The 115,343-nt window shown below is 70.8% G+C and carries 90 protein-coding genes, 2 tRNA genes, 1 other RNA gene and 4 pseudogenes (2 of these 97 running past the window's edge); 66 read left to right on the top strand and 31 right to left on the bottom strand.

Annotation, left to right across the window (positions count from 1 at the left end):
• The 5 genes from mtrB to IEZ19_RS15965 form a co-directional block, all read left to right on the top strand.
• Positions 1–1,699, top strand: partial view of an MtrAB system histidine kinase MtrB gene (mtrB, locus tag IEZ19_RS15985; RefSeq protein ID WP_189311854.1) — the 3' portion only. 380 nt of this gene lie to the left of the window's left edge; 1,699 of the gene's 2,079 nt are visible here — the last part of the coding sequence; its start codon lies off the left edge, out of view; it ends in the stop codon at positions 1,697–1,699.
• Positions 1,689–3,524 carry an LpqB family beta-propeller domain-containing protein gene (locus IEZ19_RS15980; protein WP_189311853.1) on the top strand — a complete coding sequence of 612 codons (1,836 nt, stop codon included), beginning with the start codon at positions 1,689–1,691 and terminating at the stop codon, positions 3,522–3,524. The genes mtrB and IEZ19_RS15980 overlap by 11 nt, the downstream gene beginning before the upstream one ends.
• 136 nt (positions 3,525–3,660) lie before the next feature.
• The gene (locus IEZ19_RS15975) at positions 3,661–4,803 is read left to right on the top strand and encodes a ComF family protein (protein ID WP_189311852.1); all 1,143 of its coding nucleotides are present in this window, start codon (positions 3,661–3,663) and stop codon (positions 4,801–4,803) included.
• Positions 4,804–5,111: 308 nt separating this feature from the next.
• Entirely contained in the window at positions 5,112–5,804 is a 693-nt protein-coding gene (gene hpf / locus IEZ19_RS15970; protein ID WP_189311851.1) for a ribosome hibernation-promoting factor, HPF/YfiA family, read from the top strand.
• 204 nt (positions 5,805–6,008) lie between these two features.
• Positions 6,009–6,758 carry a response regulator gene (locus IEZ19_RS15965; RefSeq protein WP_189311850.1) on the top strand — a complete coding sequence of 250 codons (750 nt, stop codon included), beginning with the start codon at positions 6,009–6,011 and terminating at the stop codon, positions 6,756–6,758.
• 11 nt (positions 6,759–6,769) lie between these two features.
• Here IEZ19_RS15965 and IEZ19_RS15960 read toward each other — a convergent pair whose 3' ends face one another.
• Positions 6,770–7,942: a winged helix-turn-helix domain-containing protein gene (locus tag IEZ19_RS15960; RefSeq protein ID WP_189311849.1), complete on the bottom strand. Its 1,173-nt coding sequence runs from the start codon at positions 7,940–7,942 to the stop codon at positions 6,770–6,772.
• A 70-nt stretch (positions 7,943–8,012) separates the two neighbouring features.
• Positions 8,013–8,594 (bottom strand): GNAT family N-acetyltransferase, encoded by a 582-nt coding sequence (locus tag IEZ19_RS15955; protein ID WP_189311848.1) that lies wholly within the window; start codon positions 8,592–8,594, stop codon positions 8,013–8,015.
• Between the two features lie 352 nt (positions 8,595–8,946).
• Here IEZ19_RS15955 and secA point away from each other — a divergent pair, with 352 nt between their 5' ends.
• Positions 8,947–11,763 carry a preprotein translocase subunit SecA gene (gene secA / locus IEZ19_RS15950; RefSeq protein ID WP_189311847.1) on the top strand — a complete coding sequence of 939 codons (2,817 nt, stop codon included), beginning with the start codon at positions 8,947–8,949 and terminating at the stop codon, positions 11,761–11,763.
• A gap of 700 nt (positions 11,764–12,463) precedes the next feature.
• Here the strand turns inward: secA and IEZ19_RS15945 are convergent.
• The gene (locus tag IEZ19_RS15945; RefSeq protein WP_189311846.1) at positions 12,464–12,949 is read right to left on the bottom strand and encodes an Rv3235 family protein; all 486 of its coding nucleotides are present in this window, start codon (positions 12,947–12,949) and stop codon (positions 12,464–12,466) included.
• Between the two features lie 358 nt (positions 12,950–13,307).
• Here IEZ19_RS15945 and IEZ19_RS15940 point away from each other — a divergent pair, with 358 nt between their 5' ends.
• Positions 13,308–13,820, top strand: a complete 513-nt coding sequence (locus IEZ19_RS15940; protein WP_189311845.1) for a DUF6912 family protein — start codon at positions 13,308–13,310, stop codon at positions 13,818–13,820.
• Positions 13,821–13,895: 75 nt separating this feature from the next.
• Positions 13,896–14,561, top strand: a complete 666-nt coding sequence (locus IEZ19_RS15935) for an HAD family hydrolase (RefSeq protein WP_189311844.1) — start codon at positions 13,896–13,898, stop codon at positions 14,559–14,561.
• Positions 14,562–14,588: 27 nt separating this feature from the next.
• Here IEZ19_RS15935 and IEZ19_RS15930 read toward each other — a convergent pair whose 3' ends face one another.
• Positions 14,589–15,155, bottom strand: coding sequence for a DJ-1/PfpI family protein (locus IEZ19_RS15930; RefSeq protein WP_189311843.1), 567 nt, complete (start codon positions 15,153–15,155; stop codon positions 14,589–14,591).
• Between the two features lie 673 nt (positions 15,156–15,828).
• Here IEZ19_RS15930 and IEZ19_RS15925 point away from each other — a divergent pair.
• Positions 15,829–20,781: an NAD-glutamate dehydrogenase gene (locus tag IEZ19_RS15925; protein WP_189311842.1), complete on the top strand. Its 4,953-nt coding sequence runs from the start codon at positions 15,829–15,831 to the stop codon at positions 20,779–20,781.
• A gap of 141 nt (positions 20,782–20,922) precedes the next feature.
• Positions 20,923–22,479: a putative glycosyltransferase family protein gene (locus tag IEZ19_RS15920; RefSeq protein WP_189311841.1), complete on the top strand. Its 1,557-nt coding sequence runs from the start codon at positions 20,923–20,925 to the stop codon at positions 22,477–22,479.
• Between the two features lie 37 nt (positions 22,480–22,516).
• Here IEZ19_RS15920 and IEZ19_RS15915 read toward each other — a convergent pair whose 3' ends face one another.
• From IEZ19_RS15915 to IEZ19_RS15900, 4 genes are all read right to left on the bottom strand, one after another.
• Positions 22,517–24,190, bottom strand: coding sequence for a glycosyltransferase family 2 protein (locus IEZ19_RS15915; RefSeq protein WP_189311840.1), 1,674 nt, complete (start codon positions 24,188–24,190; stop codon positions 22,517–22,519).
• The gene (locus IEZ19_RS15910) at positions 24,187–26,382 is read right to left on the bottom strand and encodes a CDP-glycerol glycerophosphotransferase family protein (protein ID WP_189311839.1); all 2,196 of its coding nucleotides are present in this window, start codon (positions 26,380–26,382) and stop codon (positions 24,187–24,189) included. The genes IEZ19_RS15915 and IEZ19_RS15910 overlap by 4 nt, the downstream gene beginning before the upstream one ends.
• A 509-nt stretch (positions 26,383–26,891) precedes the next feature.
• Positions 26,892–27,773 carry an ABC transporter ATP-binding protein gene (locus tag IEZ19_RS15905; protein ID WP_189311838.1) on the bottom strand — a complete coding sequence of 294 codons (882 nt, stop codon included), beginning with the start codon at positions 27,771–27,773 and terminating at the stop codon, positions 26,892–26,894.
• Entirely contained in the window at positions 27,766–28,680 is a 915-nt protein-coding gene (locus IEZ19_RS15900) for an ABC transporter permease (RefSeq protein WP_189311837.1), read from the bottom strand. The genes IEZ19_RS15905 and IEZ19_RS15900 overlap by 8 nt, the downstream gene beginning before the upstream one ends.
• Before the next feature lie 324 nt (positions 28,681–29,004).
• Here IEZ19_RS15900 and IEZ19_RS15895 point away from each other — a divergent pair, with 324 nt between their 5' ends.
• Positions 29,005–29,631, top strand: coding sequence for a TetR/AcrR family transcriptional regulator (locus IEZ19_RS15895; RefSeq protein WP_189311836.1), 627 nt, complete (start codon positions 29,005–29,007; stop codon positions 29,629–29,631).
• On the opposite strand, the gene IEZ19_RS15890 is transcribed toward IEZ19_RS15895, so the two are convergent.
• The 4 genes and pseudogenes from IEZ19_RS15890 to IEZ19_RS15880 all read right to left on the bottom strand — a co-directional run bounded on the left by IEZ19_RS15890 (position 29,618) and on the right by IEZ19_RS15880 (position 32,439).
• Positions 29,618–30,586 (bottom strand): ADP-ribosylglycohydrolase family protein, encoded by a 969-nt coding sequence (locus tag IEZ19_RS15890; protein WP_189311835.1) that lies wholly within the window; start codon positions 30,584–30,586, stop codon positions 29,618–29,620. The genes IEZ19_RS15895 and IEZ19_RS15890 overlap by 14 nt on opposite strands.
• Before the next feature lie 25 nt (positions 30,587–30,611).
• A pseudogene (locus tag IEZ19_RS54160) lies at positions 30,612–30,815 on the bottom strand (UDP-glucose 4-epimerase GalE); the annotation flags it as partial.
• Positions 30,789–30,995: pseudogene (locus IEZ19_RS54155) on the bottom strand (NAD-dependent epimerase/dehydratase family protein); the annotation flags it as partial. The pseudogenes IEZ19_RS54160 and IEZ19_RS54155, both read right to left, overlap by 27 nt.
• A 139-nt stretch (positions 30,996–31,134) precedes the next feature.
• Entirely contained in the window at positions 31,135–32,439 is a 1,305-nt protein-coding gene (locus tag IEZ19_RS15880) for a glycosyltransferase 87 family protein (protein WP_189311833.1), read from the bottom strand.
• Positions 32,440–32,662: 223 nt separating this feature from the next.
• On the opposite strand from IEZ19_RS15880, the gene IEZ19_RS50695 reads away from it, so the two are divergent.
• Positions 32,663–34,303, top strand: a complete 1,641-nt coding sequence (locus IEZ19_RS50695; protein WP_268248636.1) for a glycosyltransferase family 39 protein — start codon at positions 32,663–32,665, stop codon at positions 34,301–34,303.
• Here IEZ19_RS50695 and IEZ19_RS15870 read toward each other — a convergent pair.
• Positions 34,251–34,736 (bottom strand): MarR family winged helix-turn-helix transcriptional regulator, encoded by a 486-nt coding sequence (locus IEZ19_RS15870; protein WP_189311832.1) that lies wholly within the window; start codon positions 34,734–34,736, stop codon positions 34,251–34,253. The two genes, IEZ19_RS50695 and IEZ19_RS15870, sit on opposite strands and share 53 nt — an antisense overlap.
• 129 nt (positions 34,737–34,865) lie before the next feature.
• On the opposite strand from IEZ19_RS15870, the gene IEZ19_RS15865 reads away from it, so the two are divergent.
• Positions 34,866–35,279 carry an organic hydroperoxide resistance protein gene (locus IEZ19_RS15865; protein ID WP_189311831.1) on the top strand — a complete coding sequence of 138 codons (414 nt, stop codon included), beginning with the start codon at positions 34,866–34,868 and terminating at the stop codon, positions 35,277–35,279.
• Here IEZ19_RS15865 and IEZ19_RS15860 read toward each other — a convergent pair.
• The 8 genes from IEZ19_RS15860 to IEZ19_RS15825 form a co-directional block, all read right to left on the bottom strand.
• On the bottom strand, positions 35,269–36,546 hold the full coding sequence (locus tag IEZ19_RS15860) for a hypothetical protein (RefSeq protein WP_189311830.1): 1,278 nt from the start codon (positions 36,544–36,546) through the stop codon (positions 35,269–35,271). The genes IEZ19_RS15865 and IEZ19_RS15860 overlap by 11 nt on opposite strands.
• The gene (locus IEZ19_RS15855) at positions 36,543–38,756 is read right to left on the bottom strand and encodes a bifunctional glycosyltransferase/CDP-glycerol:glycerophosphate glycerophosphotransferase (RefSeq protein WP_189311829.1); all 2,214 of its coding nucleotides are present in this window, start codon (positions 38,754–38,756) and stop codon (positions 36,543–36,545) included. The genes IEZ19_RS15860 and IEZ19_RS15855 overlap by 4 nt, the downstream gene beginning before the upstream one ends.
• 7 nt (positions 38,757–38,763) lie before the next feature.
• Positions 38,764–40,968: a bifunctional glycosyltransferase/CDP-glycerol:glycerophosphate glycerophosphotransferase gene (locus IEZ19_RS15850; protein WP_189311828.1), complete on the bottom strand. Its 2,205-nt coding sequence runs from the start codon at positions 40,966–40,968 to the stop codon at positions 38,764–38,766.
• Between the two features lie 125 nt (positions 40,969–41,093).
• On the bottom strand, positions 41,094–43,358 hold the full coding sequence (locus IEZ19_RS15845; RefSeq protein WP_189311827.1) for a bifunctional glycosyltransferase/CDP-glycerol:glycerophosphate glycerophosphotransferase: 2,265 nt from the start codon (positions 43,356–43,358) through the stop codon (positions 41,094–41,096).
• Between the two features lie 152 nt (positions 43,359–43,510).
• Positions 43,511–44,419 carry a carbohydrate ABC transporter permease gene (locus IEZ19_RS15840; RefSeq protein ID WP_189311826.1) on the bottom strand — a complete coding sequence of 303 codons (909 nt, stop codon included), beginning with the start codon at positions 44,417–44,419 and terminating at the stop codon, positions 43,511–43,513.
• A complete protein-coding gene (locus IEZ19_RS15835; RefSeq protein ID WP_189311825.1) occupies positions 44,416–45,756 on the bottom strand; it encodes a carbohydrate ABC transporter permease in 1,341 nt (446 codons plus the stop codon). Before IEZ19_RS15835 ends, IEZ19_RS15840 begins: the two co-directional genes overlap by 4 nt.
• A 42-nt stretch (positions 45,757–45,798) precedes the next feature.
• Positions 45,799–47,178: an ABC transporter substrate-binding protein gene (locus tag IEZ19_RS15830; protein WP_189311824.1), complete on the bottom strand. Its 1,380-nt coding sequence runs from the start codon at positions 47,176–47,178 to the stop codon at positions 45,799–45,801.
• Positions 47,179–47,335: 157 nt separating this feature from the next.
• A complete protein-coding gene (locus tag IEZ19_RS15825) occupies positions 47,336–50,845 on the bottom strand; it encodes an FHA domain-containing protein (RefSeq protein ID WP_189311823.1) in 3,510 nt (1,169 codons plus the stop codon).
• A 331-nt stretch (positions 50,846–51,176) separates the two neighbouring features.
• On the opposite strand from IEZ19_RS15825, the gene IEZ19_RS15820 reads away from it, so the two are divergent.
• The 4 genes from IEZ19_RS15820 (at position 51,177) to IEZ19_RS15805 (ending at position 56,947) form a co-directional block, all read left to right on the top strand.
• The gene (locus IEZ19_RS15820; protein WP_189311822.1) at positions 51,177–52,850 is read left to right on the top strand and encodes a serine/threonine-protein kinase; all 1,674 of its coding nucleotides are present in this window, start codon (positions 51,177–51,179) and stop codon (positions 52,848–52,850) included.
• 144 nt (positions 52,851–52,994) lie between these two features.
• Positions 52,995–54,242 carry a serine/threonine-protein kinase gene (locus IEZ19_RS15815; RefSeq protein ID WP_189311821.1) on the top strand — a complete coding sequence of 416 codons (1,248 nt, stop codon included), beginning with the start codon at positions 52,995–52,997 and terminating at the stop codon, positions 54,240–54,242.
• 501 nt (positions 54,243–54,743) lie between these two features.
• A complete protein-coding gene (gene prfB / locus IEZ19_RS15810) occupies positions 54,744–55,850 on the top strand; it encodes a peptide chain release factor 2 (RefSeq protein WP_189311820.1) in 1,107 nt (368 codons plus the stop codon).
• A 293-nt stretch (positions 55,851–56,143) separates the two neighbouring features.
• Positions 56,144–56,947 carry an LPXTG cell wall anchor domain-containing protein gene (locus IEZ19_RS15805; RefSeq protein WP_189311819.1) on the top strand — a complete coding sequence of 268 codons (804 nt, stop codon included), beginning with the start codon at positions 56,144–56,146 and terminating at the stop codon, positions 56,945–56,947.
• Positions 56,948–57,056: 109 nt separating this feature from the next.
• On the opposite strand, the gene IEZ19_RS15800 is transcribed toward IEZ19_RS15805, so the two are convergent.
• A complete protein-coding gene (locus IEZ19_RS15800) occupies positions 57,057–57,248 on the bottom strand; it encodes a hypothetical protein (protein ID WP_189311818.1) in 192 nt (63 codons plus the stop codon).
• A gap of 248 nt (positions 57,249–57,496) precedes the next feature.
• On the opposite strand from IEZ19_RS15800, the gene ftsE reads away from it, so the two are divergent.
• The 7 genes from ftsE to IEZ19_RS15765 all read left to right on the top strand — a co-directional run bounded on the left by ftsE (position 57,497) and on the right by IEZ19_RS15765 (position 63,727).
• Positions 57,497–58,186 (top strand): cell division ATP-binding protein FtsE, encoded by a 690-nt coding sequence (gene ftsE, locus IEZ19_RS15795; RefSeq protein WP_189311817.1) that lies wholly within the window; start codon positions 57,497–57,499, stop codon positions 58,184–58,186.
• A gap of 36 nt (positions 58,187–58,222) precedes the next feature.
• Positions 58,223–59,140 carry a permease-like cell division protein FtsX gene (gene ftsX / locus IEZ19_RS15790; protein ID WP_189311816.1) on the top strand — a complete coding sequence of 306 codons (918 nt, stop codon included), beginning with the start codon at positions 58,223–58,225 and terminating at the stop codon, positions 59,138–59,140.
• Between the two features lie 67 nt (positions 59,141–59,207).
• Complete coding sequence (locus IEZ19_RS15785; RefSeq protein WP_189311815.1) at positions 59,208–60,377, top strand: S41 family peptidase; 1,170 nt, start codon at positions 59,208–59,210, stop codon at positions 60,375–60,377.
• 78 nt (positions 60,378–60,455) lie between these two features.
• The gene (gene smpB, locus IEZ19_RS15780) at positions 60,456–60,935 is read left to right on the top strand and encodes an SsrA-binding protein SmpB (RefSeq protein WP_189311814.1); all 480 of its coding nucleotides are present in this window, start codon (positions 60,456–60,458) and stop codon (positions 60,933–60,935) included.
• 102 nt (positions 60,936–61,037) lie between these two features.
• Positions 61,038–61,406, top strand: a transfer-messenger RNA (tmRNA) gene (gene ssrA, locus IEZ19_RS15775).
• Positions 61,407–61,791: 385 nt separating this feature from the next.
• Positions 61,792–62,649 carry a glycoside hydrolase family 18 protein gene (locus IEZ19_RS15770; protein WP_229840353.1) on the top strand — a complete coding sequence of 286 codons (858 nt, stop codon included), beginning with the start codon at positions 61,792–61,794 and terminating at the stop codon, positions 62,647–62,649.
• A gap of 94 nt (positions 62,650–62,743) precedes the next feature.
• Positions 62,744–63,727 carry an extracellular catalytic domain type 1 short-chain-length polyhydroxyalkanoate depolymerase gene (locus IEZ19_RS15765; RefSeq protein ID WP_189311813.1) on the top strand — a complete coding sequence of 328 codons (984 nt, stop codon included), beginning with the start codon at positions 62,744–62,746 and terminating at the stop codon, positions 63,725–63,727.
• Here the strand turns inward: IEZ19_RS15765 and IEZ19_RS15760 are convergent.
• On the bottom strand, positions 63,694–64,929 hold the full coding sequence (locus IEZ19_RS15760; RefSeq protein ID WP_189311812.1) for an MFS transporter: 1,236 nt from the start codon (positions 64,927–64,929) through the stop codon (positions 63,694–63,696). The genes IEZ19_RS15765 and IEZ19_RS15760 overlap by 34 nt on opposite strands.
• A gap of 104 nt (positions 64,930–65,033) precedes the next feature.
• Here IEZ19_RS15760 and IEZ19_RS15755 point away from each other — a divergent pair, with 104 nt between their 5' ends.
• From IEZ19_RS15755 to IEZ19_RS15710, 10 genes are all read left to right on the top strand, one after another.
• Complete coding sequence (locus IEZ19_RS15755) at positions 65,034–65,999, top strand: LysR family transcriptional regulator (RefSeq protein ID WP_189311811.1); 966 nt, start codon at positions 65,034–65,036, stop codon at positions 65,997–65,999.
• 272 nt (positions 66,000–66,271) lie between these two features.
• Positions 66,272–67,321, top strand: a complete 1,050-nt coding sequence (locus tag IEZ19_RS15750; protein WP_189311810.1) for a hypothetical protein — start codon at positions 66,272–66,274, stop codon at positions 67,319–67,321.
• The gene (locus IEZ19_RS15745; RefSeq protein WP_189311809.1) at positions 67,321–69,516 is read left to right on the top strand and encodes a bifunctional polysaccharide deacetylase/glycosyltransferase family 2 protein; all 2,196 of its coding nucleotides are present in this window, start codon (positions 67,321–67,323) and stop codon (positions 69,514–69,516) included. The genes IEZ19_RS15750 and IEZ19_RS15745 overlap by 1 nt, the downstream gene beginning before the upstream one ends.
• Positions 69,513–70,826 (top strand): acyltransferase family protein, encoded by a 1,314-nt coding sequence (locus IEZ19_RS15740; RefSeq protein WP_189311808.1) that lies wholly within the window; start codon positions 69,513–69,515, stop codon positions 70,824–70,826. Before IEZ19_RS15745 ends, IEZ19_RS15740 begins: the two co-directional genes overlap by 4 nt.
• Before the next feature lie 238 nt (positions 70,827–71,064).
• A complete protein-coding gene (locus IEZ19_RS15735) occupies positions 71,065–71,721 on the top strand; it encodes a hypothetical protein (protein ID WP_229840352.1) in 657 nt (218 codons plus the stop codon).
• Positions 71,709–72,746 carry a hypothetical protein gene (locus tag IEZ19_RS15730; protein WP_373296983.1) on the top strand — a complete coding sequence of 346 codons (1,038 nt, stop codon included), beginning with the start codon at positions 71,709–71,711 and terminating at the stop codon, positions 72,744–72,746. The genes IEZ19_RS15735 and IEZ19_RS15730 overlap by 13 nt, the downstream gene beginning before the upstream one ends.
• Before the next feature lie 123 nt (positions 72,747–72,869).
• On the top strand, positions 72,870–73,187 hold the full coding sequence (locus tag IEZ19_RS15725; protein WP_189311807.1) for a DUF6317 family protein: 318 nt from the start codon (positions 72,870–72,872) through the stop codon (positions 73,185–73,187).
• Positions 73,184–74,569, top strand: coding sequence for a hypothetical protein (locus tag IEZ19_RS15720; RefSeq protein WP_189311806.1), 1,386 nt, complete (start codon positions 73,184–73,186; stop codon positions 74,567–74,569). Before IEZ19_RS15725 ends, IEZ19_RS15720 begins: the two co-directional genes overlap by 4 nt.
• Complete coding sequence (locus IEZ19_RS15715) at positions 74,566–75,231, top strand: hypothetical protein (protein ID WP_189311805.1); 666 nt, start codon at positions 74,566–74,568, stop codon at positions 75,229–75,231. The genes IEZ19_RS15720 and IEZ19_RS15715 overlap by 4 nt, the downstream gene beginning before the upstream one ends.
• A gap of 1 nt (position 75,232) precedes the next feature.
• Complete coding sequence (locus IEZ19_RS15710; RefSeq protein WP_189311804.1) at positions 75,233–75,877, top strand: hypothetical protein; 645 nt, start codon at positions 75,233–75,235, stop codon at positions 75,875–75,877.
• A 41-nt stretch (positions 75,878–75,918) separates the two neighbouring features.
• Here the strand turns inward: IEZ19_RS15710 and IEZ19_RS53065 are convergent.
• Both IEZ19_RS53065 and IEZ19_RS15700 read right to left on the bottom strand, forming a co-directional pair.
• A pseudogene (locus tag IEZ19_RS53065) lies at positions 75,919–76,158 on the bottom strand (DUF397 domain-containing protein); the annotation flags it as partial.
• A gap of 41 nt (positions 76,159–76,199) precedes the next feature.
• Complete coding sequence (locus IEZ19_RS15700) at positions 76,200–76,661, bottom strand: Scr1 family TA system antitoxin-like transcriptional regulator (protein WP_189311803.1); 462 nt, start codon at positions 76,659–76,661, stop codon at positions 76,200–76,202.
• A gap of 38 nt (positions 76,662–76,699) precedes the next feature.
• Between IEZ19_RS15700 and IEZ19_RS15695 the strand changes: the two genes are divergently transcribed.
• From IEZ19_RS15695 to IEZ19_RS15655, 9 genes are all read left to right on the top strand, one after another.
• Positions 76,700–76,915 (top strand): ATP-binding protein, encoded by a 216-nt coding sequence (locus tag IEZ19_RS15695; RefSeq protein WP_229840360.1) that lies wholly within the window; start codon positions 76,700–76,702, stop codon positions 76,913–76,915.
• Between the two features lie 196 nt (positions 76,916–77,111).
• Complete coding sequence (locus IEZ19_RS15690) at positions 77,112–78,494, top strand: nitrate/nitrite transporter (protein ID WP_189311802.1); 1,383 nt, start codon at positions 77,112–77,114, stop codon at positions 78,492–78,494.
• A gap of 100 nt (positions 78,495–78,594) precedes the next feature.
• Positions 78,595–79,746, top strand: coding sequence for a uroporphyrinogen-III synthase (locus IEZ19_RS15685; RefSeq protein ID WP_189311870.1), 1,152 nt, complete (start codon positions 78,595–78,597; stop codon positions 79,744–79,746).
• 292 nt (positions 79,747–80,038) lie between these two features.
• Positions 80,039–80,635, top strand: a complete 597-nt coding sequence (locus tag IEZ19_RS15680; protein WP_189311801.1) for a CGNR zinc finger domain-containing protein — start codon at positions 80,039–80,041, stop codon at positions 80,633–80,635.
• Positions 80,636–80,982: 347 nt separating this feature from the next.
• The gene (locus IEZ19_RS15675) at positions 80,983–81,504 is read left to right on the top strand and encodes a sigma-70 family RNA polymerase sigma factor (RefSeq protein ID WP_010039908.1); all 522 of its coding nucleotides are present in this window, start codon (positions 80,983–80,985) and stop codon (positions 81,502–81,504) included.
• 17 nt (positions 81,505–81,521) lie between these two features.
• A complete protein-coding gene (locus IEZ19_RS15670) occupies positions 81,522–82,325 on the top strand; it encodes an anti-sigma factor family protein (RefSeq protein WP_373296985.1) in 804 nt (267 codons plus the stop codon).
• A gap of 60 nt (positions 82,326–82,385) precedes the next feature.
• Entirely contained in the window at positions 82,386–84,791 is a 2,406-nt protein-coding gene (locus tag IEZ19_RS15665; RefSeq protein ID WP_189311799.1) for a HelD family protein, read from the top strand.
• A 399-nt stretch (positions 84,792–85,190) separates the two neighbouring features.
• The gene (locus IEZ19_RS15660; protein WP_189311798.1) at positions 85,191–86,606 is read left to right on the top strand and encodes an NAD-dependent malic enzyme; all 1,416 of its coding nucleotides are present in this window, start codon (positions 85,191–85,193) and stop codon (positions 86,604–86,606) included.
• Between the two features lie 336 nt (positions 86,607–86,942).
• Positions 86,943–87,224: an HU family DNA-binding protein gene (locus IEZ19_RS15655; protein ID WP_121893988.1), complete on the top strand. Its 282-nt coding sequence runs from the start codon at positions 86,943–86,945 to the stop codon at positions 87,222–87,224.
• A 237-nt stretch (positions 87,225–87,461) separates the two neighbouring features.
• Here IEZ19_RS15655 and murA read toward each other — a convergent pair whose 3' ends face one another.
• Positions 87,462–88,808 (bottom strand): UDP-N-acetylglucosamine 1-carboxyvinyltransferase, encoded by a 1,347-nt coding sequence (murA, locus tag IEZ19_RS15650; protein WP_189311797.1) that lies wholly within the window; start codon positions 88,806–88,808, stop codon positions 87,462–87,464.
• Positions 88,809–89,113: 305 nt separating this feature from the next.
• On the opposite strand from murA, the gene IEZ19_RS15645 reads away from it, so the two are divergent.
• The 11 genes from IEZ19_RS15645 (at position 89,114) to IEZ19_RS15600 (ending at position 100,897) form a co-directional block, all read left to right on the top strand.
• Positions 89,114–89,686, top strand: a complete 573-nt coding sequence (locus IEZ19_RS15645; protein WP_189311796.1) for a YqgE/AlgH family protein — start codon at positions 89,114–89,116, stop codon at positions 89,684–89,686.
• Between the two features lie 29 nt (positions 89,687–89,715).
• Positions 89,716–90,003, top strand: coding sequence for a DUF3039 domain-containing protein (locus tag IEZ19_RS15640; protein ID WP_189311795.1), 288 nt, complete (start codon positions 89,716–89,718; stop codon positions 90,001–90,003).
• Positions 90,004–90,228: 225 nt separating this feature from the next.
• Entirely contained in the window at positions 90,229–90,768 is a 540-nt protein-coding gene (locus tag IEZ19_RS15635) for an extracellular solute-binding protein (RefSeq protein WP_268248634.1), read from the top strand.
• Between the two features lie 5 nt (positions 90,769–90,773).
• Positions 90,774–91,619 (top strand): carbohydrate ABC transporter permease, encoded by an 846-nt coding sequence (locus IEZ19_RS15630; protein ID WP_189311794.1) that lies wholly within the window; start codon positions 90,774–90,776, stop codon positions 91,617–91,619.
• A 4-nt stretch (positions 91,620–91,623) separates the two neighbouring features.
• Positions 91,624–93,243 carry a beta-N-acetylhexosaminidase gene (locus IEZ19_RS15625; RefSeq protein ID WP_189311793.1) on the top strand — a complete coding sequence of 540 codons (1,620 nt, stop codon included), beginning with the start codon at positions 91,624–91,626 and terminating at the stop codon, positions 93,241–93,243.
• Positions 93,244–93,486: 243 nt separating this feature from the next.
• Positions 93,487–94,380 carry an FAD binding domain-containing protein gene (locus IEZ19_RS15620; protein WP_189311792.1) on the top strand — a complete coding sequence of 298 codons (894 nt, stop codon included), beginning with the start codon at positions 93,487–93,489 and terminating at the stop codon, positions 94,378–94,380.
• Positions 94,377–95,993, top strand: a complete 1,617-nt coding sequence (locus IEZ19_RS15615) for a 2Fe-2S iron-sulfur cluster-binding protein (RefSeq protein ID WP_189311791.1) — start codon at positions 94,377–94,379, stop codon at positions 95,991–95,993. Before IEZ19_RS15620 ends, IEZ19_RS15615 begins: the two co-directional genes overlap by 4 nt.
• On the top strand, positions 95,990–98,290 hold the full coding sequence (locus tag IEZ19_RS15610) for a xanthine dehydrogenase family protein molybdopterin-binding subunit (RefSeq protein ID WP_189311790.1): 2,301 nt from the start codon (positions 95,990–95,992) through the stop codon (positions 98,288–98,290). The genes IEZ19_RS15615 and IEZ19_RS15610 overlap by 4 nt, the downstream gene beginning before the upstream one ends.
• Positions 98,287–98,412, top strand: a complete 126-nt coding sequence (locus IEZ19_RS52590; RefSeq protein ID WP_268248633.1) for a hypothetical protein — start codon at positions 98,287–98,289, stop codon at positions 98,410–98,412. The genes IEZ19_RS15610 and IEZ19_RS52590 overlap by 4 nt, the downstream gene beginning before the upstream one ends.
• Positions 98,413–98,659: 247 nt before the next feature.
• A complete protein-coding gene (locus tag IEZ19_RS15605) occupies positions 98,660–99,820 on the top strand; it encodes an SUKH-4 family immunity protein (RefSeq protein ID WP_189311789.1) in 1,161 nt (386 codons plus the stop codon).
• A 534-nt stretch (positions 99,821–100,354) separates the two neighbouring features.
• Complete coding sequence (locus IEZ19_RS15600) at positions 100,355–100,897, top strand: hypothetical protein (protein ID WP_189311788.1); 543 nt, start codon at positions 100,355–100,357, stop codon at positions 100,895–100,897.
• A 166-nt stretch (positions 100,898–101,063) separates the two neighbouring features.
• On the opposite strand, the gene IEZ19_RS15595 is transcribed toward IEZ19_RS15600, so the two are convergent.
• Positions 101,064–101,135: transfer RNA gene (locus tag IEZ19_RS15595), tRNA-Cys, on the bottom strand.
• A gap of 21 nt (positions 101,136–101,156) precedes the next feature.
• A tRNA-OTHER gene (locus IEZ19_RS15590) sits at positions 101,157–101,254 on the bottom strand.
• 173 nt (positions 101,255–101,427) lie between these two features.
• On the opposite strand from IEZ19_RS15590, the gene IEZ19_RS15585 reads away from it, so the two are divergent.
• From IEZ19_RS15585 to IEZ19_RS15560, 6 genes are all read left to right on the top strand, one after another.
• The gene (locus tag IEZ19_RS15585) at positions 101,428–102,858 is read left to right on the top strand and encodes an MFS transporter (RefSeq protein WP_189311787.1); all 1,431 of its coding nucleotides are present in this window, start codon (positions 101,428–101,430) and stop codon (positions 102,856–102,858) included.
• Between the two features lie 51 nt (positions 102,859–102,909).
• A complete protein-coding gene (locus IEZ19_RS15580) occupies positions 102,910–103,110 on the top strand; it encodes a hypothetical protein (protein WP_189311786.1) in 201 nt (66 codons plus the stop codon).
• Positions 103,107–103,481: a type II toxin-antitoxin system death-on-curing family toxin gene (locus IEZ19_RS15575; RefSeq protein WP_189311785.1), complete on the top strand. Its 375-nt coding sequence runs from the start codon at positions 103,107–103,109 to the stop codon at positions 103,479–103,481. The genes IEZ19_RS15580 and IEZ19_RS15575 overlap by 4 nt, the downstream gene beginning before the upstream one ends.
• Positions 103,482–103,623: 142 nt before the next feature.
• Positions 103,624–105,429, top strand: a complete 1,806-nt coding sequence (locus IEZ19_RS15570; RefSeq protein WP_189311784.1) for a DEAD/DEAH box helicase — start codon at positions 103,624–103,626, stop codon at positions 105,427–105,429.
• Between the two features lie 278 nt (positions 105,430–105,707).
• Entirely contained in the window at positions 105,708–106,352 is a 645-nt protein-coding gene (locus IEZ19_RS15565; RefSeq protein WP_189311783.1) for an IclR family transcriptional regulator, read from the top strand.
• A gap of 250 nt (positions 106,353–106,602) precedes the next feature.
• The gene (locus IEZ19_RS15560; RefSeq protein WP_189311782.1) at positions 106,603–107,394 is read left to right on the top strand and encodes a S16 family serine protease; all 792 of its coding nucleotides are present in this window, start codon (positions 106,603–106,605) and stop codon (positions 107,392–107,394) included.
• A gap of 77 nt (positions 107,395–107,471) precedes the next feature.
• Here the strand turns inward: IEZ19_RS15560 and IEZ19_RS15555 are convergent, their stop codons facing one another.
• Positions 107,472–107,954: an Lrp/AsnC family transcriptional regulator gene (locus IEZ19_RS15555; RefSeq protein WP_189311781.1), complete on the bottom strand. Its 483-nt coding sequence runs from the start codon at positions 107,952–107,954 to the stop codon at positions 107,472–107,474.
• Positions 107,955–108,075: 121 nt separating this feature from the next.
• Between IEZ19_RS15555 and hppD the strand changes: the two genes are divergently transcribed.
• The 4 genes and pseudogenes from hppD to nthA form a co-directional block, all read left to right on the top strand.
• On the top strand, positions 108,076–109,221 hold the full coding sequence (gene hppD / locus IEZ19_RS15550; protein ID WP_189311780.1) for a 4-hydroxyphenylpyruvate dioxygenase: 1,146 nt from the start codon (positions 108,076–108,078) through the stop codon (positions 109,219–109,221).
• A 20-nt stretch (positions 109,222–109,241) separates the two neighbouring features.
• Positions 109,242–109,523, top strand: coding sequence for an SH3-like domain-containing protein (locus IEZ19_RS53480; protein WP_189311779.1), 282 nt, complete (start codon positions 109,242–109,244; stop codon positions 109,521–109,523).
• On the top strand, positions 109,516–109,803 hold the full coding sequence (locus IEZ19_RS53475; protein ID WP_189311778.1) for an SH3-like domain-containing protein: 288 nt from the start codon (positions 109,516–109,518) through the stop codon (positions 109,801–109,803). Before IEZ19_RS53480 ends, IEZ19_RS53475 begins: the two co-directional genes overlap by 8 nt.
• Positions 109,793–110,371: pseudogene (gene nthA / locus IEZ19_RS15535) on the top strand (nitrile hydratase subunit alpha); the annotation flags it as partial. The gene IEZ19_RS53475 and the pseudogene nthA, both read left to right, overlap by 11 nt.
• A gap of 7 nt (positions 110,372–110,378) precedes the next feature.
• Here nthA and IEZ19_RS15530 read toward each other — a convergent pair.
• On the bottom strand, positions 110,379–111,836 hold the full coding sequence (locus tag IEZ19_RS15530) for a tetratricopeptide repeat protein (protein ID WP_189311776.1): 1,458 nt from the start codon (positions 111,834–111,836) through the stop codon (positions 110,379–110,381).
• Positions 111,837–111,929: 93 nt separating this feature from the next.
• On the opposite strand from IEZ19_RS15530, the gene IEZ19_RS15525 reads away from it, so the two are divergent.
• Positions 111,930–113,336, top strand: a complete 1,407-nt coding sequence (locus IEZ19_RS15525) for an FAD-binding oxidoreductase (RefSeq protein WP_189311775.1) — start codon at positions 111,930–111,932, stop codon at positions 113,334–113,336.
• Between the two features lie 25 nt (positions 113,337–113,361).
• On the opposite strand, the gene IEZ19_RS15520 is transcribed toward IEZ19_RS15525, so the two are convergent.
• Positions 113,362–113,775 (bottom strand): SsgA family sporulation/cell division regulator, encoded by a 414-nt coding sequence (locus IEZ19_RS15520; RefSeq protein WP_189311774.1) that lies wholly within the window; start codon positions 113,773–113,775, stop codon positions 113,362–113,364.
• A 242-nt stretch (positions 113,776–114,017) separates the two neighbouring features.
• Here IEZ19_RS15520 and IEZ19_RS15515 point away from each other — a divergent pair, with 242 nt between their 5' ends.
• On the top strand, positions 114,018–115,343 hold the 5' portion of the coding sequence (locus IEZ19_RS15515) for an RDD family protein (RefSeq protein ID WP_189311773.1). It continues 414 nt past the right edge of the window; only the first 1,326 of its 1,740 coding nucleotides appear in the window; it begins with the start codon at positions 114,018–114,020; its stop codon lies off the right edge, out of view.

Genomic DNA, 115,343 nt, shown 5'->3' with positions numbered 1-115,343 from the left:
GGCGGCCAGCGGCACGGGAACGGCCGACGACGCCTCGGCGGTGGACGGCCGGCAGTCGCAGAACGTCATCCAGTGGATGAGTGACCTCGTCGAGTCGCTCTCCAGCGGTGGCCAGGGTGCCTTCGACGTGGTCACGCTCCCGGCCGGCGACGACAGCGGCGGCGGGCGCAGCCCGCGCGGTTCCGGGTACGTCGACCCGTCCGCAAGCGTGCCCGTCGACCTGCGCGCGCGGATCAACGACAGTACGACGGCGGCCCAGAGCTACACCCGCATCGTCTACAGCAACGGCAAGGACTCCCAGCCCGCGTTGGTCATCGGCAAGCAGGTCAACGACCCGAACGGCGACCCGTACGAGCTGTACTACCTCTTCCCGCTCACTCAGGAGGCGAAGTCCCTCAGCCTGGTCAAGGGCACGCTCGCGACCGCCGGGCTCTTCGTCGTCGTACTGCTCGGAGCCATCGCGTGGCTCGTGGTGCGGCAGGTCGTCACGCCCGTGCGGATGGCGGCCGGGATCGCCGAACGGCTGTCCGCCGGACGGTTGCAGGAGCGGATGAAGGTCACCGGTGAGGACGACATCGCGCGCCTCGGTGAGGCCTTCAACAAGATGGCGCAGAACCTGCAGCTCAAGATCCAGCAGCTGGAGGACCTGTCGCGGATGCAGCGGCGGTTCGTGTCGGACGTCTCGCACGAGCTGCGGACACCACTGACGACCGTACGCATGGCCGCCGATGTCATCCACGAAGCCCGTGAGGACTTCGACCCGGTGACCGCGCGGTCCGCGGAGCTGCTCGCCGACCAGCTGGACCGTTTCGAGTCGCTGCTCGCGGACCTGCTGGAGATCAGCCGTTTCGACGCGGGCGCGGCGGCGCTCGAGGCCGAGCCGATAGATCTCCGGGAGGTCGTACGGCGGGTCGTCAGCGGGGCCGAGCCGCTCGCCGAGCGCAAGGGCACGGTGATACGCGTGGTCGGCGACCAGCAGCCCGTCGTCGCCGAGGCCGACGCCCGGCGCGTCGAGCGGGTGCTGCGCAATCTCGTGGTCAACGCCGTGGAACACGGCGAGGGCAAGGACGTCGTCGTCAAGCTCGCCGCGGCGGGCGGTGCGGTCGCGGTCGCGGTGCGCGACTACGGCGTCGGTCTCAAGCCCGGCGAGGCGACTCGCGTCTTCAGCCGCTTCTGGCGGGCGGACCCGGCACGCGCGCGTACCACCGGAGGTACGGGCCTGGGGCTGTCCATCGCCCTGGAGGACGCCCGGCTGCACGGCGGCTGGCTGCAGGCCTGGGGCGAACCGGGAGGCGGCTCACAGTTCCGGCTGACGCTGCCGCGGACCGCGGACGAGCCGCTGCGCGGCTCGCCGATACCGCTGGAGCCCAAGGACTCGCGGCGCAACCGCGGACTCGACGACGCCGGACTGCAGCGGGGCGGCGAGGACAAGCGCGCCACGGTGCCCGCGCAGTCCACCGGTAGTCAGGTTCCGCTGCCGCCGCGCTCGCCGATCGCACACCGGCTGGCCTCCGTGTCCCCGGCGGCGGACCCGACCGCGCTGCCCGGCAACGGCGCGCGCGTGGTGCCGCGGCCCACCGGGAGCGCACGGCGCCCCGACGACGCGCCCGCCGCCGACGCGGCGCCGGACGACAGTCCGGACCCGGCCGCCCTACAGGGGGAATCGAACACGTCAGGGGAGGCATTTCGTGGGCGCTGAACGCGAGGGGGGCGTGCGACGCCCGTCTGTGCGCCCGGTGGTGTACGCCGCGTGTGGTGCCGTCCTGCTGGCCGGATGTGCCTCGATGCCCGACAACGGTGACCTGCGAGACGTCGAGTCGACGCCGCGGCAGGACACACAGGTGCGGGTGTTCGCCATGCCGCCCAGCGAGGACGCCCAGGCCGGCGAGATCGTGCAGGGCTTCCTGGAGGCGCTGACCAGCGACGATCCGCACTACGACACGGCCCGCAAGTATCTGACCGCCACAGCGGCGAAGAAGTGGCGGCCCGAGCAGTCGACCACGGTGCTCGCCAACGGGCCGAGCACCGAGGCCGACCGCCAGTCCGGCGGCCGGGAAGACGCCGCCGCCGACGTCATCTACACGCTGACCGGGACCAGGATCGCCACGGTGGACCAGCAGCAGGCGTACACGCCGGCCGGCGGGTTGTACAGCAAGAGCCTGCACCTCATACTTGACGCGAAGAGCCGCCAGTGGCGCATCGACACGCTTCCGCAGGGCGTCGTGATGGGCAAGTCGGACTTCCAGCGCAACTACACGTCCGTCAACAAGTACTACTTCGCCTCGAACACCTCCGTGGGGGCGAGCGGGCAGCCGGTGGCGGTCGCCGATCCCGTCTTCGTACGCAAGCGCGTGGACCCGATGATGCAGATGGTGCGTTCGCTGCTGAACGGGCCGACGACCTGGCTAAGGCCGGTGGTCCGGTCGAGCTTCCCGACCGGTACGGCGCTCAGGAAGGGCGTCACCTCGCTCACGCCCGACGATCAGAACAAGCTGATCGTGCCCCTCAACGACAAGGCTTCCCAGGTCGGGGCGACCAAGTGCACCGAGATGGCGACCCAGTTGCTGTTCACGCTGCAGAACCTGACGCCCACCGTGGACGAGATCGAACTGCGGGGCGCCGACGGCGAGACGATGTGCGACCTCATCGAGCGGCGGGCCGCGTCCGTCGCCTGGCACGGCTCCGGCAACCATCCCGGCTACCTCTACTTCCTCGACGACAAGCACCGGTTGGTCCGGATCGCCGGCACCGGCACGAGCACCAGCGCGGTTCCGGTGCCGGGCGCGCTGGGCAAGGGCGACAAGCCGCTGAAGTCCGTGGCGGTGTCCCACGACGAGCGCACCGTGGCGGGGGTCAGCGCCGACGGCCGCTCCCTCTACGTCACCTCGCTTGCGTCCGGCGGTTCGCTCGGTGAGCCAGTGCTGACCAGCCGCGGGGCCACCGGCGCCGACCGGCTGACGACGCCCACCTGGGACGCCCGCGGTGATCTGTGGGTGGCCGACCGCGACCCCGGCGACCCCAAGCTGGTCCTGCTCGAGCACGGCGAGGGTCCGCCGCTGGTGGTGCGAACGACCGGGCTGCCCGGCCGTATCAAGGACGTGCGGGTGGCCGCCGACGGCGTGCGCATGGCGCTCGTCGTGGAGAAGGACGGCAAGCAGTCCCTGCTCATCGGGCGGATCGAGCGCGACGACAAGTCCGGCGAGGGTCCGGCGGTTCTCGAACTGCGTTCGGCTGCCCCTGAGTTGGAAGAGGTCACCGCTATGTCGTGGGCCGGGGACAGCCGGCTCGTGGTGGTCGGGCGCGAGCAGGGGGGCGTGCAGCAGATCCGGTACGTCCAGGTCGACGGCGCTACGCCCGATGGCCTGGCGCCCGCCGCCCTCACGGGAGTGAAGGCGATCGCCGCGTCCGAGGACGAGCAGGCCCCGCTGGTCGCGTACTCGGAGGACGGGATCGTACGGCTTCCGGCCGGAGAGCAGTGGCAGAAGATCGTCAAGGAGGGGTCGGCGCCGGTTTATCCGGGGTGACGCTTCCAGGTTTTCGACGTCGTGCGGGTCGTCGCTACTCGTGTGAGTGAAGGCCATTACGCTTCGCGCCGACTTGTCCACAGTGTGTTATCCACAGGGGTGCCCAGGCGGGCCGGGGATTGGCACAGTGGTGGGCATGCGGGGGTGGTGGCAGGACCTCACCGACCTGGTGCTGCCGGCCGAGTGCGGAGGCTGTGGGGCGCCTCGCACGGTGCTCTGTCCTGAGTGTCGTGCGGCCCTGAGCGGAGCCGCACCGAGTCGGGTGCGACCGGTGCCGGAGCCGCCCGGGCTGCCCGCGGTGCATGCGGCGGCTCCGTACGGGGACGAGGTGCGCGCGGTGCTCCTGGCCCACAAGGAACGGGGCGCACTGGCCCTCGCACGGCCACTCGGTACGGCTCTGGCGGCAGCTGTCCGTGCGGGTCTCCAGGAAGGGGACCGGGCAGGGGGCGACGGAGCGTGGGACGCGCCTGCAGAGCGTGGCGGGGCGCAGAGAGCGGCTGTAGGAAGGCACAGGGAACGGGGCGGTTCGACGGGAAGCGTTCGGGCTCGGGCCGCGGAGGACGGGTCCGGGGTGGCGAGCGGAGATTCGAGTGGTGGTCGCCGGCTGCAGGTGGTGTCGTCGTGGGGTGAGGGTGTGCCGTCCGCGGCGGACAGGACGACGGTCCGCCGCGGCGCCGCCGGTGTGGTTGCGGGCGGTGGTGAGCCGCGTCCGGGCAGCGGTGCCGGCTCGTGCGGTGAGGTGCCTGTGCTGCTGGTGCCGGTGCCCTCCGCCGCACGGGCCGTGCGGTCCCGGGGCCACGATCCGGTGCGGCGGATCGCGCTCGCGGCAGCCGGTGAGCTGCGGCGGGCCGGGATGCCGGCCCGGGTGGCGGCGGTGTTGCGGCAGCGGCGTGCCGTGGTCGACCAGTCGGGGCTCAACTCCGGACAACGGCTGGCGAATCTCGAGGGCGCTCTGGAGGTGGCGGCGGGCGGTGCCCGGGTGCTCGCCGGCGGTCACGTCGTACTGGTCGACGACCTGATGACCACCGGCGCGTCACTGAGGGAGGCGGCCAGGGCCGTACGTGAAGCGGTCGCGCACGGCACCGGAACAACGGTCGTGTACGCGCGCGCAGCTTGGGAAGGAAGGGGGGAACAGACGCGCGGCTCAAGGGAGGAGAACGAGAACCTGACATATGGCAGGGCCGGAATGGCGAAGGTGAACGGCCCGGTCCAGTCGATCTGCGCCGCGGTGGTCGCCGCGCCTCCGGATTCCTTCGAACTGAACCGGAACCGGCCGTGAGCTTGCATCGCTGCAGGTAACGAGAGGAACTATTCACCTGAACGGAGGTACGCCGCAGTAGAGGGTGACGACATCCGTCCGGGCGAGATATGTTCAGTTGTGAGGGAAAGGCGCAGGCCACACCTCTCATATCCGAATGCCGTGCGCGGGTTTTCAGCATTCACCCGCGCACGTGGGGTGGAGATCTTGCCCATGGGGGAGGAGGAGGTGGAAGTCACCGAGTCCGAGGTTCCGGTGCTGGCCGGAACTTGGTGCAAAAGGGAGATGCTCCGCCGCAGGAGCGGAGCGATCCGGGAACGGAGTTCTGCGTGGACATCGTCGTCAAAGGCCGCAAGACCGAGGTGCCCGAGCGGTTCCGCAAGCACGTGGCCGAGAAGCTGAAGCTGGAGAAGATCCAGAAGCTCGATGGCAAGGTGATCAGCCTGGACGTCGAGGTGTCCAAGGAGCCCAACCCCCGACAGGCCGACCGTTGCGACCGAGTGGAGATCACGCTCCGTTCCCGCGGTCCGGTGATCCGGGCGGAGGCAGCAGCCAACGATCCGTACGCGGCACTCGACCTGGCGGCGGAGAAGCTCGATGCCCGGCTGCGTAAGCAGCACGACAAGCGTTTCTCGCGGCGTGGTGCACGCCGGATCTCGGCGGCCGAGGTCCCCGACCACGTGCCGGGCGCGGCGACGCTCAACGGGAACGGCTACCCCGTCCAGGAGGACGACACGGACGGCGTGCCCACGAAGAAGATGGGCTCGTTGGAAGTGAAGGGCGAAGGCCCCCTCGTCGTCCGCGAGAAGACCCACGTCGCCTCCCCGATGACCCTCGACCAGGCTCTCTACGAGATGGAACTGGTCGGACACGACTTCTATCTGTTCGTCGACTCCGAGACGAAGGAGCCGAGTGTCGTCTACCGGCGGCACGCCTACGACTACGGCGTCATCCACCTCAGCACGGACCCGATGGTCACCCAGGCGCAACCGCCCGCGGCAGGCGGCACGCTGGGTGGCTGAGCCGTCCGGCTGACAGCTGAGCCGGTGCCCCTGGAGCGCTGATGCGCTACCAGGGGCACCGGTGTGCGACCAGTTCGCGCCACGCTTGTCACCGTGGTGTCGCACGGACGTGAAATCATGGCCGCACCGGCCCAACCGGTGGGCCGCTGCCTTGGGTTGGCGATGGCACAGAACCACAGGCCACAGCCTTCAGGGGGAGGAACGATGGCGGACAGCTTCGGACCGATGCGGGACGCGGATGCCGACGGCGGCGTCGTCGGCATGGGCCCGGACGACATAGAGACTCCACGCAAGGAACCGATCAGAGTCCTTGTCGTGGACGACCACGCCCTCTTCCGCCGTGGCCTGGAGATCGTGCTCGCCGCCGAGGAGGACATCCAGGTCGTCGGCGAGGCGGGCGACGGTGCGGAGGCCGTCGACAAGGCCGCCGACCTGTTGCCCGACATCGTGCTGATGGACGTACGCATGCCCAAGCGCGGCGGGATCGAGGCGTGCACCTCGATCAAGGAGGTCGCTCCCAGCGCGAAGATCATCATGCTGACGATCAGCGACGAGGAGGCCGATCTCTACGACGCGATCAAGGCGGGTGCGACCGGTTATCTCCTCAAGGAGATCTCCACGGACGAGGTGGCGACCGCCATTCGCGCGGTGGCCGACGGACAGTCGCAGATCAGCCCGTCCATGGCGTCGAAACTCCTCACGGAGTTCAAGTCGATGATCCAGCGCACCGACGAGCGCCGGCTGGTGCCGGCGCCGCGGCTCACCGATCGCGAGCTCGAGGTGCTCAAACTCGTCGCCACGGGGATGAACAACCGTGATATCGCCAAGGAGTTGTTCATCTCCGAGAACACCGTGAAGAACCATGTGCGCAACATCCTGGAGAAACTGCAGCTGCACTCCAGGATGGAAGCCGTTGTCTACGCGATGCGGGAGAAGATCCTCGAGATCCGGTGACGCTCTGACGCTCAGGTGAGAAGCGCGGCTAGTGCACTGGTGAGGGGCTCGCGGAGTTCCGGCGCGTCCACGCGCTCCACGCGTACGTCCGTGCAGTCCACCCAGCTCGCCGCCTCCACCAGCGCCTGCGCCACCGCCGGGACCGCCTTCACACCGTCGAGGGTGACCTGCCGGGCCACCAGGGTGCGGCCCTCGCGGGCGGGGTCGACGCGGCCGACGAGGTGGCCGCCGGCCAGGACCGGCATTGCGAAGTAGCCGTAGACACGCTTCGGCTTGGGGACGTAGGCCTCCAGACGGTGGGTGAAGCCGAAGATCCGCTCAGTGCGGGCCCGTTCCCAGATCAGGGAGTCGAACGGCGACAGCAGGGTAGTGCGGTGCCGCCCTCGCGGCGGGGTCTCCAGGGCCTCCGGGTCCGCCCACGCCGGTCTTCCCCAGCCCTCCACCGTGACCGGGACGAGGCCCGAGTCCGCGATCACCGCGTCGACCTGCTCGGCCTTGAGACGGTGGTAATCGGCGATGTCCGCGCGCGTGCCGACGCCCAGGGACTGGCCCGCCAGGCCGACCAGGCGGCGCAGGCACTCGGTGTCGTCCAGCTCGTCGTGCAGCAGCGCGTCCGGGATCGCGCGCTCGGCGAGGTCGTACACCCGCTTCCAGCCACGGCGCTCCACGCAGACCACCTCGCCGTACATCAGCGCGCGCTCCACCGCGACCTTGGAGCCGGACCAGTCCCACCAGTCACTGGTGCGCTTGGCTCCGCCCAACTCCGTGGCCGTGAGCGGGCCTTCGGACCTGAGCTGCTTGATGACCTGGTCGTAGGCGCCGTCGGGGAGTTCGTGGTTCCAGTGCGGGCGGTTGCGGTAGGCGCGGCGGCGGAAGGCGAAGTGGGGCCACTCCTCCACGGGGAGTATGCAGGCGGCGTGGGACCAGTACTCGAAGGCGTGGGTGTCCGTCCAGTACGCCTTCTCGACGCTCTCGCGGCCCACGGCGCCCAGGCGGGCGTACGGGATCAGCTCGTGGGAGCGGGCGAGGACGGAGATGGTGTCGAGCTGGACCGCGCCGAGGTGACGGAGGACACCGCGGACCCCTGCACGGCGGTTGGGGGTGCCGAGGAAGCCTTGTGCCCGCAGGGCGATGCGGCGGGCTTCGTCCGCGGAGAGAGCGGCGGTGGGGCGCGGGGTCGTCATGCATCCGCACGATAGGCGGTGGCACTGACAGTGGGCGGTGAGCCGGGGGTTCGTCGCGCTCCGGCCAGTGTCAGTGCCCCTGCTCGCGCGCGGGCAGGTACGGCGCCGCCGACGGCAGGCCCACGTCCGAGGGCAGTAGTGAGGCCACCCAGCAGTCTCGGCGTACCCCCTTGTTGTTCGTCGCCGCGCGCAGGGTGCCCTCGAGCGTGAAGCCCGCGCGTTCGGCCACCGCGCGCGAGGGGACGTTGCCGACCTCCGCGCGCCACTCCACGCGGTCGACGGAGAGCTGTGTGAAGGCCCAGCGGGCGGCGGCGAGGGTGGCCTCAGTGACGTAGCCGTTCCCCCGGTGCTCCTTGGTGGCCCAGAAGCCGATCTCGGCGACGGCCAGGGCGCGCATGGTGAGGGCGAGCATGCCCGTCAGCTCCCCATCGGGGAGGAAGAGGCCGAAGGTGAACATCGAGTTGTTGGCCCAGCCGTCGGGCACCACGTGCTCGGTGAACGTCTCGGCGTTCTCGCGGAGGTAGGGGGAGGGGAAGTCGGAGATCCAGCGCTGGACGTCGGGGTCCTGGGCAGCGGCGTACACGGCCTCGGTGTCCTGCGGTCCGGGGGCACGCAGGACGAGACGGCTGGTGGTGAGCGTGACGGGGTCCATCGGGCGATTCTGCTCGGGTGTCGATGGGGGCGCCATCCCTTTGTGGGGCGCGCGCCCCACGACCGCGCGCCCCTGACAGCGCTTCCAGTGCGGTCTCGTCTTGCCTCCGGCCCCCCTTCCGAGCGGTGCGTAAGCGCGCGATCACATTTCGCGCAATTCTTCGCGGTGGTACGGCACTATCCGTGCATCCCGGCCGTTGTCCCATTTGAAGCGACCGGCAAATCGGCAGCGCACAGCCGTCGGACCGCCAGGCCTCCCGGCGCAGCCGGGTCCTCGCATACGATGGCCGTTGCTCAGTACGTCCAATGGAAAACGACCGTCCCAGGCCCGACCGGCAAGGAGACCAGCCCCCGTGTCCGTCCTCTCGAAGATCATGCGTGCAGGCGAAGGTAAAATCCTGCGCAAGCTGCACCGCATCGCGGACCAGGTCAGCTCCATCGAAGAGGACTTCGTCGACCTCTCCGACGCCGAGCTGCGGGCCCTCACCGATGAGTACAAGCAGCGCTACGCCGACGGCGAGAGCCTCGACGACCTGCTCCCCGAGGCGTTCGCCACGGTGCGCGAGGCCGCGAAGCGCGTCCTCGGCCAGCGGCACTACGACGTGCAGCTGATGGGCGGCGCCGCGCTCCACCTCGGCTACGTCGCTGAGATGAAGACCGGTGAGGGCAAGACGCTCGTCGGCACCCTGCCCGCGTATCTCAACGCCCTCTCCGGCGACGGCGTCCACATCATCACGGTCAACGACTACCTGGCCGAGCGCGACTCCGAGATGATGGGCCGCGTCCACAAGTTCCTGGGCCTGAGCGTCGGCTGCATCCTCGCCAACATGACGCCGGCCCAGCGCCGCGAGCAGTACGAGTGCGACATCACGTACGGCACGAACAACGAGTTCGGCTTCGACTACCTGCGCGACAACATGGCGTGGTCCAGGGACGAGCTCGTCCAGCGCGGCCACAACTTCGCCATCGTCGACGAGGTCGACTCCATCCTCATCGACGAGGCCCGTACGCCGCTGATCATCTCCGGCCCGGCAGACCAGGCCACCAAGTGGTACGGCGACTTCGCCAAGCTGGTCCTGCGCCTGAAGCGCGGCGAGGCGGGCAACCCGCTCAAGGGCCTCGAGGAGACCGGCGACTACGACGTCGACGAGAAGAAGCGCACCGTCGCCATCCACGAGGCCGGCGTCTCCAAGGTCGAGGACTGGCTGGGCATCGACAACCTCTACGAGTCGGTGAACACCCCGCTGGTGGGCTACCTGAACAACGCCATCAAGGCCAAGGAGCTCTTCAAGAAGGACAAGGACTACGTCGTCATCGACGGCGAGGTCATGATCGTCGACGAGCACACCGGCCGTATCCTCGCCGGCCGCCGCTACAACGAGGGCATGCACCAGGCGATCGAGGCGAAGGAAGGGGTGGACATCAAGGACGAGAACCAGACGCTCGCCACGATCACCCTGCAGAACTTCTTCCGCCTCTACAAGAAGCTCTCCGGCATGACCGGTACGGCGATGACCGAGGCCGCCGAGTTCCACCAGATCTACAAGCTCGGCGTCGTCCCGATCCCGACCAACAGGCCGATGATCCGCATGGACCAGTCGGACCTGATCTACCGCACCGAGGTCGCCAAGTTCGAGGCGGTCGTCGACGACATCGCCGAGAAGCACGAGAAGGGCCAGCCGATCCTGGTCGGCACCACCTCGGTCGAGAAGTCCGAGTACCTCTCGCAGCAGCTCAGCAAGCGCGGCATCCAGCACGAGGTGCTCAACGCCAAGCACCACGAGCGTGAGGCCCAGATCGTCGCCCAGGCCGGCCGCAAGGGCGCCGTCACGGTCGCCACGAACATGGCCGGCCGTGGTACGGACATCAAGCTCGGCGGCAACCCCGAGGACCTCGCCGAGGCGGAGCTGCGGCAGCGCGGCATCGACCCCGAGGAGCACATCGAGGAGTGGGCGCAGGCGCTGCCCGCCGCCCTGGAGCGGGCCGAGCTGGCCGTCAAGGCCGAGAAGGACGAGGTCGAGGAGAACGGCGGCCTCTATGTGCTGGGCACCGAGCGGCACGAGTCGCGCCGTATCGACAACCAGCTGCGCGGTCGTTCCGGCCGACAGGGCGACCCGGGCGAGTCCCGCTTCTACCTGTCGCTGGGCGACGACCTGATGCGGCTGTTCAAGGCCCAGATGGTCGAGCGCGTGATGTCCATGGCGAACGTGCCGGACGACGTGCCGATCGAGAACAAGATGGTCACGCGTGCGATCGCGTCCGCACAGTCGCAGGTCGAGCAGCAGAACTTCGAGACGCGCAAGAACGTCCTGAAGTACGACGAGGTGCTCAACCGGCAGCGCGAGGTCATCTACGGCGAGCGGCGCCGCGTCCTGGAGGGCGAGGACCTGCAGGAGCAGGTGCAGCACTTCATGGACGACACGATCGACGCGTACGTCGGCGCGGAGACCGCCGAGGGCTTCCCGGAGGACTGGGACCTGGACCGGCTGTGGGGCGCGTTCAAGCAGCTCTACCCGGTGAAGGTCACCGTCGACGAGCTGGAGGAGGCGGCCGGTGACCGGGCCGGTCTGACCGCCGAGTTCATCGCCGAGTCCATCAAGGACGACATCCACGAGCAGTACGAGGCGCGTGAGGCGCAGCTCGGCTCCGAGATCATGCGTGAGCTGGAACGCCGGGTCGTGCTGTCGGTCCTCGACCGCAAGTGGCGCGAGCACCTCTACGAGATGGACTACCTCCAGGAGGGCATCGGCCTTCGCGCGATGGCGCAGAAGGACCCGCTGGTCGAGTACCAGCGCGAGGGCTTCGACATGTTCACCGCGATGATGGACGGCATCAAGGAGGAGTCCGTCGGCTACCTGTTCAACCTGGAGGTCCAGGTCGAGCAGCAGGTCGAGGAGGTCCCGGTCGAGGACGCCGAGCCGGTGGCGGAGGGCGTCCAGGACGCGGTGCCGGCCCAGGCGGGTGCCCGTCCTGAGATCCGGGCCAAGGGTCTGGACGCGCCCCAGCGGCGGGGCCTGCACTTCTCCGCGGCGACCGTGGACGGCGAGGGCGGCATCGTCGAGGGCGACTTCACGTATGACGACGAGGAGCCGATCCGCTCCGAGGCCGATGGCCTCACGCGCGCGGAGCGCCGCAAGCAGGCGAAGGGCGGACGCCGCCGGAAGAAGTGACCGCGGGGTGCCTGCGGCGTCATAGCGGTGTACAGGGCCGGGCCTCCCTTGAGGGGGCCCGGCCCTGCTGCGTCGGTGAGCACCGACGCCGACGGTGGTCGGCCGGGCGGCCTCGTGCGGGTCCGGCTGTTGCGGTCCGGCGGCTGGGTGCCGTGCGGGTGCGCCTGTGATGGTCGGGTGGCTGAATGGCTGGGTGGGTGGTGTAGCGCGTACGTACCGGCGGTCGGTGGTGGCGGGCACCTTTCCTTTCGTGCTGCTCCGGCGGTCGGGTGGCGGTGGGTACGTTCGCCGGAGCCCCGGAGCCCCGGGGCCCCGGGGCCCCGGGGCCCCGGAGCCCCGGAGCCCCGGAGCCCCGGAGCCCCGGAGCCCCGGAGCCCCGGCGGTCGGGTGCCGAGCGCGTACGTCCCCGTGCCGTTCCGGCGGTCGGCCGGTGGCGGGTACGGCCGTGACATTCCGGCAGCGGAGTGCCGTACTCGTACCTCTGCGGAGGTCCGGAGTCCGGCATCCCGACGTGCTCGCCTGCGGCCGTACCGGCGTCCGGGCGCCCGACCGAGCGCGCCCTTGGCCGTTCTGGCCTCCTACCGCCCTCCACGCACGTCCGTGGCCGTCTCGGGCGTCCGCGGAGCCGGCTGCCGACGCGCCCGAGTCGACCCGTGCCGGCCGACGCTGTGCAACCGCGTCCGTCGGCCCGCCCGTAGGGCTAGTCGTCGTCCCCGCGCCGTCCGCGTGGACCGCCCAGTTCCACTGCCGTGCAGCGCCAGCGGAGGTCGGGGCCCTGTTCCAGGCGGAAGGCCATGGCGCGGAGCTGGTCGCCCGCGGCGATGCGGGCGAAGGCCTCGATCGCGCCGGCGCGGGGGACGTAGTAGCCGACGTCGCGGACTACGGGGCGGGTGCCGCGGGTGCGCAGGGGGCCGCGTTCGGCGAGGTGGGCCAGTTCGTCGTAGGCGCGGCCCGCGGTGTGCCGGAGCATCCAGTGGACGGGGCGGTGCCCGCTCAGGACGGCCAGGAGACGGTCTGCGAAGACGTCCGTGGGCCGGGGGCGGGGTGCCACCGCGATCGGCGTCTGGCGGGCCGGGCCGGTGGCAGGCGTCCTGGGTGGGGTGCCGCCGGGGTGGCGGGGGTCGCGGCGGCCCGGCGGGCGGGTGTGCGGGCGGAGCTGGTCGGCCCTGGTCATGACCTTGTTCATGGAGATCCCCGTTCGGTGGGCCCGGCGAGTACCAGGCGGTAACTTGCTGGTGGGGATCTTGTACGGGGCGATGGGCGGCGGCTGCAAGGAAGGGGCGGCACGCGTCAGGGGTCCCGAAATCTTCACTTATCAGGGTGACGTGGGGGGTCGGAATTCCCGTGAGGACAGGGCGGGACCGGGTGAATTCACAGGCGTCGGGTGGACGCCTCCGGGGTCACGGGTGGGGACCCGAAAGGGGACGGCCGCACGTATCCTGAAGGCTCTCCGGGCGACGCGGGAGCACCCTCAGGGCCCCGGCGGAGTCCTTGAAGCTCCCGCAGTCCTGACCACGAGAAGAACACGAAGAGAGCGGCCCGCCATGCGTGTCTACGTTCCCCTGACTCTCCCCGGTCTCGCCGAGGCGTACAAGACGGGCGAGCTGGGGGCCGGTCCGTTCCGTGCCTACGCCGTCACGCCCGCGCTGCGCGAGTGGTACCTCTCCGACGACATCGAGGAGTTGGAGTACGCCGCACTGAACCGGGCCGCGCAGGCGTCGCTGAGGCTGCTGGCGGCGGACCCCGGAGCCGCGCGGCGTCGCGTCGTGGTCGCGGTCGATGTGGCCGACGGCGCCGCGTTGGCCGACCCGGACCGCGGGCTCGACCCGACGGCGCTCGGCGAGGTGCGCGTGTCCGGCACGGTGCCGCTGGCCAAGGCGGCCGCGGTGCACGTGGACCTGGAGGACGCGGAGGCGGACGTGGCCGCCGCTGCCGAGGCACTGGAGGCGGCGGACGGCGGGGACGACGACGCGCAGTTCGTCGTGGACGGGGCCGAGGACCACGAACTGCTCTGGTACGCGACCCAGGAGATCCCCGGTCTGGTGGGACTCGAGTAGCGGACCGGACCGGGCATACACGGTTTCCCCTGCCGTTTTCCATGATTGTCAGTGGCGGCGGGTACGTTTTTCGGCATGGGGATGCACGGAAGCGCGCACATCGTCTGGGACTGGAACGGGACGCTGTTCCACGACAATGACGCGATCATCGGGGCGACGAACGCCGCGTCGGCCGAGCTGGGGCTGGAGCCGATCACGCTGGAGCAGTACCGGGCGCTGTACTGCGTGCCGGTGCCGAAGTTCTACGAGCGGCTGATGGGACGGCTGCCGACGCAGGCCGAGTGGGAACTGATGGACCAGGTCTTCCACCGGTACTACACCGAGCACCGGCTGGGCTGCGGGCTCACCGACGGGGCGGCCGACCTGCTGGCGGGCTGGCGGTCGACGGGCCACAGCCAGTCACTGCTCAGCATGTACGGGCACGAGGACCTGGTTCCGCTGGTGCGCGGGTTCGGGATCGAGGCGCACTTCATACGCGTCGAGGGGCGCACCGGGCCGTCCGGGGGCAGCAAGGCCGAGCACATGGTGCGCCACCTCGAGGCGCTCATCGGCGTGAAGCCGGGGCGCACGGTGGTGATCGGCGACGCCGCGGACGACGCGGTGGCGGCGCGGTACGTGGGCGCGCAGGCCGTGTTGTACACCGGTGGCTCGCACAGCCGGGCCAGCCTCGAGGAAGTCGGGGTGCCGGTGGTGGACACGCTGGAGGAGGCCGTCGCGGAGGCCGGCCGGCTGGCGGCGTGACCGTGCTGGTTCGGGGTCGCCGGCGACTCAGGTCACCGGTGCCTTCGCGCGCAGCACGGTGAGGAACTCACGCATCCAGGCGGGGTGGTCCGGCCAGGCGCGGGAGGAGACGAGGGTGCCGTCCACGACCGCCTCGGTGTCCTGGAAGGTGGCGCCGGCGGCCTGCATGTCGAGCTCCAGCGCGGGATAGGCGGTGACGCGCCGGCCGCGGAGGCTGTCGATCGCCGCGGTGAGCAGCGGGCCGTGGCAGATCTGGGCGACCGGCCGGTCCGTGTCGAAGAACGCCTTGAGGATCTTGCGGAGTTCGGGGTCGTTGCGCAGGTACTCGGGGGCGCGGCCGCCGGGGATGACGAGGGCGACGTACTGGCCGGGATCGACCTCCGAGAAGGCGAGGTCGGCGGGCCAGGTGTAGCCGGGCTTCTCGGTGTAGGTGTCGAAACCGGGTTCGAAATCGTGAACGACGAACTGGAGCTTCTTGCGGGACGGGGCGGCGATGTCCACCTCGTAGCCCTCTTCGCGCAGGCGCTGGTACGGGTACATGACTTCGAGCGACTCAGCTGCGTCGCCGGTGACGATGAGGATCTTCGCGGTCATGGGGGGCGGCTCCTCTCGGGCATGCGTGCGTCGGCCCTCAGGGGTGCGCGGCCCGGACGGGGTGCGCGGTCGCGGCGGCGCGCGCGGTCCGCCGGGCGGTTCGCGGGTCTGTGGGCAACGTGCCTCCAGCGTGCCGCGCCGCCAAGGGGGTCCGCCACTTTCGGGTGGAATCACGGCATACGCCATGCTGTGTGCGCCGGGGGCGAATCCCGGCCGCGGATACGTCGGCGGTGGCCGGATCGCCCTGTGCAGAACGTCAAAGTTCGGCCCTCGGTTTTGTACACATACGGCTCATGACGGGTCCCGGGTGAGGAGCGATAGCCTTGTGGCGTGATCAGCGCGATATCTCGCGGGGGCGCTGTTGCCCCTGCCCTGCGCCCGGAGAGCACGGACGACATCCGTGTCCGGGCGGCGGTCGCTGGTCCGCGCGGGCGGGACGGGGGCGCATGCACGGCCCCCGAGGCGCCGCGCACAACCCGGGCCGTGGCGTCGCGGAGAGCAGCGTCACACCCGTCGGGTGCGTCGACATTGGCTGAATTCCCCCCGCTTTTCTCACCTCGCGGCATAGCGTCGGAACGGACCGGACATCCCGGGCCGTGGCGTCGAGCCGCAGAGGAAGAGACCGTACTTTCTTCTACGTCACGCAACGGCGCGCGACAGGAGCCAGAGGACAATGCAGACCAAGCTGGACGAAGCAAAGGCCGAGCTGCTCGAGAGGGCTGCTCGGGTAGCTGAGAACAGCCCGGTCGGGGGGCACCTACCGACTGGGACGACGGGCGAGGGCACACCGGGAGCCCCGGACCAGGAATCCGTGCTCTCGTTCCTCCAGCACTACTACCTGCACACCGCCCCGGAGGACCTCTCCGACCGCGACCCGGTCGACGTCTTCGGAGCCGCGGTCTCGCACTACCGGCTTGCCGAGACCCGTCCGCAGGGCACCGCCAACGTCAGAGTCCACACCCCGACCGTCGAGGAGAACGGGTGGACCTGCAGCCACACCGTCGTGGAGGTCGTCACCGACGACATGCCCTTCCTCGTCGACTCCGTCACCAATGAGCTGACCCGGCAGGGGCGTGGCATCCACGCCGTCATCCACCCCCAGTTCGTCGTCCGCCGCGATCTCACCGGCAAGCTCATCGAGGTGCTGCGCACCGCGCCCACCGGCGGTGAACTCCCGCACGACGCGCACGTCGAGTCCTGGATCCACGTCGAGATCGACCGTGAGACCGACCGCGCCGATCTCAAGCAGATCACCGCCGATCTGCTGCGCGTCCTGTCCGACGCCCGTGAGGCCGTCGAGGACTGGGAGAAGATGCGCGACGCGGCCCTGCGCATCGCCGAGGAGCTCGAGGGCGAGCCCGTGCCCGCCGACCTGCCCAGGCCGGAGGTCGAGGAGGCCCGCGAGCTGCTGCGCTGGCTGGGCGCCGACCACTTCACCTTCCTCGGCTTCCGCGAGTACCAGCTGCGCGAGGACGACTCGCTGGCCGCCGTGCCAGGCACCGGCCTCGGCGTCCTGCGCTCCGACCCGCACCACTCCGGGAACGAGAGCCACCCGGTCAGCCCCTCCTTCGAGCGGCTGCCGGCCGACGCCCGCGCCAAGGCCCGTGAGCACAAGCTGCTCGTGCTCACCAAGGCCAACAGCCGCGCCACGGTGCACCGGCCGTCGTACCTCGACTACGTGGGCGTCAAGAAGTTCGACAAGGACGGCAACGTCATCGGGGAGCGCCGCTTCCTGGGCCTGTTCTCGTCCGCCGCCTACACCGAGTCGGTCCGCCGGGTTCCCGTCATCCGGCGCAAGGTCGACGAGGTGCTCAAGGGCGCCGGCTTCTCGCCCAACAGCCACGACGGGCGCGACCTGCTGCAGATCCTGGAGACCTACCCGCGCGACGAGCTGTTCCAGACGCCCGTCGACGAGCTGCGCTCCATCGTCACCTCGGTGCTCTACCTCCAGGAACGCCGCCGGCTGCGCCTCTACCTGCGCCAGGACGAGTACGGCCGCTACTACTCGGCCCTCGTCTACCTCCCCCGCGACCGCTACACCACCGGTGTGCGGCTGCGGATCATCGACATCCTCAAGGAGGAGCTCGGCGGCACCAGCGTCGACTTCACCGCCTGGAACACCGAGTCGATCCTGTCCCGGCTGCACTTCGTCGTCCGCGTCCCGCAGGGCACCGAGCTGCCCCAGTTGTCGGACGCCGACAAGGAGCGCATCGAGGCCCGGCTCGTGGAGGCCGCCCGCTCCTGGGCCGACGGCTTCGCGGAGGCGCTGAACGCCGAGTGCGGCGAGGAGCGCGCCGCCGAACTGCTGCGCAGCTACGGCAACGCCTTCGCGGAGGGCTACAAGGCCGACCACACCCCGCGCGCCGCCGTCGCCGACCTGGTGCACCTCGAGCGGCTCAGCGAGGAGGCGGGCAACAACTTCGCGCTCAGCCTCTACGAGCCGGTGGGTGCCGCCCCCGACGAGCGCCGCTTCAAGATCTACCGCAAGGGCGGCGCGGTCTCCCTGTCGGCCGTGCTGCCGGTCCTCAACCGGCTCGGCGTCGAGGTCGTCGACGAGCGGCCGTACGAGCTGCGCTGCTCGGACCGCACCACCGCCTGGATCTACGACTTCGGTCTGCGCATCCCCAAGTCGCTGGGCCACGGCAACGGCGACTACCTGGGCGACGACGGCCGCGAGCGCTTCCAGGAGGCCTTCGCCGCCACCTGGACCGGCAAGGCGGAGAACGACGGCTTCAACGCCCTCGTCCTGGGTGCCGGGCTGACCTGGCGGCAGGCGACGGTACTGCGGGCGTACGCCAAGTACCTGCGCCAGGCGGGCTCCACCTTCAGCCAGGACTACATGGAGGACACCCTCCGTACGAATGTCCACACCACCCGACTGCTCGTCTCGCTCTTCGAGGCGCGGATGTCGCCGGACCGGCAGAGCGCCGGACTCGAGATCGTCGACGCGCTCCTCGAAGAGCTCGACGCCGCCCTCGACCAGGTCGCGAGCCTCGACGAGGACCGCATCCTGCGGTCCTTCCTGACCGTCATCAAGGCGACCCTGCGCACGAACTTCTTCCAGGAGGCGCTCGGCGGCAAGCCGCACGACTACGTCTCCATGAAGTTCGACCCGCAGGCCATCCCCGACCTGCCGGCACCGCGCCCGGCGTACGAGATCTGGGTGTACTCGCCGCGCGTCGAGGGCGTGCACCTGCGCTTCGGCAAGGTCGCGCGCGGCGGTCTGCGCTGGTCCGACCGGCGTGAGGACTTCCGCACGGAGATCCTCGGCCTGGTCAAGGCGCAGATGGTGAAGAACACCGTCATCGTGCCGGTCGGCGCCAAGGGCGGCTTCGTCGCCAAGCAGCTGCCGGACCCGAGCGTGGACCGGGACGCGTGGCTGGCCGAGGGCATCGCCAGCTACAAGACGTTCATCTCGGCGCTGCTCGACATCACCGACAACATGGTCGCGGGCGAGGTCGTGCCCCCGGAGGACGTCGTGCGGCACGACGGGGACGACACCTACCTGGTGGTCGCGGCCGACAAGGGCACGGCGACGTTCTCCGACATCGCCAACCAGGTCGCCGAGTCGTACAACTTCTGGCTGGGCGACGCCTTCGCCTCCGGCGGCTCCGCGGGCTACGACCACAAGGGCATGGGCATCACCGCCCGCGGCGCCTGGGAGTCCGTCAAGCGGCACTTCCGCGAACTGGGCGTGGACACGCAGACCGAGGACTTCACAGTCGTCGGCATCGGCGACATGTCCGGTGACGTGTTCGGCAACGGCATGCTGCTGAGCGAGCACATCCGCCTGGTCGCCGCCTTCGACCACCGGCACATCTTCATCGACCCGACCCCGGACGCGGCCACCTCCTACGCCGAGCGCCGCCGGCTGTTCGAGCTGCCCCGCTCGAGCTGGGCCGACTACAACACCGACCTGCTGTCGGCGGGCGGCGGGGTCTTCCCGCGCACCGCCAAGGCGATCCCGGTCAACGGGCACATCCGCGAGGCCCTCGGCATCGAGGCGGGCGTCACCAAGGTGACTCCGGCCGACCTGATGAAGGCGGTCCTCAAGGCGCCGGTGGACCTGCTGTGGAACGGTGGCATCGGTACGTACGTCAAGGCGTCGACGGAGTCCAACGCCGACGTCGGCGACAAGGCCAACGACGCGATCCGCGTGGACGGCGGGGAACTCAGGGTCAAGGTCGTCGGCGAGGGCGGCAACCTCGGTCTCACCCAGCTCGGCCGCATCGAGTTCGCGACGCGCGGCGGCAAGATCAACACGGACGCGATCGACAACAGCGCCGGCGTGGACACCTCCGACCATGAGGTGAACATCAAGATCCTGCTCAACGGCCTGGTCTCGGACGGCGACATGACCGTCAAGCAGCGCAACAAGCTGCTCGCCGAGATGACCGACGAGGTCGGTGCCCTGGTGCTGCGCAACAACTACGCGCAGAACACGGCGATCGCCAACGCGCTCGCCCAGTCGCGCGACATGCTCCACGCCCAGCAGCGCTTCATCAAGCACCTGGTGCGCGAGGGCCACCTCGACCGGGCCCTGGAGTTCCTGCCGACCGACCGCCAGATCCGCGAACGCCTCAGCTCCGGGCACGGACTGACCAGCCCGGAGACGGCCGTCCTGCTGGCGTACACGAAGATCACGGTCGCCGAGGAGCTGCTGCAGACCTCGCTGCCGGACGACCCGCACCTGCGCAGCCTGCTGCACGCGTACTTCCCGACGGCGCTGCGCGAGCGGTTCCCCGACGGTGTCGACCGCCACCCGCTGCGCCGCGAGATCACTATGACCGTGCTGGTCAACGACACGGTCAACACGGGCGGTACGACCTATCTGCACCGGCTGCGCGAGGAGACCGGCGCGTCGCTCGAGGAGATCGTGCGGGCGCAGACCGTGGCCCGCGCCATCTTCTGCTCGGCGCCCGTGTGGGACGCGGTGGAGGCCCTGGACAACCAGGTCGACGCCGCCGTCCAGACCCGGATCCGGCTGCACTCGCGCCGCCTCGTCGAGCGTGGCACGCGCTGGCTGCTCAACAACCGGCCGCAGCCGCTGCAGCTGGCCGAGACCGTCGCCTTCTTCTCGGAGCGGGTCGAGCAGGTGTGGCAGGAGCTGCCGAAGCTGCTGCGCGGCGCCGACCTGGAGTGGTACGAGCAGATCTACGACGAGCTGTCCGGCGCCGGTGTCCCCGAGGAACTGGCGACCCGGGTGGCCGGCTTCTCCTCCGCCTTCCCGACGCTGGACATCGTCTCGGTGGCCGACCGTATGGGCCGGGAGCCGCTGGACGTCGCCGAGGTCTACTACGACATCGCCGACCGGCTCAGCGTCACCCAGCTCATGGACCGCATCATCGAGCTGCCCCGCGCCGACCGCTGGCAGTCCATGGCCCGCGCCTCCATCCGTGAGGACCTGTACGCGGCGCACGCGGCCCTCACCGCGGACGTCCTCGCGGCCGGCGACGGCACCTCGACGCCCGAGCAGCGCTTCAAGGCCTGGGAGGAGCGGAACTCGGCGATCCTGAGCCGGGCCCGCACGACCCTGGAGGAGATCCGCAGCTCGGACGCGTTCGACCTCGCCAACCTGTCGGTGGCGATGCGGACGATGCGGACGCTGCTGCGGACGCATTCGTAAGCAACGGGATGTGAGGGGCGCCCCGGGTCGGTGAGGCTCGGGGCGCCCCTGTTCGTTCTCCGTTGCGACCTTCCAATTCATATCAATTATGACATTTCGGATAGGGTTGCCGCGTGAACCGCACCCGGGTGTTCCAGCGGAATGCGCGCCGCGCCGCGTAGTTCCGCGACGACCGTCGGCAGAGTGCTTCCCCCGGCCGCTGCCGCGCTCGTCCTGGTCCTTCTGCTCCTTGTGATCGTCCGCCTTCCCTGGGTGGGCGATCTGGGTATGCACGCGGCGACGATCGAACGCTTGCGGCACAGCCTGCTGCATCCCGGCAACCCGCTGGTCGACGCGGACACCCCGAGCCCGTACTACTCGCCGTGGATGCTGGTCCTGGGCGCCCTCGCCCGCCTCAGCGGTCTTTCGGTGTTTGTCGTGCTGCGCGTCGGCGCGCTCGTCGGGCTCGCGCTGCTGATCACGGGCGTGTGGCGGTACGTCAGGACGCTCGGCCGGCACCCGGCGGCACCGGCGTCGGCGCTGCTGTGCCTGCTCTTCCTGTGGGGTCCGGCAGTGTTCGATTGGAGCGGGTTCCTCGGCCTCAACTCCCTCGCGCTGACGGTCTCGTACCCGAGTGTGTTCGCCCTCGGACTGTCCTTCCATCTCTGGGCATGGCTGTCGGGCGCGTCGCGGGCTGGGGGCGGGTGGGGGGTGTGGCTCGGTCTCGGTGTGCTGTGGGCGGTGATCCTGCTGGTCCACCAGTTCACCGGGCTCGTGGCCTCGTTGGGGGCGCTCGCGACGGTGCTCGCCGTCAGGCCGGGCCGGACGGTGCTGCTGCGGCTCGTGGCCGGGCTGGTGGTCGGCACCGCGGTGCTGTGGGTCTGGCCGTACTACGACTTTTTCTCACTTTTCTCCGCCGGAGCGGAACTCGAGGCCATCCACCGGCCGTTGTACGAGCGACTGGCCGGACGCTTCGGGCTGGTGCTGCTCGGAGTGGTCGCGTTGGGCCTGCGGTGGCGGCGGGACCGGTGGGATCCGCTGGTGCTGTTCTTCGCCCTCGGGGTGGTCGTGTTCGCGGCGGGCGGGGTGAGCGGGCACTACTCCTGGGGCCGGGTGCTGCCGGCGGCGCTGATCCCGGCACAACTCGCGGCCGCGCTCGAGGTCTTCGCCGGCGGGCGGCGGGCGGTTCGGATCGGGTGGGCCGGTGTGCTGGGTGTCGTTCTGGTCGTCGGTGCCTGGGCGCAGGTGGGGACCGTTGGATATGTGGTGGGGAAGGGGGCGTTGCCTTCGGCGGTGGCGGAGAAGTACCGGGAGCCCTGGACGGGGTACGGGTGGATCACGCCGTGGGTGAAGTACGGGGATGTCGTCATGGTGCGGACGAGGCCCGCTCGGCAGATTCCGGCGTACGGGGCGTACACGGTGGCGCCCGGATACCCGGATGTGTTCCTGCCGGACGCGAGGCAACGGGAGGCGGCCGTCCGGGAGTACTTCGCGGCGGGGACCTCCGGACAGGCGCGGCAGAGGATCGCACGGGAGTACGGGGTGCGGTGGGTGGTGGACCGCGCGGATGCGCTGCGGGGTGCGACGCCGGGCGGCGAGACGTCGGGCAATGTGGCGTCGGGCGGCGAGAGGTCGGGCGGTACGGCCTCGGCCGGTGCGGGGCTGCGGGTGGTGGCCCGGGGGCCGGGCGGGCAGGCGCTGTACCGGGTCGTGCGGTGACGGGACGTGCTGTGACGCGACACGCCCTTGCGTGCCCTTACTTCAGCACGCTCGCGACCAGCCTCACGGCCCTGCGTAGCTTCGGGCGGGCGACCCGTCGGGCGAGAGAGCGTACGGCCCGGGCCGTCATGCTCGCCGGACGCCAGCGGATCTGGAGGCGGCCGGGGGAGCGGCCCTCGGGTTCGACGGTGACGTGGTGGGCTGCGGCGCCGGAGTGGTGATCGATGCGAGTGGTGAGCGTGGGGAAGGAGAGAGGTGCCAGCAGCAGACCGGTGTGGGACATGCCTTGCTGCTCGATGCGGAGCAGCGGGTGGCGGGTGCCTTCGAAGCCGTGGACGGGGAGCGGTGCCGTCGCCAGGTCCAGGCGGGCCTCGCCCTCGAAGACGCCGGGGCGGACCGGGGTGAGCCGGAAGGGGACCGTGAGGCGGTGCCGGCCGGGGGCCAGGACGAGTGCGGCGTGCTGGGGGCCGACGGGGAGGCGCAGACCGGGGTCGTAGGTGCGGATCTTCAGATCGAGGGCGGCGCCCCGGCCCGGCGTCAGGTCCGTGATCTCGTGGCGGAAGTGGGCGCTCGGGAAGGGGCGGGTGTCCAGTTCCAGGTCCGTGACGTCCAGTTCACGGCGGGCCCATGCCGACTCCGGGACGCTGTCGCCCCAGTAGGCCACGCCGTCCGCCGGGTCCGTCGTCACCCGCATCGGTGCCACCCCGTGACCCAGGCCGCGCGCCGCGAGCCGTGCCTCGGGGAGCCGGTGGTCACGGACGAGTTGGAGGACCACCCGTTCCGGGCGGGGGAGTCGGGCGTAGGCGCCCGGGGCGAGTGTCGCCAGGTAGGGGTTCATGATGTCGGCGAAGGAGGTCAACCAGTGAGCACCGCGGTACGGCAGGTCCCCGGCGTACATCCGGAAGTCGTGCTTGAGGAACTTGTAGTCCTTGTCCTCGCGCAGCGCCGCGTGCCCGCTCGTGACGAGGAAGTCGTCGATAAGGCGCTGCACATGGACGCGGTCGTGGACGTTCGTGAGCTTGTGCCGCTGGTTCGATATCGACGCGGCGTCGGCCGTCGCGCTCGGCGCTATGTACCAGACGTACACCGGGTCCGGGATGATGGTGAACGCCCTGGCCAGGCAGTACGCCTGCGCAGAGAACAGCTGGTCCTCGTAGTGGATGCCCTCGGGGAAGCGCAGGCCGTGTCGGTCGAGGAACGCCTTCGCGTACATCTTGCTCGTCGACAGGTGCTCGAAGAGCAGGCGCGGATCGTCCTCGATGCCGTTCAGTGTGCGGCGCTCGGCCACCAGGTGGGGCATCCACGTCGAGCGACGGCCGCTGTCCACGCGTATCCGGCGCACCGCGCCCATCGTGAAGTCGACCGCTCGCTCGCGGTGGGCGGCCAGCAGCAACTCGACGGCGCGCGGGGGGAGTTCGTCGTCGCTGTCCAGAAACATCAGATACGGCGCCCGGGCGGTCTCCAGGGCCCGGTTGCGCGGGGCGCTGCAGCCGCCGCTGTTCTCCGGCAGCCGCAGATAGCGTATGCGTGCGTCCTGGGCCATCAACTCGCCTGCGATGTCCGGCGTTTCATCGGTCGAGTGGTCGTCGCTGATGACGATCTCGATGTCGGCGTGCGTCTGCCGGCGCAGGGAGGCGACCGCGCGGGGGAGGCGGGCCGCGTCGTTGTAGGTGATCACCGTCACCGTGACGTCGGGGGTCGGGGTGGTCATGCCGTTGCCTCCTCCGGGCTCGGTGCCGGTGTGCGGTCCTCGACGGGGATCACCGGGGGCAACGCGGTCTCCCTCTCGCCCAGGAACACCCGGCGTACGACCCGTTCGGCGGCGCGTCCGTCGTCGTACTCGCAGAACCGGCGCCGGAACGCGGCCCGCGCCTTGGCCGCGCCCTCGTCCCGCCAGGCGCCCGTCGTGAAGATCTCCGCCAACTCGTCCTGGGTGCGGGCCACCTGGCCCGGCGCCTCGGCCATCAGATCGAAGTAGACGCCGCGGGTCGTCGCGTACGTCTCCCAGTCGTCGGCGTAGATGACGATCGGGCGGTCGAGGTTGGCGTAGTCGAACATGATCGATGAGTAGTCCGTCACCAACGCGTCGGCTGCGAGGGCCAGTTCCTCGACGGGGTCGTACGAGGAGACGTCGATGATCCGGCCCGTGCGGCGCAGGCCGGTCAGCGAGGACGCCGAGCCGCCGTAGAAGTAATGGGTGCGGACCAGGAGGACGGTGTTCTCGCCGAGGCGGTCGGCGAGGGCGGCGAGGTCGAGGCGCGGGGTCCACCCGGCCTCGTAGTCGCGGTGGGTGGGGGCGTACAGGAGCGCGGTGCGGCCCTGGGCGATGCCGAGGCGGTCGCGGATCGCGTGGACGTCGGCGGCGGTCGCCGTGTAGAAGACGTCGTTGCGTGGATAGCCGTGGTCGAGGGAGGTGTACCGGGAAGGGTAGGCGCGCTCCCACATGCGGGTGGTGTGGCTGTTGGCGGAGACGCTGTAGTCCCACTTGTCGATCCGGGTCAGCAGCGCGGCGAAGTTCATGCCCTGGGCCGCGGTGGGGTGGTCCATCTGGTCCAGGCCCATGCGTTTGAGGGGCGTGCCGTGGTGGGTCTGGAGGTGGATCGCGTCGGGCCGTTTGACCACGGCGTTGGGGAAGTTGACATTGTTGATGAGGTACTTGGCCGTGGCCAGCACCTCCCAGTAGCGGCGAGTGCCGGGGACTACGTGGTCCGTGCCGAGCGGGAGGAGTGGTGCGTTGCGCTGTTTCACCACCCACACCGGGTGGATGTGCGGGGCGAGTTCGGCCAGTTTCGCGGCGATCGCGGCCGGGTTGCAGGCGACCCCGCGGTCCCAGTAGGCAGAGAAGACGGCCAGGTCGGGGTCGACGGGGCGGCGCAGTGCCCGGTGGTACTGGTGCTCGCGGAGCTTCGTGCCCAGCTTGCTTCTGCGGGTCCGCAGCGCCGATCTGGCCGCCCTGCGGGTGCGGTTGGCGGCCTGGAAGGCGCGGTACTTGGTGTACGCGCCCTCCTCGAGGAGGCCGCGGCGGACGCCTTCGAGTCCGGCCGGGCGGCGGTGGTCCGCGGGGCGCCAGCGGACCGCGGCCAGGGAGGAGCGGCGGAAGAACTCCCGGGCCACCCGGTCGGGCATGTCCTCGCGGGCGAAGACGCGCAGCAGGTCGCGGACCATGACGTCGTACAGGACCGCACGAGCGGCCGGGCGGTGCTTGGCGAGGGAGAGGAGGGCGTCGTAGCGGGCGACGAGGGCGTAGCGCTGCTCGGCAGTGACCTGCGGGAGGCTCTGCGGGCGCAACCTGCGCTCCTCGTACGCGACTTGGTTGAGGCAGGCCACGTGGTGCGCGTGCAGCAGGGTGGCGTAGGCGGCGTACGGCTCGTCGTTGGTGGTGAACGCCTCCTCGTGTGCGCGCCAGAAGGCGGTGCGCAGGGCTCGGTTGCCGAGGAGCGGGGTGAGGCGGAGCAGGTGGGCGGCGTCGTCGAGGGCGGCTTCGGCGCGGCCGGCTCGGGCCAGGATGCCGCCGTCCGGGGAGCGGATGCCGGACGTCTTCCAGGTGGCGGCGACATGGTCGAACAGCAGGACGTCCACGGTGTCCGGCAGGTCCGCGACCCGCTCGGCGACCATGCGGACGGCGCCGGCGGGGAGGCCGTCCTTGGCGTGGACGAAGTGCAGCCAGCGGCCGGACGCCCGCGCGACGCCGGCCGCCCGCGCCGCCGCGGCGTCGGTGCTCTCCGGCAGGGGCACCACCACCGTCTCCGGGGCGTGCCCCTCGGCCACCTCCCGCGCCCAGTCACCGACGGCGACGACGATCACCTCGGCGTCGGGCAGCGGACGGGCGTCCAGGGAGTCGAGCAGTTCGGTCAAGTGGCCCTGGGTGTTCGCCCCGTGGACGACGACGCTGAGCTCGGACATCACGGGGACTCCTTCGCCTCGTCGTCACTTCACCGCCGCTGGGCCGGACCATTCAGGCCATAGTGGCATCAATCGGAGGGAAGGGGAGGGTGGGGTTGCGCCGGTCGTGGGGTGCGGCGGGAGGGGGAGGCCGGGGGCTGTCGCGGCGGATCGGGGCGTCGACCGGGCCTCGACCGGTCGCTGCGCGGACCGGTCGAGTGGGGCGGGCGGGGCCTGGCCGTCGGGGCCGGCCGGGACACCTGGCCGCCGGTCGCGGGGTGCGTCGGGTTGCTGCTCGGGCGTGGTTGCCAGGCCTGAGTGGGTCGGCCGCCGGGAGGTCGGGCCGGACGGAGGGGCCGGTCGAGCCCTGTCGCAGGGCCCTGTCGGACCGCTTTCGCAAGGGCCGGTCGAGTCGTCCGCCGGTTCTCGGCCGGACCGGTTGCCCGGCTCGGCCGAACCGGTCGGCAGACCTTGCCGGGCTGTTGGTCAGCTGCTGTCGGGCCGCTCGTCAGCGCCTGGCGAGCCGTTGGTCAGGAAGACGGCAGTGCGACCTTCGTGTCCTCCGGGTCCGGGCGGCCCTGTTGGGGCGGTTTGGGGGCTGCCTTCGGCTTGGGGGACCTGTCGCCCGTGAACGCCTCGTACTCCTTCAGGACGTCCTCCGTCGGGCCGTCCATGCGCAGCTCGCCGCGTTCCAGCCACAGGACCCGGTCGCAGGTGTCGCGGATCGACTTGTTGCTGTGACTGACCAGGAACACCGTGCCGGCCTCCTTGCGCAGCTCCCGGATCCGGGCCTCGGAGCGCTTCTGGAAGGAGCGGTCGCCCGTCGCCAGGGCCTCGTCGATCAGCAGGACGTCGTGGTCCTTGGCGGCGGCGATGGAGAAGCGCAGCCGGGCCGCCATGCCGGAGGAGTAGGTGCGCATCGGGAGGGTGATGAAGTCGCCCTTCTCGTTGATGCCGGAGAAGTCGACGATCTCGTCGTAGCGCGCCTTGACCTGTTCCCGGGACATGCCCATGGCGAGGCCGCCGAGGTAGACGTTGCGCTCGCCGGTGAGGTCGTTCATCAGGGCCGCGTTGACGCCGAGCAGGGAGGGCTGGCCGTGGGTGTAGATGTGGCCGCTCTCCACCGGGAGCAGACCGGCGACCGCCTTCAGCAGGGTCGACTTGCCGGAGCCGTTGGAGCCGATCAGCCCGATCGCCTCGCCCTTGTACGCGATGAAGGAGACCTTCTTGACCGCGTGCACCTTGCGCACGCCCGCCGCCTTCTCGGCCTGCTTGCGGCGCAGGATGCGGTTGAGTGCGGCGGTGGCGGTGCCGCGGCCGGCGCCGGTGCCGTTGACCCGGTAGACGATGTCGACGCTGTCGACGATGACGGTGGGGATCGCGTCGTTCGCGGAGTTGGTGGTGTCAGCCACGGCCGTACGTCTCCTCAGCCTTCCAGAAGTAGATGAACCCGCCGACCCCGGCGATCAAGGCCCAGCCCGTGGCCGCCGCCCACACGTGCGGGGGCAGCTGGTGGGCGTGGAAGCTGTCGATCAGGGCGTACCGCATGAGGTCGATGTAGACGGCCGGAGGGTTGAGCTTCAGCATCACGATCACGGGGTGCGGCAGGTCGTGCTGCCTGGTGAGCCTGTCGATGCTCCACATGACGCCGGAGAGGTACATCCAGGTGCGCAGCAGGAACGGCATGAGCTGCGAGATGTCCGGGGTCTTGGCTCCCACCCGCGCCAAGATCATGGAGACGCCGGCGTTGAACGTGAACTGCAGCACCAGTGCCGGCACCACCAGCAGCCAGGAGAAGGCGATCGGCACGCCGAAGCAGAGCAGGATCACCACCAGCGCGGCCATCGAGAACAGCAGCTGCTGGAGCTGCTGCAGCGCGAACGAGATGGGCAGCGCGGCCCGCGGGAAGTGCAGGGCGCGGACGAGGCCTTGGTTGCCGGAGATCGCCCGGGTGCCCGACATGATCGAGCTCTGGGTGAAGGTCCAGATGAACACGCCCGTGACCAGGAACGGGATGTAGTCGGGCACGTCGCGCTTGCTGTCGAGCAGCACACCGAAGATCAAGTAGTAGACCGCCGCGTTGAGCAGCGGGGTCATGACCTGCCACACCTGGCCGAGCTTCGCCTGGCTGTACTGCGAGGTGAGCTTGGCGGTGGAGAACGCGACGATGAAGTGACGCCGTGCCCACAGCTGCCGGACGTACTCGGGCAGGGAGGGGCGGGCGCCGCTGACCGCGAGCCCGTGCCGTGCGGCGAGCGTCGCGAGGTCGTCGTCGACCGTGGCCTGTCTCGGGGGCGGTGTGTGGAGGACCTGGCTCACATCCGCTGCTTTCGCTCGGGGGAGTGGGGGTGCGTGCGTTCCGGTCGCCAGCTCCGTCCCCCCGTGTTTCCTTACGCTTCTCTTCACGTTTTCTTACGTCGGGACGGGACCGTATCGTCGCAACGGGAGCGTAGGCCGAATGGGCGTCGGAACGCAACCGTTTCGTCGTAACGGACTCGACGCGGGGACGAAACCGTTTCGTTGTGGCCGGCGGCGGGCAGACGGGGCGGGGATGACGCGACCGTTGCGTCGCGGAGGTGGATCGCCCGACGCGGCCGGCGTCAGGACGCAACCGTTTCGTCGCAACGCCCTATGCTGGACCGCATGACGACGAACGCCGAGGAGCCCCAGACGCGTCCGCGCCGACGGACCCCTGCCGGGGCCGCCGTACTGCGGGAGGACGTGACCGAGGCGATCCGCGCCGCCGTCTTCGAGGAGCTGGCGTCCGTCGGGTACGCCCGGATGTCCATCGAGGGCATCGCTCGCCGCGCGGGCGTCGGCAAGACCGCCGTCTACCGCCGCTGGCGCTCCAAGCTGCACCTGGTCCTCGACGTGGTCTCGGCGGTCGCGGTCATGGGCCTGCCCGCTCCGGACACCGGTTCCCTGGAGGGCGACCTGCGACTGCTCTACGAGGTGACGTCCCGCGCCCTGCGCCATCCCGTCGCCTCGCAGATCATCCCCGACCTCCAGGCCGAGGCGGCCCGCAACCCCGAGATCGCCGAGGCCATGCAGAAGGCCCTGCGCGACGGCCAGGAGGGCGTCGCCAGCAAGATCATCGCGGCCGCCGAACGCCGCGGCGAGATCCGCTCGGGCCTCGACGACGACCTGGCCCTCGACATCATCTCCGGCCCCCTCTACTGGCGCTCGGTCGTCATCCGCGGCCCCAAGCTCCGCAAGGGCTACCTGGAGCAACTGACCCACGCGACGGCAGAGGCGCTCAAGGCCCTGTAGCCGCGGGTCGTCCGGCCAGCCGTACGGCGAGTTCCGCAAGGTCCGCCGCCCGCAGCACCCGGTCGCCGTACCCCGGCAGCGGCACGTGCAGCGGCCCTGTCCACCGCTCGGGTACGGCACCGATCCCGTGCACGGCACCGGCCAGCCCGCCCGTGACGGCCGCCACCGTGTCCGTGTCGCCGCCGAGGTCGAGGGCCGCGCGTACCGCCTCCTCGTACGTCGATGTCGTCCGCAGCGCCCACACGGCGGAGCCGAGACAGGGCCAGACCGCGCCGTTGAACTCTGTGGCCAGATCCGGATGCCAGTCGGGCGCGAGGACGACGGAGTAGCGCTCCCGGTGGTCCGGATGGACCGCCCGCAGCGCGTCGGCTACGGCCGCGAGCGGATCGCCGCCGTCGAGGGCGACCCGGACCAGCTCGTGGAAGACGGCGGTCCCCTCCCAGGCCGCCTGGTCCCCGTGGGTGAGGGCGGCGAGGCGCCGGGCGGCGTCCATGGTCCCGTCCCGTCCGAGGCAGGCGAAGCGTACGGCGGAGGGTGCGGCCCGCATCAACGCCCCGTTCCCGGCGGCGCGTTGACTGTGCCGGAAGTGGAGCGCCGCAGCCGTGTCCCAGGGTTCGCCGCTCGCGAGCACCGCCTCCGTCTGCAGCCCGATGTCCTTCGGGCCGGCCGCTGCCCAGCGCCGGAACCGGCGGAAGACGTCCGACGGCTCCAGCCCGTCGTGCTCCAGCAACGACTCGGCGACCAGTACGGCCATCTGCGTGTCGTCCGTGGCCTCGCCCGGGTCCCACCCGCCGCCCCCGCACATCTCCCCGCCCCGCCCGGGCCGGGGGAACCGGGCGGAGAAGGCACCCTCGGGACCGAACTCGAAGGGCGCGCCCAGGGCGTCGCCGACGGCGGAGCCGACGACGGCGCCGACGGCGCGCTCGATACGTGGAGGGCGGCGCGGATCGGTCATCCGGGCAGCGTAGGGGGCCGCCGGGTCAGGACCGTGCCGCCTCCGGGTGCCGACGCAGCCAGCCCGCCCAGGCCGAGGTGATCATGTCCTCGAGGTCGTGTCGGGCCTTCCAGCCGAGTTCGGTGGCGATGCGGTCGGCCGAGGCGACCACGCGGGCCGGGTCGCCGGGGCGGCGCGGGGTGGCCGTCGGCGCGCGGTCGTATCCGGTGATCGCGTTGATGCGGTCGATCGGAGCCACCCGGTCGCCGTCCAGCGTGGAGCCCACCACCAGGGGCACCCCGTCGGGCACGCGCTCGGCGATGCCGGTGGACAGGTCGTCGTACACCACCGCCCGCTCGTCCGCCTTGGTCATCGCCCGTACGACGTGCGCCCCGATGTAGCCGGCGCCGCCGGTGATCAGCCAGGACATCTGCGGTCGTTCCCTCGTCAGGCGGCCTGTGATGCGAGCGCGGTGCGTCGCGGCCGGTCCGCGGTCACCCTACTGAAGCAGGAGCGGGACGCCGTACCCACGGTCGCGGTCCCCCGGCAGGCGGTCGGCAGGAGGTGGTTCAGGAGGTGCTCAGTGCTCGGTCCGCGAGGAGAGCGGAGCCGGTCCGGGTTTCGGTGACAGGCGGGGCCTGGGCGGGCGTGGGGCGGGTGGAGCGCCACAGCCGGGTGAGGGACATCACGGCGGCGGAGGCGAGCAGGCCGTTGCGCAGGAGCATCAGCAGGGAGCCCGGCCAGGTGCAGTGCACGACCTCGCCGTACAGCGTCGGGTAGACGACGGCGCTGATCGCGGTGGCCGCGAGGACCAGCGCGGCGACCGGCCGCTGGGCCGTGTGCCGGGAGGTCAGACATACGGCGGCCAGACCGAGCAGCCAGATCATGTACTGCGGACTGACCACCCGGCTGGTGACGGTGAACAGCAGCACGGCGCACAGGGCGGCGTCGTACGGCGTCGCCTCGGTCCAGCGCGGGGCGCTGCGCCGGGTCTTCGAGTTCGCTGGAGCGGGGAGGAGGTGACCCCAGCGCCACAGCAGCAGGAGCGCGAAGGCGACCGCCGTGAGGACGAGGGAGACGGTCGCGACCGCGGAGACGTACGGGCCGGTGAACTCCATGGCGCCGTACTGGTACCGCACCGACCCCCGCCACCCCCCGTGCCGCGCCAGGCTGAGAGCCGTGCCGCCCAGGGATTCGATCTGGACGCCCCGGCTCCCCTGCTGCCGCAGAAACGCCAGGGGATTGTTGAACAACCCTGCGAAGAGTGCGAGGCATGCGGAGCCTGTCACCGCGGCCCACGTCCACGCCGACCGCGTGTCCCGCCCTCGCGGCGTGCCCAGCAGCACCAGCGCGGGCCACGCCTTCACCAGCGCGCCCAGGGCCGCGAACGTCCCGCACGCGCGCGTGGAGCGCGACAGCGTCAGCAGGGAGACGACGGAGAGGGCGGTGACCTCCACGTCGTAGCGGGCGAGCGGGATGTGCAGCAACAGCGGCAGCCCGCCGGTCCACAGGGCTGCCCCGAGCAGGCTGCGTCCGGGACGCGTGCCGGCGCGCACCAGCACCGCCGCGATCAGCGCGTCGGTGGCGAGGGTGAGGGCGACGAACCCCTGGAAATACGTCAGGCCCGGCAGCAGGCCCGGCGCCAGCAGCACAGCGCCCGCGCCCGGCGGGTACTGCCACAGCGTGTCGTGCGCCGGGAAGGCGCCGTGGGACAAATGGCCGTACCAGTGGAAGTACAGCCGCCACACCTCGCGCGCCACCGCACCCCGGCCGAGCAGCGGCGCGGTGTTGTGGGCGAGCAGCCACAGCATCAGGGCGCGGGTGGCCAGCCAGGCGGCGGTCAGGGACGCGATGGGGAGCTGACGGCGGTTCATCACCAGGGAGGGTAAGCCACCCGGATGGTGTATTGGCGCTGATACGCCGTCAATACACGCCAAAGGTTGGCTAATCGCAAAAGATCGGGTCGTGGTGAACATCGGGCCCCTGCGTGACAGGCCTCCGAGGCGAGTGCGGAACAGGCCACCGGAACGCGCTCGGAGCAGAGTGGCGGGGCAGGACCGGAGCGGGGCGCCGGGACGAGGGCGTCGAGCCGTGGCCGTGACCGTTCCCGCGGGTGTGATGCTCGCGGTCGGGCTGTGGGGCGTCGACCGTGGCGGGATGTGGCGCGACGAGGCCGTCACCTTTCAGGTCGCGCGGCGCACGGTGCCGCAGATCTGGCGGCTGCTGCACGGCGTGGACGCGGTGCACGGCCTCTACTACCTGTTCATGCACGCCGTCCTCGCCGTCCGGCCGGGCGAGGTGCCGCTGCGGCTCCCCTCGGTGTGCGCCGCGGCGGCCACGGCGGGGCTGGTCGCCGCGCTCGGCACGCGGCTGGGCCGGCCGCGGGTGGGGCTGTGGGCGGGACTGTTGTACGCCGTCACGCCGATGGTCGGTCACTATGCGCAGGAGGGACGGTCGTACGCCCTCGTCGCGGCGGGTGCGGCGGGGGCGACGCTGTTGCTCGTACGGGCGGTGGGCTCCGCTTCGGGGGGTGCCGGGCGGTCCTGGTGGGCGTACGGCGTTGTCCTCGGTGTCACCTGTCTGCTGCACGAGTTGGCGGTCCTGTTGCTGCTCGCCCATGCGGTGACGCTCGGCCTCGCGCGCGTGGGCCGACGGGTGTGGCGGGGGTGGGCGTGTGCGGCCGGGGTCGTGGTCGTGGTGCTGCTGCCGATGGTTGCCGTGTCGCGGGCGCAGTCGGCGCAGCTCGCGTGGGTGCGGGAGCCGGACATGGAGAGCGCGCAGGAATTGCTGCGGGCGTTCGTGGGGCCTGCTTCGGGGGTGTACTGGACCTGCCTCGTGCTGGCGGGGATGGGGCTGTCCAGGGTGGTGGGGCGGCGGGCCGGGGAGCTGACGTGTGCGGGGGTGGGCGCGCCGCTGGCTGTGGTGCCGCCGGTGATGTTGATGCTCATGTCGCAGGTCGCGCCGCTCTATGTGGACCGCTATGTGCTGTACGCGCTCGCGGGGGCGCCGTTGGTGGTGGCCGCGGGGGCTGATCGGGTCGCGGGGGTGGTTGGGCGCCTGCGGCCCGTTGGCCGTCGCGTGCCCACCCTCCCCCACCCTCGTCTTCGCTCGAGCGGGGAGACCCCCCTCGCCCCGCGAGACGACAGCCCGCACGACGACGGCACGTCGATCGCTCAACCGCCGCCGAAGTCACCCCACTTCACCTCACCCCTCGTGACCCTCACCGGCGCTCTGGCCATCGCCTGCGCCTTCGTTCACCAGCTCCCCCTCCTCCGTGAGGACCGCTCCCCCGACCACCGCCCCGACAACCTCGCCGCCGTCTCCACCGTCGCCGCGCGTGAACTCCGGCCGGGCGACCCGGTGTTGTTCCTGCCGTCCCACACGCGGGCCACGGCGTTGGCGTATCCGGGGGCCTTTCGCGGGACGCGGGACGTGGCGCTGGCCGTGACCGCCCCGGCGTCCGGGACGCTCTATGGCACCGAGGTGGACGCCGATGTGCTGCGGCGCAGGCTCGCCGGGATCGATCGGGTGTGGGTGGTCGCCGCGCGGTATCTGCTGGACGGAGCCGAGCCCCGCAGACCCGCCGACCGGCTCAAACTCGCCGTTCTGAACGAGCGGTTCGCGCTCAGCGAGCGGTTCGTGCGGGACCGGGTGGAACTGCGGCTGTACGTCCGCCGGACGCTCGCTACGGACAGCCCGGTGCTTCCTGCAGGGCCGCCGCGTCCAGCGCCGCGGTGAGGGCGTCGAGGCGTTCACGCAGCTCGCCGATCTCGTGTGGGTCGAAGCCGGTCGCGGCGGCGATCCGGCGCGGCACCTCCAGCGCACGCTCGCGCAGCGCCGCGCCCTCCTCGGTCAGCCGTACCTCCACGGACCGCTCGTCGCGCGTGCTGCGCTCCCGTCGCACCAGGCCGGCCGCCTCCAGACGCTTGACCAGCGGCGAGAGCGTGCCGGAGTCGAGGCGCAGATGCTCGCCCAGCTTCTTGACCGGCAGATCGCCCTGCTCCCAGAGCACGAGCATCACCAGGTACTGCGGATAGGTGAGGCCGAGGTCCTTGAGCAGCACGCGGTAGAGGCCGTTGAAGGCGCGGGACGCGGCGTGCAGGGAGAAGCAGATCTGGTGGTCCAGGCGGAGCCAGTCCGCCTCGGCGGCGGGGGCGGGTGTGGCGGTCATGCGTCAAGGATAGCTCTTGTGGGTCATTGAGTTGTGCACAACTTAATTGTGTGCTCTACTTGTGGTCGTGAGGGCGGCCGGACCGGAGCCGCCGGACCACGAACGTTGATTTCGAGAGGGATGGTTTTCATGGACGCGCTCTACACCGCAGTCGCCACCGCCACTCACGGCCGCGAGGGTCGCGCCGTCTCCTCCGACGGCAGGATCGACCTGAAGCTGGCCCCGCCGGTGGAGCTGGGCGGCAACGGCGAGGGCACCAACCCCGAGCAGCTCTTCGCCGCCGGGTACGCCGCCTGTTTCGGCAGCGCCCTGGGCGTGGTCAGCAGTCAGGCGAAGGTCGACCTCACCGACGCCGCGGTGACCGCCGAGGTCGGCATCGGCAAGCAGGGCGAGGGCTTCGGCCTGAAGGTGGCCCTGCGCGTGGAGCTGCCCGACACGGTGGACCAGGAGACGGGTCGCAAGCTGGTCGAGCAGGCCCACCAGGTCTGCCCCTACTCCAACGCCACCCGTGGGAACATCGAGGTCGCTCTCGTCATCGAGTGACCCGGACGTCCCGCCGCTCGCCGTGTCCCTGCGCGGGCAGTGCCAGTCCGCGCAGGGACACCGGTTCCAGCAGCAGCGGCAGGCCGACCACCGGAAGCACCCATGCCAGCACGATCAGCCGCTCGCCCCAGATGTTGATGTCGGGGTGTCCGGCCTGGGTGAGGATGCCGGTGAACGCGGCCGCCAGCAGGAACGTCCCGAACGCCGGCCGCCGCAGCGCGCCCCAGGCCCCCGCGGCCAGTGCCACCGCGAACAGCGGGTCCCGCAGTTGCCGTCGCGCCCACTCCAGCCAGAAGTTGCCCTCCAGATGGAGGAGTTCGGCCCACGGGTGGGCGCGGTCGGGGCGGGAGAAGTGGCCGGTGAGCAGGTCCTGGAGGCTCTCGGTCTCGGACGGGTAGTGCAGCAGCCGCGCCAGCAGCACCGTGCCCAGCGCCGCGCAGCAGCCCGCGGCCGTGACCGCCACGACCCCGCGCCCACGAACCCGCCCGCGCCGTCGGCGTCGTACCGCGACCGCCGTGCCCGCGGCGGCAACGCACAGCCCGAGGAACAGCGACTGCGAATGCTTGACCGTGAACAGGGCGAGCAACGCGCCACCGACCAGTGCCGTCCCGGGGCGTGGGCGGCCGGTCAGGGACAGCGCGCAGCCCCATACCGCCGTCAGGGTCAGCGCCAGCATCAGGCCTTCGGTCATCGGGCGCATGGCGGTCGTGCCGCACGGCAGGACGTAGTACAGCGCCTGGCCGGTCAGGGCGAGCGGCGCGGAGACCGACAGGGTGCGCAGGATCAGGAACACGAGGATGCCGCCCGCCACCGCGACGGCCACGCTCGCCAGCCACACGCCCCACGTCACACCGAGGACCGTGACGAAGGGCAGCAGGAACGCCGGATAGCCGGGCCGTACCTCGAAGATCCGCATAAAGCGCGCGGGCATGAACGGGACGGTGTGGCCGGTGGTCTGCCCGGCCGCCATGCGCCGCTCCACCACGCCCCATTCGGAGGTGCGGCACCGCTGCAGGACCCGCCGGGTGGGGTCGGCGCCGTGGAAGTCGTTCACGTTGACGCTCTGGTTGCGGCGGGCGATCGACGCGTCGCCCGAGCAGGCCCAGTCGATGGTGGCGGCGGCCGCCTCGCGCTTGCTCGCGCCGCCCAGGCTCAGCGCGTACGACACGTAGTTCTTGGAGTCCGGGGTGTCCCGGCCGGTCACGTTGGCGAGCTGGAGCAGCGCGAACACCACGGCCAGGAGCAGCACCCAGGTGCGCGGCCTCACGCCGACGCCACCAGGTCGGGCCCGGCGACCGGCTCGGCGGTCGGCTCCGGCACCGTCTCGCCCAGCAGCAGGGTCCGTACGACCCGCTCGGCGGCCCGTCCGTCGTCGAACGTGCAGAAGCGCCTCCGGAACACGGCCCGCCGCGCCGCCGACTCCTCGTCGCGCCACGACCCGGAGGCGAACAGCCACGCCAACTCCCGGTGGGTACACGACACATGGCCCGGTGCCTCGGCCGTGATGTCGAAGTAGGTGCCCCGGCTCGCGGTGTACGTCGCCCAGTCGTCGGCGTGGACGACGATCGGCCGGTCCAGGTTGGCGTAGTCGAACATCAGGGCCGAGTAGTCGGTGACCAGCACGTCGGAGGCGAGCATCACCTCCTCGACGTGCGGCTCGTCCGTCGCGTCCACCAGCACTCCGCGCCGGTCCAGTTCGGTGAGTCCGAGGCCGCGCGCGGGTCCGGTCGCGAGGATGGGGTGCAGCCGGACGACGAGCGTGTGGCCCGCACCCAGGTCCGCGGCGAACCGGGCCAGGTCCACGCGGTCCGCATGGCCGCCGCGGCGGTAGTCGCGGCGGGTCGGCGCGTACAGCACGACCGTGTGGTCCTCCGGGATCCCGTGCCGGAGCCGGAAGGACGCGCCCGCGTCCTCGGGCGGGTCGACCAGTACGTCGTTGCGTGGGCTGCCGGTGCGCAGCGAGGTGAAGTGGCAGGGGTAGGCCCGCTCCCACACCAGCTCGGAGTGGAGGTTGGCGACCAGGCTGTAGTCCCAGCGGTCGGCTCGTCGCAGCATCTGTGGCACGTCCAGGCCGTACCGGGCGCCGGGCTTGTCCACGAGGTCGGCGCCCTTGTACTTGAGCGGGGTGCCCTGGTGCGTCTGGATGTGCACACTGCCGGGGCGCTTCGTCAGCATGCCGGGCCAGTTGACGTTGTTGACGAAGTACGTCGCCCGCGCCATGACCTCCAGACAGCGCGGGGTGTCGGGCAGCACGTGCTCGACGTCGTCCGGCAGCAGTCCCGCCTCCGCCGCCTCCTCCGGGTCCCGGACCACCCACACGCCCCGGATGTGCGGGGCCAGTTCGCGCGCCGTGCGATGGATCGCCGCCGGGTCGCCGAGCACGCCTCGGTGCGAGCACGCCGAGTAGACGGCGAGGTCCGGGTCCGGTCGACGGCGGGCGTAGAGCCGGGAGCGGCAGCGCCGTACGCGGCCGGCCGCCGTCCCGCGCATCTGCTGGGTCCGCCGCTCGGCCTCCCGGCCCGCCCGCGCGGCCTGCCGCTTGACCTGGTACATCGCATACGAGCCGGTCAGCAGCGCGACCTCGCCGTCCATCTGGGCGTCCTCGGGCCGGTGCCTGTGGAACATCTCGGCCGTACGCCGGAAGAACTCGCCCTTGTCGGACGGCGGCAGCCGGTCGGGCTTGGAGAGGATGTCGAGACAGTGCTCGCCCATCTTGCGGTGCAGATACGGCCGCCAGGTCCACAGCTGCGGATGCTCGTCGACGAACGCGAAGACCCGCTCGTACTGCTCGTGGATGTCGAAGTGCTTGCGGCTGGTGGTGGACAGGATGTTGCCCTGGCGGCGCTGGCGGTAGTTCAGGCAGATCCGGTCGAGGGCGACGATGCGCCGGGCGCTGAGCATGACCGGGAACGTCCAGGGCGTGTCCTCGTAGTAGCCGGGCGGGAAGCGGAAGCCGTTCAGCTCCACGAACTCACGGCTGTAGACCTTGTTCCACACCACCATCAACAGATCGAGGATCTGCGGGTGTTCGGCGGCCGTGAAGGTGCCCTCGCCGGCCTCGGCCAGTACGTGCGCGAGAACGTTGCGTCGCGTCCCGCCCCACCAGTAGGCGCGGGCGTAGTCGAAGACCAGCACGTCGGGGTCGCCGGACTCGTCGAGCCGGTCCGCGACGGCCTGGAGCGCGTCCGGGGTGAGGGTGTCGTCGCTGTCGAGGAAGAAGAGGTAGTCGCCGGTGGCGTGCGGCAGCCCGGCGTTGCGCGCTCGGCCGAGGCCCACGTTCTCCGGCAGGTGCAGCACCGTCACGCGCGGGTCGCGCTCGGCGTACTCGTCGAGGATCGCGCCGCAGCCGTCCGGGGAGCGGTCGTCCACGGCGATCAGCTCGATGTCGTGGAAGGACTGCTCCAGGACCGAGTCGAGGCACTCACGCAGGAAGCCCTGCACCTTGAAACAGGGGACGATGACAGTGAAGCGGGGCACGGCTCGGTCAGCTCCTCACGAGGGTCGCGGCAGGGGCGGGGGCGGGGACGCGCTCGGCGAGCGGGAGCACGGGAGGGATCGCCTCCGGCGGCTCGCCGAGCAGCACCCGCCGTACGACGCGCTCGGCGGCCCGTCCGTCGTCGAACTCGCAGAATCGTTCGCGGAAGGCGGCCCGCAGTGCCCTGGACCCGGGGCCCGCGTACGAGCCGTCGCGGAAGACGCGTGCCAGCTCCTCGGGCGTGTGCGCCACCGGCCCCGGGGGCGCGGCCATGAGGTCGAAATAGACGCCTCGCGTCTCCCGGTAGACCTCCCAGTCGTCGGCGTACACGACGATCGGCCGGTCCAGGTTGGCGTAGTCGAACATGATCGACGAGTAGTCCGTGACCAGCGCGTCCGCGGCCAGGCACACGTCCTCGGCGGAGCGGTGCGCGGTGACGTCGATGATCTTGCCGGGCCTCTGGGAGCGGCCCTGGTCGTAGAAGTAGTGGGCGCGCAGCAGGACCACCACGTCCTCGCCGGCCGCCTCGCAGAAGGCCTCCAGGTCGAGACCGGTCTCGAAGCCGGTGTGGTGGTCGCGGTGGGTGGGGGCGTACAGGACGGCCCTACTGCCCTCGGGGATGCCCAGCTCCTTGCGGACGCGGGCCACGTCGTCGGCGGTCGCCGTGGAGTAGACGTCGTTGCGCGGATAGCCGTACTCCAGCGCCTCGTACCGGGCGGGGAAGGCGCGCTCCCACATCTGGGTGGAGTGGCGGTTGGCGGAGAGGTTGAAGTCCCAGCGGTCGACGCGGCCCAGCAGCTTGGTGAAGCTGCCGGTCCGGGCGGCCACGACAGGGTAGGTCGACTGGTCCACGCCCATCGTCTTCAGCGGGGTTCCGTGCTGGGTCTGTACGTGCACGCTGCCGGGCCGCCTGACCACGCCCTCCGCGAAGTTGGCGTTGTTGATCAGATAGGTGGCGCGGGCCAGTACCTCCCAGTAGCGGCGGCTGCCGATCACCGCGTACTCGACGTCGTCCGGCATGGCGTGCGCCTGCTCGGCCTCGACCAGGAACACCGAGCGGATGTGCGGGGCGAGTTCGCGGGCCTTCGCATGGATCGCGGCCGGGTTGCAGGCGTAGCCGCGGCCCCAATAGGCGCAGTACACGGCCAGGTCGGGGTCGAGCGGGCGGCGCAGCTCACGCCGGTAGTACAGGCGGGTGCGCAGCATGCGCGGGCCCTGCAGGCGCTCCGCCACCTTGGCCGCCGTCCGGTTGGCGCCCCGCAGCGCGCGGAACGCCGTGTACGAGCCCGCGGCCAGCAGCAGGTGCTGCACGCCTACTCGGCCGCTCGGTACCGGGTACCCGTTCGGCCGGTGCCGCCGGTAGAGACGGCTCGCGCGGCGGAAGAAGGACCGGTGCCCGGACGGCAGCCGCTCGGGCCGCGAGGCCGTCTTCAGCACGACGGCGAAGAGCTGCTCGAACAGTGCACGCGACCGCTCGACGGTGACGCCCTGCTCGGCGGCCCGGGTCAGCACCCGGGCCACCTGGTCGAGGAGTTCGTGGTGGTGCGCGCCCGGCAGGTTCAGCCTGCTGCCCTGCCGCCGCAACCGGTGCCGTACCAGCACCGAGCGCAGGACGGCGATCCGCTCGGCGGCGATCGTGGTCAGTCCGCTCCAGCCGATGTCCGTGAAGTTGCCGTCGGGGAAGGCCAGTTCGTGGTCGGTGACGAAGGAGCGGCGGTAGGCGGCGCTCCATGCCGGGAACGGCACGCCGGTGAGCGCGGGGGCCCGCGAGGGGGTGAACGCCTCGTCCGGCGTCTTGGCCAGCAGCGGGGCGACGGGGTTGGTGGACTCGCCCTCCCACCAGGGCAGCCGCTCGTGCTCGAAGTACAGGACGTCCGGGTCCCCGGTGTCCGCGAGTCGTGCGTCGAGCGCCGCGAGGGCCCCGGGCAGGAGAACGTCGTCGCCGTCGAGGAACAGCAGATACGTGCCGCCCGCCGCCCGCATCCCCGTGTTGCGCGCCCCGCTCAGACCGGTGGACGGCGGTGAGCAGACCGGGACCACCCGCGAGTCCCGCTCGGCGTGACCGGCGGCGACCAGTGCCGCCGGTGAGCCGGCCGCGTCGCAGACGGGGATCAGCTCCAGGTCGCCGAAGGACTGCGCCAGGACCGAGTCCAGCGCCTGGGACAGCCGGCCCGCGACCCCATGGGACGGGACGATGATGCTGAAGCGAGGCATTCTGCTCTTTCTCACGTGGTACGGGCGCGACCGGGCCGGCCGGCCGGCCGCCACGTGGACGGCCTGCTCGGCGTGGGCCGCGAGGAGCTGGAGGGCATCGGGACTCCTGGTAGGACAAACGGCGTTCAGCGGGTCTCGGTGACGGGCAGAGGTCCGGAAGGTTGCGAAACAGTGGCCAGAGGGGAGCGTGCGAGTGCCGACGCGACCGAGGGAACCGGGTGCCGTTCGGCGAGCGGGGTGATCACCGGCCGCCCCGCCGGCTCGCCCAGCACGACATGCCGTACGACCCGTTCGGCGGCGCGTCCGTCGTCGTACGGGCAGAACCGCTCCCGGAACGCCGCCCGCAGCTGGGCCGAGCGGGAGCCGCGCCAGTGGCCGGTCGCGAAGATGTCGATCAGCTCGTCCTCGCTGCGTGCCACCGCGCCGGGCGGACACGAGCGCAGGTCGAAATAGGTGCCACGGGCCGCCTCGTAGGCCTCGCGGTCCTCGATGTGGACGACGATCGGGCGGTCGAGATTGGCGTAGTCGAACATGATCGACGAGTAGTCCGTGACCAGCACGTCCGAGGCGAGGCACAGGGACTCCACGCTCGGATGTCCGCTGACGTCGATGACGCGGGCGCTCTCCGCGCCGCGCGTCAGTCGCCCGTCGTGCCAGTAGTGCGCGCGGGCGAGGACCACGAAGCGCGGGCCGAGGCGGCGCAGGACCCGGTCCAGGTCGAGGACGGGGCGCTGGGTGCGGTGGTGGTCGCGATGAGTGGGGGCGTAGAGGATCGCCACCGAACCCTCCGGGACGCCCAGCTGCTCCCGCAGCCGGATCACGTCCGCCGAGGTGGCGCGCTGGAAGACGTCGTTGCGCGGGTAACCGTACTCCAGCGTCGTGTAGCCGCCGGGGTACACCCGCTCCCAGGTCAGGGTGGTGTGGCGGTTGGCGGACAGCACGTAGTCCCACTTGTCGACGCCCCGCAGCAGCTCCGCGAAGTCCATGCCGCGGGCCGCCGCCGGGCGCTCCTGGAGGTCGAGGCCCATGTGCTTGAGGGGGGTGCCGTGCTGGGTCTGCACAAAGACCTGACCGGGGCGCTTGCGCAGCCGGCGGTCGAAGTTGACGTTGTTGACCAGGTACTTGGAGCGGGCCAGCGCCGTCCAGTAGGCGGCCGTGCCGGGGCGCAGCCGGGCCGGGCCCGGCGGGACCGTGTAGTGCGGGTGCGCGATCCACGCCGTGCGGATGTGGGGGGCGTACGTGCGGAACGCGGCCTCCAGCGCACCAGGGTTGCAGCCGTGGCCGCGGCCCCAGTAGGCGGCGAAGACGGCACGGTCGGCGCGCAGGGGGAGGCGCAGCTGGATGCGGTAGTGCAGCTGGAGGCCGGCCGCCCTCAGGGCGCGCGCGAGCCCGGCTGCGGCCTTGGCGGTACGACCACTCGCGGCGCGGGCCAGTAGCAGCGTGCGGTAGGTGCGGTGCAGACCGTGCCGGACCAGGGTGTGCCGCAGGCGGGAGCGCAGGGGGACGGCGGCGCCCGGGGTGCGGTGGCGGCGGCAGTGGGCACGCGCCTGGCGCAGGAACGCTGCGCGGCTGCCGCGCGGCAGCCGGTCGCGCTTGGTGAACACCGTCGAGAAGTGGTCGATCATGCGGCGGAACAGCACCGGCCGCCATTCGGCCAGTTCGGGGCGTGCGTCGACGTACGCGAAGACCCGGTCGTACTGCTTGAAGATGTCGAAGTGCTTCCGGCTGGTGGTGCCGAGGATGCTGCCTCGGCGGCGCTGCCGGTAGTGCACGCACACCCGGTCGAGGGTCGCGATGGTCCCGGCCGCCATCAGGACCGGGTACGTCCAGGGCGTGTCCTCGTAGTAGCCGGGCGGGAAGGTGAACTCCTCGCGCTCCACGAACTCCCGGCGGTACGCCTTGTTCCAGGCCACCATCAGCACCCGCAGCAGCTCCGGGCGGCCCGCGAGCCGGAAGGGGGCCGGGCCCTGCTGCGTGAGCCGGGACCCGGATTCGTCGCGCACCACCTCACCGGTCCAGTAGGTGCGCGCGTGGTCGTAGACCAGGACCTCCGGATCACCCGTCTCCTTGATGCGGTCGGCGACGGCCTGCAGCGCGCCCGGGGTGAGGGTGTCGTCGCTGTCCAGGAAGACCAGGTAGTCGCCCTCGGCGTGCGCCATGCCCGCGTTGCGTGCGCGGCCCAGTCCCTGGTTCTCGGGCAGGTGCACGGCCCGCACGCGCGAGTCGCGGGCCGCGTACTCGTCGATGATCTCCCCGCTCGCGTCCGGTGAGCAGTCGTCCACGGCGATCAGTTCGAGATCGGGATACGACTGCGAGAGCACCGAGTCCAGGCACTCGTGCAGATACGCCTGGACCTTGTACGCGGGGACAATGACACTGAACCTGGGCAAGGGACATCCATGGGTCGGTCGGCGGGCGTCATGCCCGGGAACGGCCGATGGAGTGATGTGGTTACGCTTCCTACGGCATACGGGGGACGCCGGGTGAACGCCGAAGGGCGGTCCCGGGACGGGCCGCCCTCCGAAATGTGTCCCTTTTGTTGCTACTTGACCGCACCGGCCATCACGCCCGACACGAACTGCCGCTGGAATGCGAAGAACACGGCCAGCGGGATCACCATCGAGATGAACGCGCCGGGTGCCAGCACGTCGATGTTGTTGCCGAACTGGCGCACCTGCGTCTGCAGCGCCACCGTGATCGGCTGGGTGCCCGACTTGGTGAACACCAGCGCCACCAGCATGTCGTTCCACACCCACAGGAACTGGAAGATGCCCAGGCTCGCGATCGCGGGGCCGCCCAGTGGCATCACCACCCGGGTGAACAGCCGCAGTTCACCCGCCCCGTCCAGACGGGCCGCCTCCAGCAGCTCGCGCGGGATCTCCGCGAAGAAGTTCCGCAGCAGGAACACCGCGAACGGCAGGCCGAAGCCCACGTGGAACAGGATCACCCCGAAGATCGTCCCGAACAGGCCGATGTTGCCGAACAGTTCGGCGATCGGGATCAGCGCGACCTGCACGGGCACGACCAGCAGGCTCACCACCGCGAGGAACCACCAGTCGCGACCCGGGAACTCCATCCACGCGAACGCGTAGCCCGCGAGGGAGCCGATGACGACCACCAGGACCGTCGCCGGGACCGTGATCAACACGGTGTTCACCAGGGAGTTGGTGATGTCGCTGTTCTCGAGGAGCTTCTGGTAGCTGTCGAAGGTGAGTTGGGACGGCTGGGCGAACACCTTCCACCAGCCGCCGGCGCTCATGTCCTCGGGCGCACGCAGCGAGGAGATGAACAGGCCGATGGTCGGTACCAGCCAGAACAGGCCGACGACGAGCAGGAAGGCGCGGACCAGTCCGCCGCTCAGCTTCTCCGCGATCCGCGCGCTCAGCGACTGCTTCGCCTTCACGGTCTCCACGGGCGCCACCTTGCCGATGCTTCCGGCGTGCGTCGTCATCGCCGCCCCTCCCGCCTGAGCCGACGGATGTTGAAGGCCATCACCGGGATCACCAGGAGCAGCAGGAACACCGCGATCGCGCTCGCGATGCCGGGCTGGCTCTCCGCGAAGCCCTTGCGGTACAGCTCCAGGGCCAGCACGTTCGCGTCGTCCTGCGAGGAGCCGGGCGCGATGATGAAGACCAGGTCGAACACCTTCAGCACGTTGATCATCAGCGTGACGGTGACGACCGCGAGGACCGGGGCCAGCAGCGGCACCGTCACCTTGCGGAACACCTGCCACTCGTTCGCTCCGTCGACCCGCGCGGCTTCCAGCAGTTCACGCGGCACACCCGCGAGCCCGGCCGCGATCAGCACCATCGCGAACCCCGCCCACATCCAGACGTACGACCCGATGATGGCCGGTGTGACCAGCGAGGGGCCGAGCCAGTCGACGCCGTTGTACGGCTCCTTGAAGTTGCTCGCCGGGAGCCGGAGTTGAGCCCCGTCCGCTGAGCCGGGCAGCGTGAAGGTGCCGTCGGCGGCCGCCTTCGTCGAGGCCACCACCTTGCCGTCCTTGACCGCCTCGATCTTCATGCCCGCGTAGCCGAGTTCGGACGGGTCCGGGGCGCCGAGCCTGCCGACGCCCTTGCCGCGCGTGAAGTCCTGCCAGGTGGTGCCGGTGATCTTCCCGGGGTCGGCCTTCGCCGCCGCGGCCGGCTTCGCGCCGTCCGGCATCTGGTCCGGGGCGACGCCCACCAGGGGCAGGGTCACCGGCTGCCCGCTGCGGACCGGCGCCGACGTGATGAAACCGCCCGAGTCCGGCTTCAGCGGCGACTCACGGCCCGGGTGCGCCTTCGGGAACGCGGACGACTGCGCGAACGTGTCGTGCACGCCCACCCACACGGCGTTCGCGACGCCCTTGTCCGGATCCTGGTCGTAGACGAGCCGGAAGATGATGCCGGCCGCCAGCATCGAGATCGCCATCGGCATGAAGACGACCAGCTTGAACGCCGTTCCCCAGCGCACTCGTTCGGTCAGCACCGCGAAGATCAGACCGAGGGCCGTGGAGACCGTCGGCGCGAACACCACCCAGATGATGTTGTTCTTCAGGGCCGTGCGGATGCCGTCGTCGGTGAACAGCGCCTTGTAGTTGTCGACTCCGGAGAAGCCGTCGCCCGAGGCGTTGCAGAAGCTGCGGACGATCGAGTACCCGATCGGGTAGACCACGAGCGCGCCGAGCAGCACCAGGGCCGGCAGCAGGAACAGCGCTGCCACGGTCTTGCGGGTGCCGGTCACGCTCTTGCGCGTGCGGGGCGCGGCGGGTGTGGGTGCGCCCGCCGCCGAGGCCGACGTCATCGCCGGACCGCCCCTCGTCCGTGCAGTGCGGTCATCCGCGGATCAGCTCCCGCTGCCGTACGCCGCCGCCGCTTCCTTCTCCAGCTTCGCCTGGGTGCCTGCGACATCCGTCGGGTTCTTCAGGAAGTCCTGGAGGTCCTTCCACTCACCCTTGCCGGGCGTACCGCCGAAGGCCTGCGGGGCCTGGTCCGACATGTCGAAGCGGAAGTCGTCGCCTGAGGCGATCAGCGCCTTCGCGATCGTGCGCTGCACCTCGTTCGGGTACGCCGAGTTCGGGACGTTCTTGTTGGGCGAGAGGTAGCCGCCCAGCTTCGCCTGGATCGTCGCCGCGTCCGGCGAGGCCAGGAAGGTGGCCAGCGCCTGCGCCGCCTTCGAGTCCTTCAGGATCACCGCGGCGTCACCACCGGAGACCACCGGCGCGGTCGAGCCCACCGACGGGAACGGGAACACCTTCGCGTCCGTGCCCACCTTCGCCTTGGTCTCACCGATGTTGACCTGCGCGAAGTCGCCCTCGTAGACCATGGCCGCCTTGGGCTGGTCGCCGCCGGTGAAGGTCTGCGTGACCGAGGCCGGGAACTCCGTCTGCAGCGCGCCGTTCGCGCCGCCCGCCACATAGTCCTTCTTGCCCCAGACCTGGGCGAGCGTGGTCAGCGCCTCCTTCACGGAGGGGTCCGTCCACTTGATCTTGTGCTGGGCGAGCTGGTCGTACTTCTCCGGGCCCGCCTGGGAGAGATAGACGTTCTCGAACCAGTCGGTCAGCGTCCAGCCGTCGGCGCCGCCGACCGAGAACGGCGTGACGCCCGAGTCGTACACCGCCTGCGCCGCCGTCAGCAGCTCCTGCCAGGTCTTCGGCTCCTTGGCGCCCGCGTTCTCGAAGGCCTTCGCGTTGTACCAGATCAGCGACTTGTTGGCGGCCTTGTAGTAGACGCCGTACTGCTTGCCGTCGACCTTGCCGATGTCCTGCCAGCCCTGCGAGTAGTTCTTCGCCAGCTCCGCTTGCGCCTCGGCGCCCAGCGGCTTGGCCCAGCCCTTCTCCACGGCCTGCTTGATCGCGCCGGGCTGCGGCAGCAGCGCGACGTCCGGCGGCTGACCGCCCGCGATCTTCGAACCGAGGAAGTTGATGATCGGGTCCTGGGCCGGCACGAAGGTGACCTTGGCGCCCGTGCGCTTCTCGAACTCCGCGAGGACCTGCTTGAAGTTCTTCTGCTCGCCGCCGGTCCACACGGCGGCGACCTCGAGGCTCGCGCCGTTCAGCTTGGGGAGGGTGACGGTGCCGGCCGACTGGCTCGCGGTGCTGCCGCCGTCGTCCTTCTTGTTGTCGTCACTGCCTCCGCAGGCGGTGAGCGTGAGCGCCCCCGCGAGGAGGACGGCGAGAGTGGTGACGGCCCTGTCTGTCCGGATGGTGCTGCTCATGATGCGCATCACTGCCCCGTTCTTCGTTCTTCGTTGAACGTCCGAGCGCTGTCCCGTGCCGACTGGTGTATGCCCGGCGACTTGAACGCGGCAAGAGCGCCCGTGCGCGTTACCGGGAGATCGTGACCGGCTCGTGATCAGTGGGCCGGTACGAAGTCGACGTCCGCTACAGAAGTGACGGCATGCGTGCGGCCGAGACCTCTCTCGCCGCTCTTTCGACCGCGCTGGCCAGCAGAGCCAGGTCCGTCGGGCCGTTGCCCAGTTCGCGGACCGGGCGGCTGGCCGGGGGGTCGCCCATGCGGTGCCAGTCCAGCGGGACGACCGTGGGGCGCTGGGTCGCCGTGCGCGGGATACGGCCCGTCACGCGGCCGCCCTGGAACGCGGTGACCCGGCCGTCCGCCGAGGTCAACCGCCCGCGCCCGGGCGCCGGCTCCTCCGGGCCGGGGGCCGGGGCGTCCAGGGTGACGCGGAGCGTGGCCCGCCGTGCCGGTTCCGTCTCCGCCGTACGGCCGCCGAGGCCCGCCGCCGCGACCAGGTGGACGCCGAGCCGATCGCCCTCCTTGGCCACCGCCTCCAGGGTCCGCATCACCGACCCCGCGGCGGGACGGCCCGGCGAGCCGAGCGCGGGGGAGACCAGCGCGTCCAGGTCGTCCACGACCACCGCGAGCCGGGGCAGCGGCGGTGCCGCCTCCGTCTGCCCGGCGGCGCTCGCCGCGGGCCGCAGCCGCAGCGTCGAACTCGGCGGCGAGTCGATGTCCCCGGTGCCGGACGCGGTGGGCCGCCCCGCCGCCGCGCGCTGCGCGACGAAACGGCCCGACACCTCGCGCTGCGCGTGCCACTCCGCGAAGCCGGTCCGCCCCAGCAACTCGGCCCGCCGCTTCAGCTCGGCGCTCAGGGACTGCGCGAACTCCCGCATGCGGACAGGGTCGTTGGCGGTCAGATGGGTGGTGACATGCGGTATGTCCGTGCACACCCGCAGGCCCTCGCCGTGGCCGCCGGCCGTGCCGACGCCGTCCCGGCCGTCGATCAGGACGACACCCAGACGGTCGGGGCGCTCGGCCGCCGCCAGCGAGGCGACCACGGCCCGCAGCAGCTCCGTACGGCCGCTGCCGGGCGGCCCTTCGATCAGCAGATGTGGACCCTCGGCCACCAGGTCGGCGCAGAGCGGGCCGCGCGGACCGGCACCGAGCACGGCCCAGGCCCGCCCGCCGAGCGACTCCTTGTCGTCGCCCGCGTCCGCCCAGCGCGCCATCAGCGAGGCCGGGGTGGCCCGGGCGAGTCCCAACTCGTCGAGCAGACGTGCCGACTGGGGCAGCGGGGTGGCCACGCGCGTGTGCCGCTCACTGCCGGTGCCGTCCGTGCGCAGCGGCGCCATCGCCCGCGCGAACCGCTCGGCCCAGGCGCCGGAGACGGCGTCCACGGCGGCGACCGTGCCCGCACCGACCGGACCGGCCGAGCCGGTACGGCCGTCCGGCGGGGCGACCCGCATCAGATGCAGCGCGGTGGCCACGTCACCGCTGAGCAGCGCCACGGCCCCGCACGCGCGGAACGTCGGCGCCACCGCGCACGCCGCCTCGTACGTCTCGGTCACCGGCGAAGAAGGGGAGGCGGGCGCCGTCTCGGCGAGGCACACGATGTGCACCCCGGCGCGCGGCCCCTCGGCCGCCAGCCGCGCCACCGCCTCACGCAGCCCGGCGCCGCCCGGATCGCCGTCCACCACGACGACCGTGTACGGCCCGGGGAAGCCGCCCGCCGCGTCCGCACCGGCGTCCTCCCGCGCCCAGGAGGGCCGCCGTCCTGGGAGCAGCTCCTCGTCGGGCACCCGGTGTCGCACCGCCGTCCCGTCCGCCACGTGGTCCTCCACGCGGCGCAGCAGCTCCTCCGTGCGGGCGGCGGCCTGCTCGCGGTCGTAGGCGAGCAGCAGCCGGCAGTCCTGGCCGTGGCCCGGACGCAGATGCGGCAGCCAGCCGAGCCAGGACCATTCTGCGGTGCGCTCCTCCAGGGAACGGGTGCGGTCCGCGCTGATCAGCACGATCTCCAGCGTGTCCGGGGAGTGCAGCGCGGCGAGCTGCGCCAGCACCGCGCGCGCGAGGCCGGACAGCCGCGCGCGCGGTCCGGCGAGGCCGAGGGCTCCGGCCTCCCGCAGATCGGCCGTGACCGGTACGGCGGGCAGCAGGCCCGAGCCGTCCGGGGCCGTCCGGTCCGCCGTGCCGAGCCGGACCGTGAGCGTCTCCGGGTGACCCGGCCCGCGCTCCCACAGCCGGGGGCCCGGGCCCAGCGCCGTCAGCAGCAGTGCCGCCGGGTCCGGCCAGGTCTCGGGCAGGAGCGGGTTTCCCGGGGTGGGTGTGCCGGTGCCGGCGACACCGGCGGTGCCGTGGCTCTCGCGGCCGGTGGCCGACGCTTCGATTCGCCCGCCGGCCAGCCGCCGCGCCCAGGCCCCGATCCCGCCGCGCCTGCGCACGCCGTGGGGGACGTCGGTGCCGCGGAGGGGGGTGCCTTTGCGGGTGCCGGTGTCCGTGGGGTCCGCGCCCGGGGCGTGGTGGTCGCCGTACGCGTGCAGGGGGGCGTTGCCGTCGGTTCCGCCGCCGTCGGGTGCCGTGCCGTGGGCCGCCGGACTGGGCGCCGGGGCGCCGGGGCCGCTGCCGAAGACTCTGGACGCGCCTGCGCCGCCGAAGTGGCCGCCGTGCGTGTCCCCGCCGGTGCCGGTGCCTGCCGTCGTGGTTCCGCGCGGTCCCGGAACCCCGCCCGGGAGCCCGCGCCTGCTCTCGATCCGAGGTGCGCCGCCCTGGCCCGGTACGACGGGCGGTTCCATCGGTGCGTGTTCCTGGGCCCGCGCACTCCAGCTCCCGGTGCCGTAGCCATGGTGCGCGGGTCCACCGGGCGCGGCCACGCGCGCGTCTCCGGCCGTACCCGGTGCCGCGGCGGGCGCGTCACCACCGCCGTACCCACCACCGGCCGCCTGCCCGTCCCCGTGTCCGGGGGCCGTGCTGCCGCCGTCCCCGGCCCCCGGAGCGACCCGCACGCACCCCTCGCCGTCCGGTGTCGTCGCCACCCGGGCCGCGGGTCCCCCGGACGGGGTAAGCCTCAGGGCCGATTCGCCGATGCGCAGCAGCGCTCCCGGGGCGAAGCGGACCGGGCGTCTGCCCACGCGTGTGCCGTCCAGGGCCGTGCCGTTCGTGGAGTCGAGGTCGGCGACCGAGACGCGGCCGTCGGCGGCGACCGTCACCGCGCAGTGCAGCCGGGAGACATCGGGGTCGTCGAGCGGGACGTCGGCGTCGGCGGAGCGGCCGATGGTGATCTGCCCGCCGTGCAGCAGATGGACTCCACCCGCGTCCGGGCCCGCGACCACGTGCAGCTGGGTCGGGGCGTCGTCCAGCTCGGGATGCGGCTCCGGTGCGGCGGGCGCGCCCAGGGACAGCACGGCGCCGTCGACCAGCGGGGGCTCGCCCAGCGTGCAGCGGCGGGTGTCCAGGCGCTCCGTGCCCGCGTAGAGCACGACCGGGGCGCCGCCCTCGCGGCCCGCCTCCGGGCTTCCCGAGACCGCCGAGGCCAGGCCGGACGCCACCGTCGCCAGGGCCGTGCCCGCGGGCGCCGTGACCAGCACGTCGCGGCGCGCGGCGCGGCCCCCCTGCGGGAGCGGGCCCAGCGGGTCAACGACGGTCAGCCGGATCTGCATCGGCGTCAGCGGTCCCTTCTGCGCGGGCGCGGACTACCCCCCACCCCACGAGCACGTCGGCCAGTACTGCAGGCATCCTCGCACCTGTCACTGACAACACGCCCGCGGCCCGGTGGTAAGTGATCTTGATTGGTCGGCTCTGCCCCTAAAAGTGCCTGACCAGGACCGCACTGACGATCGCTTGAGATCGGTCGTGTCAGGGTTCGGCAACCAGGCGACCGAGGCGAGCGTCTTTCCTTCGAACATGCTCGGGAAGGTGTACGTACCGGGCACTACAGTGGTTCGGAACATCTGGTTCGGAACACCAGCAACCAGCTAGGGAGCGCATGACGTGCGGCCGGTAGGCAGCAAGTACCTCCTCGAGGAGCCGCTCGGACGCGGCGCCACGGGGACCGTCTGGCGAGCCCGCCAGCGAGAGACCGCGGGCGCCGAGGCGGCCGTGCCGGGGCAGCCTGGTGAGACCGTCGCGATCAAGGTCCTCAAGGAGGAACTCGCGAGCGACGCGGACATCGTCATGCGGTTCCTGCGGGAGCGCTCCGTCCTGCTCCGGCTGACCCACCCCAACATCGTCCGGGTCCGCGACCTCGTGGTCGAAGGCGATCTGCTGGCCCTGGTCATGGACCTCGTGGACGGCCCCGACCTGCACCGCTACCTGCGCGAGAACGGCCCCTTCACGCCCGTAGCCGCGTCCCTGCTCACCGCCCAGATCGCCGATGCGCTCGCCGCCAGCCACGCCGACGGCGTCGTGCACCGCGACCTGAAGCCCGCCAACGTGCTGCTCGCGCAGCAGGGCGGCCAGATGCACCCGATGCTGACCGACTTCGGCATCGCCCGCCTCGCCGACTCCCCGGGTCTCACCCGCACCCAGGAGTTCGTGGGCACGCCCGCGTACATAGCGCCCGAGTCCGCCGAGGGCCGCCCGCAGACCTCCGCCGTCGACGTCTACGGCGCCGGCATCCTGCTGTACGAGCTGGTCACCGGCCGGCCGCCGTTCGCCGGCAGCTCCGCCCTCGAGGTGCTGCACCAGCACCTGAGCGCCGAGCCGCGCCGCCCCTCCACCGTGCCCGACCCGCTGTGGACGGTCATAGAGCGCTGTCTGCGCAAGAACCCCGACGACCGCCCCAGCGCCGAGAACCTCGCGCGCGGCCTGCGTGTCGTCGCCGAGGGCATCGGGGTGCACGCCAACGCCGCGCAGATCGCCGCCGCCGAAGGGGTGGGCGCCCTGCTGGCCCCCGACCCCGCGCCGACCGCCGTGCCGGGCGTGCCAGGGGCCGCCGACCCGACGCACGTCCTGCCGACGGGCTCGGGCGCCGGGGCGTACGACCCGAACGCGGCCACCAGCGTGCTGCCGAACACCGGTGGCCCGGCGGGCGCCGCCGACCCCACCGCCGTACTGCCGCACACGGGCGCGGCCGACCCGACCGCTGTCATGCCGCAGGGGCAGGCGGGCCAGTCCGGGCAGCAGGGGGAGCAGCCGCATCCGTGGCAGACGCAACTGCGCGCGGCCCGGGACCGCAACGAGCAGACGCAGGTCCAGTACGTCGACCCCGACCAGGACCCACTGCGCCGCCGCCCCCAGCGGCAGGTGGCCCGGCCGCAGCAGCAGCCGCGGCCGGCGCAGCAGCGCCCGCAGCAGCAGGGGTACGGCTACCCGCAACAGCAGCAACAGCCGCAGCAGTACGCCCCGCCGCGGCACCAGCCGCAACGGCAGCCGCAGCGGTACTCGCCGCCTCCGGCTCCGGCGCAGCCGCAGCGGCCGGCCCGTGAGCCGCGGCAGCGCGGTGCCAACCCGATGAAGATCCCCGGGCTGGGCTGCCTCAAGGGCTGCCTGTTCACGGTCGTCATCCTGTTCGTCGTGGGCTGGCTCGTGTGGGAGCTCAGCCCGCTGCAGGGCTGGATCGGGACCGGGCGCAGCTACTGGGCCGAGCTGAGCCACTGGGCCGGGCAGGTCACCGGGTGGATCAAGGATCTGGGCGGCAATTCCGGAGGTTCCGGGAGCAACTAGAGCGACTGGACGTGCGGCCGGAGCTCGGCCGGCGTGCCGCTCTGGGGATTTGTCGACATCTGGCGGGTGATTTCCGTCGCCGTGGTGAAGGTTGGCTCGTCGGGCGCGTAGTTTTGTCGCCAACACGCGTCTGTAGGAGCAGTCTTGGCACGGAAGATCGGCAGCCGGTACACCGCGAACCAGATCCTGGGGCGGGGCAGCGCCGGCACGGTGTGGCTGGGCGAGGGGCCGGACGGGCCCGTGGCCATCAAGCTGCTGCGCGAGGATCTCGCGTCCGACCAGGAGCTCGTCGGACGCTTCGTGCAGGAGCGCACGGCGCTGCTCGGTCTCGAGCATCCGCACATCGTGTCGGTGCGCGACCTGGTGGTCGACGGCAACGACCTGGCGCTCGTCATGGACCTGGTCCGCGGCACGGATCTGCGCACCCGGCTCGAGCGGGAGCGACGGCTTGCGCCCGAGGCGGCGGTGGCGATCGTCGCCGATGTCGCGGACGGGCTGGCCGCGGCGCACGCCGCCGGGGTGGTGCACCGGGACGTGAAGCCGGAGAACGTGCTGCTGGACATGCAGGGGCCGCTGGGTCCGGGCGGCGCTCATCCCGCCCTGCTGACCGACTTCGGGATCGCGAAGCTCATCGACTCGCCGAAGCGGACGCGCGCCACGAAGATCATTGGGACGCCGGACTATCTGGCGCCGGAGATCGTGGAGGGCCTGCCGCCACGGGCCGCGGTGGACATCTACGCGCTCGCGACGGTGCTGTACGAGCTGCTGGCCGGGTTCACGCCCTTCGGGGGCGGACATCCGGGGGCGGTGCTGCGGCGGCACGTGACCGAGACGGTCGTACCGCTGCCGGGGATCCCCGACGAGCTGTGGCAGCTGATCGTCCAGTGTCTCGCGAAGGCCCCGGCGTCGCGCCTGCGGGCGTCCGAGCTGGCGGCGCGGCTGCGGGAGCAGTTGCCGTCGCTGGCGGGGATGGCGCCCCTGGACGTGGACGAGCCGGACGCGGAGCCGGGGGAGGACGGGCCGGAGCCCCCGGCGGCGGAGAGCGAACGAGAGCGGGAAGCGGAAGACACGGGGGTGGTACGGCGGCGGGGTGCGGTGCCGCTGGTCCCGGGAGCGAAGCCGGACTCCAACCGGGACACACATACGTCGATGAGGGTGCCGGGCCCCGATGAGCTGGCGGGCGGAGCACGGGGCACGGCACGGGTCCCCAGGGCGTCCGGGGTACGCCGCCCGGGCTCGGCACGGCACCGGGCAGCGGCACGGCGACGGAGGGTCACACTGGGAGTGGCAGGCGTGGTCCTGGTCGCGGCGATCGGAGCGGGCGCGTGGTGGGCCACGTCGGGCGACGACGCGGGGGCGACGCCGCGGGAGACTACGTCGTCCACGCCGTGACCTTTTGCCCACCCGCCCGCCCGACTCGGTAGGTGAAGAGGTCCCCTCGCCCTGGGGCTCCGCCCCAGACCCCTGCGGGGACTGCGTTCCCTGCGTTCCTGCGGGGACTGCGTTCCCTGCGTTCCTGCGGGGACTGCGTTCCCTGCGTTCCTGCGGGGACTGCGTTCCCTGCGTTCCTGCGGGGACTGCGTTCCCTGCGCTCCTGCGGGGACTGCGTTCCCTGCGCTCCTGTGGGGACTGCGTTCCCTGCGCTCCTGCGGGGCTTCGGCCCCGGGGCTCGACGGGGCTTCGCTCCGGACCCCAGCGGGGGCTCCGTCCTCTGCACTCTCGTGGATTTCGCCCCGGTCCCCGCCGGGATTCCGTCCTCTGCGCCCCGGCGGGACTTCGTCCGTGCGCCCTCGGCGGGGCTCTGTGCTCGGCCTCACCCCCATTTCCCCAGGTCACTCCCTATCCCCGCACACGTGGCCATCGCCCCAGGGCGGAGCCGTTACGCTTGATGGCGTGGCAGTCCTCGATGTATCCGAAGAGCTCAAGTCCCTCTCCTCGACCATGGAGTCGATCGAGGCCGTTCTGGACCTCGACAAGCTGAGGGCAGACATCGCCGTGCTCGAGGAGCAGGCGGCCGCGCCGTCCCTGTGGGACAACCCGGACGAGGCGCAGAAGATCACCAGCAAGCTCTCCCACCTCCAGGCCGAGGTCAGGAAGGCGGAGGCGCTGCGCGGGCGGATCGACGATCTCGCCGTGCTCTTCGAGATGGCCGATGAGGAGGACGACCCGGACACTCGCGCGGAGGCCGAGTCCGAGCTCGCCTCCGTCAAGAAGGCGCTGGACGAGATGGAGGTCCGGACGCTGCTCAGCGGTGAGTACGACGCCCGCGAGGCGCTCGTCAACATCCGCGCCGAGGCCGGCGGCGTCGACGCCGCGGACTTCGCGGAGAGGCTCCAGCGGATGTATCTGCGGTGGGCCGAGCAGCACGGATACAAGACCGAGGTCTACGAGACGTCGTACGCCGAAGAGGCGGGCATCAAGTCCACCACCTTCGCCGTCGAGGTGCCGTACGCCTACGGCACGCTCTCCGTGGAGCAGGGCACCCACCGGCTCGTCCGCATCTCGCCCTTCGACAACCAGGGGCGCCGTCAGACCTCCTTCGCCGGTGTGGAGATCCTCCCCGTCGTCGAGAAGTCCGACCACGTCGAGATCGACGAGTCCGAGCTGCGGGTCGACGTCTACCGGTCCTCCGGGCCCGGCGGCCAGGGCGTCAACACCACCGACTCCGCGGTGCGCATCACGCACCTGCCCACCGGCATCGTCGTCTCCTGCCAGAACGAGCGGTCGCAGATCCAGAACCGGGCCAGCGCGATGAATGTGCTCCAGGCCAAGCTGCTGGAGCGGCGCCGGCAGGAGGAACAGGCCAAGATGGACGCCCTCAAGGGCGACGGCGGCAACTCCTGGGGCAACCAGATGCGTTCGTACGTCCTGCACCCGTACCAGATGGTCAAGGACCTGCGTACGGAGTACGAGGTCGGCAACCCCGAGGCCGTGTTCAACGGCGAGATCGACGGCTTCCTCGAGGCCGGCATTCGCTGGCGCAAGCAGCAGGAGAAGTAAGAGGCGGATAGTTCAGCCTCGAACCAACTGCCGTCCCTGTGGCGGCAGTTGGCATTTGTCTGGGTTTTACATCACACTCACACACTTCAACTCCCGGCATACTTCCCTGAAGTGGACATGCTGCCCGTAGCGGCCTTGACGTTGCTTTAAAAGATGGGAAAAGTGAAGCGCGGCATGCGTATTTCTGGGGCGCATGTGAACCGGGGGACTTGAAGCACATCAGCTGCCTCCGTCGATCACGGCCAGCCCCATGCGCGGCACGTTGACCATCAGCTACTGGGGGTAGCAACCACATGACGAAGAAGACGCGGGTCCGGATCGCGCGGATAGCCGCCGGTGCCGTGATCGCCGCGGGCGCCTCGCTGACCGCAGCCGGCGCCGCTTCCGCCCTCGACATCGGCGCGAGCGTGGACGACAGCGGTGTCGCCGTGAACGTCAACCTGGGCGACGGCGAAGGTGACGACTCCGGCGGTACGTCCGGCGGTCCGTGCGACATCGTCGTCGATCCGGACTGCCCGCCCGGCGACACGACCGGCGGGAACAGCACGGGCGGTGACACGACCGGTGGTGACACGACCGGTGGTGACGCGACCGGCGGGAACAGCACGGGCGGTGACACGACCGGTGGTGACACGACCGGCGGCGACACCACGGGCGGTGACACGACCGGTGGCGACACCACGGGCGGTAGCACCACGGGCGGTGACACGACTGGCGGCAGCACCACCGGCGGCGACAACGGCAACTCGGGAGGCTCTGGCACCACCGGCGGCTCCAGTACCGGTGGTGACAACGGCGCCGGCGGCGGTAACGGAACCGGCGGCGACAACGGCAATGGCACCGGTGGTGGCAACGGCACCGACCCCGACGGCGGTTCCAACGCCTCCGCGCAGGAGGAGGGCTCCTCCGCCCTCACCGACACCGGCGCGGACAACACGGCCGACACCCAGCCCCAGGGCAGCGGCGATCAGCTCGCCGAGACGGGTGCCGCGCAGACCACCTTCTTGATCGTCGGCGCTGCCACCATGATCGCCGGTGGCATCGGCTTCCGCATCCTGCCGCGCCTCGCGAGCGGCCGGGGCGGCACGGCCGCCTGAGGTCGCCGCATTCGGTAGTCGTGTGTGCGCGGTGAGTGCACAACCTGTACGTCGAGGGGCCCGGAGCATATCGCTCCGGGCCCCTCGGTCGTCGCCAGGGACCTGCGCCCTACGCGGTCTGGTGCGCCAGCAGCGCCACGGTGGCGATCAACACCGCCAGCAGCGCGATGAGTGCCACCGGGTTCAGTCCCGCGAAGAAGCTCTCCTGCTGCAGCCGCTCGCGGTTGGCCCGGCACACGGGACACCGGCCCTCGCTCACGGGCGCCGCGCAGTTCGCGCACACCAACCGGTCGTACGTCATGCGCTCGCCCTCCTTGCACCGGCCTACGTACGTACAACGCCTACGGGAACGAGAACGTTCCCCCCTCCACTGTGCCAGGTTCCTCCGGAAAGAGCGCGGTCGCTCGGAAAGCTCCACCCCGCCTCCGCTCGGCCCGCGCCCTGTACAAAAACGCACAAGACGCATGCAACCCTCACCGGCGACTGCGCTCGTCCACTCGGTTCGCGTATGGTCACGCTCATCTACCCCCGGCGACCCGTGGTGCATCCGTGATCCGATTCGACAATGTCTCCAAGGTCTACCCCAAGCAGACCCGCCCCGCCCTCAGGGATGTCTCCCTGGAGATCGAGAAGGGCGAGTTCGTCTTCCTCGTGGGGTCCTCCGGCTCCGGAAAGTCCACCTTCCTGCGGCTGATCCTCCGCGAGGAGCGGTGCAGCCAAGGGCAGGTGCACGTTCTGGGCAAGGACCTCGCGCGCGTCTCCAACTGGAAGGTGCCGCAGATCCGGCGCCAGCTCGGAACGGTCTTCCAGGACTTCCGGCTCCTGCCGAACAAGACGGTCGCGGAGAACGTGGCCTTCGCGCAGGAGGTCATCGGCAAGTCACGCGGCGAGATCCGCAAGTCCGTGCCGCAGGTGCTCGACCTCGTCGGGCTCGGCGGCAAGGACGACCGGATGCCGGGTGAGCTGTCCGGCGGTGAGCAGCAGCGCGTGGCCATCGCGCGGGCCTTCGTCAACCGGCCCAAGCTGCTCATCTGCGACGAGCCCACCGGCAACCTCGACCCGCAGACCTCCGTCGGCATCATGAAGCTGCTCGACCGGATCAACAGGACCGGTACGACTGTCGTGATGGCGACGCACGACCAGAACATCGTGGACCAGATGCGCAAGCGCGTCATCGAGCTGGACAAGGGCCGCCTCGTCCGCGACCAGGTACGCGGCGTCTACGGCTACCAGCACTGACCCGCGACCGTCCACGGAAAGGCTCAACCTGACGCCATGCGCCCTCAGTTCGTACTGTCCGAGATCGGTGTCGGTCTCCGCCGCAATCTGACGATGACGTTCGCGGTCATCGTCTCCGTCGCCCTGTCCCTGGCCCTCTTCGGCGGCTCGCTGCTGATGAGCGACCAGGTCAACACCATGAAGGGCTACTGGTACGACAAGGTCAACGTCTCGATCTTCCTCTGCAACAAGAGCGACGCCGAGTCGGACCCCAACTGCGCCAAGGGCGCGGTCACGGACGACCAGAAGAAGCAGATCCAGGCCGACCTCGGCAAGATGTCCGTGGTCGAGAAGGTCAGCTACGAGTCGCAGGACCAGGCCTACAAGCACTACAAGGAGCAGTTCGGCGACTCCCCGCTGGCCAGCTCCCTCACGCCGGACCAGATGCAGGAGTCGTACCGCATCAAGCTGAAGGACCCGGAGAAGTACCAGGTCGTCGCGACCGCCTTCGACGGACGTGACGGCGTCCAGTCGGTGCAGGACCAGAAGGGCATCCTGGACAACCTGTTCGGGCTCCTCAACGGCATGAACTGGGCCGCGCGGATGGTGATGGCGCTGATGCTCGTCGTCGCGCTGATGCTGATCGTCAACACCGTGCGCGTGTCCGCGTTCAGCCGGCGCCGTGAGACCGGGATCATGCGGCTGGTCGGCGCCTCCGGCTTCTACATCCAGGCGCCCTTCATCGCCGAGGCCGCGGTCGCCGGCCTCATCGGCGGCACGGTCGCCTGCGGATTCCTCGTCGTGGCGCGGTACTTCATCATCGACCACGGTCTGGCGCTGTCCCAGAAGCTCAACTTGATCAACTTCATCGGCTGGGACGCCGTGCTGACCAAGCTGCCGCTCATCCTCGCGACCAGCCTCGTGATGCCCGCGCTTGCCGCATTCTTCGCGCTGCGCAAGTACCTGAAGGTGTGACGCATGCCAAGAGGGCCGTACGGTCAACCGACCGTACGGCCCTCCGGCTTGTCCTAGACTCACCGGCATGTCAGGCCGCGACCCGTTCTGCCAGCCCCGCCGCATTCGCCGCGGGGCGGCCCTGACATTGGTCTTCGCCGGCGTCCTCGTCACCGGTGCGGCCACCGGCTCCTTCTCCGACTCCGGCCAGTCCGGGCGCGAATCCGCACAGGACGCTGCCCGCTCCGCCATCCGCCACGACGACGTCCAGAAGGCCGCGGCCGAGGCCCTCGCCGACGGCAAATCCCCCATGGAGGCGGCCGAACGGGCCGTCAGCCGCAGCAGGGACCGCTGGAGCGCCGTCTACTCCGAGGGTGAGTACCAGGAGTTCGAGGAGGCGCTCGACGGCGAGTACACCGGCGTCGGCCTGTGGGCGCGGCGCGAACGTGACGGCCGTATCGAGGTGAGCAAGGTGCAGCCCGGGTCGCCCGCGGCCACCGCCGGGATCCACAAGGGCGACCGCGTGCGCAGCGTGGACGGCAGCAAGGTCGACGGCCGTCCGGTCACCGAGGTCGTCGCCCTGCTCCGCGGTGACGCCGACGACGACGCCGCGGGCACCACCGTCCGCGTCGGCCTGGAGCGCGGCACACGCGTGTGGAGCGAGACGCTGCGCCGGGCAAAGCTGTCCACGGACTCCGTGACCGTCCGCAGGCTCCCCGCCGGGGTCACCGTCGTCAGGATCGCCGCTTTCACCAAGAGCTCCGGCGACGTCGTCCGCGCCGCCGTGCGGCAGGCCCCGGCCGGCGACGGGATCATCCTCGACCTGCGCGGCAACTCCGGCGGACTGGTCACCGAGGCCGTCGCCGCCGCCTCCGCCTTCCTCGATGGCGGGCTCGTGGCGACGTACGACGTCGACGGAGAGCAGCGCGTGCTGCACGCCTCCGGGCACGGTGACACCACCAGACCCCTGGTCGCGCTCGTCGACGGCGGCACGATGAGCGCGGCCGAGATGCTCACCGGTGCCCTCCAGGACCGCGGCCGGGCCGTCGTCGTCGGCACCCGTACCTTCGGCAAGGGCTCGGTGCAGATGCCCACCCGGCTGCCCGACGGCTCCGTCGCCGAACTGACCGTCGGCCACTACCGCACCCCGTCCGGCCGCACCGTCGACGGCCGGGGCATCACGCCCGACCTCGAGGTCGAGCAGCGGGCGCTGGAGCGGGCGGAAACCGTCCTCAGTGGCCTGGGCGACCCGTCGTAGTCGCTACGGCCCCCGTCGCCACCTCCCGTAAATACGCTTCCCGCGCACCCCCTGTGTGGTGCGAAAATGGCAGGCACTATGGCTAAGGAAAAAGGGCGCAAGCTGATCGCGCAGAACAAGAAGGCGCGGCACGACTACCACATCCTCGACACCTACGAGGCCGGTCTGGTCCTCATGGGCACCGAGGTGAAGTCACTGCGCTTGGGACGGGCCTCGCTCGTGGACGGCTTCATCCAGCTGGACGGCCACGAGGCGTGGCTGCACAACGTCCACGTGCCCGAGTACACCCAGGGCACCTGGACCAACCACAGCGCCCGCCGCAAGCGGAAGCTGCTGCTGCATCGCGACGAGATCGACAAGCTGGAGTCCAAGTCGCAGGAGACGGGTCACACGATCGTGCCCCTCGCCTTGTACTTCAAGGACGGCCGGGCCAAGGTCGAGATCGCGCTGGCGAAGGGAAAGAAGGAGTACGACAAGCGCCAGACGCTGCGGGAGCAGCAGGACCGCCGCGAGGCGGACCGGGCGATGGCGGCGGCGCGGCGGCGCCAGCGGGGGTAGCCGGGAATACGCTGGCACGGACCTGCGTTGGTCACGTACGATGTAAGTGCACTCCACAGCGGGTGCGTGTGGCCCTCTCCGGAGGGTTTGAAAAATCAACATGGGGATGATCGGTTTCGACAGCGGCTGTCGAAGCAGGGGAAGCGTGTCGAGGAAGCGGCCATGATCTCGTAAACCACAGGCCGAAAAAAATAATCGCCAACACCAAGCGCGATTCCTTCGCCCTCGCTGCCTAAGTAGCGACTTGCGAAGTGTCAGCCCGGGGCTGTTCCCGACCCGGATCCTGGCATCAGCTAGGGAACTAAACCTTGATCCCGGTCACGGGGTGAAGAGGGAAACCAAACAGTGACTGAGCCCGTCGGCGACTTGTTCGCGTGATCGCCGGGGCCGAGAAAAGCACAGCGAACTGCACACGGAGAAGCCCTGATTCTGCACCGTTGGACGCGGGTTCGATTCCCGCCATCTCCACGATTCCCATGTTGAAGGCCCGGTGGTCACAGACCGCCGGGCCTTCGTCGTGCACGGCCCTCGGTCCGCCCCCTTGCCGGATTGGTCTGGACCTGTCACGCTGCCCGCGGCCACCCCCCGCATTCCGTATCCGCTCCCTCCCGGAAGGTTACGTATGCGCCGCAGACCGCTCGCCGTGCTCGGGCTGCTCACCGCCCTGCTCGTCCCGTACGCCCCCGCCGTGACCACCGCCTCGGCCGCCACCGCCACGCCGGCGCAGATCTACGGCGCCTGACACTGTTCCGACGACGCCTGTACGTGGGGCACCGTCCGCACGGTCCCCGAGTTCGACTCGCAGAACCACTGGCTGATCGACCGCGGTGACGGGCGGCCCTCCGTCAACCTCGTCGTGCTCAGCTTCGTCGAGCCGCTCAAACTGCTGCACGGCACGAACGACGCGACGACCGTGAACGGCGTGCCCAAGGGCATGACCCGCGACATCGTGCAGTACTTCACCACCCACGGGGTCCGCGTGATGCTCTCCATCGGCGGGATCACCTACACCGACGCCTGGGACGCCGCCCTCGCCGAGAACGCCCCGCTGCTCGGCCGGCGGGCCGCGGCCCTCGCGAGCGACCTCGGCGTCGGCATCGAGATCGACTACGAGCAGAACACCGACCCCGACCTCACCGGGCTGCAGGCCTTCATCGACGCCTACCGGGCCGCGCACCCGTACGACGCCTCCGGCGCCGACCCGACCGCCCGGCTCACCATCGACACCGCCGCCGGCGACCGCTGGCTGATCGGCATCAACCGCAAGGCCACCGCCGACTGGCTGCGCACCGACACCCCCGTCCTCGACTACGCCAACGCGATGGTGCCCGCCCGCCAGCCCTCCGCCGGTTCCGCGATCGCCAACTGGCAGGAGCACGTGGACGGCAAGCCGACATACTCCCCGCCGGTCCCGCCGCTCGCGCCCGCCAAGTTCACCGGCGCCGTGTACATCGGCGACCAGAACAAGTCCCTGCCCGAGTGCACGGACTTCGCGAACTCGCTGCAGAAGTCGACGGGTTCGTTCACGCAGACCGTCGCGCCGAACGGGGCCGGCACCGGCTCGGGCATGCTCGGCTACATGTTCTGGGCCGCCGAACGCCCCGCCACGCGCGGCATCGGCACCACCCCGCCGAACACCTGCGAGGGCGGGGTCGGCGCGGGTGCCACCGCGTACGGCATCCCGCTCCCGATGCCCGCCCTGCGCCGGGGCTGAGCCCGCCACACGCGCCAACCCCCAGCCCGTGACGCCGAGTTGTGGTGTCCCGGGCCATATCGGGAGGCCGTTCACGCTTCTACGGTCCCTCCCCATGACACAGACCAGAGCCGCACGTCACCGCCTCACCGTCCTTGCGACGCTCCTCGCCGCCCTGCTGGCCGCCCTCCTCACCCCCGGCCGCGCCTCGGCCGCCTCCCTCCAGGAGGTCACCGGCTTCGGCTCCAACCCGGGCGCCCTGCGCATGTTCCGGTACGTCCCCGACGGTCTGCCCGCCGGACGGCCGGTCGTCGTCGCCCTGCACGGCTGCACCCAGAACGCCTCCGGCTACGGCACCGGCAGCGGCTGGCTCCAACTCGCGGACCGCTGGGGCTTCTCCGTCGTCCTGCCCCAGCAGACCTCGGCCAACAACCTCACCTCCTGCTTCAACTGGTTCCAGACCGGAGACATCACGCGCGGCCAGGGCGAGACCGCCAGCGTCGCGCAGATGGTGGACCGGCAGCTCGCCGACGTCTCCGGCGACACCTCACGGGTGTACGTCACCGGGCTGTCGGCCGGCGGCGGGATGACCTCCGTGATGATGGCCGCGTACCCCGAGAAGTTCGCCGGCGGCGGTGTCGTCGCCGGGCTGCCGTACGGCTGCGCGCAGGCCGCCGGTTCGCCGTACGTGTGCATGTACGCCGGTGCCACGCAGACCGCGAAGCAGTGGGGAGACCGGGTGCGCGCCGCCCGCCCCGGCTACCCCGGACCCTGGCCGGTCCTCACCGTCTTCCAGGGCGGCGCCGACTACACTGTGAACCCCGTCAACATGACGGACCTGATGAAGCAGTGGACCGATGTGCAGGGCGCCGACCAGACCGCCGACGTCTCCGACACGGTCGCCGGATATCCGCACAAGGTCTTCCGGAACCCGGCCGGGACCACGGTCGTCGAGACGTACAGCATCACCGGTATGGGCCACGGCCAGCCCGTCGACCCCGGCACGGGGACCGAGCAGTGCGGAACGGCCGGGGCGTACATCCTCGACGTCGACCTGTGTGCCGCCTATCGGCTCGGCCGGGCCTGGGGGCTGGGCTGAAGGGCTGCGGCCCGGCGCCTCGAACTCAGCGCTCCCGAGGCTGAGTCGATCAGCAGTGCCACGGCCGCCGCCGCGACCGGTACGGCGTAGGCGGCGGCCGGGGAGAGGTGCTCCACCGCCGAACCGCCCACCGCCGAACCGCAGGCTATGCCGATGAGCAGGCCCGTGACGACGAGACTCATGCCCTCGTTCAGCCGCCCTTCCGGGGTGCGCCGCTGGACCAGTGTCATCGCGGTCACCATGGTCGGGGCGGTGGCCATGCCCGCCGCCAGCAGGGCCGGCGCCAGCGCCCACAGGGAGCCCGTCGCGCGGGCGGCGAGCAGCGGGAGCGACATCAGGACCGTCATCGCACCCAGGCACCGGGTCAGACGCGGCGTCGCCGGTTTCCGGGCGCCGTACAGCAGGCCCGCCGCGCACGACCCGGCCGCCTGGAGCGCCAGCACCGGCCCAGCCGCCGAGCGGTGTCCCAGCGCGTCCGCGTATGCGATCGTGACGACCTCCATCGACCCGAACACGGCACCCGTGGCGACGAAACAGGCCAGCAGGGGAGGAAAGCCGGGGGTGCGGATCGGGGACACGGCCCGGGTGAGCGCGCGCGGCGGTGGCTCCGTCGAGCGCTGGGCGGTGAACAGCAGCATCCCGGCGAGCAGCAGGGCCGCACCCGCGAGCGTGCCCGCCTCCGGGAAGAACGCGCCGGTCAGGAAGGACGCCAGGACCGGCCCCAGCATGAAGCACAGCTCGTCCGCCGCCTGCTCGAAGGCGTTCGCGGTGTGCAGGGCGCCCGGGTCGTCCCGCAGGAGATGCGCCCAGCGGGCGCGGGACAGGCCGCCGATGTTGGGGGTGGTGGCGGTCGCGGCGTAGGCGGCGAACAGGGTCCAGCCCGGGGCGTCGTAGCGAACGCACAGCAGCAACGCGAGGCTGCCGAACACCGCGGCGACCGTGGCCGGCACGGCGACCCGGGCCTGTCCGTGCCGGTCGACGAGCCGCGCGAGCCACGGTCCGACGACGGCCGTCGCCGCGAGGCCGGTGGCGGTGACGGCGCCGGCGAGAGCGTACGACCCTCTGGACCCCGCGATCATGACGACCGCGCTCACGCCGAACATGCCCATGGGCAGGCGGGCGACGAGATTGCCGGCGGTGAAGGCCCGGGTGCCGGGCACGGCGAACAGCCGGCGGTAGGCGCCGGTCGGGGGCTGAGGCATGGCTCCACGGTCACCCGGAGCGGATCACGAGGTCCAACACCTTCTGGGTGCCGATTGACGCATCCGTGTTGTGAATGGGCTGCGGGCCCGCGTAGTTTCGCGGGATGCCCGCATACCTCGACCCCCGCCTGCTGCGCGCCTTCGTCACCGTCGCCGAGGAGCTGCACTTCACGCGGGCCGCGGCCCGGCTGTACGTCGCGCAGCAGGCGCTGAGCCGGGACGTACGGCGGCTGGAGCGGGAGTTGGGCGCCGAGCTGTTCGTACGGACCACCCGGCAGGTGACCCTGACCGCCGACGGCGCGCGGCTGGTGCCGCACGCCCGCCGGGTCCTCGCCGCCCAGGACGACCTCCTCGCCGCCTTCGGGCAGGCCAGACCCCTGCTCGTGGACCTCAACTCGCCGGGCCTGGTCACCGGCCGCCGCGTGCTGCACCGGGCGCGCGAACTCGCCCCGGACTGCGAGCTGATGGCTCGCTACGAGAGTGGGCTCACCGGCGCGGCGGCCGAGCTGCTGGCGGGCCGGCTGGACGTGTCGTTCGGCCGGTTCGCGGGACTGGAACCGGCGCTGCGGGCCGGCCTGGAGCAGCAGCCCGTGCGCTACGAACCCATGGCCGTCGTCCTCCCGGACGACCACCCGCTCGCCGACCGGGAGACGGTGCCGCTCGCCGCGCTGGCCGGGGAGGCCGTGTACGCCGGTGCCGGGAATCCGCGCACGCCCGAGTGGACCGGACTCGCACGTGACCTGTTCGAGGGGCGGGGCATCCGGATCGCGCCACCCCTGCCACTGGCCGTCGGGGACGAGGAGTTCGAGCGGATCATGGCGAAGACGCGGAATCCGATCCTCGCAGTGGTGGACTTTCCAGCCATGCCGCGCACCGTTCTGCGGCCGTTGATCGATCCCGTCCCCCTGTCACCCGTGTCACTGGTGTGGCGAAAGGGGCTGGTCCATCCCGGATTCGGCGCTCTTCGCCGGGCGGCCACCGAGATCGCGCTGGCCGAGAAGTGGCTCCAGAGACCCACTGGGGGCTGGATTCCGGCCAGTGATGAAAATGTGATGACCGCTGACAACTGACACCGGGCGACCACGGATCCTCCGCGTGCGCTACATTCGTGGCCTGAGCACGGTGTGGTAAAGGGGGCGCTCGGGCCGGGTGGGGGCCTGGTTCGGTCGACGGGTGCTCGGAGTCGTAGGCGCACCCAGACTGTCCCGTGGGGGGATGTGCGCACGTGAAGAAGTGGCGAGAAGACGCCCAACCGGAATGGCCCGAGGCCGCATCCGCGACCCGGGACATACCGGTGACGGGGGGCGAGACCCAGGCATTCCCGAAGACTGGAAGGACGGACGTGTTCGGGAGCGACCGGGGCGGCCGGAGCGGTACGGGTGAGCGGAGCGGCAGTGCGCCGGCCGATGCCGACGAGACCGCCGTACTGCCGAGAGCGGGCCGGACGCGGGGCGGGCTCACCGTGAGCCTCACCGGCGCCGACGAGACCGCCCCACTGCCCACGCAGCGGGACAGCCGTACCGGAACCGATGCCGATCCGACCGAGGTGCTCAGCGCCTCCGGCACGGCGGGACCGGCTGGCTCCTTCCGCGACCCGTGGGCCGACTCGCCCGGGCTCGGCGGCGATTCCGCGGCAGGCTCCGGCGACGCGACGCACGACCCGCACGAGGTCACCGTCCAGCTCGACGCCGTACAGCTGGGCGACACACGCCTGCGTCCGGCCGCCGGTTCGCCGCACGGCGGCCAGGACGGCTCCGACGGGCCGGTGTTCGTCGACGAGTCGGGGCGGCGCAGCCGGCGGTTCCGCAGGCTCGGCATGGCAGTCGGCACCGCCTGCGCCGTCTACGCCGTCGTCATCGTCGCCACGCTCCTGTCCGGCAGCTCCGACGCGCCCTGGCTGCCCGTACCGGGCCAGAACGGGGACAAGCCCGCGAGCCAGGTCGACAGCCCTCCGCTGCCCGCCCAGTCCGCGACGCCCTCCGGCAGCGCGAGCGCGTCACCGGGCCCCACCCCGACCACGAGCGACGGCACGACCCCGTCGGCCGGCGCCCCCGCCTCCGCGACCGGCACCGGCAGCAAGCCCGGCACCGCAGCGGACCCGAAGCCGTCGGCGTCGAAGACCACGCCCGGCACCGGTGCCGGCCCCGGCACCTCCACGGACCCCAAGCCGCCGTCCTCGGACCCGTCCACCCCGGCCTCCTCCGGCCCGAGCACGCCCGTGGACACCGACCCCTCGCCCGACCCGTCCGAGAGCTCGGCCTCGGGCGGCACCGGCCCCCTCAACGGCACCGGCTCGGTGGCCGACGGCCCCTCCAGCACGACGCCCATCGCCGAGGAGCCGGGTGACCCGGCACTGTCCGCGACCGACCTGTCCCCGGAGCACACCCTCTGATGGCAACCCGTACAAGCCGTCAAGGGGCCGCGTCCGGAGCCCTTGCCGGCTCCAGGCGCCGCCGCCTGCCCATGCGCCTGCTGCTGCCGCTGCTCGTCCTCATCGCCCTGATGGCGATGCTGATGCTGCGCGGCTACGTCCACAGCGAGATCATGGCCGACCACCGCATCCAGCCCGAGGCCGCCACCGACAAGGTGCCGGAGAAGATCCTCGACGGCGGCCCGGTCATCGACACCCGCAGCGGCCGTACGACCAGCATGAGCGTCCCCGACAAGCGCCTCGTCCTCACCTTCGACGACGGCCCCGACCCGACCTGGACCCCGAAGGTCCTGGACGTGCTGAAGAAGCACCACGCGCACGCGGTCTTCTTCGTCACGGGCACCATGACCTCGCGCTACCCGGACCTGGTCAAGCGCATGGTGGACGAGGGCCACGAGGTCGGCCTGCACACCTTCAACCACCCCGACCTCTCCTTCCAGTCCAAGGGCCGCATCGACTGGGAGCTGTCCCAGAACCAGCTGGCGATCACCGGCGCGGCCGGCGTCCGCACGTCCCTCTTCCGGCCGCCGTACTCCTCCTTCGCCGACGCCATGGACGACAAGTCCTGGCCGGTGACCGAGTACATCGGCACCCGCGGCTACATCACCGTCGTCAACAACACGGACAGCGAGGACTGGAAGAAGCCCGGCGTCGACGAGATCATCCGCCGGGCCACCCCGCACGACGGCAAGGGCGCCATCGTCCTGATGCACGACTCCGGCGGCGACCGCCACCAGACCGTGCAGGCCCTGGACAAGTTCCTGCCTGAACTCCAGGCGCAGGGCTACCAGTTCCAGAACCTGACCGAGGCCCTCGGCGCGCCCAGCGCGCTCACCCCGGTCACCGGTGCCGATCTGTGGAAGGGCAAGGCGTGGATCTTCCTGGTCCAGGCCTCCGACGACATCACGGACGTGCTGGTCGTCGGCCTCGCGGTGATCGGCGCCCTGGTCATCTCACGCTTCGTCCTGATGCTCCTGCTCTCCGGCATCCACGCACGCCGGGTGCGCCGCAAGGGCTTCAGCTGGGGCCCGCCGGTCACCGAACCGGTGTCGGTGCTGGTCCCGGCGTACAACGAGGCCAAGTGCATCGAGAACACGGTCCGTTCGCTGACGGCCAGCGAGCATCCCATCGAGATCATCGTCGTCGACGACGGCTCGACGGACGGCACGGCACGGATCGTCGAGGCGATGGGCCTGCCCAACGTCCGGGTCGTGCGCCAGATGAACGCGGGCAAGCCGGCCGCCCTCAACCGAGGCCTGGCGAACTCCAGTTACGACCTGATCGTGATGATGGACGGCGACACGGTCTTCGAACCGGCCACGGTCCGCGAGCTGGTGCAGCCCTTCGGCGACCCGCGCGTGGGCGCGGTGGCCGGCAACGCCAAGGTCGGCAACCGGGATTCCCTCATCGGCGCCTGGCAGCACATCGAGTACGTGATGGGCTTCAACCTCGACCGCCGCATGTACGACGTCCTGCGCTGCATGCCGACGATCCCCGGCGCGGTCGGCGCGTTCCGCCGCTCGGCCCTCGAACGGGTCGGCGGCATGAGCGACGACACGCTGGCCGAGGACACGGACATCACGATGGCCCTGCACCGCGACGGCTGGCGCGTGGTCTACGCCGAGAACGCCCGGGCCTGGACCGAGGCCCCCGAGACGGTCCAGCAGCTGTGGTCCCAGCGCTACCGCTGGTCGTACGGCACGATGCAGGCGATCTGGAAACACCGCCGCGCGCTGGTGGAGAAGGGCCCGTCGGGCCGCTTCGGCCGGGTCGGCCTGCCGCTGGTCTCGCTGTTCATGGTGGTGGCCCCGCTGCTGGCGCCCCTGATCGACGTGTTCCTCCTGTACGGCGTGGTCTTCGGCCCGACGCAGAAGACGATCGTGGCGTGGCTGGGCGTCCTGGCGATCCAGGCGATCTGTGCGGCGTACGCCTTCCGGCTGGACCGCGAACGCATGACCCACCTCATCTCGCTGCCCCTGCAGCAGATCCTCTACCGCCAGCTCATGTACGTCGTCCTGCTCCAGTCCTGGATCACGGCCCTCACCGGCGGCCGCTTGCGCTGGCAGAAGCTGCGCCGCACGGGCGTGGTCGAGGCGCCGGGCGGCCCGGTGCCGCGGCAGCGGACGCACGACGGTGATCGGAGGCCGGTGGGATGACGCAGGGATATCAGGGCTACCAGGGACAACAGGACTACCAAGGACAGCAGGGATATCAGGGACGGCAGGGCTTTGCGGCGGCAGGACCGGTGAGCGCCGTGAGCCCGGCAGAACAGGCGGCACCTGCCGCGGACACCGGAACGGGGAGTGCGACTGCTCCCAGGGTGCCGTCGGGCCGGGACCGCTACCTGGACCTCCTCCGCTCGATAGCGCTGGTCCGGGTCGTGGTCTACCACCTCTTCGGCTGGGCGTGGCTGTCGGTGCTGTTCCCGTCGATGGGCGTGATGTTCGCGCTGGCGGGCTCGCTGATGGCACGCTCCCTGAAGCGCCCGGCGCTGAGCGTGATCAAGAGCAGGGTGAGAAGGCTGCTGCCTCCCCTGTGGGCGTTCAGCGCGGTGGCGCTGGCGCTGATGTTCGCGGGCGGCTGGAACCCGGTGAAGGACCCGGACAACGGCGGCACCTGGGGCCTGGTCAAGCTGATCGACTACATCATCCCGATCGGCGCCCCGCCGTATCCCTGGCACGTCGGCTCCAAGTCCGGCCTGCTGGAGGACACTTGGGCGGTACAGGCGGCGGGCCCGCTGTGGTATCTGCGCGCCTACCTCTGGTTCGTGGTGGCGTCCCCTCTGCTCCTGTGGGCGTTCCGCAAGGCGCCGTGGCCGACGCTGCTGGCCCCGCTGGGCCTGACGGCGATAGTCGGCACGGGACTGGTGACGATCCCGGGTGAGACGGGCAACGCGGTCACGGACTTCGCGGTGTACGGCGGCTGCTGGGTCCTGGGCTTCGCGCACCACGAGGGCGTACTGGCCCGCATCCCGCGCTATGTCTCCGTCTCCTGTTCGGCGCTGGTGATGGCGTTCGGCCTGTGGTGGGCTTCGGGCCATCTGGGTCCCGACGGCTGGGACCTGAACGACATTCCGCTGGCGCAGGCGGCGTGGTCCTTCGGTTTTGTGGTCATCCTGTTGCAGTACTCACCGTCGTGGCAGGAACTCCCCGGCCGCCTGGCCCGCTGGGACAAGCTGGTGACGCTCTCCAACAACAGGGCCGTCACGATCTACCTCTGGCACAACCTCCTGATCATGGCGACGGTGCCGATCATCGACCAGGCGTACAACCTCCCGTTCATGGAGAGCGACCGCGCCGCGGCGGCACTCGACTCCACGTACATGCTCTGGATGTTCTTCCTGGTCTGGCCCCTGATCGGCCTCGCGATACTGGCCTTCGGCTGGATCGAGGACATCGCGGCGAAGCGCGCTCCGCGGTTGTGGCCGAACGGTGTGCGCAAGGCCGGGGGCCGGCGGCGGGGCTGACGCCGGGCGGCGCCGGGGGACTTTTGCTGGGGCGTCGACCCTCGGCGACGCTGAGCTGTTGCGATGTCACGGAACGGTAATCAACTCGGCGTCCGCTCCCGCCAGTTGCCGACGCTTTGCCCCGCTGTGCGAGCAATGCGCGGGCAGGGCGGCGGGGTTCGCACTGGTGTGGTCGCGGCGGATCCGGCTACCGTATCGGCTGCTTCTCAGAACCCAACCGCCCCACCAGGAGCCCACCGTGACCCGCCGTTCCCGCCTGCTCACGACAGCCGCCGCCGGTGCGACGGCCGTACTTCTGCTCGCCGGATGTGGCGGGGGTGACGGCGACGCGAAGACGAAGGACAAGATCGCGGGGGCGGACACCGGGAACGAGACGCCGACTTCGCCCAGCGCCTCGGCTCCGCCGGCAGCGGGGCGACCGAAGATCGAGCTGCCGGCGGATCTGTCCTACACGTTCGACTGGCCCAAGACCGGGGACAAGGACAAGGACGCTGTTCTGGCGGACAGTGAGGAGTCCATTAAGGCGGTGGATCTCGCCATCGCGAATCAGAATCCGCTCGACAAGGCATACCGGTATTACTACGAGGGTGAAGCAGCAGCTCAGACCCAGCAGTTCATCGAGGCGTACGTAAAGGCGAAGGCTCGGACGACCGGCAGCTACCGCTACTACGACGCGGTGGCGGACGTCAGCAGCCCCAGCAAGGCGTCGCTCGTGTACTGCGAGGACCAGGGCAAGGCGTACGACCTCTACTTGAAGACGAAGAAGGTCGACAAGACTCCAGCCACCAAGAACAGCTATGTCCTCTACAGCACCCTGTTGCAGAAGAACGACAAGGGCGTCTGGGTCGTCGAGAAGCTTCTTTCACGGAGGGGGAGCTCCAAGTGCCAGCCCTGACAGCCAGTTCGCGGTCGTTGATCGTACTGTCGCTGATCGGCTCGATCATGGCGGGTGCCGCACCCGCCATGGCTGACAACAAGATCGGGGGCGGTGCCCAGACGCCGCCGCCCAGCGGGGAGACGTCAGGCGGTGTCGATGGCAACACGCTGAACGCGACAGCCGGCGGTATCGTCTTCGACCGCTCCAACAACGGCTCCGGCAACTCCGTAGGTCCCATCACCTCCACTACCTCCTGGACCCCACCAGCCTGCTGGTACGCCCCCAAATACACACCCGCCCAACTCAAGGCGTACCTTGAGCCGATCTGGGGGGCCGAGTCGACCGGTTACGAGTGGGATTCCAGTCAGCGTGACCGGTACGTCAACGGCCACCCCTACAAGGATTTCAATCAGGACAAGGACGGCGAGGGCTACTGGTGGGACTCGTACGTCGACGAGACGTTCCCGCCTGGCTGGGACAAGTGCAACAAGCCCATCTTCTGGGTGGACAAGGGCGATCCTCCGCCGCCGGACATCGAGAACGCGGTAACTCCGGAGATCCTCGCCCAGCTTGCCTACAAAGAGATCCGTGTCCCCAGCACAAAGGTGACACTGGCTCCCGCCGACACGACCAAGGTCAACCTCCCCACCTGGGCTTGGCTGGACGGCGCGCAGTTCAAGCCGGTCTCGGTCACCGCTTCGGTACCCGTGCTGGGCATCTCGGCGACGACCACCGCGGAACCGGTCTCCCTCAAGATCGACCCCGGCACCTCGGACGCGGTGACCTACCCGGCGTCGGGTGTCTGTCAGCTCACCAACGACAAGATCGGCGAGCCGTACGCCAAGGGCAAGGCCGACAAGACGCCACCCTGTGGGGTGAAATACCTACGCTCGTCGGGCAACGGTTCCTACCAGCTCAAGGTAACGCTGACCTGGAAGATCCAGTGGACGGGAACCGGCGGGACCGGTGGGCCCTTGGATGACGGCACGTTCGGGACCGACCAGGATGTGGTGGTGCAGGAGATTCAGTCCGTCAACCGGTAAGACGGGTCTGACACTGTGCTGGGTGGACCTGGCGAGGTGACGCGGATGCGACTCGCCAGGTCCTGCCGTAAGCGGATAGCTTCGTTCCGTATCCATGCGCGTGGGAGAGGGGAACGGGAAGCCGTGGCTGACCGACTGGCCGTCGATGATGACGAGTTGAAGCACTTCATGAAGTTGCTGAACAAGTCGAGCGACTCATTGAAGGGCCTGCGCAAGGCACTTGGCGAAGCGACGGTCACCGGCCTCGGTACCGACGACCTGGACTCGGCGTGTGAGGACTTCCAGGAGGACTGGAAGTACGGCACCGAGCAGATCGGTGAGCAGACCGAGAACCTCGCGAAAATCATCGGTCAGAGCAAGGACAGCTATAACGAGGTCGACAAGGCGCTGGAAGAGGCGCTGAGGAAGGGCAAGCACGCCAAGAGCGGGGCGGGAAAGTGACGGTTACTCCGGGAGTCGAGGCCGATCCGTATCCCTCGTCGCCGGCCCGTGACAATGCTGACCTCCCGCAGGGGCTGAAGTCGAACCCGTACGGCCAGCAACTGCCGAACCCGTACACGCACCTGGGTTTCAACCCGGTGCCGGGGAGTACGGAGACGGTGCGTGACCTGCACAAGAAACTCGCGTCCTGCGCCAAGGTCCTGGGTGAGACGCACGGCCTGGTCACGAAGCTGATGGAGGGCAGCTACTGGAAGGGCGACGCGGCGGTGGCCTTCCGGGAAGAGTTGCAGGGCGGCCCGCTGGCGCTCAACCTCAAGAACGCGGCGCATTCCATCACCAAGGCGGCCAGGCAACTGGAGCGCTGGGAGGGCGAACTCGACGACTTCCAGCGCCGCGGCAAGCGCCTGGACGAGGACGCCCGGGACGCCAGGGACACCCTGGACAAGGCGAAGGGCCACGCGACCAAGGCCAAGGACAACCCTGACCTGGACAAGAAGGGCCCGTCACACGACGACGCACAAAAGATCCTGACCCACGCGAACACAGCGGTGGAGAACGCCCAGGCCGACCTCGACAGAATCATCGCCAAGGCGAAGAAGTTGGCCGAAGAGCACGAGGAGAAGGCGCGGTACCGGGCAGGGAAGATCCACGACGCCACGAAGAAGCTGGCACCGCAGGAGCCGGGAGCTTGGGACAAGTTCACGGACTGGCTAACTGACAACCTGCCGGACATTCTCAGCGGCGTAGCAGCCGTTCTGGGCCTGATTGCAATTTTTGCGACTGGTCCGCTTGCCGTGCCGCTTCTTATGGTGGCCGCTGCGGCGTTGAGCGGGACGGCGCTGGCCCTTCGCCTCAAGGACGATGAGGTGTGGGCGTCCCTCAAGGACGGGATTTCGAAGCAGGAGTTCGACGCGGACTTCTGGAGCAACGCGATTTCCGTAGCTGGTGACACGCTCGGGGTCGTTCCTGGACTTGGCGCGGCGACAAAAGGGCTGATGAAGGCCCCTGAAGCCTTAACTGCCGCTGCACGGTCGGCAGAGGGGGCGCTCACTGTGGGACAGAGAGTCGCGACGGTTGGATCTTCGATCCGGGAGGAGGCTCAGGCCATCTCCAGCGCACCGAGCCTGCTGGAGCGAGTGAACGTCTTTGGCGCGCGCACGGGAGATGTCCTGCCTGCCGTGGAGACCACTGCGACGTGGCTTGGAGCTGGCACGGCCGTGTACGGAGTGGTCGGCAGCGCCTACGACTCCCTGGGTGGTGACGGTGATACTGCAAAGGCGATCACGTCCACCTTGGACGGAGTGCGGACCGCGACGATCGATGGGTCGGCCACGGCAAGTGTCCTGCATTACTTGTTCACAGGAGTGGCGGCTGCGTCATGAGCCCGGACACGATCGTCATCGACTCCTCTGCCAGGGTGCCGGACGCGGACATCTGGTTCGTCCTGCCCGCTGGCTTCATCGCGCTTCCCCTTCGCGAACTTGTCCAATCACGACAGGGGCTTGGCGAAGAGGGAGACAAGCTGAACGCGGTAAGTGCACTCGTGGATTCTTCACATTCTTCCGAGGAACGTCGGCAAATCCTCGCATTGCTTGCTCCTGTACAGCGCATGCTCCGTCTTCTGTCACACGGCGGTGTGGTCCACTGTTCGATGGGCTTGCATCGGGATGACGAGGGTGACGGAGGCGTGTTGCCTTCGCTCTTCACGCTCGGCTGGCGGGAGACCTCTTGGGCGCCGCGTGGCGTCACGGTTTCCCGCCTTGCCGCTGGAACGCCCGATGCCCGGTTTGTTGAGGTTCTCGATCTGCCCTGTGGTCCGGCTTCTCTCAACGAGACCTTGGTGAATCATCAGGTAGTGGGCACGGCACAGGAGCTTCTCCAGGTGACCGTGCATATTCCATACCCGGAGGCAACGAAGCTGGCGATTTTGAGCCTATCGGCGACGGCGACGCACCGCGCAGACCACTACCGCAACCTGCTACGGGAGGTGGCCCGCATGGTCACGTTCGAGGACCCGCTGACTGCGAACCGGGAAGGGGTGTGACATGGCGCGTGCGCAGAATCCCGCTCATGCTGCTTGCGCCTGGGACGACGTGGCTACGCAGCGCACATGGTCGAAGTTGTTCACCTCGGCTGTGGTCGGCCAGATTGTCTGGCCCGTGGTGTCTGTTGGCAGCTTCGTGCTCATGATCCTGCTCGGTCAGTGGTCGATGTGGTTCATGTTGCCCGTTGCCGTGTATGCGCTGTACCGCACGGTGCTTCAGCGCCGGTACATCGTGTCGGCTGTTCAGGCTCGCCGAATCCTGAGGGTGTATCCGTGGCAGGTGCACAGGACACCCAAGAGCGGTATCGGACAGATAACCGGAGCAAAGCTCGGTGACGTATGGCTGGCTTTCCCTGATCCTGACCAGCCGGAGAGCCTCGTCCCGATTGTTCTCCACGGGCATGCCCGTTCCGCCTGGTGGCGGCGTCGTCTCGGGCGGGGCTACGAGACCGACAAGACCAGGCAGGTCGCCGAGGTTTGGTTTGCTGGTGATGTGCGTTTTGCTGGAGTCATCGCGGTGCCTGGCCCGCGGCGTCTCTTCCTGCTCTTCCAACTTGCCGCGAACCCCGGCATCCCTGGTCAGAACAAAACCTCACTCGATGCCGTCGAGCGCGCACGGCGAGCCGGGGTTCGCCTCGCCCCCTGATTGACACCTGACCCGGCGCTGCTCAGCTTCGAAGACCCAGTCTAGGGCGGCAATTGGTGGATTCGTGTCAGCCTCGACGCCACGCCGTGAGTCACCGTTCGCTCGATGGAATGGGGGCAGCGGCAAGGTGAAGGCGACGGCGCATCTACGTACGAGACGAAGCTGGCCCAGGTGGTGTGCGTAACGGTGAGGCGAGGGCCGTCGGTTTTCTTCGAGTTGCGGATGTGGATCGTGGCCGTGGCGACGGCTATCTCGACGAAGCTGGAGGAGTCGCCGCCGTACGTGGACTTCTGTCAGTGGTGCGTGGACATTTCGGTTCCTCTCAGAGGTCGTGTGCGATGCGCTGGATGAGGTCGCGGGGTGCTTCGGGGCTCAGGGCGCTCCCTTCCATGTGGTGGGCCGCTGATCGGCAGTTACTCAACTGCGCTTCACTGTCCAGGAATTCACAGCCGTGATGGGCGTCCAGCTGAACGGTGTCGAGTTGTGGAACCGCGTCCCTGACGTAGTCGATGCCTTGCCCGGTGCCGTGGAAACTCGCCTTACCGAAAGGGATGGCGCGGACCGTGACATGGTCGAGCTCATTCATGTCGATGAAGCGCTTGAGCTGCGCGGCTGCGAAGTGTCGGCCGCCGAATCCCATTCTGAGCGCCGCCTCGTGAACGGTTGCCGTATAGGGGGTGGGATTGTCCCGGTGCAGGATGCCCTGCCGCTTGTTGCGGTGGGTGAGACGGTGCTCGATCTCGTACTGCTGAAGCGGGGGGGAAGACCGTACGGAAGAGCGCACGGGCGTGGTCGGTGGTCTGAAGGAGGGTGGGGATGTGGATGACCAGGGCGACGCGCAACCCGCCTGCTCCGCCCGAAGACCGTGTACCGCCCGCTCTGGTGCACGCCGACGGCGGACGGGGGCTGTGTCTCGTCCAGGAGTACGCCGACTCCTGGGGCGGCTGGCCCATCGGCGATGGCGGTCCGCTCGACCGGGGGGCCGGCAAGCTGCTGTGGTTCGAGGTGGGGGCCGGGCGGCAGCGCGTGCAGGGGTAGCTGCGCGGGCGCATGGGATCGCTGTGGCACCGGATCTTCCAGGTGACACCTCACCTCTCAAGCGCCGCTCGCCCGGGGTGAGAGCAACGTTCCCTGCCAGTCACCCACAGCCACAGCGTGGAAACGCGTGCTTCCTACCTTCGGGATTCATCACCCCGCAAGGACCACCCGAGCACCGGAGCACCGTGGAGGCGTCATGACAGCCGCTGGCACTGTTCCCTCACCCCCGAGCAGGGGCGCCTGCTGGATCCAGCACTGGGATCCGGAGGACGTGACCTTCTGGGAGGAGACCGGGGAGAAGGTCGCCCGCCGCAATCTCCTCTTCTCCGTGTTCTCCGAGCACATCGGGTTCTCGATCTGGACCCTGTGGTCCGTGCTGGTGCTCTTCACGGGCCCGGAGTACGGGCTCACCCCCGCCGACAAGTTCCTGCTCACGTCCGTGGTGACGCTCGTCGGTGCCGTCGTGCGGGTGCCGTACACCTTCGCCGTCGCCCTCTTCGGTGGGCGGAACTGGACCGTCGTCTCCGCCACCATGCTGCTCGCCCCCACCGCCGCCGCCTTCCTCGTCATGGAGCCCGGGACCTCTTTCGGCACCTTCCTCTGGGTCGGGCTGCTCGCCGGCATCGGCGGTGGCAACTTCGCCTCCTCCATGACCAACATCAACGCCTTCTTCCCGATGAAGAAAAAGGGGTGGGCCCTCGGGCTCAACGCCGGTGGCGGGAACGTCGGCGTCCCCGTGATCCAGCTCGTCGCCCTCGCGATCATCGGGGCCGGCGGCGGGCCGCGTGTGCTGCTCGGCGTGTACATCCCGCTGATCGTCGTCGCCGCCGTCCTCGCCGCACTGTTCATGGACAACATCGAGAACGTCAGGAACGACACCGGGGCCGCCCAGGACGCCGCGAAGGACGCCCACACGTGGATCATGTCCTTCCTGTACATCGGGACGTTCGGGTCCTTCATCGGGTACAGCTTCGCCTTCGGGCAGGTGCTGACCAACCAGTTCGGGCGTACGCCGCTCCAGGCCGCCTACCTCACCTTCATCGGACCGCTGCTCGGCTCCCTCGTCCGGCCCCTCGGAGGCCGGCTCGCCGACCGGTACGGCGGGGCCCGCATCACCCTCTGGAACTACGTCGGCATGGGCGCCGCCACCGCCGTCCTCGTCTTCGCGAGCATGCGGAAGTCGCTGCCCCTGTTCGTCGTCGTCTTCGTGGTGCTGTTCGCGCTCAGCGGGCTGGGGAACGGGTCGACGTACAAGATGATCCCGGGAATCTTCCAGGCCAAGGCCCTCGCCGAGGGGATGGCGGGGGAGGAGGCCGCGAGCTACGGGCGGCGGCTGTCCGGTGCCTCCATGGGGCTCATCGGGGCCGTCGGCGCGCTCGGCGGTGTCGGCATCAACCTCGCCTTCCGGCAGTCCTTCCTGACCTACGGCTCCGGCACGGGAGCGTTCGTCGCCTTCCTCGTCTTCTACGCCGCCTGCTTCGCGGTCACGTGGGCCGTATACCTTCGCCGACCGGCCACCCGGGCCGCGGCCCGGGCCACCGCAGAGGCGAAGCCGCAGCTCAGCTATGCCGAGGTGTGACGTAACACCGGCGACATCAAGCCGAACCGAGCCTGTCACGCGCCCTTGACAGGCTCGGTCGGCATGCGGCCCAGCTAGGAGAGCCATGCACGCCATCGCCATGCACGACGAACAGCAGCTACCGGAACACGGTCCCCTGGCCGGGTTCACCGTGGGCGTGACCGCCGCGCGCCGGGCCGACGAACTCGGGGCCCTGCTCCAGCGACGCGGAGCCGTCGTGCTCCACGCGCCCGCCCTGCGGATCGTGCCGCTGGCCGACGACGGTGAACTCCTCGCCGCCACCAAGGAGATCATCGACCAGGTGCCGGACGTGGTCGTGGCCACCACCGCCATCGGTTTCCGTGGGTGGGTCGAGGCCGCCGACGGGTGGGGGTTCGGTGAGCAGCTGCTCGGGCGGTTGCGGGGCGTGGAACTGCTTGCGCGCGGGCCGAAGGTCAAGGGCGCGATCCGTGCCGCCGGGCTGACCGAGGAGTGGTCGCCGACCAGCGAGTCCATGGCCGAGGTGCTCGACCTGTTGCTGGAGGAAGGAGTCGACGGGCGCCGTATCGCCGTACAGCTGCACGGCGAGCCGCTGCCCGGGTTCGTCGAGTCGCTGCGGGCCGGGGGAGCCGAGGTCGTTCCCGTGCCGGTGTACCGGTGGATGCCGCCCGAGGACATCGGGCCGGTGGACCGGCTGCTGGACGCCACCGTCTCGCGCGGGCTGGACGCGCTGACGTTCACCAGCGCGCCTGCCGCCGCCTCGCTGCTGTCCCGGGCCGAGGAGCGGGGACTGGCGGGGGAGTTGATCAACGCCCTCCACCATGACGTGCTGCCCGCTTGCGTCGGGCCGGTGACCGCCTTGCCGTTGCAGGCACGGGGGGTCGACACCGTGCAGCCCGAGCGTTTCCGGCTCGGGCCGCTCGTGCAGCTGCTGTGCCAGGAACTGCCCAGGCGGGCACGGGCGTTGCCGATCGCCGGGCACCGGGTGGAGATCCGGGGGCACGCGGTGCTGGTGGACGGGGACCTGAAGCCGGTGTCGCCGGCGGGGATGTCGCTGCTGCGCGCGTTGTCGCGGCGGCCGGGGTGGGTGGTCGGCCGGGCCGATCTGCTGCGGGCGTTGCCGGGGGCGGGACGGGACGAGCATGCCGTGGAGACGGCCATGGCTCGGTTGCGTACGGCACTGGGGGCGCCGAAGTTGATTCAGACCGTGGTGAAGCGTGGGTATCGGTTGGCGTTGGATGCGGCGTCCGATGCCAAGTATGCGGACGCGTGAGGTTGTGCGGGTGGGCCGGGGTCGGCCGGGGGCGGGTCCGCCTGCCGGCGCGGGCAGGGTGCCTCCCCCACTCTCGGCTTCGCTCGAGCGGGCGGACCCCCATCGCCCACCCGTGCCGCCGGGGGTGTTCTGCGTCATGGCTCCAGCCAACGCACGTGCCCCCGCACGGAACATCGTCGGGACGCGCGAGCGCATACGCGTACGTCCAGAGGTTCCAGGGGTTCCGGCCGCGCGAGCGGGCAGGCACTGTGGGAGAGGGAAAGGTTCCCCTGCCCTAGGCGGTGACAGGCACATGGCACTGAGTACGGCCACGGTCCCCTACGAGCTGCGGTTCGACGCCGGGCGGATCTGTCTGGATCTCCTCGCCACCACCCATCCCGAGGAACGGCTCGACTCCCTCGAGCCGTTGCGCGCCTGGATCGTCGGGTCCGGGCTCGTCCCGGTGGGCACGCCGCTGGCCCACGCCGATGCCGGCTGGCTCGTGGGATTTCGTGAACTGCGCGGGCGGATCGGGCAGTTGGTGAGGGCCCAACTCGCGGGCGACGGACGGCCGTACGACATCGCGCTCGCCCGCGTCAACGGGGTCGCCCGTGCCGCACCACCTCCTGTCCCACGCGCCGTACCGCGGGAAGACGGCACGCTCGTCCGGGAGCTGGACGGTCCGCCGGAGTGTGCCGCGCTGCTCGCCGCCGTCGCCCGGGACGCGGTGGAGCTGCTGACCGACCCCGTCGCGTGGGCCGCCGTCCGCGAGTGCGAGGGGGACAACTGCCCCATCGTGTACCTCGACACGTCCCGCGGGCGCCGGAGGCGCTGGTGCTCCAGTGAGGTCTGCGGGAACCGGGAGCGGGTGGCCCGGCACCGCCGGCGGGCCGCCCTCGCCCGGGCCTGAGCACGCCGCCCGGTCCTGAATGTGCTGCATGTCCCTTTCGTCGCCCTGCCGTTGAAGTGTGCTCGAAGTGATTTCGGCAACATCGGGTTTGGCTGCGGTCTCGGGGTGATGAGTCGTGCCCCATCCCCTTGTGTCGGAAATGCAAAGATCGCGCGGCGGGAATGTGGGGCCATGTCCCTCTCGTCATGGCACGCAAGAGAAAACTGTCACCCAGGTTTGAACACGACGCACCCCGCCTCCGTACCCGTGGACGAGCGACCGACTGGGGGAACCCCCGGACATCGGAGGTGGGCGTGCGTAAGGATTCCGTCGTGGCCAATGAACGTGGCTCGAGGGCCCGGCATCGCATGTCCCAGCCCTCGGAACCCGACGAGGAGTTGATGCGTGCCCTGTATCGGGAGCACGCCGGACCCCTTCTCGCGTATGTCCTGCGGCTGGTTGCCGGTGATCGCCAGCGAGCAGAGGACGTTGTGCAGGAGACGCTCATCCGTGCCTGGAAGAACGCCGGTCAGCTCAATCGGGCGACCGGATCGGTACGCCCCTGGCTGGTGACGGTCGCGCGCCGCATCGTCATCGACGGCCACCGCAGCCGGCAGGCCCGGCCGCAGGAGGTCGATCCGTCGCCGCTGGAGGTCATCCCCGCGGAGGACGAGATCGACAAGGCGCTGTGGCTGATGACGCTGTCGGACGCGCTCGACGACCTGACACCGGCCCACCGGGAGGTTCTCGTCGAGACGTACTTCAAGGGGCGTACCGTCAATGAGGCGGCCGAGACGCTGGGCATACCCAGCGGCACGGTCCGTTCTCGGGTGTTCTACGCCCTGCGATCGATGAAGCTGGCACTGGAGGAGCGGGGGGTGACGGCGTGAGCAGCGTGTACGGGGGAATGCGAGGATTCGGACCGGGTGGTCCGGGTGATGGTGGCCCCATGCAGGGATCTCCGGGCCCGAACGAGCACGAGACCGTCGGTGCCTACGCGCTCGGCATCCTGGACGACGCCGAGGCGACCGCCTTCGAGGCCCATCTCGCCGGCTGTGAGTGGTGCGCCCAGCAGCTCGACGAGCTGGCCGGGATGGAGCCGATGCTCGCCGCGCTCGCGGACCTGCCGGGTGCCGGCAGCACGCCCTCGATCGGGGAGTCCCTGTCCGCGAAGCCCACTCCGCGGCTCGTGGAGAAGCTGGTCGACGAGGTGTCGGAGCGACGTGCGCTCAAGCGCCGCCGCAGCTTCTTCATGCTCGCGGCCGCGGCCGCGCTGATCGTCGGCGGCCCGCTGGCCGTGCTGGCGGCGAGCGGCGGCTCGGACCACGGCGACGACACCATGGCGGTGGGACCCGCCCAGGCGGCCTTTCAGACCATGACGGACAAGAAGTCGGCCACGGACCCGGCGACCCATGTCACCGCCACCGTCGCCGTGGAGAAGAAGAACTGGGGCACCCACGCGGTCCTCCAGCTCAAGAACGTCACCGGCCCGCAGAAGTGCTCGCTCATCGCCGTCGGCAAGAACGGCGAGCGCGAGACGGTGACCTCCTGGTCCGTCCCGAACTGGGGCTACGGCATCGCGAACGCCAAGTCGGAGGAGGCCAAGAACCCCCTCTACGTGCACGGCGGAGCGGCCTTCTCCCCGAACCAGATCGATCACTTCGAGGTCATGACCTTCGACGGAAAGAAGCTCGTGGACGTCGACGCGTAGCTTCCGCGGGCCCCCTTCGCGTACGGTTGACGGCTGCCCAGCACGTCAGAAGGGGGCCCGGTGGCCGCTCAGGCTCAACAATCTGCGGTCGGCTCGGTTCACGTCCACGATTCCGTACGGGACCGAGAGATCAGCGTCGAACAGGAACACCTCGACCGGGTTTACCGGCGCCTCGAGGAGAAGATCCACGAGGCGGAGTTCCTCATGAACGACGCGGCCAAGCGCGGCCAGGTGGGTACGCCTGGCGCGCTGGCCGAGCGGGACGCGCAGGTCTTCCGGGCCGGGGTCCACCTCAATCGGCTCAACAACGAGTTCGAGGACTTCCTCTTCGGGCGGATCGACCTGCTGCTCGGCAAGGACGGCAAGAAGGGGCCGGACGGCGCCTACACCGCCGTCGAGCCGGCCGAGGGCGCCGTGCGCGACGACAACACCGCCGACATCGCCGAGACCCTGCACATCGGCCGCATCGGCGTCCTGGACCAGGACTACGCGCCGCTGGTCATCGACTGGCGCGCGCCCGCCGCGGCGCCGTTCTACCGGTCCACCCCGGTCGATCCGGGCCGGGTCGTCCGGCGCCGGGTCATCCGCTCCAAGGGGCGCCGCGTCCTCGGGGTCGAGGACGACCTGATGCGCCCCGAGCTGACCGCGTCCCTCGACGGCGACGAGCTGCCCGTCATCGGCGACGGTGCCCTGATGGCCGCGCTCGGCCAGGCCCGTACGCACACCATGCGGGACATCGTCGCGTCCATCCAGGCCGAGCAGGACCTGGTCATCCGAGCCCCGGCCGCCTCCGTGACGTACGTCGAGGGCGGTCCGGGCACCGGCAAGACGGCCGTGGCCCTGCACCGCGCCGCCTACCTGCTCTACCAGGACCGGCGGCGGTACGCGGGTGGGATCCTGATCGTCTCACCGACCCCGCTGCTCGTGGCGTACACCGAGGGCGTGCTGCCGTCCCTCGGCGAGGAGGGCCAGGTCGCCATCCGCGCGATCGGCTCACTCGTCGACGGCACGGAGGCCACGCTGTACGACTCCCCGTCGGTGGCCCGTGCGAAGGGCTCGTACCGCATGCTCAAGGTGCTGCGCAAGGCGGCGCGGGGGGCGCTGGAACTGGGACCGGGCGCAGGTACGCGGGCGGGTGCGGGTGCCGGGCACGTGGGCGCGGCAGCCGGTCAGCTCGCCTTCGGTGACGACGGCGACGCGCCGCCGCAGGCTCCCGTCGCTCCTCCCACCCGCCTCCGCGTCGTCGCCTTCGGGCGCCGGCTCGAGCTGGAGGCCGCCGAGCTGGAGCACATCCGGCGCAGTGCCCTCGGTGGTACCGCGCCCGTCAATCTGCTGCGGCCCCGTGCGCGCAAGCTGCTGCTGGACGCGCTGTGGGCGCAGTCCGGCGCCGCCGGGCGGCACTCCGATCCGGAGCTGGCCGCCGAGCTGCGGTCGTCGTTCGACGAGGACATCACCGCGGAGGACGCGTTCATCGATTTCCTCGACGCCTGGTGGCCTGAGCTGACCCCGCAGGCCGTGCTCGCGGCGATGGCCGACGAGCGGCGGCTCGGGCGCTGGGCCCGCCGGGTCCTGAACCCCGGCGAGGTGCGCAAGGTCGCCCGGTCGCTGCGGCGGGACAGGTACTCCGTGCACGACATCGCGATGCTCGACGAGCTCCAGGCCGTCCTCGGCGCCCCGGCCCGCCCCAGGAAGAAGCGCGACCTGGACCCGCTGGACCAGCTCACCGGCCTCGAGGAGCTGATGCCGGTCCGCGAGGAGTCGCAGCGCGAGCGGGCCGAGCGGCTGGCACAGGAGCGCACCGAGTACGCCCATGTCATCGTCGACGAGGCGCAGGACCTCACGCCGATGCAGTGGCGCATGGTCGGCCGCCGCGGCCGGCACGCCACGTGGACGGTCGTCGGCGACCCGGCCCAGTCCTCCTGGTCCGACCCGGACGAGGCGGCCGAGGCGCGGGACGAGGCCCTGGGCACGCGGCCCCGGCGCCGGTTCCGGCTCACCGTGAACTACCGCAACCCGGCCGAGATCGCCGAGCTGGCCGCCAAGGTGCTCGCCCTCGCCATGCCAGGGTCCGAGTCCCCGTCCGCCGTACGGTCCACCGGGATCCGGCCGCGTTTCGCCGCCGCAGGGGACTCGTTGGCGAAGAGCGTGCGTGCGGCGGCCGAGCGGCTGCTCGACCAGGTCGACGGCACGGTCGGCGTGGTCGTCGCTATGAACCGGCGCGCGGAGGCCGCGCGCTGGCTCGACGGGCTCGGCGACCGGGTGGTGGCGCTCGGCAGCCTGGAGGCGAAGGGCCTGGAGTACGACGCGACGGTCGTCGTCTCGCCCGCGGAGATCGCCGACGAGTCGCCTGCCGGCCTGCGGGTGCTGTACGTCGCCCTGACCCGGGCCACTCAGCAGCTGACGGTGGTGTCGGGCGAGCGGGACGAGCCGGACGCGGCCGGGGTGCCGGACCTGCTCAGGGACTGATGGGCGTGAGGGGGCGCATTGCTGCGAACCGGCGGTTTCCTGTGAACCCACCGGACGGGAATGGCCTTACGGGATCCGTTTGTTAGCCTAGGTGTGACACCGGCTCGATCCAAGCCCCCGGGCCCAACCTTAGTCGCTGCGAGCGACCACTTGCCGCGAGGCGAGCATGGCGGGTCGGTGTCATGAACGGAGGAGAGGCCCACGTCGTGTGTGACGTGGGCCTCTTTCTTCGTTCGAGCAGCTCTCGTATGGTGGAAACAGTTTTCCGATAGATGTACCTCTGTGTATCTGTGCGTGAACAAAACGTCCGCAATCCGATGCGGTTGGCACGTACTCGGGGGTAGGTGCGACGATCGGACGGCACAACTCGCGACACGGTGAAAGCAGAGGAAGTCGGCCATGGCAACGGCGCCCAGCGTCTCCTACTCGATGACCATCCGGTTGGAGGTGCCCGCGAGCGGAACCGCCGTCTCGCAGCTCACCACCGCCGTGGAGTCCTCCGGAGGCTCGGTGACCGGCCTCGACGTCACCGCGTCCGGCCATGAGAAGCTCCGCATCGACGTCACGATCGCGGCCACCTCGACCGCCCACGCCGACGAGATCGTGAGCAAGCTGCGCGGCATCGACGGCGTGACCCTGGGCAAGGTCTCGGACCGTACGTTCCTCATGCACCTCGGTGGCAAGATCGAGATGCAGTCCAAGCACCCCATCCGCAACCGTGACGACCTGTCCATGGTGTACACACCGGGTGTGGCCCGCGTCTGCATGGCGATCGCCGAGAACCCCGAGGACGCCCGCCGCCTGACCATCAAGCGCAATTCCGTTGCGGTCGTGACGGACGGCTCCGCCGTGCTGGGCCTCGGCAACATCGGTCCGAAGGCCGCGCTGCCGGTCATGGAGGGCAAGGCGGCCCTCTTCAAGCGGTTCGCCGGCATCGACGCCTGGCCGCTCTGCCTGGACACCCAGGACACCGACGCGATCGTCGAGATCGTCAAGGCGATCGCCCCCGGGTTCGCCGGCATCAACCTCGAGGACATCTCCGCGCCGCGCTGCTTCGAGATCGAGGCGCGGCTCCGTGAGGCCCTCGACATCCCCGTCTTCCACGACGACCAGCACGGCACGGCGATCGTCGTCCTCGCCGCCCTGAAGAACGCACTTCGCGTCACCGGCAAGGCAGTTGAGAGCATTCGCGTCGTGATGTCCGGCGCCGGCGCGGCCGGTACGGCCATCCTGAAGCTGCTCCTCGCCGCGGGCGTGAAGAACGCCGTCGTCGCCGACATCCACGGCGTCGTGCACGCCGGCCGCGAAGACCTGGTGGGCGCCGCAGCCGACTCGCCGCTGCGCTGGATCGCCGACAACACCAACCACGAGGGCCTGACCGGCACCCTGAAGGAGGCTGTGCGCGGCGCCGACGTCTTCATCGGCGTCTCGGCCCCGAACGTGCTCGACGGCGTCGACGTGGCCGCCATGGCCGAGGACGCCATCGTGTTCGCGCTCGCGAACCCCGACCCCGAGGTCGACCCGGCAATCGCCCGTCAGACGGCGGCGGTTGTGGCCACGGGCCGCTCCGACTTCCCCAACCAGATCAACAACGTGCTGGTCTTCCCGGGTGTCTTCCGGGGTCTCCTCGACGCACAGTCCCGGACCGTCAACACGGACATGATGCTCGCCGCCGCTCAGGCCCTGGCCGACGTGGTGACCGAGGACGAGCTGAACCCGAACTACATCGTTCCGAGCGTCTTCAACGACAAGGTCGCCGGAGCGGTCGCGGGCGCGGTGCGCGAGGCCGCGAAGGCGGTCGGGGCGGCGTCCTAGCCGTCGCGCGGAGTGCGGGGGCTGTGTGAGGATCGACACGGCGGCCCCCGTATCGGCGCGTCGTGGAACCGCGCGTCGTCGGGCGCCCTCTAGGGTGACGGCCAGGCTCAGGCCTTTCGTGTGACTCCCAAGGGTGTTCTCACGACTCCTGCGGGTGCCGGATTGGCTTTCCCGCCGCAGGTAGGGGCAGGATGCGTCCCTGGGCGCAAGGGTTCTACGGAGGACCCGGGTCCGGGAACTGTCCGAGGACCCTGGCAGCATCGGCTTGGCCGTGCCCATCATGCGGCTTCGCCGCGTGGCACGCCTCAACGGCAAGAAGAACACGGGAGTAACAAAATGAACCGCAGTGAGCTGGTGGCCGCGCTGGCCGACCGCGCCGAGGTGACCCGCAAGGACGCCGACGCCGTGCTGGCCGCGTTCGCCGAGGTTGTCGGCGACATCGTCTCCAAGGGCGACGAGAAGGTCACCATCCCCGGCTTCCTGACCTTCGAGCGCACCCACCGTGCCGCTCGCACCGCGCGCAACCCGCAGACCGGCGAGCCGATCAACATTCCGGCCGGCTACAGCGTGAAGGTTTCCGCGGGCTCGAAGCTGAAGGAATCGGCCAAGGGCAAGTAAGCGCTCCGCTTCGGGCGCCTGGGGCATCGAGCGCCGCGCGGCTTCAGCGCCGTGGGGCGCCGCGGGGCCTGAGCGCCGTGCGCAACTGCAGGTCCGCTTCGGCTGGTCGCGCAGTTCCCCGCGCCCCTTCGGGCGCCACCCTCTCGTAGCGGGGGAAAGTACCGCCTGCGAGGGCGTGAGAAACGTAGATGGGGCGGCCACCGGGACCGGTGGCCGCCCCATCTACGTACCGGCGTCTCAGCCGAGCGCCTTACCCGGCAGCTCCACCTTCGCTCCCAGCTCCACCAGCTTCTCCATGAAGTTCTCGTAGCCGCGGTTGATCAGTTCGATGCCGTGGACGCGGGACGTGCCCTGGGCCGCCAGGGCCGCGATCAGGTACGAGAAGCCGCCGCGCAGGTCGGGGATGACCAGGTCGGCGCCCTGCAGACGGGTGGGGCCGGAGACGACCGCCGAGTGCAGGAAGTTGCGCTGGCCGAAGCGGCAGTCGGAGCCGCCGAGGCACTCGCGGTAGAGCTGGATGTGTGCGCCCATCTGGTTGAGCGCCGAGGTGAAGCCGAGCCGGGACTCGTACACCGTCTCGTGGATGATCGACAGACCCGTGGCCTGGGTCAGCGCGACCACCAGCGGCTGCTGCCAGTCCGTCTGGAAGCCCGGGTGCACGTCCGTCTCCAGTGCGATGGACTTCAGCTGGCCGCCGGGGTGCCAGAAGCGGATGCCCTCGTCGTCGATCTCGAAGGCGCCGCCCACCTTCCGGTAGGTGTTGAGGAACGTCATCATCGAGCGCTGCTGCGCGCCGCGGACGTAGATGTTGCCCTCGGTCGCCAGCGCCGCCGACGCCCAGGACGCGGCCTCGAGGCGGTCGGGGAGGGCGCGGTGGGTGTAGCCGCCGAGCTTGTCCACACCGGTGATGCGGATCGTGCGGTCGGTGTCCATCGCGATGATCGCGCCCATCTTCTGCAGAACGCAGATCAGGTCCTCGATCTCCGGCTCGACGGCCGCGTTGGACAACTCCGTGACGCCCTCGGCGAGTACCGCCGTCAGCAGCACCTGCTCGGTCGCGCCGACGGACGGGTAGGGCAGCCGGATCTTCGTGCCCCGCAGCCCCTTCGGCGCCTCCAGGTACTGGCCGTCGGCCCGCTTCTCGATGCTCGCGCCGAACTGCCGCAGCACATCGAAGTGGAAGTCGATGGGCCGGCCGCCGATGTCGCAGCCGCCCAGGCCGGGGATGAACGCGTGCCCGAGCCGGTGCAGAAGAGGACCGCAGAACAGGATCGGGATACGGCTCGAACCCGCGTGGGCATCGATGTCAGCGACGTTCGCGCTCTCCACATGCGTGGGATCCAGCACCAGTTCGCCCGGCTCCTCGCCCGGACGCACCGTCACCCCGTGCAGCTGCAGCAGGCCGCGTACGACCCGGACATCACGGATGTCCGGTACGTTGCGCAGTCGACTCGGCGCACTGCCCAGCAGCGCGGCGACCATGGCCTTCGGTACGAGGTTCTTCGCACCCCGGACACGGATCTCGCCCTCCAGCGGGGTTCCGCCGTGGACAAGCAGTACGTCGTCAGAGCCGTTGACGGTCATGAATCTCGCGTTCCGTGGAGTCGGGCAGGGCCAGTGAGACAGAGTAATCGCCGTCGACCCCCCGTTCGTAAGACCAAGTGCGGCCCAGCTACGTCATAGCTGTGTCACAACACGAACCGTTCCCTGTCAGGCACATGGGGTCACTGCCCGCGCCGTGCGCCGGTATCACACCCTTGCGCCCGTCCGACTCCCACCACCGCCGTCAAACGTGGCCTTACCAGGCCGCCCGTCCGATTCGAGCTGCGTTCACCCGCGTACCCGCATTGGCTCCCCCATTCAAGGGAAGATGCGGGATCATGTCTGGCATGACCGAGGTGTCCTCGCTCACAGGGCGGTTGCTCGTGGCAACGCCCGCCCTGGCGGACCCGAACTTCGACCGTGCGGTGGTGCTCCTTCTCGACCACGACGAGGAGGGCTCCCTCGGTGTCGTCCTCAACCGTCCGACCCCGGTGGACGTGGGCGACATCCTGGAGGGCTGGGCCGACCTCACCGGCGAGCCCGGCGTGGTCTTCCAGGGCGGCCCGGTGTCACTCGACTCGGCGCTCGGCGTGGCGGTCATTCCCGGCGGTGCGAGCGGCGACCGCACCCCGGTCGGCTGGCGCCGGGTGCACGGCGCGATCGGCCTCGTGGATCTGGAGGCACCGCCCGAGCTGCTCGCCTCGGCCCTGGGCTCCCTGCGGATCTTCGCCGGATACGCCGGCTGGGGCCCCGGCCAGCTGGAGGACGAGCTGGTGGAGGGCGCCTGGTACGTCGTCGAGTCGGAACCCGGAGACGTCTCGTCGCCGTCCCCGGAGCGCCTGTGGCGGGAGGTGCTGCGCCGCCAGCGCAACGAACTGGCGATGGTGGCCACGTACCCGGACGACCCTTCGCTCAACTGATACCCGAGGGCTTCAGTACCCTTGGCGGTATGAGCACTCTCGAGCCCGAGCGCGGGACTGGTACGGGAACCCTCGTAGAGCCGACGCCACAGGTGTCCCACGGCGACGGCGATCACGAGCGCTTCGCCCACTACGTCCAGAAGGACAAGATCATGGCGAGCGCCCTCGACGGGACCCCCGTCGTGGCGCTCTGCGGCAAGGTGTGGGTGCCGGGCCGCGATCCGAAGAAGTACCCCGTGTGTCCCATGTGCAAGGAGATCTACGAATCCATGGGCAGCGGCGGCGGCGAGGGCAAGGACAAGGGCAAGGGCAAGTAACCCGCCCCCTCCCCACCCGGCCGAGACTCACAGGGCCCCCGGGCACGCTTTGACGTGCTCCGGGGGCCTTTGTCGTGATGTGCCGTTGCAGGGAGTGCGTCGGCCGGTCACAGAGTGGTCGAGACCTCTTGTCGGCATGTACATGCAGTTCATAACCTCCAGTGTGTTGTGCAGAGCGAAATCGTCATTGCGCATGTTGCAATGCACCCCTGGAGGGTCCACTCCATGAAACTGTCCGCTCGCCTGACACCCGCACTCCTGGCTGCCCTGGTCCTCACCGCCTGTGCCCCGCAGACCTCCTCCAACTCGGCCTCCGACAGGGACGACAAGAGCGGCACCCTGCGCGTGTGGCTCTTCCACGAGGTCGGCAACGACCCGAAGGCGAAGGTCGTCGACTCCGTCACCACCGCCTTCGAGAAGGCCCACAAGGGTGTGAAGGTCCACGTCGAGTACATCCCCGTCGAGACCCGCGCCCAGCGCGTCAAGGCCGCCTTCAACGACCCGGCGTCCGCGCCGGACGTCATGGAGTTCGGCAACACCGACACCGCCGGCTACGTCCACGACGACGGACTCCTCGACGTCACCGAGGACTTCGGTGACTGGAGCGAGGCCAAGGACACCGACCCCACCGCCCGCCGGTCGGTCACGGTCGACGGCAAGGCCTACGGCGCACCCCTCTACGTCGGCGTCGTGATGCTGCTGATCCTGCTCGCCGTGACGCTCGTGTATCTGAGGCTGCTGCGCCGGCAGGGGGAAGAGCTGTGAGCCTCGTGAATCTTGTGCGTGGCTTTCTGCGCCGCCCCGGGCGTACGGCGGCCGAGGCGACGGCCCTCGTGGTCGCCGTCGTGGTCGCCTTCCCGCTGTACTGGATGGTGCTGAGCGCCTTCAGACCGGTGGGCGAGATCGAGTCGGACACGCCCCGGCCATGGACCCTGACGCCCTCCCTGGCCTCCTTCCGACGGGTCTTCGGGCAGCAGGAATTCGGCCGTTACTTCCTCAACAGCGCGGTCGTCGCGTGCAGTGTCGTGGTCGTCTCGGCACTGATCGCGTTCCTCGCCGCGACCGCCGTGACGCGATTCCGCTTCCGCTTCCGGACCACCCTGCTGGTCATGTTTCTGGTGGCCCAGATGGTTCCCGTGGAGGCGCTCACGATCCCGTTGTTCTTCCTCATGCGGGACTTCGGCCAGTTGAACACGCTCGGTTCGCTGATCCTGCCCCACATCGCCTTCTCGCTGCCCTTCGCGATCTGGATGCTGCGGGGGTTCGTGAAAGCGGTGCCGGAGGCGCTGGAGGAGGCCGCGTACATCGACGGGGCGAGCCGTGCGCGATTCCTCTGGCAGATCCTTTTCCCGCTCGCCCTGCCCGGTCTGGTGGCGACGAGCGTGTTTTCCTTCATCTCGGCCTGGAACGACTTCCTGTTCGCCAAGTCGTTCATCATCAGCGACACCTCGCAGTCGATGCTGCCGATGGCCCTGCCGGTGTTCTACAAGCCGGACGAGCCGGACTGGGGCGGCGTGATGGCGGCGTCCACGGTGATGACGATTCCGGTGCCGGCCTTCTTCGTACTCGTACAGCGACGACTGGTCTCCGGGCTGGGCGGAGCGGTAAAGGACTGACGTGATGGATCTGATTCCGACACCCTGGGCCGTCGAGGGCCCCGTGCGTTGCTCGGTCCTGCTCGATCAGGACACCACCCTGTGGGCCGCTCCGGACACGGGCGGCACCGAACACTGGCTCCGGTCCACCGTCGGCGCGGCCCTCGGGCTGCCGCTGCGGGCGGGGCCCGAGGACGCCCGCAACTCCGTGCGGCTCTACCTGGACGGGACGCTGGAGCCGGAGGCGTACCGGCTCAGTGTCATCACCGACTGGGGCGTGGAGATCCGGGGCGGGGACCCGGCCGGAGTCTTCTGGGGCGCCCAGACGCTGCGCCAGTTGCTCGGCCCCGATGCCTTCCGGCGCGCCCCCGTGCGACACGGCGCCGTCCATGGAATCGCGCACCAGGTCGTCGAGGACGCCCCCCGATTCCCCTGGCGCGGGCTCATGCTCGACGTCGCCCGGCACTTCATGCCCAAGGAAGGCGTCCTGCGCTACCTGGACCTGATGGCCGCGCACAAACTCAATGTGCTGCACATCCATCTGACGGACGACCAGGGCTGGCGCGTCGAGATCCTGCGGTATCCGAAGCTCACCGAGACCGGATCCTGGCGGGCGCGGACGAAATTCGGTCACCGGGCCTCGCCGCTGTGGGAGGAGAAGCCGCACGGAGGCTTCTACACCCAGGACGACATCAGGGAGATCGTCGCCTACGCCGCCGCACGGCATATCACCGTCGTCCCCGAAATCGACGTACCGGGACACTCGCAGGCCGCCATCGCCGCGTATCCGGAACTCGGCAACACCGACGTCATCGACACCACCGCCCTCTCCGTCCTGGACACCTGGGGGATCTCTCCGAACGTACTAGCCCCCACCGACAACACCCTGCGCTTCTACGAAGGGGTCTTCGAGGAACTCCTGGAGCTGTTCCCCTCGGAGTTCATTCACGTCGGCGGCGACGAATGCCCCAAGGACCAGTGGGAGCGGTCGCCCACCGCGCAGGCGCGCATCAGGGAACTCGGGCTTGCGGGCGAGGACGAGTTGCAGTCCTGGTTCATCGGGCACTTCGACCAGTGGCTGACCGCGCGCGGGCGCAGGCTCATCGGCTGGGACGAGATCCTCGAGGGCGGGCTGGCCAAGGATGCCGCCGTGTCGTCCTGGCGCGGTTACGGCGGCGGGATCGCCGCCGCGCGGGCCGGGCACGACGTCGTCATGTGCCCCGAGCAGCACGTCTACCTGGACCACCGGCAGGCGGCCGGCGAGGACGAACCCGTGCCGATCGGGTTCGTGCGCACCCTGGAGGACGTCTACCGGTTCGAGCCGGTTCCACGGGAGTTGGACGAGGAGCAGGCACGCCATGTGCTGGGCACCCAGGCCAACGTGTGGACCGAGGTGATGGAGGACCACGCGCGCGTGGACTACCAGACGTTCCCCAGGCTGGCCGCGTTCGCCGAGGTCGCCTGGAGCCGGCTGCCCGCCCCCGAGGGACGGGACTTCGCCGGCTTCGAACAGCGGATGGCCGCCCACTACCGGCGACTTGACGCCCTGGGCGTCGCCTACCGCCCGCCCACCGGACCCCGCCCCTGGCAGCGGCGCCCCGGAGTGCTCGGCCGGCCGATCGACGGCCCGCCGCCCCACCGGTAGCCGCCTCGAACAGGTAAGGGAAAAAACTCCCGGAGATCACCGAAGAGAGTCAATCGGCGTGCACCGGTGATGCCGTACGAAATCAGAACATCTCGCTGGTGAGGGGGGCGAATGCCTCCTAGCGGACCCCCGCGTTCGGCACTTGCGAAGATGTGCCAGAGTTGCCACGTCCGCCCTGTCAGCACGTACCGTACGGCAGCAACAGGTGGGACCAGGTGGGGCAGCGGGAAGGGGCAGCCGGTTTTGACCACGCACGCACCGCAGGCGGCGCAGGCCGTCACGCTGCCCACGACGCTGGACGAGGCGGTGGCGGCACTCGCGGCCATGCCCACCGCCGTCCCGGTGGCGGGCGGCACCGACCTGATGGCCGCCGTCAACTCCGGACAGCTCAGGCCCGCCGCCCTGGTGGGCCTCGGCCGGATCAGCGAGATCCGCGGCTGGCAGTACCAGGACGGACACGCCCTCCTCGGCGCCGGTCTCACGCACGCGCGCATGGGCCGCCCCGACTTCGCGGCCCTGATCCCGGCGCTCGCCGCCGCCGCCCGCGCGGCCGGACCTCCGCACATCCGCAACGCGGGCACCCTCGGCGGCAACATCGCCTCGGCCTCGCCCACCGGGGACGCGCTCCCCGTGCTGGCCGCGCTGGAGGCGACGCTGATCATCGCGGGCCAGGAGGGAACGCGCCGCGAGATTCCGGTGTCGCACCTGCTGGCGGGCGTGGACATGTTGCGCGGCGGCGAACTCATCGGCTACGTGCGCGTGCCGCTGCTGCACGCCCCCCAGGTCTTCCTGAAGGCGACCGGACGTACCGGACCGGGCCGTGCGGTGGCTTCCGTGGCGCTCGTCCTCGACCCCGCCCGGCGTGGAGTGCGGTGCGCCGTCGGTGCCATAGCGCCGATGCCGCTCAGGCCCCTGGACGCCGAGCAGTGGGTCGCCCAGCTCATCGACTGGGACAACGACCGTGCGATCGTCCCCGAGGCGCTGAACGCCTTCGGGGAGTACGTCGCCGCGGCCTGCATCCCCGATCCGGCCCCGGAACCCGACGGCTCGGTGCCACAGCTGCCGCCTGCCGTACTGCACCTGCGGCGCACCGTCGCCGCGCTGGCCCGACGAGCACTGGGGAGGGCGCTGTCGTGACCGACGACCAGCACGGAGAGGGTGCGCCCCAGGGTGGCGGCCGCTGGGATCCGCTGCCCCAGGGCGAGTACGACGACGGCGCCACCGCGTTCGTGAAACTCCCCGAGGGCGGCATCGACGCCCTCCTCGCCGCGCCCGGCCACGGGTACGTGCCGCCCCCGATAACGGTGTCGCCCGAGACCGGCGCCGACACGGATCCGGCGTCGACAGGTGCCTGGACGATGCCGGCCGACGGCGGCCAGTGGCCCGACCCGAACGCCGCGCCCCAGGAGCCGGGCGCCGACGACCGGTTCACGTACAACCCCGCCACGACCCAGCAGTGGACCTACGAAGAGCCCGCGGTGCCCGCGGTGCCCGCCGCGCCGGCGACCGGTCACGACGTGACCGGTCAGTGGTCCATTCCCGTGGCGGGCGGTGACCTTCCGGACGAATCGGGCGAGTTCACCACGTCGTCCCTCGTCGAGCAGTGGGGCGGCACCCCTCCGGCGACCCTCCCCGGCGGTGCCACCGCGCCCTGGGCGACCGAGAGCGCGGGACAGTCCTGGGACGCGCAGCCGACGGCGCCCGCGCCCGCCGAGGAGCACCCGGCGGACCCCGCGCGGGACGCCGTACCGGAGAACGTCGCGCCGACCGGGGCGTACCCGGACAGCCCGCAGTCGTACGGCGCGGGCGTCCCGCGCGCGGACGACCGGGACGCGCCGGACGCGCAACGGTTCACCGAGGAGGCCGACGGGGCCCCCGAGCCGGCGGGTCCGGCCGAGGCCGCCGGGAGTGCGCATGGTGCCCCTGAGCCCCCTGAAGGGCCCGAGGACGCCTCCGCCGGGCCGGAGACGACCGACGATGCCGACGACGCTCCGGAAGGCGCCGAGGCGGCCACCACGGGCGACGACTCCGGGAGTTCGGCCGAACCGTCCGCGGCCTTGCACGACGACCATCCCCTCGCCTCCTACGTGCTGCGCGTCAACGGCGCCGACCGTCCCGTCAGCGACGCCTGGATCGGCGAGTCGCTGCTCTACGTGCTGCGCGAGCGGCTCGGCCTCGCGGGCGCCAAGGACGGCTGTTCGCAGGGCGAGTGCGGGGCCTGCAACGTCCAGGTCGACGGCCGGCTCGTCGCCTCCTGCCTGGTGCCCGCCGTCACCGCGGCCGGCAGCGAGGTCCGCACTGTCGAGGGCCTCGCGGCCGACGGGCAGTCCTCGGACGTGCAGCGGGCGCTCGCCCGGTGCGGCGCCGTGCAGTGCGGTTTCTGCGTGCCCGGCATGGCGATGACCGTGCACGACCTGCTCGAGGGCAACCCGGCGCCGACCGAACTGGAGACCCGCCAGGCCCTGTGCGGCAACCTGTGCCGCTGCACCGGCTACCGGGGCGTCCTGGACGCCGTCCAGGAGGTCGTCGCCGAACGCGAGGCGCACGCCGCCGCGGAGGCCGAGTCGGACGCCGACGAGGCACGTATCCCGCACCAGGCGGGCCCGGGCGCCGGCGGTGTCCACCCCTCGGCGTTCGAGGCGTCCGGGCCGCCGCCGGTCCGGAACGACCAGGTGCCCGACCAGTCCTACGGTCAGGACCCGTCGTACGGGCAGGGTCAGTCGTACGGCCAGGACGGAGGCCAGGCGTGAGCAACGAGACCGCCACCGCGCCGGAGGCCGCCCCCGCCCCCGAACAGCTGCCGCACGGCCTCGGCGTCTCCCTGCCGCAGGCCGACTCGCGCGCCAAGACAGAGGGCACGTTCCCGTACGCGGCCGACCTGTGGGCCGAGGGCCTGCTGTGGGCGGCCGTCCTGCGCTCCCCGCACCCGCACGCGCGCATCGTCTCCATCGACACCACCCACGCGCGCGAGATGGCGGGCGTACGGGCCGTCGTCACGCACGAGGACGTGCCCGGCACCCCGCGCCACGGCCGCGGCACGGCCGACCGCCCGGTGTTCGCCTCCGAGGTCGTGCGCCACCACGGCGAGCCCATCGCCGCCGTCGCCGCCGACCACCCGGACACCGCGCGGATGGCCGCCGCCGCCGTCATCGTCGAGTACGAAGTACTCGACCCGGTGACCGACCCGGAGCAGTCCTTCGAGGCCGAACCCCTGCACCCCGACGGCAATCTGATCCGGCACATCCCGCTGCGCCACGGCGACCCGGACGCCTCCGGGGACATCGTCGTCGAGGGCCAGTACCGCATCGGCCGCCAGGACCCGGCCCCGATCGGCGCCGAGGCGGGCCTCGCCGTGCCGCGTCCCGACGGCGGCGTCGAGCTCTACACAGCGTCCACCGACCCGCACGCCGACCGCGACACCGCAGCGGCCTGCTACGGGCTGTCCCCCGATCAGGTGAAGATCGTCGTCACGGGTGTGCCCGGCGCCACCGCGGACCGCGAGGACCGGGGCTTCCAGCTCCCGCTCGGCCTGCTGGCCCTGAAGACCGGCTGCCCGGTGAAACTGACGGCCACGCGCGAGGAGTCCTTCCTCGGCCACGCCCACCGGCACCCCACCCTCCTGCGCTACCGCCACCACGCCGACGCCGAGGGCCGGCTGGTCAAGGTGGAGGCGCAGATCCTCCTCGACGCGGGCCCCTACGCCGACACCTCCGCCGAGGCCCTGGCCGCCGCCGTCTCCTTCGCCTGCGGTCCGTACGTCGTCCCGAACGCCTTCATCGAGGGCTGGGCCGTACGCACCAACAACCCGCCCTCCGGCCATGTGCGCGGTGAGGGCGCCATGCAGGTGTGTGCCGCCTACGAGGCGCAGATGGACAAGCTCGCCAAGAAGCTGGGCCTCGACCCGGCGGAGATCCGCCTGCGCAACGCGCTCGCCACCGGTGACGTCCTGCCGATCGGCCAGACGGTGACCTGTCCGGCACCGGTCGCCGAACTCCTGCAGGCCGTACGGGACTTCCCGCTCCCGGCCCTGCCCAAGGACACCCCCGAGGACGAGTGGCTGCTGCCCGGCGGCCCCGAGGGCGCGGGCGAACCGGGCGCGGTGCGCCGGGGCGTGGGCTACGGCCTCGGCATGGTGCACATGCTCGGCGCGGAGGGCGCCGACGAGGTCTCCACGGCGACCGTGAAGGTCCACGACGGCGTCGCGACCGTGCTCTGCGCGGCCGTCGAGACCGGCCAGGGCTTCACCACGCTCGCCCGGCAGATCGTCCAGGAGACCCTCGGCATCGACGAGGTCCACGTGGCCCCGGTCGACACCGACCAGCCCCCGGCCGGCCCGGGCTGCCGCGGCCGGCACACCTGGGTGTCGGGCGGCGCCGTGGAGCGCGCGGCGAAGATGGTCCGCACCCAGCTTCTGCAGCCCCTGGCGCACAAGTTCGGCATGTCCACCGAGCTGCTCCAGATCACCGACGGCAAGATCACGTCGTACGACGGCGTGCTGTCGACGACCGTGACGGAGGCGATGGACGGCAAGGAACTGTGGGCCACGGCCCAGTGCCGCCCGCATCCGACCGAGCCGCTCGACGACTCCGGCCAGGGCGACGCGTTCGTCGGGCTCGCGTTCTGCGCGGTCCGCGCGGTGGTGGACGTCGACATCGAACTGGGCTCGGTACGGGTCGTGGAGCTGGCCGTCGCCCAGGACGTGGGCCGCGTCCTCAACCCGGCGCAGCTCGCCGCGCGCATCGAGGCGGGCGTCACCCAGGGCGTCGGCATCGCGCTCACGGAGAACCTGCGCACCCCGCGCGGCCGGATCCGCCACCCCGACCTCACGGGCTACTCCCTCGCCACGGCCCTGGACGCGCCCGACATCCGGATCGTGAAGCTGGTCGAGGAGCGGGACGTCGTCGCCCCCTTCGGCGCCAAGTCGGTCAGCGCGGTGCCGGTGGTGACCTCCCCGGCGGCCGTCGCCTCCGCCGTACGGGCCGCGACGGGCCGCCCGGTCAACCGCCTCCCGATCCGTCCGCAGGCGGCGGTGGTGACGGGACAGTGAGCACACCGCAGGACCCGGACCGCTACGAACCGCCGCCGAGCGTCGGCAAGTTGCTGCTGTGGATCCTGCTGTTCGTGTTCGCCGCGGTCGTCGTCGTGCTGGGCGGCATCTACTTCACCTGAGACACGGGAACTGCGGGCGCGCCGCCTGGGACCGGGCCGGCCGGTAGTGATTGGGTCGGCCGCGGGGGAACGTGCGCCGGGCCTCGGGCGTCCTTGGTACGGGGGCGTTGTCAGTGGGGTGGCGTAGTGTTCCGGGAAGTGGGGAACCCGGTCGCTTCCGACGACGGACGGGACGACGACCGCACGTGGATCACGACGTGTCCACGCACCTGATGCACCGACGTACCACTGAAATCGCGGGGGAGCGATGAGCACGACCGACGCCGCAGTCGCGGCGATCACGCTGACCGAGGACGAACTCGGTGCGTACGTCACGCACGCGCCGACACGCGGACTGCTGACCGGGCCCGGACTGCCGGGCGACAGCGGCCTGTTGACGTTCACGGCGCTGCGCACGGCGGGACTGCGCACGCTCGCCGACGTAACCGAGGGACCCGCCCGGCTCGCCGAGGAGCTGCGGGACCGGCTGGTGATAGGGCAACTGCTGGCCCCCGCGGGCATGGAGGCCGAGTCCATCCTGCTCGACGGGAGCACGGGCGAGATCAGGACGACCTCGCTCCTCTTCCCGGCGGACAGCCGCCCGCTCGCCCCCTCGCTGGAAGTGCTGCTGCGGTTCGCCGCCGTCACGGAGGAACTGGCCGGTCTGCGCGGCCGGTTCGCCTCCTTCGCGGGGCAGTACGGCGCGAAGACGGTGGCCGAGGCGTCCCGCCGGCTCCTCGCGCTCTTCGAGGAGGGCACGGGCGGAGAGGTCCCGCCGTACTGGAAGGCGGCCGCGCTGATCCGTCCGCTGGCCCTGATCGCCGGCCCCGGCACGGACTCCGGACTCACCCTGGACCTGCCGGCCCGGCTCCTGGACCAGGAGTTCGGCCCCGGCCGGATGGTCCGCTTCGAGGAGATGGACTTCCCCGCCGCGCTCACGCACGAGCCGACTCGGCGCTTCCTGCGGGAGGCTGGGCTGCCGGAGGAAGCGCTCCTGTTCCACGTCGACACGGACGTGCCGCTGCCGACGCTGACGGAGTACTACACGGAGGAGCGCTCCGGCGAGTACGACCTGGACGACCTCCCCGCCCACGCGGACCGGCTGATACGCCTCGGCTACCTCGTCGAGGACAACAGCCTGGTGATCGACGGCTCGACGGGCGCGGTGCTGAACTTCAGCGAGCCCGAGGCTGCGCTGTACCCCCTCAACACGGACGTCTCCACGCTCGCCTTCACGCTCTGGCTTCTGCACCACGAGCACACGATCGACGAGCACCTGGGCAACGAGCTCACGACCGAGGCCTACGACCAGCTGGCCGCCACGATGATCCAGGTCCTGTCGACAATCGACCCGACGGGCCTCACGTCCGACGCGCCCTGGCACTACTGGACGGAACTGTTCCAGGACGAAGCGGGCGGCGTGCTCTGAAGCACACCGCCCGCACCTGAGGCCGTGGCGGGAATCGAACCCACGTACCTCGCCCTGCCCGGTGGCAGGTCGGGCCCTCGCATCCCGCGTCCGGGGCCGAAGGCGCACGTCAAGTGGCTGACGGATCGGTCCGACGCGATCTCGGTGCGGAGAATTGCATGTCTGTTCCGCTCTGTGTGTGCTCACCAGCGGTGATGTGCACCTCGCGGAGGACCTGGTGCAGGACACGCTGGGCCGGATGTATGCCAACTGACGCAAGATCGCGCAGGTGGACGACCCAGCGGCCTACACCCACACCGTCCTCGTACGGACCTACCTGTCCTACCGCCGTCGGCGGGGCGCGGCAACGGCCGCGCCCCGGAAGACCCGTCCAGATTTACGACTCCTTCATGGAGGTGGATCGGCGGTACGTTTGTGCCGCCATTTTGGGGAGGGCTGATGCCGTCGAGTGCAGATCTCGCCGCGTGGGTCGGTGCCGTGGGCACATGGGCAGCACTGGGAGCCGCCGTCTATGGAGCGCGCGCTGCATTTCACATGATCCGAGTCGAGCGCGATCGGGATCGCGAGCAGGAACGTCGGCGGCAAGCGGATCAGGCCTCCAGCGTGGCCGTCTGGGTCGGGCGACCATTTGGTCGCAACCGCTCGGGTGGTGGCAACCGCTCGGGCCTCTTGGTGACAAGTGTGGCTGTAAGCCGTGAGAGCTTCTTTCCCGACATCTACTTGGTGAACAGCTCTCGCCTACCCGTGTATGAGGTCAGAGTCTTCGTCTGGGTCGACTTCAGCGACCGCCCGATCCGCTGGCAGAATCGTGTCATCCTCCCGCCTACGCAAGAACCCATGATTGCCAGCGCGTACGTGGATGCGGCCCCCGACGCCGCGCCAGTCATGGAGCACATCGTCGGCGTCAGTATCGCCTTCCGCGATGCCGAGGGGACGCACTGGCAGCGCACGCGAGACGGGTCCCTCCGCGAGGTCGACACAGGTGATGCGAATCAGCGGACAGGAGTTGCCGACGGTGGCGGTTTCGTTCCGCCCCAGGACTTGGAGGACGTGGATCTTCCACGTCTCCAGGCCTGAGTCGATCGCCAAGTGCCCAACCAGACGACGACTCCTGGTGAGCGGAGCCCGGACCCGCACAGGTAGGGACTTGCTGTCGACTGAGACGGAAACCGAGACGGACGAGCGGAGGGGCGGCAGCCCAACAGGGCTGCCGCCCCTCCGTTTTGCCTGGTCAAGGCAGTAGAGGCCGTGGCGGGAATTGAACCCACGTACCTCGCTTTGCAGGCGAGTCCCTAAGCCACTCGGGCACACGGCCGTGTTCCATTTCGTATCTCCACGGCCGTGGCGGGAATTGAACCCACGTGCCTCCCCGCGAGCGGAGCTCGCTGATGGATGCGGCGCGGGCGAGTCCCTAAGCCACTCGGGCACACGGCCGTGTTGATGAGTTGACCGTAGGCGGCCGTGCGGGAGTGGCTCAAGGGAGCGGCGGGGGCTGCAACGGGACTGCCATGTTGCGTTCATGAAAGGGGGGTGTACGACCAAGGTCGCAGGCCGGGAGGGACCTGCGACAGGGGCCGACGCGGGTTGCGGGTCTTACGCTGGCCGACATGACCGCCCTTGAGCCGCGCGACACCGGAGTCGCGGAAGAACCCGTCGGCAGAGCTGACGACGGGGTGCTGGGGAGGGCGTACCGGGCGCTCAGCGTCGGGATCGTCTCCGTCGTCCTGCTGATCGCCTTCGAGGCGACCGCCGTGGGGACGGCGATGCCCGTCGCGGCCCGGGAACTGGACGGGGTCTCGCTGTACGCCTTCGCCTTCTCCGGGTACTTCACCACCAGCCTGTTCGGGATGGTGTTCTCGGGGCAGTGGTCCGACCGGCGCGGGCCGTTCGGACCGTTGACCGCGGGGATCGCCGCCTTCGCGGCGGGCCTGGTCGTGGCCGGCTCCGCGGGCGCGATGTGGGTATTCATCCTGGGCCGCGCCGTGCAGGGACTCGGCGGCGGGCTGGTGATCGTCGCGCTGTACGTCGTCGTCGGACGCGCCTATCCGGAGCGGTTGCGGCCGGCCATCATGGCGGCGTTCGCGGCCGGCTGGGTCGTACCGTCGATCGTCGGACCGCTGGCCGCCGGCGCGGTGACCGAGAACCTCGGCTGGCGTTGGGTGTTCCTCGGTATCCCGGTGCTCGTCGTGCTCCCGCTCGCGCTCGCGCTGCCGCAGATCCGGCGGCGGGCGGCCGGGCCCGTGGCGGAGGGGGCACCTGCCGCGTCCTTCGACCGGCGCCGCATCCGGCTCGCACTCGCGATCTCGGTCGGCGCGGGGCTGCTGCAGTACGCCGCGCAGGACCAGCGCTGGATCTCCCTCGTCCCCGGTGCCGCCGGCGCCGCGCTGCTCGGACCGGCGGTACTGGGCCTGCTGCCACGCGGGACGTACCGGGCGGCGCGGGGACTGCCCTCGGTCGTGCTGCTGCGCGGGGTGGCCGCGGGGTCGTTCGTCGCCGCGGAGTCGTTCGTGCCGCTGATGCTGGTGACGCAGCGGGGGCTGTCGCCGACGCTGGCCGGGTTCTCGCTGGCGGCGGGCGGCGGGACGTGGGCGCTGGGGTCGTGGGTGCAGGCGCGGGCGCGGGTCGAGCCGTACCGTGAGCGGTTGATGACCGTGGGGATGGTGCTGGTCGCGGCGGCCATCGTCACGGCGCCGAGTGTGCTCCTGCACGCCGTGCCGGTGTGGATCGTCGCGGTCGCCTGGGGCTTCGGCTGCTTCGGAATGGGCCTGGTGATCTCCTCCAGCAGTGTGCTGCTGCTCCAGCTCTCCGCTCCCGAGGAGGCCGGCGCCAACTCCGCCGCCTTCCAGATCTCGGACGCTCTCTCGAACGTGGTCCTCCTGGCGGCGACGGGCGCGGCGTTCGCGTCCCTGGGCGGCGGCAGCATGACGGCGCAGGCCGGCTCGGGCGCCCACCCGGCGGCCTTCGCCGCGGTGTTCCTGCCCATGGCGGGGGTGGCGCTGGTGGGGGCCTGGGTGACTACGCGGCTGCGGGGCCGCTGAGTCGCGACAAATCGGTCTCAGCGCCCCGAGGGCGTGGCCTGGGTTCTCCGCATGAACCAGCTGAGCCTGCGCCTGGACCCCGCCACTCACCAGGCCCTCGCCGACTCCGCGGACGCCCGGGGATGCCTGCCGGAGGAGGTGGCGGCGGAGGCCGTGCGCCGGTATCTGCGTGAGGAGGGGTTGGCCGTACGGGCCGTCGCCGAGCGGATCGCGCGGGACCACGCCGAGTTGCTGAGGAGGCTGGGCGAATGACGCGTCACCTCACAGTCGCGGAGGTCACCGCCCTCGCGGAGGTCGCCTTCCGCGATACGGCGCCCGAGACCCGGGAGCCGGGGCTGCTCGCCCCGGCCGTGCACCGGCCCCGTGCACGGATGTTCGGTACGGCGGCCTACGGCGACCTGTATGAGCAGGCCGCCGCGCTGCTGCATGCCCTCGCCGCCAACCACCCCCTCGTCGACGGCGACAAGCGCACCGCCTGGCCGGCGACCGCCACCTTCCTCGCTCTCAACGGTGTCGGTCTCGTCGGTGTCGATCAGGAGGCGGCGTACCGGCTGGTCATCGACGTGGCCTCCGGGGGCGAGAGCGATGTCGCGGTGATCGCGGGGCGGCTGCGGCGGTTGTGACGTGGGTCCCACCCGTGGGCGTCCCGGCCTTGTTCGCGCGTCGACGGCATCCGGCCGCCGGTAGGGTGGCCCGGTTGTCATACGTAGCCGATAGCCGACGTAGCCGATAGCCGAGCCGTCCTACCCCCGATCAACGGAGACCGTGACTACCGCCGCCGCCAGCTCCAGTTCGTCCCACTCCCACCACCTGTCGCCCGCCTTCCCCGGCCGCGCCCCCTGGGGTACCGCCAGCAAGCTGCGTGCCTGGCAGCAGGGGGCGATGGAGAAGTACATCCAGGAGCAGCCGCGTGACTTCCTCGCCGTCGCCACGCCCGGCGCCGGCAAGACGACCTTCGCGCTGACGCTCGCCTCCTGGCTGCTGCACCACCACGTCGTGCAGCAGGTGACCGTGGTCGCGCCGACCGAGCACCTGAAGAAGCAGTGGGCGGAGGCGGCCGCGCGGATAGGGATCAAGCTGGATCCCGAGTACAGCGCCGGGCCGCTCGGCAAGGACTACGACGGCGTCGCCGTGACGTACGCCGGTGTCGGCGTCCGCCCCATGCTGCACCGCAACCGCGTCGAGCAGCGCAAGACCCTCGTCATCCTCGACGAGATCCACCACGCCGGTGACTCCAAGTCCTGGGGCGAGGCCTGCCTCGAGGCCTTCGACCCGGCGACGCGACGGCTCGCGCTCACCGGTACACCGTTCCGGTCCGACACCAACCCCATCCCCTTCGTGGTGTACGAGGAGGACAACGCCGGCATCCGGCGCTCCGCCGCCGACTACACGTACGGTTACGGCTCCGCGCTGTCCGACGGGGTCGTGCGCCCGGTCATCTTTCTGAGTTACAGCGGCAACATGCGCTGGCGTACCAAGGCCGGGGACGAGATCGCCGCCCGGCTCGGCGAGCCCATGACCAAGGACGCCGTCAGTCAGGCCTGGCGTACGGCCCTGGACCCGCGCGGCGACTGGATGCCCAGCGTGCTGCGCGCGGCCGACCAGCGGCTGACCGAGGTCAGGAAGGGCATCCCGGACGCCGGCGCGCTCGTCATCGCCTCCGACCAGGACTCGGCGCGCGCCTATGCCAAGCTGATCCGCGAGATCACCGGCACCAAGGCCACGCTCGTCCTGTCCGACGACGCAGGCGCCTCGAAGCGGATCGATGACTTCAGCGAGAGCGACGACCGGTGGATGGTCGCCGTCCGCATGGTGTCCGAGGGCGTCGACGTGCCCCGGCTCGCGGTCGGGGTGTACGCCACCACCATCTCCACGCCGTTGTTCTTCGCGCAGGCCGTCGGCCGTTTCGTACGGTCCCGGCGGCGCGGCGAGACCGCCTCCGTCTTCCTGCCGACCATCCCGGACCTGCTCACCTTCGCCAACGAGATGGAGGTGGAGCGCGACCACGCCCTCGACAAGCCGAAGAAGGAGGGCGAGGAGGACCCGTACGCCGAGTCCGAGAAGGAGATGGAGGAGGCGAACAAGGAGCAGGACGAGGACACCGGCGAGCAGGACATGCTGCCGTTCGAGGCGCTGGAGTCCGACGCCGTCTTCGACCGGGTCCTGTACGACGGCGCCGAGTTCGGCATGCAGGCCCACCCGGGCAGCGAGGAGGAACAGGACTACCTCGGCATTCCGGGACTTCTCGAACCCGATCAGGTGCAGCTGCTGCTGCAGAAGCGGCAGGCGCGGCAGATCGCGCACAGCCGCAAGAAGCCGGACACCGAGGCCGATCTGCTCGAACTGCCCGCCGAGCGGCGGCCGGTGGTCAGCCACAAGGAGATGATGGAGCTGCGCAAGCGGCTCAACACGTTGGTCGGCGCGTACGTCCACCAGAGCGGCAAGCCGCACGGCGTGATCCACACCGAGCTGCGCCGCGTGTGCGGCGGACCGCCGAGCGCGGAGGCGACGGCGGGACAGCTGCGGCAGCGGATCGCCAAGGTGCAGGAGTGGGCCACCCGGATGAGGTGATCCCAGAGTGCGTATCCGGACGAATGCAGGCAGTCGGTAACCGCTCTTGACCGGATTCTGGACGGAGACTTCCGCTCAGCGAACCGGTTTCGCTACTGTCCCGCTACGCACACGCCCCGTGGCAGCGCCGCCGCGGAGCGCAGCCGTGAAGCGACTGGGTCCGGGAGAACTCGGGCCGTCATCGATCGGCGGCCTCTGTTTTGCGTCGCTGACGGGACTCGGTGACGTGACCCTCGAGCGGGGGCCCGCCGACCTCACCACTTGGAGGAGTGGGCGTCGTGACCGCGGAGACCTCTCAGACGCTCGACCGGGGACTGCGCGTCCTCAAGCTGCTGGCCGACACGGACCACGGGCTGACCGTCACCGAGCTTTCCACCAAACTGGGCGTGAACCGGACCGTTGTGTACCGATTGCTGGCGACCCTGGAACAGCATGCGCTCGTACGGCGTGATCTGGGCGGGCGTGCCCGGGTCGGACTGGGTGTGCTGCGGCTGGGCCGGCAGGTGCATCCGCTGGTACGGGAGGCGGCGTTGCCCGCGTTGCGATCGCTGGCCGAGGACATCGGGGCGACGGCGCATCTCACGCTGGTGGACGGTACGGAGGCGCTGGCCGTCGCCGTGGTCGAGCCGTCGTGGACGGACTATCACGTGGCCTATCGGGCGGGGTTCCGGCATCCGCTGGACCGGGGGGCCGCGGGGCGGGCGATTCTGTCGGCCCGTCAGGCGCCGCCGCTCGCGGACCCCGGGTACACCTTGACGCATGGGGAGTTGGAGGCGGGGGCGAGTGGGGCGGCGGCTGCGTTGCTGGGGGTCACGGGGCTCGAGGGGAGCGTGGGGGTCGTGATGCTGGCGGATGCGGTGCCGGAACGGGTGGGGCCGAGGGTTGTCGAGGCGGCGCGGGAGGTTGCGGAAGCGTTGCGCTAGCCGCGGGAGGTTGTGGGGCGGTTCGTCGCCGGGTGCCCGGGGTTCTGCTGTGGGGGTGGGCCCCGCAACCCGGCGCTTGCGCGGTGCCTCCCCCACTCTCGGCTTCGCTCGAGCGGGGCGACCCCATCGCCCACCCGTGCTGCCTGGGGGTCCCCCGGCCCTTGAGGCACTGGGGAGGCACGACTGCCCGCAGCCAGGGCGGCATGCGACCGGCCGCAGTCCGCGACCGCTGTCACGTTAAATTGATTACGTGTTCTCTCGTCTCTCGCGTTTTCAGGCCGTTGCCGTCTGCGGTGTGCCCGTTGTGGCGTTGATCGCTACGGCCGTCTTCGCGCCGTTGCCGTTCTCCGTGGCGCAGCCCGGGATGACGGCGAACGTGCTCGGGAAGAACAGGGGCGCGCAGGTGATCACCATTTCCGGGGCGCCCATCCGGGACACGAGCGGGCAGCTGCGGATGACGACCATCGAGGCGACCGGGCCGGACGCCCGGATCTCGCTGGGCGACGTGATCGACAACTGGTTCCGTACGGACCGGGCGGTCATGCCGCGCGACGCGGTCTATCCGAGCGGCGGCAACATCAAGGAGATCGAGCAGCACAACGCCGAGCAGATGCAGCAGTCCCAGGACGCCGCCACCGAGGCAGCGCTGAGGTATCTGCGGCTCGGCGACAAGAACGTGAAGGTCACGCTGAAGCTCGCCGACGTCGGTGGCCCCAGCGCGGGCCTGCTCTTCTCGCTCGGGATCGTCGACAAACTGGACGGCGACGGCAGCGGCGGTGATCTCACGGGTGGCCGGAACATCGCCGGCACCGGCACCATCGACACCGACGGGAAGGTCGGCGCGGTCGGGGGCGTGGCCCTGAAGACGCAGGCCGCGCGGCGGGACGGCGCGACCGTGTTCCTGGTGCCGAGGGCCGAGTGCGGCGACGCGAAGTCACAGCTGCCGAAGGGCCTGCGGCTGGTGCCGGTGACGACACTGCAGGGCGCGGTGGACTCCCTGGCGGCCCTGGAGAAGGGGAAGGGCTCCGTACCGAGCTGCTGACCCGCGAGCGCCGGCCGCGCCGCCGCGGCGAGCCGGGGCGTGAGCCGGGGCGATGCGCGTTCACCCCGGCCACAGCACTAGGTGCCTTCCCCGCTGTCCTCCGCCGCCTGCTCCACCAGCGGGATGATCCGCAGCGGAACGGGGTTCTCCATGACGATCGCCGTGGAGGCCCGGACGATGCCGTCGAAGCCGACGACCCGGTCGATCACCCGCTGGAGATCGGCGTTGGAGCGGGCCACCAGGCGGCACAGCATGTCCCCGGTGCCGGTGGTGGTGTGCAGTTCGAGAACCTCCGGCACCGTCGACAAGTGCGCGCGGACGTCAGGTCCCTGACCCTGCCGGATCTGGAGCGTGGCGAAGGCCGTGACCGGATAGCCGAGGGCCGCCGGATCCACCTGGGGCCCGAATCCGCGGATCACTCCGTTCGACTGGAGCCGGTCGAGCCGCGCCTGCACCGTGCCCCGGGCCACCCCCAGCCGTCGTGACATCTCGAGCACGCCGATCCGCGGCTCGCGCGCCAGCAGCACGATGATGCTCCCGTCCAGATGATCGATCGCCACTCCGCCTCCCGGGAGGTCACCCTGTACAGAAAGCCCGCTGATACGGCCATACTGCTGAACACATTGCCCAGCAAACACGGGAACTATTGCGCACTTTTCATAGCCGAGTCACGCTTCAGCCATGACGCAGACCACACAGCACACTCCCGACACCGCACGGCAGGCCGACCCCTTCCCGGTCAAGGGAATGGACGCGGTCGTCTTCGCCGTGGGCAACGCCAAGCAGGCCGCGCACTACTACTCCACCGCCTTCGGCATGAAGCTGGTCGCCTACTCCGGACCGGAGAACGGCAGCCGTGAGACCGCGAGCTACGTCCTCGAGAACGGCTCCGCCCGCTTCGTGTTCACCTCGGTCATCAAGCCCGCCACCGACTGGGGCCGCTTCCTCGCCGAGCATGTGGCGGCTCACGGCGACGGCGTCATCGACCTGGCCATCGAGGTACCGGACGCGCGCGCCGCGTACGCCTACGCGATCGAGCACGGCGCCCGCTCGGTCGCCGAGCCGTACGAGCTGAAGGACGAGCACGGCACCGTCGTCCTCGCCGCCATCGCCACCTACGGCGAGACCCGCCACACCCTCGTCGAGCGCTCCGGTTACGACGGCCCCTACCTGCCCGGCTACGTCGCCGCGAAGCCGATCGTCGAGCCGCCCGCCGAGCGCACCTTCCAGGCCGTCGACCACTGCGTCGGCAACGTGGAACTCGGCCGGATGAACGAGTGGGTCGGCTTCTACAACAAGGTCATGGGCTTCACGAACATGAAGGAGTTCGTGGGCGACGACATCGCGACCGAGTACAGCGCCCTGATGTCCAAGGTCGTCGCCGACGGCACGCTCAAGGTCAAGTTCCCGATCAACGAGCCCGCCGTCGCCAAGAAGAAGTCTCAGATCGACGAGTACCTGGAGTTCTACGGCGGCGCCGGCGTCCAGCACATCGCCCTGAACACCAACGACATCGTGCGGACCGTACGCACCATGCGTGCGGCCGGTGTCGAGTTCCTCGACACCCCCGGCTCGTACTACGACACCCTCGGCGAGTGGGTCGGCGACACCCGCGTGCCCGTCGACACCCTGCGCGAGCTGAAGATCCTCGCAGACCGTGACGAGGACGGCTACCTGCTGCAGATCTTCACCAAGCCGGTCCAGGACCGCCCGACCGTGTTCTTCGAGATCATCGAGCGGCACGGCTCCATGGGCTTCGGCAAGGGCAACTTCAAGGCCCTGTTCGAGGCGATCGAGCGCGAGCAGGAACGGCGCGGCAACCTCTGATCTGGCGTAGGGTGCCGCCCATGGCGAGGATCAACGACGTGGGCGGCACCGAGGGGTTCGGCGCCATCGACACCACCGACGACGCCGAACCCTTCCACGCGGACTGGGAGGCCCGAGTCGTCGGCCTCTACAACGCCCTGCGCGCGCAGGGAATCTTCAACACCAACGAGTTCCGGGACGCGATCGAGTCGATGCCACCGGTCGAGTACCTGTCGGCGTCGTACTACGAGCGCTGGTTCACGGCGATCTGCGCGCTGCTGGAGCGTAAGGGCGTGCTCGAGCCGGGTGAGCTGGGTGACTGACCGCTTCCGGCCCGGTACGGCGGTGCGCACCTTCCCCCACGACCCGCCGCACCACACCCGGCTGCCCCGGTACGCGCGCGGCAAGCGGGGCGTGGTCGTCGAGCCCGAGGGCCCGGCGGAACTGGCCGACGTCAGCGCGCAGGGCCGCGGGGACGCGCCCGTCGAGCAGATCTACGCCGTCCGCTTCGAGGCCCGCGACCTGTGGGGCGAGGGCGACCATCACGTCGTACTGGATCTGTGGGAAAGCTATCTGGCGGAGGTGCCCGACGATGAGCGGTGACCACTCGGACGGTGCTGTGGCCCGCCGGGTACGGCGGCTGGAGACCCTGCTGGAGGAGAAGGGGCTGCTCACGGGCGGCGAGCTGGACGAGACGATCGACGCGTTCCTCTCCGGCGCCTCCCCGGCCAGCGGCGCCAGGGTCGTCGCCCGCGCCTGGACCGACCCGGCCTACAAGGCGCGGCTGCTCGCCGACGGCACCGCCGCCGTCCGGGAACTGGGCTTCATGGAGGGCGCGTACCAGCGCCTCCGCGTGGTCGAGAACACCGAGACCACCCACAACGTCATCGTCTGCACCCTCTGCTCCTGCTACCCGCTGCGCCTGCTCGGACCGTCCCCCAGCTGGTACAAGTCCGAGGCCTACCGCTCCCGCGTGGTCCGCGAACCCCGCGCCGTCCTCGCCGAGTTCGGCCTGCGCCTGCCGGACGACACGGACATCACCGTCTGGGACTCCAGCGCCGAGACCCGCTACATGGTGCTGCCGCGCCGCCCGGAGGGGACCGAGACCCTGACCGAGGAGGAACTGGCGGGCCTGGTCACCCGGTACGCGCTGATCGGCACCGCCGCCGTACAGGCGGTCACGACACCGGCGCCGTCTCGTTCGGTACCTCGCCCAGGTCGCGCAGCGCCGCCCGCGTCTCCTTCACCCGCGCCGGCGAGAAGTACGGATTGATCTGCAGCGCCTCCTTCAGATGACGCCGGGCGAGCGCGCCCTCCCCCAACTCCCGCTCGATCATGCCGCGGTGGAACACATAGAGCGCGCTGCGCACCCCGCCGCCCTTCGTCTTGTCCGTCGCCTTCTCGGCGAAGTCCTGCGCCTCGTGCATCTCCCCGGTCTTGTACAGCGCCCAGCCGAGTGCGTCGGCGACCTCGATCCCCGGCTGCCGCTTCCACTCCGCGCGCAGCCGGTCCACCGCGTCCTGCGGGTCTCCGTGGTCCGCCTCGAACTGGCCGACCAGCAGCTCGTCGTCGACCCCGCCCGTCGCGTCGTGAGCCACCTGTTGCTGCAGCAGGTCGTACTGTGCGCGCGCCTCCTGGTCCATCCCCAGTGAGTCGTACAACTCTCCCAGTTCCAGCGCGAACTGGGGACTCGGCTGCTGGGCCTGCACTTTCTCGTACGCCTCCACCGCCTCCGTCGTCCGGCCCAGCGCGGCCAGCGCCCGGCCCTGCCCGGCCAGTGCCGCCCCAAGGTCGGGGTCGAGGCGGGCGGCGGCCTCGAAGTGCCGCAGCGCGTCCTCGCGGTCGCCGCGCTCCCAGGACAGCTGCCCCGTCCGCTCCAGATAGGCGGCCTGCTCGGCGGGCGTCCGTGCCGCCGCCGCGGCGTCGGCCAGCTGGGCCGCCGCGTCCTCGCGCCAGCCCCGGTCACGGTAGACGGCGGCGGCCCGCGCCATCACCGCCGGGTGGGCCGACGTGCCGGTGTGCAGCGCCATCAGCTTGTCCAGCGTGCCGCGCGCCGCCTTGTAGTCGCCGAGCCCCGTGTACGCGTCGATCAGCAGCGGATACACCGTCCACCGCTTCGGCTCCAGCTTCAGCGCCTGCTCCCCGCGGCTCTTCGCCTCACCGAAGTCCCGCCGCGCGTTCGCCAGCGCGGTCAGCCCCTCCAGCGCCCTGGCGTTCTTCTCGGCGCGCAGCCGCAGGGAGCTCTCCAGCGCCCGCTGGGCCTTCGGGTAGTTCGCGGCGTCGGCCGTTTGCCGCCCCCGCTCGACGTACGCCGTCCCGAGCACCGCCCACGCGGGGGCGTCCTTCGGATGCGCCCGCAGATACCGCTCCCGGTCCCCGATCAGCGCCGACAGGGCGGGCAGCGCGGCCGGCATGCCCGCGGTGACCGCCGTCAGGGCCTGTGCCTTCGGGCCCGGTGCGGGCGGCCTGGCCCGCCGCTCCTGAGGCGGCAGCAGCACCAGCACCCCGACAAACGCGGCGGCGCCCGCGGCACCGCCCGCGACCCCCGCGATCAGCACCCGCCGCAACACGCGCGGACGGCGGCGCGACGGCGCGGCCACCAGGGACGTACCAGGTCCGGACTGTTGGTTCTCCATGGCACTCACTGTGCGTCGATATGATGACCACATTGCGGCAGCGCAAGGCGCGCCCCGCATGGGGTTCACACCGATGGCCCCGGGTGCGACGCTGTGATCATGAGCCGCATCGAAGCAGTACGCGACGAAGCACAGGGCAACCTGGCCGACCGGCTCCTGTTGGGCCTGCCGGCCGAGGCGGTCCTCATCGATCCCGACGTCACGACCTCCTACGCCAACGACATGGCGAGCTTCTGCCCGGCCGGCACCCCGGCCGTGGTGGTGCTCCCGCGCACGGTCGAACAGGTCCAGCACGTCATGCGCACCGCGACCGAGCTGCGCGTCCCGGTCGTCCCGCAGGGCGCGCGCACCGGCCTGTCCGGCGGCGCCAACGCCTCCGAGGGCTGCATCGTGCTGTCCCTCACCAAGATGGACCGCATCCTGGAGATCAACCCCGTCGACCGGATCGCGGTCGTCGAGCCCGGCGTCGTCAACGCCACTCTCTCCCGGGCGGTCGAGGAACACGGCCTGTACTACCCGCCCGACCCCTCCAGTTGGGAGATGTGCACCATCGGCGGCAACATCGGCACCGCCTCCGGCGGCCTGTGCTGCGTGAAGTACGGGGTGACGGCCGAGTACGTGCTCGGCCTGGAGGTCGTGCTCGCCGACGGCCGGCTGATGTCCACGGGCCGCCGCACGGCCAAGGGCGTGGCGGGGTACGACCTCACCCGCCTGTTCGTCGGCTCCGAGGGCTCGCTCGGCATCGTCGTGAGGGCCGTCCTCGGGCTCAGGCCCAAGCCGCCCGAACAGCTGGTGCTGGCCGCCGAGTTCGCCTCCGCCGCGGCCGCCTGCGACGCCGTGTGCCGGATCATGGCGGGCGGACACGTGCCGTCCCTGCTCGAGCTGATGGACCGTACGACGGTCAAGGCCGTCAACGACATGGCCCACATGGGTCTGCCGGAGACCACGGAGGCCCTGCTCCTGGCCGCCTTCGACACCCCGAACCCGATGCCCGACCTGGCCGCCGTGGGCGCCCTGTGCGAGGCCGCGGGCGCCACCCAGGTGGTCCCGGCCGACGACGCCACCGAGTCCGAACTCCTGCTGCAGGGGCGGAGGTTGTCGCTGCCGGCCCTGGAGGCGGTCAAGGGTACGACGATGATCGACGACGTCTGCGTGCCGCGCTCCAAGCTCGGCGCGATGCTCGAGGGCGTCGAGCGGATCGCCGAGAAGTACGGGCTCACCATCGGCGTGTGCGCCCACGCCGGCGACGGCAACACGCACCCCACCGTCTGCTTCGACGCCCAGGACCCCGACGAGTCCCGGCGGGCGCGCGAGTCCTTCGACGAGATCATGGCGCTCGGCCTGGAACTCGGCGGCACCATCACCGGAGAGCACGGGGTGGGTGTGCTGAAGAGGGAGTGGCTCGCCCGGGAGATCGGCCCGGTCGGGGTAGAGATGCAGCGGGCGGTCAAGCAGGTCTTCGACCCGCTCGGCATCCTCAACCCGGGCAAGCTGTTCTGACCCCTCGTCCGTAACCCGGTCCGGGTCACTGGGCGAGCAGCTGGTCGAGCGCGTCGTCGATGCCCAGCTGTTCGCTCTCCGATCCGGGAGGCACCAGGCGCAGCGTCCGCTCCAGCCACGTGGACACCTGGGCGGACGGCGCCTCCAGCAGGGCGTCGCCGTCGGGAGAGCTGAGGGCGATCAGCACGATGCTGCGGCCCGGCGATTTCGTCGGCCACACCCGTACGTCCCCGTGACCGCACGGCCGGAACACCCCCTCCACCAGGAGTTCGCGGGCGAACGTCCAGTTCACGGGGTGCTCGGAGTTGATGTGGAAGGCGATGTGGACGGCGTACGGGTCCTCGGTGCGGTAGCTGAGCCGGGCCGGGACGGGGACGCTGCGCTCGGACGACAGGATGAGATTGAGCTCCAGCTCGCGCTCCACCACGGTGTAGTGCATGTCCTGCGGTTCCTCTCTCGGGCAGGTGTACGGGTCCCTGCGGGTGGGCCCGTACACGTGGAGAGGCGGCGGGGCCGCGGCCATTACGCGGGTTCCGGGAAGTTTTTCTCCGGACCCGTGAACCGGGTGCGCGGCGATGCCCGGAAAGGGGTGGGTCCTGCGGGACTGGCCGTGACGGAGGCCTGCGTCTGGTAGATGTGGAGGCCTTTAAACGACCCCCGAGCAGATACGGGACGACGGACATGAGCGCCCCAACCCCGGCCCCCGGTGACGACAGGCCCCGCGAGGGCTACTACCCGGACCCGTCCATCCCCGGCTACGTCCGGTACTGGAACGGTGCCGCCTGGGTGCCGGGCACCAGCCGTCCCGCGCCGCACGACGGCGAACCGCTCACCCCACCACCCGGCTCCGGCGCGGCGGCCCCCGCGGTAGAGGAGACGGGCCCGCACTTCTTCGACGAGGACCCACAGCCACCGGCTACGGGACCGCAGGCGTCGTACCCCGGACCGGAGCAGGGGTCCGGTGGGCCGGAACCGGCGTCGGCGTGGGGTGCTGACCGGGCCCGGCAGTCCGGGTTCGGCGGCGAGCAGGACCGGCGTGTGTCCTGGGGCGCCGACCCGCGCGACCCGCGCGTCCCCGCGGACTTCCCGTCCCAGCCGGACGGCCGCTCCCCCCACGCCGACGGCACGACGACGATCCCGCCCGCGGACCCGGCCGACGCGGCCGCCGGCGGCACGTTCGTCTTCCGCCGTCCGACGGCGGGCGGCGCGGGCGCAACGACTCCGGCCGACGACGGCACGATGACGTTCCGCGCCGCCCCTCCGGGGCAGCGGCAGCCGGGAGCCCAGGGGAGCGCGGGCGCGGCGGTCTCCGGTGGTTCGGACGCGGGGGCCGGTGCTCCGGCGGCAGGCTTCGGCGGGCCGGGACGCGCGGGCGCCGCCGGGGATGACGGTGGCGGTTCCGGGGGCGCGGACCCTGCCGGTACGGCTCCCGGCGTCTTCGGTGCGCCCGGGTCGGGAGCGGCAAGTGGCGCTGCCGGTGCCGGGTTCGGGGTTCAGGGCCCCGTGGGCGCAGGCGGCGCGGGAGCCGGGGGACCGGGCAGCGCGCGCCCGGGGTTCGGAGCCGGCAAGGCCGCGGCCGAACGGGCCGCCGCCGCGCAGGCGGAGGGACAGAGCGCGGCGGCCGGGGCACAGGCGGCCCAGGCCGACCCCGCGGCCCGAGCCAACCCGGCACAGCCGTCCCCCGCGGCCCAGGCATCCTCCACACCACAGCCGTCGCCCGCACCGCCCACACCCGGCACCTCTCCCGCCCCCGCCGCCCACGCCCCCTCCGTCCCCCAGCAGGCCGCCCCCGTGACGACAGGCGCCGGTGGCGGACAGGCCTCCTGGGCCCAGCAGGTGCACCAACTCGCCGGAACCGGCGCCGACGAACGCCCCGTGGCGCCCTGGAAGCCCCCCGTGGAGGACGTGTTCCAGGCGGCGGCCCGGCGGCAGGCGGCGGCCCGTCCCGCCGGCCTCGGCAAGCGCCTCGCCGCCCGGCTGATCGACTCGCTGCTCGTCGGCGCCGTC

This window comes from Streptomyces brasiliensis (genome assembly GCF_014647875.1).
Taxonomy (GTDB): domain Bacteria; phylum Actinomycetota; class Actinomycetes; order Streptomycetales; family Streptomycetaceae; genus Streptomyces; species Streptomyces brasiliensis.
This window is presented reverse-complemented; position numbering and strand designations above follow the sequence as displayed.

Excerpts from the sequence above, each read along its gene's own strand:
- IEZ19_RS15940 (WP_189311845.1), top strand. The coding sequence starts at position 13,308 with ATGCGTGTCTACGTTCCCCTGACTCTCCCCGGTCTCGCCGAGGCGTAC.
- smpB (WP_189311814.1), top strand. The coding sequence starts at position 60,456 with ATGGCTAAGGAAAAAGGGCGCAAGCTGATCGCGCAGAACAAGAAGGCG.
- IEZ19_RS15745 (WP_189311809.1), top strand. The coding sequence starts at position 67,321 with ATGGCAACCCGTACAAGCCGTCAAGGGGCCGCGTCCGGAGCCCTTGCC.
- IEZ19_RS15960 (WP_189311849.1), bottom strand. The coding sequence starts at position 7,942 with ATGACGACCCCGCGCCCCACCGCCGCTCTCTCCGCGGACGAAGCCCGC.
- IEZ19_RS15690 (WP_189311802.1), top strand. The coding sequence starts at position 77,112 with ATGACAGCCGCTGGCACTGTTCCCTCACCCCCGAGCAGGGGCGCCTGC.
- IEZ19_RS15915 (WP_189311840.1), bottom strand. The coding sequence starts at position 24,190 with ATGACCACCCCGACCCCCGACGTCACGGTGACGGTGATCACCTACAAC.
- IEZ19_RS15715 (WP_189311805.1), top strand. The coding sequence starts at position 74,566 with ATGAGCCCGGACACGATCGTCATCGACTCCTCTGCCAGGGTGCCGGAC.
- IEZ19_RS15890 (WP_189311835.1), bottom strand. The coding sequence starts at position 30,586 with ATGACCGATCCGCGCCGCCCTCCACGTATCGAGCGCGCCGTCGGCGCC.
- IEZ19_RS15865 (WP_189311831.1), top strand. The coding sequence starts at position 34,866 with ATGGACGCGCTCTACACCGCAGTCGCCACCGCCACTCACGGCCGCGAG.
- IEZ19_RS15765 (WP_189311813.1), top strand. The coding sequence starts at position 62,744 with ATGACACAGACCAGAGCCGCACGTCACCGCCTCACCGTCCTTGCGACG.
- IEZ19_RS15580 (WP_189311786.1), top strand. The coding sequence starts at position 102,910 with ATGAACCAGCTGAGCCTGCGCCTGGACCCCGCCACTCACCAGGCCCTC.
- IEZ19_RS15955 (WP_189311848.1), bottom strand. The coding sequence starts at position 8,594 with ATGGACCCCGTCACGCTCACCACCAGCCGTCTCGTCCTGCGTGCCCCC.
- IEZ19_RS15660 (WP_189311798.1), top strand. The coding sequence starts at position 85,191 with ATGGCAACGGCGCCCAGCGTCTCCTACTCGATGACCATCCGGTTGGAG.
- IEZ19_RS15530 (WP_189311776.1), bottom strand. The coding sequence starts at position 111,836 with ATGGAGAACCAACAGTCCGGACCTGGTACGTCCCTGGTGGCCGCGCCG.
- IEZ19_RS15935 (WP_189311844.1), top strand. The coding sequence starts at position 13,896 with ATGGGGATGCACGGAAGCGCGCACATCGTCTGGGACTGGAACGGGACG.
- IEZ19_RS15850 (WP_189311828.1), bottom strand. The coding sequence starts at position 40,968 with ATGCCTCGCTTCAGCATCATCGTCCCGTCCCATGGGGTCGCGGGCCGG.
- IEZ19_RS15625 (WP_189311793.1), top strand. The coding sequence starts at position 91,624 with ATGGATCTGATTCCGACACCCTGGGCCGTCGAGGGCCCCGTGCGTTGC.
- IEZ19_RS15605 (WP_189311789.1), top strand. The coding sequence starts at position 98,660 with ATGAGCACGACCGACGCCGCAGTCGCGGCGATCACGCTGACCGAGGAC.
- IEZ19_RS15760 (WP_189311812.1), bottom strand. The coding sequence starts at position 64,929 with ATGCCTCAGCCCCCGACCGGCGCCTACCGCCGGCTGTTCGCCGTGCCC.
- IEZ19_RS15695 (WP_229840360.1), top strand. The coding sequence starts at position 76,700 with ATGACCAGGGCGACGCGCAACCCGCCTGCTCCGCCCGAAGACCGTGTA.
- IEZ19_RS15870 (WP_189311832.1), bottom strand. The coding sequence starts at position 34,736 with ATGACCGCCACACCCGCCCCCGCCGCCGAGGCGGACTGGCTCCGCCTG.
- IEZ19_RS15825 (WP_189311823.1), bottom strand. The coding sequence starts at position 50,845 with ATGCAGATCCGGCTGACCGTCGTTGACCCGCTGGGCCCGCTCCCGCAG.
- IEZ19_RS15645 (WP_189311796.1), top strand. The coding sequence starts at position 89,114 with ATGACCGAGGTGTCCTCGCTCACAGGGCGGTTGCTCGTGGCAACGCCC.
- IEZ19_RS15975 (WP_189311852.1), top strand. The coding sequence starts at position 3,661 with ATGCGGGGGTGGTGGCAGGACCTCACCGACCTGGTGCTGCCGGCCGAG.
- IEZ19_RS15655 (WP_121893988.1), top strand. The coding sequence starts at position 86,943 with ATGAACCGCAGTGAGCTGGTGGCCGCGCTGGCCGACCGCGCCGAGGTG.
- IEZ19_RS15925 (WP_189311842.1), top strand. The coding sequence starts at position 15,829 with ATGCAGACCAAGCTGGACGAAGCAAAGGCCGAGCTGCTCGAGAGGGCT.
- IEZ19_RS15520 (WP_189311774.1), bottom strand. The coding sequence starts at position 113,775 with ATGCACTACACCGTGGTGGAGCGCGAGCTGGAGCTCAATCTCATCCTG.
- IEZ19_RS15965 (WP_189311850.1), top strand. The coding sequence starts at position 6,009 with ATGGCGGACAGCTTCGGACCGATGCGGGACGCGGATGCCGACGGCGGC.
- IEZ19_RS15920 (WP_189311841.1), top strand. The coding sequence starts at position 20,923 with ATGCGCGCCGCGCCGCGTAGTTCCGCGACGACCGTCGGCAGAGTGCTT.
- IEZ19_RS15880 (WP_189311833.1), bottom strand. The coding sequence starts at position 32,439 with ATGAACCGCCGTCAGCTCCCCATCGCGTCCCTGACCGCCGCCTGGCTG.
- IEZ19_RS15805 (WP_189311819.1), top strand. The coding sequence starts at position 56,144 with ATGACGAAGAAGACGCGGGTCCGGATCGCGCGGATAGCCGCCGGTGCC.
- IEZ19_RS53480 (WP_189311779.1), top strand. The coding sequence starts at position 109,242 with ATGGCGAGGATCAACGACGTGGGCGGCACCGAGGGGTTCGGCGCCATC.
- IEZ19_RS15740 (WP_189311808.1), top strand. The coding sequence starts at position 69,513 with ATGACGCAGGGATATCAGGGCTACCAGGGACAACAGGACTACCAAGGA.
- IEZ19_RS15755 (WP_189311811.1), top strand. The coding sequence starts at position 65,034 with ATGCCCGCATACCTCGACCCCCGCCTGCTGCGCGCCTTCGTCACCGTC.
- IEZ19_RS15575 (WP_189311785.1), top strand. The coding sequence starts at position 103,107 with ATGACGCGTCACCTCACAGTCGCGGAGGTCACCGCCCTCGCGGAGGTC.
- IEZ19_RS15835 (WP_189311825.1), bottom strand. The coding sequence starts at position 45,756 with ATGACGTCGGCCTCGGCGGCGGGCGCACCCACACCCGCCGCGCCCCGC.
- IEZ19_RS15600 (WP_189311788.1), top strand. The coding sequence starts at position 100,355 with ATGATCCGAGTCGAGCGCGATCGGGATCGCGAGCAGGAACGTCGGCGG.
- IEZ19_RS15785 (WP_189311815.1), top strand. The coding sequence starts at position 59,208 with ATGTCAGGCCGCGACCCGTTCTGCCAGCCCCGCCGCATTCGCCGCGGG.
- IEZ19_RS15640 (WP_189311795.1), top strand. The coding sequence starts at position 89,716 with ATGAGCACTCTCGAGCCCGAGCGCGGGACTGGTACGGGAACCCTCGTA.
- IEZ19_RS15675 (WP_010039908.1), top strand. The coding sequence starts at position 80,983 with ATGTCCCAGCCCTCGGAACCCGACGAGGAGTTGATGCGTGCCCTGTAT.
- IEZ19_RS15670 (WP_373296985.1), top strand. The coding sequence starts at position 81,522 with ATGCGAGGATTCGGACCGGGTGGTCCGGGTGATGGTGGCCCCATGCAG.
- IEZ19_RS15680 (WP_189311801.1), top strand. The coding sequence starts at position 80,039 with ATGGCACTGAGTACGGCCACGGTCCCCTACGAGCTGCGGTTCGACGCC.
- IEZ19_RS15840 (WP_189311826.1), bottom strand. The coding sequence starts at position 44,419 with ATGACGACGCACGCCGGAAGCATCGGCAAGGTGGCGCCCGTGGAGACC.
- IEZ19_RS15945 (WP_189311846.1), bottom strand. The coding sequence starts at position 12,949 with ATGAACAAGGTCATGACCAGGGCCGACCAGCTCCGCCCGCACACCCGC.
- IEZ19_RS15830 (WP_189311824.1), bottom strand. The coding sequence starts at position 47,178 with ATGCGCATCATGAGCAGCACCATCCGGACAGACAGGGCCGTCACCACT.
- IEZ19_RS15585 (WP_189311787.1), top strand. The coding sequence starts at position 101,428 with ATGACCGCCCTTGAGCCGCGCGACACCGGAGTCGCGGAAGAACCCGTC.
- IEZ19_RS15710 (WP_189311804.1), top strand. The coding sequence starts at position 75,233 with ATGGCGCGTGCGCAGAATCCCGCTCATGCTGCTTGCGCCTGGGACGAC.
- IEZ19_RS15800 (WP_189311818.1), bottom strand. The coding sequence starts at position 57,248 with ATGACGTACGACCGGTTGGTGTGCGCGAACTGCGCGGCGCCCGTGAGC.
- hppD (WP_189311780.1), top strand. The coding sequence starts at position 108,076 with ATGACGCAGACCACACAGCACACTCCCGACACCGCACGGCAGGCCGAC.
- IEZ19_RS15930 (WP_189311843.1), bottom strand. The coding sequence starts at position 15,155 with ATGACCGCGAAGATCCTCATCGTCACCGGCGACGCAGCTGAGTCGCTC.
- IEZ19_RS15685 (WP_189311870.1), top strand. The coding sequence starts at position 78,595 with ATGCACGACGAACAGCAGCTACCGGAACACGGTCCCCTGGCCGGGTTC.
- murA (WP_189311797.1), bottom strand. The coding sequence starts at position 88,808 with ATGACCGTCAACGGCTCTGACGACGTACTGCTTGTCCACGGCGGAACC.
- IEZ19_RS15910 (WP_189311839.1), bottom strand. The coding sequence starts at position 26,382 with ATGTCCGAGCTCAGCGTCGTCGTCCACGGGGCGAACACCCAGGGCCAC.
- IEZ19_RS15895 (WP_189311836.1), top strand. The coding sequence starts at position 29,005 with ATGACGACGAACGCCGAGGAGCCCCAGACGCGTCCGCGCCGACGGACC.
- IEZ19_RS15635 (WP_268248634.1), top strand. The coding sequence starts at position 90,229 with ATGAAACTGTCCGCTCGCCTGACACCCGCACTCCTGGCTGCCCTGGTC.
- ftsX (WP_189311816.1), top strand. The coding sequence starts at position 58,223 with ATGCGCCCTCAGTTCGTACTGTCCGAGATCGGTGTCGGTCTCCGCCGC.